Origin of the sequence: Bartonella mastomydis, assembly GCF_900185775.1 — a bacterium.
GTDB classification, from domain to species: Bacteria; Pseudomonadota; Alphaproteobacteria; order Rhizobiales; family Rhizobiaceae; genus Bartonella; species Bartonella elizabethae.
This window is the reverse complement of record NZ_LT883137.1, coordinates 366,127-481,469: the sequence shown is the minus strand read 5'-3', so window position 1 is coordinate 481,469 and position 115,343 is coordinate 366,127. Positions and strand designations below refer to the sequence as shown.

General features: G+C 37.7%; 85 protein-coding genes and 2 pseudogenes (1 of these 87 running past the window's edge). 47 read left to right on the top strand and 40 right to left on the bottom strand.

The genetic code is table 11. The annotated features are described in order from the left end of the window. Together FJG96_RS02780 and FJG96_RS02775 are read right to left on the bottom strand one after the other, a co-directional pair. Positions 1-165, bottom strand: the beginning of a protein-coding gene (locus tag FJG96_RS02780) for a M48 family metallopeptidase (protein ID WP_139412634.1). 582 nt of this gene lie to the left of the window's left edge; the window shows 165 of its 747 coding nt (coding positions 1-165); the start codon lies at positions 163-165; its stop codon lies beyond the left edge, outside the window. Positions 166-197: 32 nt separating this feature from the next. Next, positions 198-977, bottom strand: a complete 780-nt coding sequence (locus FJG96_RS02775; protein WP_139412633.1) for an alpha/beta hydrolase — start codon at positions 975-977, stop codon at positions 198-200. Between the two features lie 236 nt (positions 978-1,213). Between FJG96_RS02775 and infC the strand changes: the two genes are divergently transcribed. Both infC and FJG96_RS02765 read left to right on the top strand, forming a co-directional pair. After that, entirely contained in the window at positions 1,214-1,732 is a 519-nt protein-coding gene (gene infC / locus FJG96_RS02770) for a translation initiation factor IF-3 (RefSeq protein ID WP_005774377.1), read from the top strand. Positions 1,733-3,255: 1,523 nt separating this feature from the next. Further along, positions 3,256-5,022 (top strand): ABC transporter ATP-binding protein, encoded by a 1,767-nt coding sequence (locus tag FJG96_RS02765; protein WP_139412632.1) that lies wholly within the window; start codon positions 3,256-3,258, stop codon positions 5,020-5,022. Positions 5,023-5,556: 534 nt separating this feature from the next. Here FJG96_RS02765 and FJG96_RS09290 read toward each other — a convergent pair. The 3 genes from FJG96_RS09290 to FJG96_RS02750 all read right to left on the bottom strand — a co-directional run bounded on the left by FJG96_RS09290 (position 5,557) and on the right by FJG96_RS02750 (position 13,129). Further along, entirely contained in the window at positions 5,557-5,910 is a 354-nt protein-coding gene (locus FJG96_RS09290; protein ID WP_425456560.1) for a hypothetical protein, read from the bottom strand. Positions 5,911-6,512: 602 nt separating this feature from the next. Continuing rightward, positions 6,513-11,165 carry a translocation/assembly module TamB domain-containing protein gene (locus tag FJG96_RS02755; protein WP_139412631.1) on the bottom strand — a complete coding sequence of 1,551 codons (4,653 nt, stop codon included), beginning with the start codon at positions 11,163-11,165 and terminating at the stop codon, positions 6,513-6,515. Continuing rightward, entirely contained in the window at positions 11,165-13,129 is a 1,965-nt protein-coding gene (locus tag FJG96_RS02750) for an autotransporter assembly complex protein TamA (RefSeq protein ID WP_139412630.1), read from the bottom strand. The genes FJG96_RS02755 and FJG96_RS02750 overlap by 1 nt, the downstream gene beginning before the upstream one ends. A 394-nt stretch (positions 13,130-13,523) precedes the next feature. Here FJG96_RS02750 and FJG96_RS02745 point away from each other — a divergent pair, with 394 nt between their 5' ends. After that, positions 13,524-15,056, top strand: a complete 1,533-nt coding sequence (locus FJG96_RS02745; protein ID WP_139412629.1) for a YifB family Mg chelatase-like AAA ATPase — start codon at positions 13,524-13,526, stop codon at positions 15,054-15,056. Positions 15,057-15,067: 11 nt separating this feature from the next. Here FJG96_RS02745 and FJG96_RS02740 read toward each other — a convergent pair whose 3' ends face one another. Beyond that, on the bottom strand, positions 15,068-15,997 hold the full coding sequence (locus FJG96_RS02740) for an ABC transporter substrate-binding protein (RefSeq protein WP_139412628.1): 930 nt from the start codon (positions 15,995-15,997) through the stop codon (positions 15,068-15,070). 597 nt (positions 15,998-16,594) lie between these two features. Here FJG96_RS02740 and gyrB point away from each other — a divergent pair. The 11 genes from gyrB to tsaE all read left to right on the top strand — a co-directional run bounded on the left by gyrB (position 16,595) and on the right by tsaE (position 33,188). Then, positions 16,595-19,027 (top strand): DNA topoisomerase (ATP-hydrolyzing) subunit B, encoded by a 2,433-nt coding sequence (gene gyrB, locus FJG96_RS02735; RefSeq protein WP_139412627.1) that lies wholly within the window; start codon positions 16,595-16,597, stop codon positions 19,025-19,027. 118 nt (positions 19,028-19,145) lie between these two features. After that, positions 19,146-19,928, top strand: coding sequence for a bifunctional demethylmenaquinone methyltransferase/2-methoxy-6-polyprenyl-1,4-benzoquinol methylase UbiE (ubiE, locus tag FJG96_RS02730; protein ID WP_139412626.1), 783 nt, complete (start codon positions 19,146-19,148; stop codon positions 19,926-19,928). A 2-nt stretch (positions 19,929-19,930) separates the two neighbouring features. Next, complete coding sequence (gene ubiB / locus FJG96_RS02725) at positions 19,931-21,517, top strand: 2-polyprenylphenol 6-hydroxylase (protein WP_139412625.1); 1,587 nt, start codon at positions 19,931-19,933, stop codon at positions 21,515-21,517. A gap of 68 nt (positions 21,518-21,585) precedes the next feature. After that, positions 21,586-23,013, top strand: coding sequence for a bifunctional phosphopantothenoylcysteine decarboxylase/phosphopantothenate--cysteine ligase CoaBC (gene coaBC / locus FJG96_RS02720; protein ID WP_139412624.1), 1,428 nt, complete (start codon positions 21,586-21,588; stop codon positions 23,011-23,013). Between the two features lie 153 nt (positions 23,014-23,166). Beyond that, positions 23,167-23,886: a sulfate transporter family protein gene (locus FJG96_RS02715; protein WP_139412623.1), complete on the top strand. Its 720-nt coding sequence runs from the start codon at positions 23,167-23,169 to the stop codon at positions 23,884-23,886. 929 nt (positions 23,887-24,815) lie between these two features. Further along, complete coding sequence (gene accD, locus FJG96_RS02705; protein WP_139412622.1) at positions 24,816-25,736, top strand: acetyl-CoA carboxylase, carboxyltransferase subunit beta; 921 nt, start codon at positions 24,816-24,818, stop codon at positions 25,734-25,736. Between the two features lie 4 nt (positions 25,737-25,740). Continuing rightward, a complete protein-coding gene (locus FJG96_RS02700) occupies positions 25,741-27,060 on the top strand; it encodes a bifunctional folylpolyglutamate synthase/dihydrofolate synthase (protein ID WP_139412621.1) in 1,320 nt (439 codons plus the stop codon). A gap of 43 nt (positions 27,061-27,103) precedes the next feature. Then, entirely contained in the window at positions 27,104-28,102 is a 999-nt protein-coding gene (locus tag FJG96_RS02695) for a complex I NDUFA9 subunit family protein (protein WP_139412620.1), read from the top strand. Between the two features lie 707 nt (positions 28,103-28,809). Then, the gene (gene ahcY, locus FJG96_RS02690) at positions 28,810-30,207 is read left to right on the top strand and encodes an adenosylhomocysteinase (protein WP_139412619.1); all 1,398 of its coding nucleotides are present in this window, start codon (positions 28,810-28,812) and stop codon (positions 30,205-30,207) included. A 36-nt stretch (positions 30,208-30,243) separates the two neighbouring features. Further along, a complete protein-coding gene (locus FJG96_RS02685) occupies positions 30,244-32,709 on the top strand; it encodes a sensor histidine kinase (protein ID WP_139412618.1) in 2,466 nt (821 codons plus the stop codon). Positions 32,710-32,720: 11 nt separating this feature from the next. Further along, positions 32,721-33,188 (top strand): tRNA (adenosine(37)-N6)-threonylcarbamoyltransferase complex ATPase subunit type 1 TsaE, encoded by a 468-nt coding sequence (tsaE, locus tag FJG96_RS02680; RefSeq protein ID WP_139412728.1) that lies wholly within the window; start codon positions 32,721-32,723, stop codon positions 33,186-33,188. 157 nt (positions 33,189-33,345) lie between these two features. On the opposite strand, the gene trxA is transcribed toward tsaE, so the two are convergent. From trxA to FJG96_RS02650, 6 genes and pseudogenes are all read right to left on the bottom strand, one after another. Beyond that, positions 33,346-33,669, bottom strand: coding sequence for a thioredoxin (trxA, locus tag FJG96_RS02675; protein WP_005774353.1), 324 nt, complete (start codon positions 33,667-33,669; stop codon positions 33,346-33,348). A 172-nt stretch (positions 33,670-33,841) separates the two neighbouring features. Further along, entirely contained in the window at positions 33,842-37,318 is a 3,477-nt protein-coding gene (addA, locus tag FJG96_RS02670) for a double-strand break repair helicase AddA (protein ID WP_139412617.1), read from the bottom strand. Between the two features lie 2 nt (positions 37,319-37,320). Further along, complete coding sequence (gene addB, locus FJG96_RS02665) at positions 37,321-40,440, bottom strand: double-strand break repair protein AddB (RefSeq protein ID WP_139412616.1); 3,120 nt, start codon at positions 40,438-40,440, stop codon at positions 37,321-37,323. Positions 40,441-40,885: 445 nt separating this feature from the next. Next, positions 40,886-42,460 carry a peptide chain release factor 3 gene (locus FJG96_RS02660; RefSeq protein WP_005774350.1) on the bottom strand — a complete coding sequence of 525 codons (1,575 nt, stop codon included), beginning with the start codon at positions 42,458-42,460 and terminating at the stop codon, positions 40,886-40,888. Then, positions 42,460-44,121, bottom strand: a complete 1,662-nt coding sequence (locus FJG96_RS02655) for a lysine--tRNA ligase (protein ID WP_139412615.1) — start codon at positions 44,119-44,121, stop codon at positions 42,460-42,462. Before FJG96_RS02655 ends, FJG96_RS02660 begins: the two co-directional genes overlap by 1 nt. Before the next feature lie 395 nt (positions 44,122-44,516). Then, a pseudogene (locus FJG96_RS02650) lies at positions 44,517-45,720 on the bottom strand (argininosuccinate synthase). A gap of 184 nt (positions 45,721-45,904) precedes the next feature. Between FJG96_RS02650 and FJG96_RS02645 the strand changes: the two are divergent. Beyond that, positions 45,905-46,546 (top strand): LysE family translocator, encoded by a 642-nt coding sequence (locus tag FJG96_RS02645; RefSeq protein ID WP_139412614.1) that lies wholly within the window; start codon positions 45,905-45,907, stop codon positions 46,544-46,546. A gap of 768 nt (positions 46,547-47,314) precedes the next feature. Here FJG96_RS02645 and rlmN read toward each other — a convergent pair. The 6 genes from rlmN to lptC form a co-directional block, all read right to left on the bottom strand. Beyond that, positions 47,315-48,541 (bottom strand): dual-specificity RNA methyltransferase RlmN, encoded by a 1,227-nt coding sequence (gene rlmN / locus FJG96_RS02640; protein WP_139412613.1) that lies wholly within the window; start codon positions 48,539-48,541, stop codon positions 47,315-47,317. A gap of 42 nt (positions 48,542-48,583) precedes the next feature. After that, complete coding sequence (locus FJG96_RS02635; protein WP_139412727.1) at positions 48,584-49,087, bottom strand: invasion associated locus B family protein; 504 nt, start codon at positions 49,085-49,087, stop codon at positions 48,584-48,586. A 725-nt stretch (positions 49,088-49,812) separates the two neighbouring features. After that, positions 49,813-50,277 (bottom strand): PTS IIA-like nitrogen regulatory protein PtsN, encoded by a 465-nt coding sequence (gene ptsN / locus FJG96_RS02630; RefSeq protein WP_120121541.1) that lies wholly within the window; start codon positions 50,275-50,277, stop codon positions 49,813-49,815. 1,085 nt (positions 50,278-51,362) lie between these two features. Next, complete coding sequence (gene lptB, locus FJG96_RS02625) at positions 51,363-52,157, bottom strand: LPS export ABC transporter ATP-binding protein (RefSeq protein ID WP_139412612.1); 795 nt, start codon at positions 52,155-52,157, stop codon at positions 51,363-51,365. 6 nt (positions 52,158-52,163) lie between these two features. Continuing rightward, a complete protein-coding gene (locus FJG96_RS02620) occupies positions 52,164-52,736 on the bottom strand; it encodes an LptA/OstA family protein (protein ID WP_139412611.1) in 573 nt (190 codons plus the stop codon). 103 nt (positions 52,737-52,839) lie between these two features. Next, entirely contained in the window at positions 52,840-53,484 is a 645-nt protein-coding gene (gene lptC, locus FJG96_RS02615; RefSeq protein WP_139412610.1) for an LPS export ABC transporter periplasmic protein LptC, read from the bottom strand. Positions 53,485-53,669: 185 nt separating this feature from the next. Between lptC and ihfB the strand changes: the two genes are divergently transcribed. From ihfB to FJG96_RS02580, 7 genes are all read left to right on the top strand, one after another. Then, positions 53,670-53,948, top strand: coding sequence for an integration host factor subunit beta (ihfB, locus tag FJG96_RS02610; RefSeq protein ID WP_026500856.1), 279 nt, complete (start codon positions 53,670-53,672; stop codon positions 53,946-53,948). Positions 53,949-53,955: 7 nt separating this feature from the next. After that, positions 53,956-54,252: a lipopolysaccharide assembly protein LapA domain-containing protein gene (locus FJG96_RS02605; RefSeq protein WP_139412609.1), complete on the top strand. Its 297-nt coding sequence runs from the start codon at positions 53,956-53,958 to the stop codon at positions 54,250-54,252. 161 nt (positions 54,253-54,413) lie between these two features. Then, positions 54,414-55,346 (top strand): class I SAM-dependent methyltransferase, encoded by a 933-nt coding sequence (locus FJG96_RS02600; RefSeq protein WP_139412608.1) that lies wholly within the window; start codon positions 54,414-54,416, stop codon positions 55,344-55,346. 2 nt (positions 55,347-55,348) lie between these two features. After that, positions 55,349-56,197: a TrmH family RNA methyltransferase gene (locus FJG96_RS02595; RefSeq protein WP_139412607.1), complete on the top strand. Its 849-nt coding sequence runs from the start codon at positions 55,349-55,351 to the stop codon at positions 56,195-56,197. Then, positions 56,194-56,697 (top strand): signal peptidase II, encoded by a 504-nt coding sequence (gene lspA, locus FJG96_RS02590; protein WP_139412606.1) that lies wholly within the window; start codon positions 56,194-56,196, stop codon positions 56,695-56,697. Before FJG96_RS02595 ends, lspA begins: the two co-directional genes overlap by 4 nt. An 840-nt stretch (positions 56,698-57,537) precedes the next feature. Then, positions 57,538-58,311: a Bax inhibitor-1/YccA family protein gene (locus tag FJG96_RS02585; RefSeq protein ID WP_139412605.1), complete on the top strand. Its 774-nt coding sequence runs from the start codon at positions 57,538-57,540 to the stop codon at positions 58,309-58,311. 112 nt (positions 58,312-58,423) lie between these two features. Then, on the top strand, positions 58,424-59,287 hold the full coding sequence (locus FJG96_RS02580; protein WP_139412726.1) for an endonuclease/exonuclease/phosphatase family protein: 864 nt from the start codon (positions 58,424-58,426) through the stop codon (positions 59,285-59,287). Between the two features lie 6 nt (positions 59,288-59,293). Here FJG96_RS02580 and polA read toward each other — a convergent pair whose 3' ends face one another. The 6 genes from polA to FJG96_RS02550 form a co-directional block, all read right to left on the bottom strand. Beyond that, positions 59,294-62,203: a DNA polymerase I gene (gene polA, locus FJG96_RS02575; protein WP_139412604.1), complete on the bottom strand. Its 2,910-nt coding sequence runs from the start codon at positions 62,201-62,203 to the stop codon at positions 59,294-59,296. Positions 62,204-62,531: 328 nt separating this feature from the next. Next, positions 62,532-63,239: a DNA polymerase III subunit epsilon gene (gene dnaQ, locus FJG96_RS02570; RefSeq protein WP_139412603.1), complete on the bottom strand. Its 708-nt coding sequence runs from the start codon at positions 63,237-63,239 to the stop codon at positions 62,532-62,534. A gap of 4 nt (positions 63,240-63,243) precedes the next feature. After that, positions 63,244-63,831: a dephospho-CoA kinase gene (gene coaE / locus FJG96_RS02565; protein WP_139412602.1), complete on the bottom strand. Its 588-nt coding sequence runs from the start codon at positions 63,829-63,831 to the stop codon at positions 63,244-63,246. Continuing rightward, the gene (locus FJG96_RS02560) at positions 63,828-64,700 is read right to left on the bottom strand and encodes a shikimate dehydrogenase (RefSeq protein ID WP_139412601.1); all 873 of its coding nucleotides are present in this window, start codon (positions 64,698-64,700) and stop codon (positions 63,828-63,830) included. The genes coaE and FJG96_RS02560 overlap by 4 nt, the downstream gene beginning before the upstream one ends. Beyond that, positions 64,693-65,289, bottom strand: coding sequence for a Maf family nucleotide pyrophosphatase (locus tag FJG96_RS02555; RefSeq protein ID WP_139412600.1), 597 nt, complete (start codon positions 65,287-65,289; stop codon positions 64,693-64,695). The genes FJG96_RS02560 and FJG96_RS02555 overlap by 8 nt, the downstream gene beginning before the upstream one ends. 12 nt (positions 65,290-65,301) lie before the next feature. Continuing rightward, positions 65,302-66,126, bottom strand: a complete 825-nt coding sequence (locus tag FJG96_RS02550; RefSeq protein ID WP_139412599.1) for a pyruvate, water dikinase regulatory protein — start codon at positions 66,124-66,126, stop codon at positions 65,302-65,304. A 556-nt stretch (positions 66,127-66,682) separates the two neighbouring features. Between FJG96_RS02550 and rho the strand changes: the two genes are divergently transcribed. The 6 genes from rho to FJG96_RS02520 all read left to right on the top strand — a co-directional run bounded on the left by rho (position 66,683) and on the right by FJG96_RS02520 (position 73,650). Further along, positions 66,683-67,948: a transcription termination factor Rho gene (rho, locus tag FJG96_RS02545; protein ID WP_005774324.1), complete on the top strand. Its 1,266-nt coding sequence runs from the start codon at positions 66,683-66,685 to the stop codon at positions 67,946-67,948. A gap of 31 nt (positions 67,949-67,979) precedes the next feature. Continuing rightward, positions 67,980-69,287 (top strand): tRNA uridine-5-carboxymethylaminomethyl(34) synthesis GTPase MnmE, encoded by a 1,308-nt coding sequence (gene mnmE / locus FJG96_RS02540; RefSeq protein WP_139412598.1) that lies wholly within the window; start codon positions 67,980-67,982, stop codon positions 69,285-69,287. Between the two features lie 107 nt (positions 69,288-69,394). Continuing rightward, positions 69,395-71,263 carry a tRNA uridine-5-carboxymethylaminomethyl(34) synthesis enzyme MnmG gene (gene mnmG / locus FJG96_RS02535; RefSeq protein WP_139412597.1) on the top strand — a complete coding sequence of 623 codons (1,869 nt, stop codon included), beginning with the start codon at positions 69,395-69,397 and terminating at the stop codon, positions 71,261-71,263. Then, entirely contained in the window at positions 71,263-71,904 is a 642-nt protein-coding gene (gene rsmG, locus FJG96_RS02530) for a 16S rRNA (guanine(527)-N(7))-methyltransferase RsmG (RefSeq protein WP_139412596.1), read from the top strand. Before mnmG ends, rsmG begins: the two co-directional genes overlap by 1 nt. Before the next feature lie 13 nt (positions 71,905-71,917). Then, positions 71,918-72,715, top strand: coding sequence for a ParA family protein (locus FJG96_RS02525; RefSeq protein WP_139412595.1), 798 nt, complete (start codon positions 71,918-71,920; stop codon positions 72,713-72,715). Positions 72,716-72,753: 38 nt separating this feature from the next. Then, on the top strand, positions 72,754-73,650 hold the full coding sequence (locus tag FJG96_RS02520) for a ParB/RepB/Spo0J family partition protein (RefSeq protein WP_005774318.1): 897 nt from the start codon (positions 72,754-72,756) through the stop codon (positions 73,648-73,650). Positions 73,651-73,672: 22 nt separating this feature from the next. On the opposite strand, the gene FJG96_RS02515 is transcribed toward FJG96_RS02520, so the two are convergent. From FJG96_RS02515 to dapF, 6 genes are all read right to left on the bottom strand, one after another. Further along, a complete protein-coding gene (locus FJG96_RS02515; protein ID WP_139412594.1) occupies positions 73,673-74,140 on the bottom strand; it encodes a hypothetical protein in 468 nt (155 codons plus the stop codon). A 1,084-nt stretch (positions 74,141-75,224) separates the two neighbouring features. Continuing rightward, positions 75,225-75,986, bottom strand: coding sequence for a hydroxyacylglutathione hydrolase (gene gloB / locus FJG96_RS02505; RefSeq protein ID WP_139412593.1), 762 nt, complete (start codon positions 75,984-75,986; stop codon positions 75,225-75,227). Between the two features lie 65 nt (positions 75,987-76,051). Further along, entirely contained in the window at positions 76,052-76,738 is a 687-nt protein-coding gene (locus FJG96_RS02500) for a septation protein A (RefSeq protein WP_139412592.1), read from the bottom strand. After that, positions 76,735-77,991: a signal recognition particle-docking protein FtsY gene (gene ftsY / locus FJG96_RS02495; protein WP_139412591.1), complete on the bottom strand. Its 1,257-nt coding sequence runs from the start codon at positions 77,989-77,991 to the stop codon at positions 76,735-76,737. The genes FJG96_RS02500 and ftsY overlap by 4 nt, the downstream gene beginning before the upstream one ends. A 14-nt stretch (positions 77,992-78,005) precedes the next feature. Next, positions 78,006-79,289: a tRNA (N(6)-L-threonylcarbamoyladenosine(37)-C(2))-methylthiotransferase MtaB gene (gene mtaB, locus FJG96_RS02490; RefSeq protein ID WP_139412590.1), complete on the bottom strand. Its 1,284-nt coding sequence runs from the start codon at positions 79,287-79,289 to the stop codon at positions 78,006-78,008. After that, complete coding sequence (dapF, locus tag FJG96_RS02485; protein ID WP_139412589.1) at positions 79,289-80,140, bottom strand: diaminopimelate epimerase; 852 nt, start codon at positions 80,138-80,140, stop codon at positions 79,289-79,291. The genes mtaB and dapF overlap by 1 nt, the downstream gene beginning before the upstream one ends. 224 nt (positions 80,141-80,364) lie before the next feature. On the opposite strand from dapF, the gene FJG96_RS02480 reads away from it, so the two are divergent. The 8 genes from FJG96_RS02480 to lpdA all read left to right on the top strand — a co-directional run bounded on the left by FJG96_RS02480 (position 80,365) and on the right by lpdA (position 91,499). Next, the gene (locus tag FJG96_RS02480) at positions 80,365-80,910 is read left to right on the top strand and encodes an AprI/Inh family metalloprotease inhibitor (RefSeq protein WP_139412588.1); all 546 of its coding nucleotides are present in this window, start codon (positions 80,365-80,367) and stop codon (positions 80,908-80,910) included. A gap of 98 nt (positions 80,911-81,008) precedes the next feature. Then, a complete protein-coding gene (zapE, locus tag FJG96_RS02475; RefSeq protein WP_139412587.1) occupies positions 81,009-82,208 on the top strand; it encodes a cell division protein ZapE in 1,200 nt (399 codons plus the stop codon). A 288-nt stretch (positions 82,209-82,496) separates the two neighbouring features. After that, complete coding sequence (gene mdh / locus FJG96_RS02470) at positions 82,497-83,459, top strand: malate dehydrogenase (protein ID WP_139412586.1); 963 nt, start codon at positions 82,497-82,499, stop codon at positions 83,457-83,459. A gap of 91 nt (positions 83,460-83,550) precedes the next feature. Next, on the top strand, positions 83,551-84,747 hold the full coding sequence (sucC, locus tag FJG96_RS02465; RefSeq protein WP_139412585.1) for an ADP-forming succinate--CoA ligase subunit beta: 1,197 nt from the start codon (positions 83,551-83,553) through the stop codon (positions 84,745-84,747). A gap of 3 nt (positions 84,748-84,750) precedes the next feature. Next, entirely contained in the window at positions 84,751-85,653 is a 903-nt protein-coding gene (gene sucD / locus FJG96_RS02460; RefSeq protein ID WP_120121513.1) for a succinate--CoA ligase subunit alpha, read from the top strand. A gap of 164 nt (positions 85,654-85,817) precedes the next feature. Further along, complete coding sequence (locus tag FJG96_RS02455) at positions 85,818-88,817, top strand: 2-oxoglutarate dehydrogenase E1 component (RefSeq protein WP_139412584.1); 3,000 nt, start codon at positions 85,818-85,820, stop codon at positions 88,815-88,817. A 32-nt stretch (positions 88,818-88,849) separates the two neighbouring features. Beyond that, positions 88,850-90,061, top strand: a complete 1,212-nt coding sequence (gene odhB / locus FJG96_RS02450; RefSeq protein ID WP_139412583.1) for a 2-oxoglutarate dehydrogenase complex dihydrolipoyllysine-residue succinyltransferase — start codon at positions 88,850-88,852, stop codon at positions 90,059-90,061. Positions 90,062-90,092: 31 nt separating this feature from the next. Beyond that, positions 90,093-91,499: a dihydrolipoyl dehydrogenase gene (gene lpdA / locus FJG96_RS02445; RefSeq protein WP_139412582.1), complete on the top strand. Its 1,407-nt coding sequence runs from the start codon at positions 90,093-90,095 to the stop codon at positions 91,497-91,499. Between the two features lie 1,222 nt (positions 91,500-92,721). Here the strand turns inward: lpdA and FJG96_RS02440 are convergent. After that, positions 92,722-93,960 carry a saccharopine dehydrogenase family protein gene (locus FJG96_RS02440; RefSeq protein ID WP_139412581.1) on the bottom strand — a complete coding sequence of 413 codons (1,239 nt, stop codon included), beginning with the start codon at positions 93,958-93,960 and terminating at the stop codon, positions 92,722-92,724. 53 nt (positions 93,961-94,013) lie between these two features. After that, positions 94,014-95,111: a carboxynorspermidine decarboxylase gene (locus FJG96_RS02435; RefSeq protein WP_139412725.1), complete on the bottom strand. Its 1,098-nt coding sequence runs from the start codon at positions 95,109-95,111 to the stop codon at positions 94,014-94,016. A 167-nt stretch (positions 95,112-95,278) separates the two neighbouring features. Between FJG96_RS02435 and FJG96_RS02430 the strand changes: the two genes are divergently transcribed. From FJG96_RS02430 to mnhG, 7 genes are all read left to right on the top strand, one after another. Further along, on the top strand, positions 95,279-95,776 hold the full coding sequence (locus FJG96_RS02430; protein ID WP_139412580.1) for a BA14K family protein: 498 nt from the start codon (positions 95,279-95,281) through the stop codon (positions 95,774-95,776). Between the two features lie 232 nt (positions 95,777-96,008). Further along, positions 96,009-98,930, top strand: a complete 2,922-nt coding sequence (locus tag FJG96_RS02425) for a monovalent cation/H+ antiporter subunit A (RefSeq protein ID WP_139412579.1) — start codon at positions 96,009-96,011, stop codon at positions 98,928-98,930. After that, positions 98,930-99,271 (top strand): Na+/H+ antiporter subunit C, encoded by a 342-nt coding sequence (locus FJG96_RS02420; protein WP_005774297.1) that lies wholly within the window; start codon positions 98,930-98,932, stop codon positions 99,269-99,271. Before FJG96_RS02425 ends, FJG96_RS02420 begins: the two co-directional genes overlap by 1 nt. Then, the gene (locus FJG96_RS02415; RefSeq protein WP_139412578.1) at positions 99,271-100,890 is read left to right on the top strand and encodes a monovalent cation/H+ antiporter subunit D; all 1,620 of its coding nucleotides are present in this window, start codon (positions 99,271-99,273) and stop codon (positions 100,888-100,890) included. The genes FJG96_RS02420 and FJG96_RS02415 overlap by 1 nt, the downstream gene beginning before the upstream one ends. After that, positions 100,890-101,372 (top strand): Na+/H+ antiporter subunit E, encoded by a 483-nt coding sequence (locus tag FJG96_RS02410; RefSeq protein WP_139412577.1) that lies wholly within the window; start codon positions 100,890-100,892, stop codon positions 101,370-101,372. The genes FJG96_RS02415 and FJG96_RS02410 overlap by 1 nt, the downstream gene beginning before the upstream one ends. Next, a complete protein-coding gene (locus FJG96_RS02405; protein WP_120121498.1) occupies positions 101,372-101,653 on the top strand; it encodes a K+/H+ antiporter subunit F in 282 nt (93 codons plus the stop codon). Before FJG96_RS02410 ends, FJG96_RS02405 begins: the two co-directional genes overlap by 1 nt. Then, positions 101,650-102,060, top strand: a complete 411-nt coding sequence (gene mnhG, locus FJG96_RS02400) for a monovalent cation/H(+) antiporter subunit G (RefSeq protein ID WP_139412576.1) — start codon at positions 101,650-101,652, stop codon at positions 102,058-102,060. Before FJG96_RS02405 ends, mnhG begins: the two co-directional genes overlap by 4 nt. A gap of 16 nt (positions 102,061-102,076) precedes the next feature. On the opposite strand, the gene FJG96_RS02395 is transcribed toward mnhG, so the two are convergent. From FJG96_RS02395 to FJG96_RS02380, 4 genes and pseudogenes are all read right to left on the bottom strand, one after another. Continuing rightward, the gene (locus FJG96_RS02395) at positions 102,077-102,469 is read right to left on the bottom strand and encodes an MliC family protein (protein WP_139412575.1); all 393 of its coding nucleotides are present in this window, start codon (positions 102,467-102,469) and stop codon (positions 102,077-102,079) included. Positions 102,470-102,486: 17 nt separating this feature from the next. Continuing rightward, complete coding sequence (locus tag FJG96_RS02390; RefSeq protein ID WP_139412574.1) at positions 102,487-102,870, bottom strand: MliC family protein; 384 nt, start codon at positions 102,868-102,870, stop codon at positions 102,487-102,489. 405 nt (positions 102,871-103,275) lie between these two features. Further along, the gene (gene aroB, locus FJG96_RS02385; RefSeq protein WP_139412573.1) at positions 103,276-104,409 is read right to left on the bottom strand and encodes a 3-dehydroquinate synthase; all 1,134 of its coding nucleotides are present in this window, start codon (positions 104,407-104,409) and stop codon (positions 103,276-103,278) included. Continuing rightward, positions 104,384-105,017 (bottom strand): annotated as a pseudogene (locus tag FJG96_RS02380) (shikimate kinase). Before FJG96_RS02380 ends, aroB begins: the two are co-directional and overlap by 26 nt. A gap of 254 nt (positions 105,018-105,271) precedes the next feature. On the opposite strand from FJG96_RS02380, the gene FJG96_RS02375 reads away from it, so the two are divergent. The 3 genes from FJG96_RS02375 to FJG96_RS02365 all read left to right on the top strand — a co-directional run bounded on the left by FJG96_RS02375 (position 105,272) and on the right by FJG96_RS02365 (position 108,033). Then, positions 105,272-106,198: a tyrosine recombinase gene (locus tag FJG96_RS02375; protein WP_139412571.1), complete on the top strand. Its 927-nt coding sequence runs from the start codon at positions 105,272-105,274 to the stop codon at positions 106,196-106,198. 90 nt (positions 106,199-106,288) lie between these two features. After that, the gene (locus FJG96_RS02370) at positions 106,289-107,245 is read left to right on the top strand and encodes an acetyl-CoA carboxylase carboxyltransferase subunit alpha (RefSeq protein WP_139412570.1); all 957 of its coding nucleotides are present in this window, start codon (positions 106,289-106,291) and stop codon (positions 107,243-107,245) included. Between the two features lie 38 nt (positions 107,246-107,283). Next, positions 107,284-108,033 (top strand): L,D-transpeptidase family protein, encoded by a 750-nt coding sequence (locus FJG96_RS02365; RefSeq protein WP_139412569.1) that lies wholly within the window; start codon positions 107,284-107,286, stop codon positions 108,031-108,033. 824 nt (positions 108,034-108,857) lie between these two features. Here the strand turns inward: FJG96_RS02365 and FJG96_RS02360 are convergent. From FJG96_RS02360 to FJG96_RS02350, 3 genes are all read right to left on the bottom strand, one after another. Then, positions 108,858-109,919: a CobW family GTP-binding protein gene (locus tag FJG96_RS02360; RefSeq protein ID WP_180338235.1), complete on the bottom strand. Its 1,062-nt coding sequence runs from the start codon at positions 109,917-109,919 to the stop codon at positions 108,858-108,860. Positions 109,920-110,325: 406 nt separating this feature from the next. Beyond that, a complete protein-coding gene (locus FJG96_RS02355) occupies positions 110,326-111,417 on the bottom strand; it encodes a D-alanyl-D-alanine carboxypeptidase family protein (protein ID WP_139412567.1) in 1,092 nt (363 codons plus the stop codon). Positions 111,418-112,024: 607 nt separating this feature from the next. Continuing rightward, positions 112,025-112,831, bottom strand: coding sequence for a lysophospholipid acyltransferase family protein (locus FJG96_RS02350; RefSeq protein ID WP_180338226.1), 807 nt, complete (start codon positions 112,829-112,831; stop codon positions 112,025-112,027). A gap of 129 nt (positions 112,832-112,960) precedes the next feature. On the opposite strand from FJG96_RS02350, the gene thiD reads away from it, so the two are divergent. Next, positions 112,961-113,815 (top strand): bifunctional hydroxymethylpyrimidine kinase/phosphomethylpyrimidine kinase, encoded by an 855-nt coding sequence (gene thiD, locus FJG96_RS02345; RefSeq protein WP_139412565.1) that lies wholly within the window; start codon positions 112,961-112,963, stop codon positions 113,813-113,815. A 403-nt stretch (positions 113,816-114,218) separates the two neighbouring features. On the opposite strand, the gene FJG96_RS08965 is transcribed toward thiD, so the two are convergent. Beyond that, on the bottom strand, positions 114,219-114,983 hold the full coding sequence (locus FJG96_RS08965; protein ID WP_246046882.1) for a GNAT family N-acetyltransferase: 765 nt from the start codon (positions 114,981-114,983) through the stop codon (positions 114,219-114,221). Positions 114,984-115,343 lie beyond the last annotated feature (360 nt).

Here is a 115,343-nt window from a genome sequence, read left to right as displayed (position 1 = left end):
AAAACTTTCAACCGTACAGAGATTTATCGCTGGTGGTGTTGTTATACAAATCTCTTGACTTCTGGCATCAATACGTAAGGTAAGACGGCGCACGTGCCTATTTTCCCGCACACGTATAGGGATAGCGCGATCAGAAAAAATAAAATACTTTTCAGAAGTGCTCATATATTTATCTTCATCATCAATAAATAGCCCCCTTATTTTGCATTAATCTGATTAATTAAAGATCTCAAAGCTGTTTCTAGACAATCTAAATCCTGTGGACGAGAAAAACGGTGATCTGCATCACGTACAAGTGTCAATGTTACGTCATGAAGAGGTAAATGATCAAGTAAAGTTAATGTATGCTGATAGGGTATCTTATCATCTTCCATGCCTTGAAGAATATGAACTGGACAGCCAACATCAATACACCCTTTCATGACACAATTTTCGCGTCCATCTTCAATCAATTTTTTTGTAAAGGGCATCGGCTCCTCATCACCAACAGCAGGTCGTTCAATATAGCCTTGTTCTTCCAAAATTTTCCATTCTTCTGGGCCTAATTCTGGTTCCACCAAAGTTTGTGTAAAATCAGGCGCTGGAGCAATTAATATCATACCAGCAAGCTTCTTATTTTTCTGCGCTAGCATCATAGCAAGCCTTAAAGCAATCCACCCCCCCATAGAGGAACCAACCAAAATTTGCGGCCCCTCACAATAGGTTTCAAAAGTTGCTAAACTTTCGTTCACCCACCGTGAAATCGTTCCTTGAAAAAAATCTCCTTCAGATTCCCCATGGCCAGAGTAATCAAAACGTAAACAAGACAAATCATGCTTTTGAGCAAACTGATCAATCAACATCGCCTTACTTCCCAACATATCGGATTGATAGCCATGAAGCCAAACCAAGCCTGGAGAGTGGCGCCCTTTGCGATGACGTACTGCAAGAGCAGTGTCCTCAAATGAAAAAAACTGGCAAGGAATATTTTGATTCATGATTCTTTTCCTCCATAAAACAATTTCTTTAAATCAAGTTCTTTAAATCAAGTTCTTTAAATCAAGTTCTTTAAATCAAGAGAAAAACTTTTATAATCTAAATCACTTAAAAAAGTAACAAATCAAATAATGAAACAGACACGAATTATAGTTGTTTTTATGTGCATAATTGTATATTAAATTATTCGTAGTTGAATCAGAATTAAGGAGCATAAACCATTCGTAAACCATTTAAAATGACACCTAACCAAAAGGACGGACCACGTTCAAATCAGGATATTCGGGTGCCTCATGTGCAGCTTATTAATGATGAGGGACAACATCAGGGAGTCGTTGCAATACAAGAGGCTCTCGCTATGGCCGCAGAAGCTGGACTTGATTTGGTTGAAATTGTACCAAATGCGGAACCACCTGTATGTAAAATCATCGATTTGGGCAAATTAAAGTATCAAACTCAAAAAAAAGCTGCAGAGACACGTAAGAAACAAAAAGTCATCGAAATCAAAGAGATTAAGATGCGTCCGAATGTTGATGTTCATGATTATGGAGTCAAGCTCAGGGCTGTCCACCGCTTTATCGATCATGGGGATAAAGTAAAGATTACTTTGCGTTTTCGTGGTCGTGAGATGGCTCACCAAGATCTTGGATTAAAACTTCTTCAGCGCGTGAAAGAAGATACAAGTGAAATTGCCAAGATTGAATTGGAGCCAAAACTTGAAGGGCGGCAAATAATGATGGTAATAGCGCCTAAATAGTTTCTCATTGGAATATGTCTGTGTACAACTCATCACGATGAGCATGTGAGTATATCGTTTAGAAGCACCATCTTATAGGGTTGTGTGGTGCTTTTAAGATTTTGTAAATGTGTATCAATCCTTTTAAGAGTTTAATAGTGCTTTCTTGATTTATAAGAAGAACATTTAAATGAGAGAGCGTTAGAATCGTAAGGTCTTCTTCATTCTGAGCTCTCTTAATTCATGGAATCCAGCAAAAAATCATTTTCTTGTACATCACAAACAGAGATAATGCATAAAATATTAAAAAAATAGAAATGTCTTTTGTAAACCATTTCAAATGCCAAAGCCTGTAGCGATATGGAAATAGGTAAAAGAATGAGAGTGTTAATTTGAACTTTCATAATCGTAAAGATAACGGTGCCCATTAGTACGATCATTCTCATCTGTTACTTGTAATAGCAACATACTGATTTATAAAAATAATTCATTGTTTTGCATATTGAATAAGAGTCCCGAAGATTGTAGAATTCTTTCATTTCAAATCTGTTTCATGTTGAATCAATCAAAATCGCTTGCTTGCACATTACAAATGGAGAAGCATGCGTGAATAAAAACTATACAAAAAAAGAGTAAAAATGCCTCTCATAAATCGTCTCGAGTGCCAGCGGTTATTGCTACACGCACGAGCTATCAAAGTGTGTGATGGTGCCCCAGCTTATTCCTTCATAAGCTTAAAAGATGGGAGGCTCAATAACAACATTTTACCAAACAGTATTCAATAAACCAGTGTACAACCTGTGTTTGTTTTTTTTAAATCAGAGACCATCTGCTCAGTAAAAATTTCCCTTTATTATCCACTTTATTGTCAGCATTCTCAGCAACTTTAGCCACTATCCCTTTTAAAGAGAGTTTTTTTTGCTGATTCACCACCAAAGCTTTTAAAAATTTTTTATTCCTTTAGTTTTAACCTAATCTTCTGAATGTCGTAGAATAAAGTAGATATGCAATGTTATAGAATGTAAATAATGTATTTTTAAATGCTCAAAGCATGAAAATTTCCTTGCACAATATTTTACATAGAGTGAAATAGAATAACATATTCATTAATAATGGATAATTTATATTTCTTCTCATCGAATAAGAAAAATGAATATTGTAGGATTCTCTCATTTCAAATTTTTTAATATGAAATCAAACGAAAATACTCACTCGTGCATCATAGGGGATATGATATGCATAAAAAGAAATCATTATCCTTTTATAAAACTTTTCAAGCAACTAGGAGAGACTGTTGCAACATGCGAATGCCAATAGAGTGATGGTATCAGCTTATATCTTATAGATGGTGTCTATATCTTATATGAATTAATAGCGGGGTACAGACCTTTTCTGAAGAATTTCATGTTATACGAAACGTTATCGCATGAAGAAGTATGGCGCACATTGAAAGAAGAAGGCTCTTTTTGTAAAAAAGATTAAGGAGCTTTAATTAAGAGCGCTTCAATCTTGCATAAAACAACAAGAAAATATAGAAGCACTGCATGGCCAAAAAACAACTTTCCTCTTTTGATAAACATCTTATTATCCGCCTTTTGCGAGAAAATTTTCATAAACACGCGCGTTGGTACAGTGCAGCGATTATTTCAATGATCATCATTTCCTGCACAACGGCAACCAGTGCGTGGATTATGCGTGATGTTGTTAATTATATTGTTGATGCGCAAAATTTTACTATGATCGTTGTGATTTCTAGCTTCATTGCTTTTATCTTTATTCTTAAAGGAATTGCAACTTTTGCCCAAACTTACTTCTTAAGCAAAGCAGGCAACAGTATCATTGCTGAACAACAGCGCAAAATTTATGCACGCCTTATGGAACAAGGTGTCTCTTTTTATCACAATAATACGTCATCTGATCTGCTTGTTCGCGTGACCCATAATGCAACAGCTGTGCGTAATATCATTGATACGATTATCACAACTTTTGTGCGTGATTTGCTTTCCGTTAGTGGTCTGTTGCTCGTCATGTTCATTCAAAATTTTGTGTTAATCTCCATTACTTTAATCGTGGGACCACTGGCTTTTTTAGGTGTTCGAATGGCTTTAAAACGCGTTCGCCGCCTTATGGAAAAAGAACTTCTTTCACTTGGTGAAATTATCAAAATCGTGCAGGAAACGGCTGTTGGTATTCGAGTTATCAAGGCTTTTTCACTAGAAGAAGTCATGAAAAAAAGGATGGACAAAGCCATTTGTGATGTTGAAAAACAAACAAACAATATTGCAACACTTGAAGCGATTACCAATCCGATTATGGAAACACTCACAGGTGTCGCCATTGCCGGTATTATCTGTTTTTCCGGATACCTTGCAACCCAACGCTCAGGTGTTCAAGGTGAATTTATGTCCTTTATTGTTGCTTTACTTTTAGCTTATGAACCCGCAAAAAGACTAGCAAATGTCCGTGTCAAAATTGAATCTGGCTTGGTCAATATCCGTACGATGTTTGAAATACTCGATCGTCCCCTCACTGTTACAGAACATAAAGAAGCTAAAGATCTGAATAAAACGCAAGGAGCTATTCGTTTCGAACATGTTTCTTTTGCATACACTGATAACAAAATGGTATTAAAAGACATCAATCTAGAAATAGAAGCCGGAAAAATGACCGCATTGGTGGGGCCCTCTGGCTCAGGAAAGTCAACACTTATCAATCTTATTATGCGCCTCTATGACCCCACAAAAGGACGCATACTAATTAATGATCAAGACATCCGCTACACAACATTTCGTTCTCTGAGAAACCTGATGGCCTACGTAGGGCAAGATACTTTTCTCTTTCAAGGAACCGTTAAATATAATATTGGGCTTGGAAAAGAAGGTGCTCGTGATGATGAAATTATCGCAGCAGCAAAAGCAGCAAATGCTCATGATTTTATTATGAATTTGCCAAATGGTTATGATACACAGATAGGCGATAATGGTTGTAATCTTTCGGGGGGACAAAAACAACGCCTTGCTATTGCTAGAGCAATGATTCACGATAGTGAAATTCTGATTCTTGATGAAGCAACAAGCGCTCTTGATTCACACACCGAAGCACAAATCAATGAAGCCATTCATCACCTTACCAAAGGGCGCACAACGATCATTATTGCGCATCGCCTTTCAACGATTGCTCGTGCTCATAAAATTGTGGTCATACAAAATGGACAACTGATTGAACAAGGGACTCAGAAAGAATTACTCGCAAAAGAACATGGGTTTTATAAAAAACTTCATAATATCCAGTTCAAAAAGCACACGTCTTAATTTCTAGTTATTTAAAGAAGAGTTAAATTAAAAAATAGATAGAAGCTAACGCTCCACTTGTAAAAACAGAATTACCAAGGGAGAGTATTATTTCAATTAAGAATTGGCAAAAAATTTATGGTTTATCGAAAAAAGCTTCTTGGATTTAGATGAAAGCCTTTTCTTTTATTTTGTTGAATGCCATTGATTTTTAATCATATAATGAGAACAAAAATCTTCTTCTCTTTTTAAGAAGGTGATAGAAAATTCTTAAATTTTACCAATCCTAAAAAGAGGATACCATCAGAAAAAATTTCCACGAAGGATAAGCAATCTAGGTTGATGACATCTTTATCCATATTTATCTCTACGCTAACAATTTTTTCCTCTTCACACCTTAAAAGGACGAAGATTCCTACTCAATCTAATTTATAGACAATACAGATTCTTATTGAATTCATTCCACCCGATAATGACTTATGTGATTCACGTATACAAGGCTCAACGAATAAGACCACCCCTAACTACACATCTACATACTTTCAAAATACTTGATCAAAGGCTACACGCCTTACTATCACTACCCCTAAAATGACTGTCTTCTATAGCGCAACAAGGTAAGCTATCAATTACAAAAAATGTGCTGCAAATTATAGATACACTCAGCGTAAAAGAAAAAGATTTAAAAAATAAGAAAGGATTTATTCTAAGACTTTTGACTGTTGTAGATTGCTTTAACTGCGTTTGAAAATAAAATCGATATTTTATAAATTCTATGCTTGTCTCATGCTTTTGTTTATCGCGTTCTTTAATGAGCGCACGTTCTTCATGTAAAACAGAATGGCATTCTGTTGCAAATTCACCGGCTTGTTTTAAAGAGACGTCTCTCAAATATTCTCCCAAACTCATTTCGCGACAACATCCCTGAAATTGTATAACGATAAATCCATTTTAGCACCTCCGTCTTTACGCTCATGGGATAACAAGCCAGCATCTTTCAAACATTTTGTCAGCTTGTGGGACAGCCCTTAGTTCTCGAGATGATTCATAAGAAGCATTTTGAGGCATTTCTTAATTATTTTTACCACGCAGACTTCTCCACTTGTAATATACAAAAAATGGTTTTGATTGCTTTAATATCAGAGAGATTTGCAATGAGAATAGCTTACGGCATTCAAAGTTCTAATTCAAGGTGAATAAAGATAAATTAATTTTATAAATCAATATGTTGTATATAATACACTCTTTAGTCAACAGCATGAAATGGGCTTGAAAATGAGGTTTAAGTATTTTTCTAAAATAAATATAAATCAGCAAAATAATATGCTCTCTTTCATGAAGATTTTGTCTCTTTAGAGACTATCATAAACAAAAAATAAATTATTTTAGATCGTTCTCCTAGCACCGCAATACAACACTTCTCCTTTGAGTATATTTCTAGTCTAAGCTTCCTTTCCAACCTTAGAAATGAGAGAGAAAAAATAAAGAACTTGTTTTTTAAACTTTAATCTTTAGTAGTCTCTTTCATAAAAGAGACCAATACTCGAATTTTGTTCATTTCCTATAGAACCTTTAGCTTTGAGGTGACGCGAAATATCCAAATTAATTGTCCCTTTCGTCGTTCCATCAGATCCTGCTTCAAAGCCTAAATAAATGTTATTGTGTATGTAGCGTCCAATGCGTAAACCTGTGTTACCCTTTTCATTAACGATAACATCAAGATCATCAAGTCCAATTTTAGTTCGTAAAGTGTTCAACAAAGATGTATTAGCCCCCCCTGCAAGATCAGCGGCAGCGGCTGCAAGTTGCGCAATCTGAAATGGTGATAGTTCATTAAGAGAGCGATTAAAAATCAAACGCGCCAAAATCTCATCCTGTGGCAAATGCGGTTGTGAAGAAAAATTAATATCAAGATTATCAATCGTTCCACTTACGGTTACAGTGACGCGAATGTCACCACTGGTATTGTTGGTTACAAAATAAACCGTAGGATTAAGATTACCGCTAAAACTCGCCTGTCCTTGATCAAAATTAAGACGTTGTGAAAGAATATCAAAACGTCCACGAATCATTCTAAATTCACCCACTGGATGCACATCATTTAATGGACCTGCTAAATTAATGCGCCCTCCCAGTTCGGCATCTAACCCTTTTCCCCGTACAAAAAATTGATTGCGTGCTGTAATACGCATATTTGATAACACAACAGATGATGATTCTTCTGTGGTACTAGGACTTTTATTCGTGCTCTTAACATCAGCACGTTCAAGTGTTGTTTGAATTGGCTTTGTTAAATTCTTATTTTTGACATCAAGAAATTTAGCATTTTGAAAATGATCAGGAACCAGAATTTCAGCCTTTTCAACAATGATATCTCCCCCAATAACAAGATCACTAAGAAAATGACCTGTCATTGTCATCTCACCTGACAATGTCGCAAGAATCATAGAACCATCATTATAATTGGCATTATCAAGATGAAAGATCAAATCTGTCTCTAGATCATTAGAAATACGACCTGAAGCAGAAATCCCCCCTCCCTCAGATGAAGAAGCTGAAGCTTTCTCTATAAGAATGTGATCGCCATTTAATTTGCCTTCAAGCGTTATATTATTCAATCCTACATGGGTTTTTGAATCTAAAAAGCTACCATCGGCTATAGAAATACTTCCAATAAATTGTGGCTTTGATAACGCACCATTAAGAACTGTATCAACTTTTGCTGTACCCGTTACATATGCACCACGCTTAGCTAATAAGAGATTAACAAAATCAAGAGGCATTATTCCTTTAATATTCAATTTTGCCTCTGAGCCATTAAGAGAAACAGGCCCATGAATGGAAAGATCTAATCCTTTATCTCCAGTTGCTATCATATTTTCAATATGCAATGTCGATTTTTTATAAGAACCACGAGTATTTATATTGATTAACATCGGTCCTTTATGCGTCATAGTGGTTAAACTTTGACTAGAAAGCTCAAAATGAGCCGATGGATCCTTCATTGTCCCACCAATATCAATTTTACCTATCACCGTCCCATCAAGCGCTTGTCCTGCAATAAAGCTATTCGCCAAACGTGCAGATAAATTTTGCAAATTAATATGGAGATCAAGTTTGTCTTTCTCTAAAGATACCAGCCCTTGAGCTTGAGCTTGCACTCCTTCTCCTGTTAAACTTGCATTCAAAGTAAGGTTTTGATCTAAGGTTTTCCCCGTAGCAGAAAGCGAAAAAGGCATAATTTTTTTATCTTGAAGAGCAATGGTTGTCAGGTCCTCACCTCTTATATCGTAGGTTATATCAGGTTTTTTTAAATGACCACGAATCATAACCTTTCCTGTTACACTCCCTGCTGCTCCAAGATCGGATTTCCACAGATTGGCTAAAGTAGCAGGAAGAGAATCCACGGTAAGTTGCAAATTCAGGGTATCTTGAATATTCCCTGCAAGGGTAATTTTACCGCCATTTATTGCAATTCCTAATTCATTTATTGTTATCCCATCTTTATCAAAAACAATGATTGATGGTTTCGGCAATGTTGCATGAAAATGGTGTTGTTTTAAATCTACGGTTTCAATTTGCACTTCTCGTTTTATGCCTTTTGGAAGTTCTACACCCATTACTCGACCAGAAAGCTGAGCATTAAGAGCATCATGCAACATCGCTTGGACAGTAAAAACCGTTTGTTCATTATTTCTATTAGCCTGAGCTTTTAAACGATTAACCATTATCAAAGGAGTTTGGATATGCTCTGCATTGATAACACCTTCAAACTGAGTTGTGCCAAAAGGATCAAATATGTCGGCATCTATTGCCAGTTTTTTTATTTTATTCTTGGCAAAATTCAAATGGTTAACATGCGCCTTCACATGGGCTTTTTGTCTGCCATGTTGTTCGTCAAAAATAAAATCTCCTTTTACTTCTCCACTACCATCCTGCAAAAATAACGCTGAAAGCACTGAAATATCATCGGCATCAATATGCAGTGCTCCTTTCAAAAAACCTCCAAATTGTTGAGAAAGATCACCCGTTATTTTTGCACTTCCCCCTTTAATATCAATATTCTCAAGTTTTCGAACCTTATGAGAATCCTTAAAAGAAGCAGATAAATATAGAGGTTTATGCGCAAAAACTCCTTCACCTTTTACACTCCCCGCTAAAGAAGTAACGGGTGCTGTATTATCTACAAGTGCCTTTATGTTAAGTGTTGTGTTTTGAAGCTTCTTCCCCATAACGAACGCTTCAGCAACATGAGCACTTGTATTGAGCTTTATATGGCGATTGCGCCCTCTTGCTGTCCCTTGAATTGTAAGTGCACCGCTTATCTTCGGATCTAATTTGGCGAGATCAGATATTTGAGCAGATAAGTCCATTTTAGCGTCTTCATCCGAAAAATAACCATTAGCTTTTATGTCTGTATATTGATTTTTCAAATTCAAATGACGTAAAATGAAGCCCATCGTATTGTGAGCAATACCACCTGAAAGAGTGATATTTCCTTTGAATAAACGATTAAAAGGCTGCACACCTATTTGCATATTGTCAGCCATTCCTGATAATTTTAAATCAAAAATGCCACTCAATAAGCCAATCGTTCCTTTGGCTTTAATATCTGCACTACCAGAGAGGGGTTGTTTACTGAATACTTCTAAAGGAGCTAGTGTTTGGGCTTTTAACCCAAGATCACCTTTAAAAATAAAATTCTCCATTGTTCCTTTTAACCAAGAAGAAAAACCCTGAGACGTAACACTAAGATCATGAATCAAAATTGGTTTATTTGCAACAATATCCGTATCTAAATACATATGAACCGCTTGGCTTAAATCTTCTACGACCCCTCCCTTAATCTTTTTAACCCCTTGAAGCGTTCCATTAACCTGAACACCAACATGACGAGAAGCCGCATTATCAAGATTTTCGCTTACTCCCCCCATATCAAAAACCGCATCGCTAATATAAACATTTTTATTGCTAAAATGATGGACAATCAGCCGTCCATTCCAAGATTGTTGTCCTTCACGACCATAGTCAACATTCAAAGCAAGAGTATTTGCAGGTTTTGACGCCTCTGATATAGGCAAATGAACAAACTCCTTTTCGTTATCAAGAGCCATTTTGCCATCAATAAAAAGCTGACGCAAAAATCCATCGGCGGTTATTTTGGCATTGGCGATAACATTCATTGCTTTGCCCTGAAGAACCATCTGATCAAGGTGGATCATCCCCTCTCTTGTCCTTCTTGCCTCTGCTTTTAATATTATATCAGATGCGAAGAGATGACGATATTGAGAAGGCATTAAAGGATCCAATCTACCCTCTAGTTTCGTAGAAAAACTGTGTCCTTCTGAAACACTGGCAAGAATAACATGACCATCTAAAATAGAATGATGATCGGATTCTAAAGAAAGTTTGAGTACCAAATCATCAAAAGTACCATCACCTTTAATCGCGAGATTCAATGCTGGGCGTTTTTCCATGTTAAAAACATTCGCCAAAATACCATTTTGCGGTTCATCAGCAGAGATATCAATGTGAGCTGTACGATTGTTCTCTGATATCTTGGTAAGAACAGAAAAAGACCCCGGTGCGTCTAAACGATGCGCCACCATATCAACATCAAAATGACCACTCGCCAAAGTAAAATTGCCTGCCACGGACATATCAGCAGAAAAACCAAAAAGATTCTGCTCAAACGTCACATGTTGAGCTTTCAGTGTATTGATCGAAAGAGCAAGCGGCAATTTTGGTAAAGACAATCTACCCGTCTCAAGAGAAGAAATAAGAGAAGAATTGCCTTGTGGTTTGCGCAAAAAAGTAACCTGTTCTGCCGAAAGCTGATTAATATCCATCCGCCCTCTTAGCAAGGCTAGACGATTCCAATCCATTTTGGCATTGGTAATTTTAAGCCAAATCCCCTTTTTATCACTGACAGTAATCGCATCAATTGTTGTTTGAGAAGACAGCGCTCCTTGCATATTGTGTAAGCGAACTTGACGATTAGGTGCTGAAAGCTTGTTTTCAATTAAAGACACAAACCATGAACGATCATCTGCTGTCTCTTCGCTAGAAGAAAGACGGTCTTCTCTTTGTGCAAGAACAAAACCACCGACCAAAAAAAACACAAATCCAAAAAAGAAAGCTGATAAACGTACACTTTTTTTCATTAAAATGCTTGTCCTATACCCACATAAAAACCAATGCGAGGATCACCCTGCTCCCTTTTTAAAGGAAAGGCTAAATCAACACGTAAAGGACCAAGACCTGTCATATAACGACCTCCTATACCGGCTCCCCATTTAATTTTTTGAGAAAAATTAAAATTCGCCTTTTCCCCTACGAGACCTCCATCAAGAAAACTAACAAATCCTATTTTATCATTTAAAGAAACGCGCAATTCTGCCGATCCCTCAATAAGTGCCCGTCCGCCAACAATCGCATCATTTTCTGTTTTGATACCAATATTACGATAAGCATAACCACGAACAGAGCCCCCACCACCAGCAAAAAAGAGCGTATCCGCAGGGACTTGTGCTGTATTATTTCCAAGAATTGTACCAAACTTTGCCCGCGCAGCAAAAACAAAACGATCCCCTTCATCCAACGCCCAATAAGAGCGACCTTCTGCTGTTACTTTTGCAACAAAGTTGCTAAAACGCATTTCATAAAAGGGCTCAATGAGAACTTCACCATATAAACCTTTTGTTGCATTGAACTTATTATTACGACTATCATAAATCAAACCGCTCGGGAAACCAATTGTTGTAAAATTACGGCTTCCAAAATAGATATCACGTGAATAACCATTTGAAACTTCTATAGCAGCCTGTCCCGATAGGTTACTATTGAAAATATGCGTAATACCTAATTTCCCTTTGATAGCTTTTGTTGTGTAATTTTCCAGAACATCTTGCTGTATTTTTAATTCTGACCTGAGATCTGTATCAGGTGTGAGTACACCGGGTTTTATAAACGTACCACCGAAAAGATAATCAAAATTTTTAAAATTATATGATCGCTTTTTGTTGCTGCCAACACCACTTATTTTTGTTTCAATTTTAAGGACTTCTGCATGACCAAAAAGATTGTTATGCATCCAATAAGCTTCAAAACCAGCACCATCTAATGTTGAATAACTACCCCCTACACCAAAACGACGCGGTTTACGTTCTTGTACAATAAGCATAAGCGGTAAACTGCCATCTGGGTTAATGGTATCAGCCTCACGGATATTGATCGCACGAAAAACACCAAGGCGTGCAAGACGTTCATTTGCCTTAGCTAACGCATCGGAATCGTATTTTTGGCCGGGTTTTAATCCGGTCATCCATGCGATATAAGCTGAATCGACACGTGGTTTCTTACTTATATTACGGACACTTAAAGGACCATAATGAGCCTTTTGTCCAGGATCAACAACAATCCTTCCTTCAATACGCAACGCAGCATGATCAGCCACAATCTCACTTTTTATAATTTTAGCTTTTGCATAACCTTGTTGACGCCATCCTTCTACCGCCCATTTTTCTGCTTTCAAAATGGTTTCAGATTTGGCAATAGCTCCAACTTTATAGCCCAATTCTTCAATGGTGAGCATTTTACGCGCTTTACGCTTTTCAGGAGGCGCTACTTTATCAATACTCGCAATACTAAAAACATATTGTGGACCAGCATTAATCGTAATAACGATATTGGATTGTGCTGGAAGTTGCGTTACCGGACTTAAATCAGCGGCTTCTAAACCATTAATTTTAATACTGATAACACCACCATAGCGCCCATCAGCATAAAGAGCAGAAAGAATAGCACGATAATCTGAACGCGCTTTGGCTAACAAACCAGAAGAACTCGCAGATGCTTTCTCTTTATCTGCAAAAAGAGAAGAGACAGATTTAACTATTTTTATGCCTTCCGATGGCGCCCCTGGTGGTGTAACAATATCAACTTTGTAAAATCTCTCTGTACTTTTAACAGAATGTGAAGAAGAATTTGTTTTCTTTTGACCAAAAAGAGGGAGGCCGAAAAAATCAAATGCAGCAAGGGGCTTTGGAAAAGCAAAAGCGAAACACAAGCCTATAAATACACAGCGCACAGTTCCTGATTTTAACAAAATTCTTGCTTGGGATACCATAAATCAGATACCTTTAATACACTTTGCATCTACTACACTTTAAATAATATAAAATAAAAAAGGTAAATATGACTACTTTGTATGTTTTATCACATCAAATAACACTCTGCGATACATAACGTCACCCTCCCCTCATATCTTAACAACATTCTGCTCTGTTGTATCACACAAACAGCCTTATCCCTTTTTCTTAACATATTCATTTAGCTTATTATAAGTGTTTTATTGCGCTCCATATTATCATGGTTAAATTTGTACAAATAACTTACCATGAGAACGCTACAAAAACCTGCGTACGTATATAGACCTCTCCATTCAAAAAACCATAGAGATGCTTCTTGATTTTTGTGCGTAGATATGATTGTCTCTCCAAAGTCTGAAGGGGGGAAGATAAATGATCGCACATATTACAACTGTTGCTTTTCGCGGTCTAGAAGCGGTCCCTGTCGATGTACAGGTTATGATTTCACCCGGTAAAATAGGAATGGCTATTGTTGGATTAGCCGATAAGGCAGTCGCAGAAAGTCGTGAACGTGTACAAGCAGCCCTCCATGCTTGTGGGCTTTCTATGCCAACCAAACGAATTACGATTAATCTTGCACCAGCTGATTTGCCTAAAGAGGGATCACATTATGATTTGCCAATTGCTGTAGGCTTAATGCTTGCTATGGGAATCCTCCCTCCCGAAGTAGCGCAAGACTATGTCATTTTAGGTGAATTGTCACTGGATGGTTCGCTGACCGCTGTCAATGGTGTTTTACCAGCGGCCATGACAGCTGTATCACTCGATAAAGGACTGATTTGTCCCTTTCAATGTGGACCTGAAGCAGCATGGGCAAATGCAGAAATAAATATTCTTGCCCCAGAAACTCTTCTCACGATAGTCAATCATTTTAAAGGAACCCAAATTCAAAAACGTCCACAACCGCGCCAATATACAATTGAAACTGAACTTCCAGATCTTTGCGAAATCAAAGGACAGAAAACAGCCAAACGTGCCTTAGAAGTTTGTGCGGCTGGACGCCATAATCTTTTGTTTGTTGGTCCTCCTGGTGCTGGAAAATCTATGTTGGCGCAACGCTTACCTTCTATTTTACCCCCTCTTGATAGTCGTGAGCTTTTAGATGTCTGTCTGATTGCATCTATTACAGGAGAAACAATTCATAATACCATTTCACTTCATTGCCCCTTTCGTGCTCCACATCACTCTGCTTCTATGGCGGCAATGATTGGTGGGGGACTTAAAGGACGACCAGGAGAAGTTTCACTTGCTCATAATGGCGTGTTATTTCTTGATGAGTTGCCTGAATTTTCTCCGCAAGTTCTCGATTCCCTTCGTCAACCTTTAGAAAGTGGAGAAGCGGTTATTGCTAGAGCTAATCACCATATCAGCTATCCTGCTCGCTTCCAACTCATTGCCGCAATGAATCCTTGCCGATGTGGTATGGCAGGTGAAAAAGGCCATGTTTGTGCTAAAGGTATACGTTGTCAAATCGATTATCAATCCCGTATTTCTGGTCCGCTTCTCGATCGAATTGATTTACGAATTGATGTTCCTGCTTTGACAGCAATGGACCTTATGCAACCAGAAAAATCAGAAAAAAGCTGCGATGTTGCCAAACGCATCGCACGTTGCCGTACCATTCAAGCCAAACGTTTTGCAACGCTAGGGCTTGACCATATCCGAACCAATGGCGATTGCCCTGCCAAAATCATAGAACATATTGCCATTCCTGATAAAAATGCCGCCACACTCTTACGAGATGTGAGTGAAAAAATGCATCTTTCTGCACGTGCTTATCATCGCATTCTCAAAGTTGCGCGTACGATTGCTGATCTTGATGAATCCGATAATCTTTCACGCCATCATCTCGCAGAAGCTATCTCCTATCGACTCGGTACGGAAAGATTAACAGCTCTTAACTAAAAAACTGTTCATCAGTAAAAACTTATTGGAAAGTAACGCAAATAAAGCTCTGTGAGTTTACCATCCTCTTCTAAAGATTTTAGGGCATAATTGAGGATATCAATCAATTTTTCGTTCTTTTTTGCAACAGCAAGCTGCATTCCTTGACCCAATAACTGTGGAGCCATATAGGCTCCCCCAACAAAATGGTAGCAATCAATAGATTTTTGATTGTTGAACCATAACGATAAAGAAAATCCATCATCAAAAATAAGGTCAATTTTATGCTCTTGTAAGGCTTTATAGAGCTCTTCCCTCTCTTTAAATCCTTGCCATTTTGCTTTAGGAAAATAATCATGAAAAAGCTTTTCGTGAATACTTTTAGACAAAACACCACTGGTTAAATGGATCAATTGATCGCTTATTGGTTCATCAAGATTTAACTGTCGAGAAGCAACAAATCGCGCTGGAAAGCGCAAATATGACTTTGTAAAAACAAGATCTTGTTGGGTTTGACTTGTTTCTTTTAAACCCGCAATAATAACTTCTGCACCACCATTTTTGACATGCTCGACCAGCTCTTGCCAAGGAACCACTTCTACTTCACAAAGTTTCTCTAATTTTAATTTTGAGCAAATAGCACGCAATAAATCAATATTATAACCTGCAAGATGCCCCGTTTGATCAAGAAAATTAAAAGGAGGAAAATCAAAAGTTGTTACAAAACGCAAACGAGTGATATCCTTGGTATCAGGTTGTACAAAATATTCATGCGAATCAAAAAAAGAAGGCAACTTCCCAGCTATTTCAGCTTCTGCGTAAGAGAAAAATAGAAATCCCCCTGCTACAAATAAAATACGAATAAAAAGAATGTATAGTGTATGGAGTAAAAAGTCCCAAAAACGCCATTGAAGATATTTTACATGTGTAGGTTTTCTTATTTCCAAAATCTCTCCCCCCATTTTTCTAAGATAAGGTGCAACTCTGCTTCATTATTATCTAACGCACTTCACCAAAATATCTTCCGTTTCATCAATAAAATTCTTGCTCTTGTTTAAACTGTTAAAAATTTCAATAATTTTCATATATTTTTTGAAATACATTGAAAATGCTTAAACTTTTAATCTCAAATAAAGCTATAAAAAGAAATTAACCTTGTAGTATTCAAGGTATTTGACGTTATACTCTTCAAACTCAGCTTCTCTCGATAAATTCTTACGCTTTTAAATTCTTTTGTCTTCCTATTCATGCGATTCACTTACCGAAAGGCTAGACTGATAAATCCTGTGCTGAATATTCACCACGCACTGTAAAAATACTTAAATATATCAAAGAAGCGCTTACTTTTCTTATATAACCGTCCTAAATGACGATGTTTTACTGTATAATAGTGTCATATCATTTCATCATTCTCTCCATTATATATCGACAGATATTGAATCTAGCGCTGATATACGGTAAATGTTTAATGTGGTTATTCCATAAATAACTGAGCGGAACATTGAGCTTTAAAAAAGCGAATAAAATATTGTAAATTGAACACAGAAATGGACTAACTTATGAGTGATGAAATAACCTCACCGACACAAGGCGATGACTATGGCGCCGCCTCTATCAAAGTTCTCAAAGGTCTTGATGCTGTACGCAAACGTCCGGGTATGTATATCGGTGATACTGATGATGGATCAGGGTTACATCATATGGTCTATGAAGTTGTAGACAATGCTATCGACGAAGCTTTAGCCGGTCATGCAACTCTTGTAAACGTCACACTCCATGCGGATGGTTCTTGTTCGGTTCGTGATAATGGACGTGGAATTCCAACAGATATTCATCCAACAGAAGGTATTTCTGCTGCTGAAGTTATCATGACACAGCTTCATGCCGGTGGAAAATTTGATCAAAACTCTTATAAAGTTTCAGGTGGATTACACGGTGTTGGTGTTTCTGTGGTGAATGCACTCTCTGTTTGGCTTAAATTGAAAATCAGACGGAATGGTAAAATTCATGAAATATCATTTACCCATGGGGTGGCTGATGCTCCCTTAAAAGTTGTTGGCGATTGTGATCAAGAAAGTGGAACAGAAATTAGATTTTTACCAAGCTCTGAAACCTTTACTATGGTTGAGTTTGATTTTGAAACTTTAGAGCGTCGCTTACGGGAATTGGCTTTTCTTAATTCTGGAGTTCATATTCTTCTTGTTGATGAGCGTCATGCTGACATTCAATCCGTTGAATTGCATTATGAAGGCGGATTAACCGAATTTGTCAAATATATTGATCAATCAAAAAAAGCACTCCTAGACACTCCTATTTACATTGCCAGTGAAAAAGATGGTATGGGCGTTGATGTTGCCCTATGGTGGAATGATTCCTATCATGAAAAAGTCTTGTGTTTTACTAATAATATTCCTCAGCGGGATGGTGGGACGCATTTAATCGGTTTTAGAAGTGCTCTTACACGCCAAATTAATGGTTATGCTGAATCTTCAGGGATTGCCAAAAAAGAAAAAGTGAATTTAACCGGTGATGATTGCCGTGAAGGATTAACAGCTATTCTTTCTGTCAAAGTTCCTGATCCTAAGTTTTCTTCACAAACAAAGGACAAATTGGTTTCTTCTGAAGTGCGCCCCGTTGTTGAAAATTTGGTCAACGAAGGCCTTTCAATATGGCTAGAAGAACACCCTAATGAAGCAAAGCTTCTCATTAGTAAAGTGGTGGAAGCTGCAACAGCACGTGAAGCAGCACGTAAAGCACGTGAACTCACAAGGCGAAAAGGAGCGCTTGATATCACTTCTCTGCCAGGAAAACTTGCCGATTGCCAAGAGCGTGATCCTGCAAAATCAGAAATTTTTATTGTCGAGGGAGATTCAGCAGGTGGTTCAGCAAAAAGTGGACGCTCACGTCAAAATCAAGCAATTTTACCTCTGCGCGGTAAAATTCTCAATGTTGAACGCGCCCGCTTCGACCGTATGCTCTCATCTGATATGATCGGGACCCTTATTACAGCTCTTGGGACATCTATTGGTAAAGATGAATTTTCACCCGATAAATTACGGTATCATAAGATTATTATCATGACAGATGCGGATGTTGATGGAGCCCATATCCGCACTCTGCTGCTCACTTTCTTTTTTAGACAAATGCCCGAGTTGATTGAACGGGGACATCTTTATATTGCGCAACCACCACTTTATAAAGTATCGCGGGGAAAATCTTCTCAATATATTAAAAATGAAGCAGCCTTTGAAGAATTCTTGATCGATACGGGACTAGAAGAAACAACTCTCGAGCTTTCAACGGGAGAAGTTCGTGCAGGGGCTGATTTATATCAACTCGCTAAAGATGCCCGTATATTCCGTCAACTTTTAAATGGCCTTCATACCCGTTATGACCGCAATGTTGTTGAGCAAGCCGCCATTGTTGGGGCTTTTAACTCTGAAGCCTTTGCGACAGAAGAAAAAGCACAAAAAATAGCAGATGCCATCGCGCAGCGTCTTAATCTGATTGCTGATGATATGGAACAAGGTTGGAGTGGACGATATACAGAAAATGGAAGTTTATGTTTTGAGCGTGTTTTGCGTGGTGTTAAAGATGTTATCACGCTTGATGCAGGACTTATAAACTCAACAGATGCACGTCAAATTGATCGCATTTCCCAAAATTTTAGCGACCTATATCATCCGCCTCTTCTTTTACGCCGCAAAGATAAAACAGAGCGTATTTTTGGACCTATGAGCCTCTTAGAAAGCATTTTTACAAACGGTAAAAAGGGTATTACTCTTCAGCGCTATAAAGGTCTTGGGGAAATGAATGCTGAACAGCTTTGGGAAACAACCCTTGATCCCAATGCGCGTTCTCTTTTACAAGTAAAAATTAATGATGCAACCGATGCAGATTCACTCTTTTCTCGTCTCATGGGTGATGAAGTTGAACCGAGACGTATTTTTATTCAAGACAATGCCTTAAGCGTTGCTAATCTTGATATCTAAAGGTACTCTTCTGTTTTTGGCTGTATAAACGTCGCAGTTTTATACGTTATTTTTTCGTATTTGAACATTACCTCTCTCTTTCATTTACGATAAAAGAAAAATAAGGAAGGTCATAGATATGGCAACTGAAACAGAACGTGTAGGCATCAAAGGGGGTATGGAGCACTCCTTTGGTTTCACAAGAGTTGATGAAACACAAAAACAATCCATGGTGGATGGTGTGTTTCATTCTGTTGCTGAAAATTATGACAAGATGAATGATATCTTATCCTTAGGGCTACACCGTGTGTGGAAAAATTCTATGGTTGCATGGCTTTCTCCACCAGCACTTTCTCATTGGAGAGTTCTTGATGTTGCTGGTGGTACAGGCGATATTGCTTTTCGCATCCTTAATGCTTCGCGCCAAAAAGCCCATGCTACGGTTCTTGATATTAATGGCTCTATGCTCAACGTTGGCAAACAACGTGCACAAAAAAATGGTCTTGCTCCTCTGATTGATTTTGTTGAAGCCAATGCAGAACATCTCCCTTTTGAAGATCAAAGCTTTGACGCTTACACAATTGCTTTTGGAATTCGCAATGTTCCTCATATTGATCAAGCTCTTAGAGAAGCTTTTCGTGTTTTAAAACCCGGTGGACGTTTTTTATGTCTAGAATTTTCAAATGTCGAGATGCCTTGGCTCGATAAAATTTATGATCTTTGGTCTTTCCATGCTATCCCTAAGCTGGGTCAATTTATTGCGAATGATGGTGATGCTTATCGTTATTTGGTTGAGTCTATTCGCAAATTTCCTAAACAAGATGATTTTGCCCATATGATCAAGCAAGCGGGATTTTCACGCGTATCGTACCGCAATCTCACCGGTGCGATTGCAGCACTGCATTCAGGTTGGAAACTTTAAAAATGGTGCAAATTTCTCCTTACTTTCAATTGATGCGTGCTGGATGGGTTTTAGCACGTGAAGGTGTTTTAAGTGCTCTTCCTCATGATGATCTTCAAGGATTTCCAGCGTTATGTCATCGTATAGCGCGTGCATTAGCACGACGCAAAACAAAAAAGAAACAGCGATCTGAAAATATTTCATATGCTATCAATAAGCTTGGACCCTCTTACATAAAACTTGGTCAATTTCTTGCCACAAGACCTGATATTGTCGGACGGAATGTTGCAGACGATTTGTCACAACTCCAAGATCGTGTTGAAACATTTTCTTGCACCGCCGCTATTTCTCAAATTGAAAGTTCGCTTAGTCGTTCTATTGATGATTTATTCGTCAATTTTTATCCCCCCATTGCCGCTGCTTCTATCGCTCAGGTTCATCCTGCTGAATATTGTGATGAAACTGGTCATAAGAAAAAATGTGCCGTAAAAGTTATTCGTCCTAATATCCGAGCACGTTTTTCTAAAGATCTGAGAGGTTTTTACCTCATTGCACATTTACAAGAGCGTTATATCCCTGCCTCTCGAAGGCTACGTCCTGTTCGTGTGGTGGATACTTTAGCACAAACAACACGCCTTGAAATGGATCTGCGCTTAGAAGCAGCCGCCATATCTGAAATGGCTGAAAATATTCAACAGGATACGGGGTTCCGAGTACCAAAAATTGATTGGGAACGGACAGGGCGTAATGTTCTCACCATGGAATGGATTGATGGTATAAGAATATCCGAAATTTCCAAGCTTAAAGAAGCGGGTTTTGATCTACAGGCGCTTGCCATTACGCTTATTCAATCTTTTCTACGCCACACATTGCGTGATGGTTTTTTTCATGCCGATATGCATCCTGGTAATTTATTTGTAGACTCAGATGGGTGTATTGTTGCTGTTGATCTAGGGATTACAGGAAGGCTTGGCAAAAAAGAAAAACATTTCCTTGCTGAAATTCTTTATGGCTTTATTACCCGCGATTACCATCGGGTAGCTCGTGCTCACTTTGAAGCAGGCTATGTCCCTTCACACCATAATATTGAAAGCTTTGCGCAAGCCAATCGCGCGATTGGTGAACCAATTCACGGGCAATCAGCACAAAGCATTTCCATGGCTAAGTTGCTCACATTGTTGTTTGAAGTCACTGAATTGTTTGACATGCAAACGCGACCCGAACTTCTCTTACTGCAAAAAACAATGGTTGTCGTGGAGGGTGTTGCCCGCACTTTAGACCCCAGTTTTAACATGTGGAAAGCTTCTGAACCCGTTGTTAGAGAATGGATTAGTAAAAATTTAGGCCCCATAGGCGTTGCAAAAGACTTTAGTGAAGGAGCACAAGCTCTCCTTTCGCTGGCACGCAAAACACCACAATTGATACAAAATTTCCAACGTATAGAAGAAGATTTCAATCAAATGAGGAAAACAGGTTTTAGTCTTTCTCCTACTACCCTGAAACAACTTGCTGCTGAACAAAGTCGTAGAAACCGTTATGGTCGTTATAGCCTATTTATTATTGCACTTTGTTGTGTTTTTTTCACTTTTTACTTTTTTCATCTTTTCTAATCTCCTTAATATGCTAAAAATATCAACAATGAAATCATTGCTATCATTTTGTTTCTTGGAGGTATTTTATGGCCAGTATTACTATTCGTAACCTCTCTCCTGAAATTAAAGAAGCTTTGCGCATACGTGCCGCGCAAAATGGCATTTCTATGGAAGAAGAAGCACGCCGTCTTCTAAGTAATCCTACCGCTCTCACCACGCCCCTTCCTCATGCAAGTGCCGTTGAAGTGCAATCATTGCAATCAAAATCACTCCTTCTTATTATTGGTGGAAGTATTGCGGCCTATAAAGCGCTTGATCTTATTCGTCGTTTAAAAGAACGCGGAGCACACTTAAATGTCATAATGACAAAAGCAGCGCAAAAATTTATTACGCCTTTAGCCGCTGAAGCTTTAAACGGTGGTAGGGCATATACTGATTTATTTTCACGCGAAGAAGAACATGATATCGGACACATCCGACTAGCACGTGATGCTGACCTTATTATTTTAGCCCCTGCTACAGCCAATCGCATTGCAAAAATAGCCCATGGTATAGGAGATGATCTTGCCGATTGCGTCCTTTTAGCTGCACGCTGTCCACTCTTAATTGCCCCCGCTATGAATCCAGCCATGTGGGCACATCCAGCCACTGTTCGCAATGTTGCACAATTGCGCGCAGACGGCGTCCATATTATCGGACCAGAAATGGGAAAAATGGCTGAACGTGACGAGACAGGCCATGGGCGCATGAGTGAACCCTTAACCATCGTTGCTGCCATAGAGGCTCTTTTGAATGTGCGTGAAAAACCTCTCTCTGGCCGCCATTTTATCGTTACCTCTGGTCCTACCCATGAACCCATTGATCCAGTGCGTTATCTTGCTAATCGGTCTTCGGGTAAACAAGGTCATGCCATTGCGACCGCTCTTGCGCATTTGGGAGCAAAAGTAACCCTTATTTGTGGACCTGTTAATCTTGCAGATCCGCAAGAAGTAAAAACTATTCATGTTGAAACAGCACAACAAATGTTACAAGCTGTTCAAGAATCATTGCCTGCGGATGGTGCCATCTTTGTTGCCGCAGTTTGTGACTGGCGCAGTCAAACGCAATCTTTACACAAAATTAAAAAGAATGCTCATAAAACACCACCATCCCTCCATATGGTTGAAAATCCCGATATTTTAGCAACAATTGGACACGCTCCAAACCGCCCCTCCTTGGTTATTGGTTTTGCTGCTGAAACTTGTGATATCATTGCCAATGCGCAAAAAAAATGTGTTGAAAAAGGCGCTGATTTCATTCTTGCTAATGATATTTCTCTTCAACCGGATGGCACAAGTGTCATGGGTGCTGATACAAATAAAGTTTATCTCGTAAGTAAAGAAAAAGTTGAACAATGGCCCCCTATGCATAAACAACACGTAGCGCAAAAATTAGCAAACATAATTGTATCATTTTTTACTACCCAAACGTCTACACCTCACGAGAAAAAAACACCTGATTTTAATAATATATAAAGGTGAAAATCCTCTTTTTTACAAAGCAATATCAATGTATTTCTTTAATGTTATTGAAAATAGAGCTTGTAATTCAAGAAAGAAAAAATTACACGACACCTTCTTTAAATATATTTCTTGTTTTTTTTGCTTCTTTCCTTAGTTTATTAATCTATGATTTTTACTGCTGCCTATCGTGCTTTACAACGTTTGCTGACTTCGCAATATAGCATTATGATCCTAAAAGCGTTGGGGATTACTTTTTTTGTGCTCGCCATTTTATGGTTATGTGTACACCAACTTTTTGTGTCTTACTTTTGGCCTTGGGTTTCTCAGTTTCTTCCTGGACTTCCGAGTTGGGCAGGATGGTTGGGGTTTAGCATGCTTATCATCTTCAATCTTGGTTTGGCTCTTTTGTTGGCTTTTTTGATTGCCCCCATCACCGCTATGATTGGTAGTTTTTTCATTGACTCTGCTGCTGAAATTATTGAAAAGGAAGATTATCCAAATGAGCCTCTTGGACAAGCGATGCCATTTGGACGTTCTCTTATCCTCTCCTTTAAATTTGTTATTTTAAGCCTTCTTGGTAATGGAATTGCTTTTATTTTATTCTTCATACCAGGTGTTAATTTCATTGCTTTTTATATTATTAATGGTTACTTGCTTGGGCACGAATATTTCTTGTTTGCTGCTTATCGTTTTCGAACAGAGCAAGATGCGCGTGCTTTTTTACACACTCATTATACAACGGTTTTTGGCGCTGGATTGTTGATCGCAGTTTTTGTTTCAATTCCCATTCTTAATTTAGCTACACCACTTTTTGCAGCTGCCTTTATGACACATTTACACAAAATGCTTTCCCAAAAAACCATGGCACGCATCACTCAAAAATAATATTTTTTAAACTTCACAAAACTTATTAGCCAAAGAAAACATACTATAAAATTCTATGCTTGACCTTTTTTCAGTCAATATATTGATTTATACTGATAATTTATCGTTCTATGACATCAATAGAAAACCTAAATATCATAAAACTCTCTCATTTTAACCCTATCCATCTTGAATCCAATTGCAATGGTTTGTTGAGATGTCATAAACGGAAACGGTGTGTGGATAAAAGCACTTTTAAAAAAGCATAAAATACCTCTCATACTCCCTCTCAATGCAAAAATTATTGTCACATTGGAAACGAGCAAATAATATGAAGTGGTTTGTACCTTCTATTTCAGTAAAAATGGGAAGCATCATGAATTTATACCTTTCATGGAAAGGAGAGTATACGCTTCATAGGCACTCTCATGAGAGAATTTTTAAAATATGTGAAATGCGTGCGCTTTAAGAAAACCGTTTGAAAAAAATCTTGCTCTACTATTAGCGTTTCGCTAACATAACATTGTCATATCCGTTCTTTTTAATGGATGCATATTACCTTGTTAAGGTTTTTTATATTATGAGGTTTCTTTACTTTAGGACCGTTGGTGTTCCTGATTAATTGGAGAGTCATTTTTATTAAAAGAAAATAAGCCGTTTGTTAACCAGCGCAAGAGGTGAGTTTTAACACCAAAGTCAAAGAATAAAAACATATCAGTTCTTAAAAATTCTTAGAGATTTGTGATAGGGAACACTCTTCGTGCATATGATTTTTATGACATTGGAAATGGTAAAAATAAAAAACAATGAGGTTAGAGCTATACGTGCATGAATAAAAGTATTAAATGGATTCATTATTGTTCAGCCGGAAAAGCAAATGTAACTGCTTAAGTTCTATATTCTTTCAAATCATGCAAAAGATGTGTAATATTTAAAGGAAGGCGATAAAGATGAACTGGATTACAAATTATGTTCGTCCTAAAATTAACTCTATATTGGGACGCCGTGAAATTCCAGAAAATCTATGGATTAAAGATCCTACTAGTGGTGAAATGATTTTCCATAAAGATCTGGAAGCCAATCAGTTTGTGGCTCCCAATTCTGGCTATCATATGCGTATCAGCGCCAAGAATCGTCTCATGCATTTTTTTGATGATGGTGTCTATACAGCTCTTGAAAATCCAAAAGTTGTAACAGATCCTTTAAAGTTTCGTGATGAAAAACGCTATATTGACCGGTTGAAAGATTATCGTTCTAAACTTGGTGTTGATGACAATATTTTAAGTGCACGTGGTACGATTGAAGGTTTACCCATTATTGCAACCGTTCAAGATTTCGCTTTTATGGGTGGATCTCTTGGTATGGCTTCAGGAGAAGCTATTATCAAAGCTTTTGAGACGGCTATTGCTGAAAGGCGCCCGTTGGTTCTTTTTGCTGCTTCTGGTGGTGCACGCATGCAAGAAGGAACGCTCTCATTAATGCAAATGCCCCGTACAACAGTAGCAATTGAAATGCTAAAAGAAGCAAAACTTCCCTATATTGTTGTTCTGACCAACCCTACCACTGGTGGTGTTACCGCTTCTTACGCCATGCTCGGCGATATTCACATTGCTGAACCCGGCGCTATGATTGGATTTGCTGGTCCACGTGTGATTCAACAAACTATACGCGAAACTCTACCAGAAGGTTTTCAAAGTAGTGAATATCTGCTTGAACATGGTATGGTTGATATGGTTGTATCGCGTTTAGAAATGAAACCAACCATTGCACGTCTTTTACGCTTAATGATGAAACATCCTGCTGTTGTTAACCCTTCCAACCCATCCCCTACAGATTCTCAGACATTGCTTTCTACAACAAAAGCAGCTTAAATTTATGCAAAAAAGTCAAGTACAAAGGGTGGTAGATGATTTACTCAAGAATTATCCAAAAAAATTTGATCTTTCTTTAGGGCGTATTGTCCGCCTTTTAGAACGTCTGGGTAATCCACATTTAAAACTTGGCCCTGTTATTCACATTGCTGGAACAAATGGTAAAGGATCTGCCTCAGCAATTTGTCGCGCTCTTTTAGAAAGTGCAGGCTACTGCGTTCATATGTACAGCTCACCTCATCTCGTCAACTGGAATGAACGCTGCCGGTTAGGACAAAAAGGAGGTGGTCAATTTGTTCCAGAGACCCTATTGGCTGAAACAATCCGTGAAATCATAAAAGTCAATCGTCAAGAACCGATTACTATTTTTGAAATTTTTACAGCTGCTGCCTTTATGCTGTTTCGTATCCATCCAGCTGATGTTGTCATTTTAGAAGTTGGGTTGGGAGGACGTTTTGATGCTACCAATGTCATTAACAAACCAGCCGTATCGCTTATTATGCCCATTGATTATGATCATGAGAACTTTCTTGGAAACACAATTGCTCAAATCGCTTTCCAAAAAGGGGGAATTATCAAGCCAAACGTTCCTGTCGTAATCGGTAAGCAAAATTATGAAGAAACTCTCGCTACTTTAATATCCCTTGCCGATAAAAATAAAGCACCTTATTCTCTATTTGATCAAGATTATCAAAGCTATAAAGAACATGGCCGTATGGTTTTTCAAAACAATCAAGGTCTCATGGATCTTTCCCTTCCTAACCTTATTGGAGACTACCAAGTTGCCAATGCTGGTGCTTCTCTTGAAGCCGTCTATCAAGCGGGTTTTCAACTTTCAGAACAAGTCATAAACAACGCTTTGAAAAATATTTATTGGCCCGCACGTATGCAACATCTCACCCAAGGATATTTGGTTGATCAACTGTCTCCTAAGTTTGATTTATGGTTAGATGGTGGTCACAATCCTGCTGCTGGAAAAGTTATTGCCGCTGAACTTACACAATGGAGAAAAAAAACAAATCGCCCCATTATTATGATTGCTGGCATGATCAATACAAAAGATGCTGTCGGTTATTTTCGTCCTTTAGCGAACCTTATCGAGAAAGTATATACGATACCGCTTATTAATAATAACGCCAGTATCTGTCCAATAAATTTAGCTGAATCAGCCCAAAAAGCTGGAATCTTTGCGTCCGCCCAAGCGCACCTACAAGATGCTTTGCGTAAAATTAAGGAAGAATATCAAGAGGCTATTGTCCTTATTGGAGGTTCCCTTTATCTTGCTGGCGATATTTTGCGTGACAATAAAACACCACCGTGTTAGAGATTGGCTATTTTTAAAGCTTTGAAAGATAGACTTTTTAATCATGCAACTTGATTGTGCACTTTATCAACACCCTAAACTTATTACTGTTTTTGGCGGGTCTGGTTTTGTAGGACGCCATGTCGTCGAAACTTTGACGAAACGAGGATATCGCGTTCGTATCGCTGTTCGTTGTCCACAAAAGGCTTATTACATGCTCCAAATAGGAGAAGTAGGACAAACCCAAATGCTTAAAACGGATATCAAGCATCGTGCCTCTGTTGCACGCGCATTACTTGGAGCTGATGCTGCAGTGTTTTTGCCTGGTAGTTTAAAACAAGCCAATCAATCTAATTTTAAAAGTACACAAATTGATGGTACCTACAATGTTGCTGAACTAACAGCAGAAGCTGGTATTCCACTCATCTATATGTCAACACTTGTAGCCAAAGAGAATGCTTCATGTCTTTATGCGCGTGTTAAATTTATGGGTGAGCAAATCATTCATAACAAGCATTCTCAAGCAATTATTATCCGCCCATCTGTTATCTTTGGGCCAGAGGATTGTTTCTTTAATACCTTGGCAGATTTGTCACGTTTTTTACCCATTATGCCTCTTTTTGGAGGTGGGCAAAGTAAATTGCAACCCGTATATGTTGGTGACGTTGCTGAGTTTATTGCGCGCGCTTTAGATGGACAGGTTTCTTGGGGAAAAAATTATGATCTTGGTGGTCCCCAGATTATTACCTTCCAAAATGCTCTTGAAAATATTCTCAAAATTATTCACCGTAAAAAAACACTCCTATCCATGCCTCTTTCTGCGGGGTTATTGATTGGAGGGATTTTGGGAACAATCGGTAAATTGCCCTTTGTACCAACACTTGTAACGGCTAATCAGATACGCTTTTTGCAAATGGATAACATTGTTTCTCAAGAAGCTCTTGAAAATGGCTATACTTTAGAAGGTGTGGGAATTACTCCTAAAGCAATCGCTGCGTCCTTGCCAAGTTATCTCTGGAGATTTCGTCCACATGGTCAATTTTCCCAAAACTTAACCGTCTAAAATAAATTCTCCCAAAATTGAATTAGTTATTTGATTTATAATTCACGGTTTGTTGTTCGCTATTTAAAAAACAGCGTGTTCAATAGATTGGTGTTTTTGCATTTTAAATGCTCCATGCGGTATCATAAAAAATGTTTTCTCACACATTTACAGTCTTTTGATAAAAATTATTGAAAATAGAAAAAAGTATCTCTTATAAATTGTCTTTATGCAAAAGCAGAGGCACCATAGGAATCCAAAAGAGCTGGATCTGGATTACCTATTCATAAATATAAAGATAATAACATATAGCTTTGCATTATATTATTTTGCTCAAAAGCTTAATCATGAAATGAAACAAGGTCATAATGCCTTTCTTAAACAACCGTATGCGTGCGTAGAATAAGAGTATACTCCCTTTGATTACCCCGTAAAAAAGTCGATATAAAAACTGTGAAGCAATGCATCATTTTATCCTTTAAAAGGTATCCATCTGAAGATTTTTGGAAGCTTTAACGTGACGTAAAAAGGATAAAATTTTGTTTTTATAATAAGACTTATCCTGAGATCTCTTGTCCTCTTCGTAAATCATTATTCAGAGCCATAAATAGCATGTTTGTTGCACAAATTTATAGAGATTTTTCACATAAAGAAGTCTTCTTCTTGTCTTGCATTTTTTTTTAATTTCTCCTACCGTCTTTAAAAAACTGATTTTAAAGGAATGAAGAATGACAGCTCAAGATTTTGTTGTCAAAGATATTGCCCTTGCTGATTATGGTCGTAAAGAACTTGATATTGCTGAAACTGAAATGCCTGGCTTGATGGCTTGTCGCAAGGAATTTTCCTTCAGTCAACCTTTGCGGGGTGCGCGCATTTCTGGCTCATTGCACATGACAATTCAAACAGCTGTTTTAATTGAAACATTAAAAGCGATTGGTGCCGATATACGGTGGAGCTCTAGCAATATTTTTTCTACGCAAGATCATGCAGCAGCAGCTATTGCCGCAACGGGTGTTCCTGTATTTGCTGTTAAGGGTGAAACATTGGAAGAATATTGGACTTATATAGATGCAATTTTCCAATGGCCTGATGGTAATCCTTCCAATATGATTTTAGATGATGGAGCAGATGCTACAAACTATATTTTAATGGGAAGTCGTGCGGAACAAAATAAAGATATCCTCTCGCATCCCAAAACAGAAGAAGAAGAAATTTTTTTCAAACAAATCCAAAAGCGTATGGATACAACGCCAGGATTTTTTACACGACAACGCGCAGCAATTAAAGGTGTAAGCGAAGAAACCACAACAGGTGTCAATCGTCTTTATCAATTACAAAAAGAAGGGCTTCTGCCTTTTCCTGCTATTAATGTCAATGATAGCGTCACAAAATCAAAGTTTGATAATAAATACGGATGTAAAGAATCATTGGTTGATGGTATTCGCCGTGGAACAGATGTGATGATCGCGGGGAAAACAGCCATTGTCTGTGGTTATGGTGATGTAGGAAAAGGTTCAGCGGCTTCTCTTTCAGGTGCTGGAGCGCGTGTGAAAATAACAGAAATTGATCCTATTTGCGCTCTTCAAGCGGCTATGGATGGCTATGAAGTTGTTAATTTGGATGATGCTGCCTCCAGTGCTGATATTATCATCACAACAACAGGCAATAAAGATGTTGTCCGTTTAGATCATATGCGCCAAGTAAAAGATATGTGTATTCTTGGCAATATTGGTCATTTTGATAATGAAATCCAAGTTGCAGCCCTTAGAAATTTGCCATGGACCAATATTAAACCTCAAGTTGACATGATCACCTTTCCCGATGGAAAACGCATCATTTTGCTTTCTGAAGGGCGTTTGTTAAACCTCGGTAATGCGACGGGACATCCTTCTTTTGTCATGTCAGCCTCGTTTACCAATCAAGTTTTAGCGCAAATTGAACTTTTTACTCGCGCTGAACACTATAAAAATGAAGTCACTGTTTTGCCTAAATATCTTGATGAAAAAGTTGCACGTCTCCATCTTGATCGATTAGGAATAAAATTAACTGTTTTATCAGAAGAACAAGCTGCTTATATTGGAGTCACACCGCAAGGACCTTATAAACCAAACCATTACCGTTACTAAAATGCTTCCTTGGGTTTAAAAAGAGGGAAAAATGTCGTGCTCAGCTTTGGTGACCATACCCCCAAAGAAAAAGCTCAAAACATGATTCGAATTTGCACGCATATATTTTGCCTTTTTTTCTTTTTTTCTCCAACACGCACTGTTGCTCAGACGTTAGAAGGTTATTTACCATTTTCTTTCACTTTGCCAAATGGTCCTTGGCTGCTTTTAGCGCTGTGTGGAGGAATTTCTTGTGCTTCATTTCTCACATGCATGGCTGTTATTATGCATGCAAAAAAAGCAGCCCAGAAGCCTTTGAAGATAATTCAGACAGATTTTTCTGAAAAACTTAAATATTATGAATGGCTTCTGGAAGAAACCGGTCAAGTCCTTCTTATTTGGGACAATCCAACATCCTTGCCTCGTGTCGTTGGTGGCCTTTCCACATTGCAAAAAATAGGCATTGATCAGCAAGATTTTCAGCGCTTTGAACTCTGGGTTGAAGAAAACTCTCTGCGAGAACTTGATTATGCGTTGACTCAACTGCGTTGTAAATGTCACCCTTTTGAGCTTTCTATCACCACCACAAATAATGTGCTGCTACAAGTTACAGGGGTTGTTGCAGGGACAGTCGCTATTGCTCGTTTTCAAGATATCTCAAAACAGCAGAGCGAAAATGCTCGTTTACAAAAAGATATTGCTCGCCTTCTTACTGAACTGAGAATGCAGCGTAATCTTCTTGATCTTATTCAAGAGCCTGTATGGATAAAAGATTGTAAAGGAAAAGTTTGTTTTATCAATCGCGCCTTTAGAGAAATGACAGACTTTCGTGAAGGCAGTGATGAAGTGGGGGATCTTTTCAATGAAAACACACAACGCAAAACAGATGAAACAGAAACAATTTTTCAAGAACATGTTCATACCGTCATTGATGGAGAACGGCGCTATTTTCATCTCACACGTCTCACAACAGCCGAAGGGATGGCTGCTTTTGCACGAGATGACAGCGCCTATGAAAATCTTGCTCATGAATTAAGATATGTGCTTCAAAGCCATTGTGAAACCCTTGACCAAATCTCAACAGCTGTCGCCATTTTTGATACAAACCAAAAATTAAAATTCTGCAATCATGCTTTTAAAATTTTATGGCCGTTAGAAAGTTCCTTTTTAGAAAGTGAACCAAGCCATACATTATTTCTTGAACGTTTACGTGAAAAAGGGCTCATTGCTGAACATCCTGATTGGCGTGCGTGGAAAGAAGAACTTTTTAAAGCCTATCGGCAAACAGAATCAAACCAACAAATTTGGAATCTTCCAGATGGTCGTACAGTGCGTGTTGTCTCGAATCCTCATCCACAAGGAGGAGTTACATGGCTTTATGAAAACCTTACAGAAAAAATTGATCTTGAACGCCGTTATAATACACTTATTAAAATACAAGGTGAAACACTTGATAAACTTTCTGAAGGCGTGGTCGTTTTTGGTGCTGATGGACGCCTTCGTTTATCAAATCCTTCCCTGTCGAAATTGTGGTCGCTTCCTTATAATTTAATGGTAGAAGGAACCCACATTACACAGTTAAAAAGCCATTGTTCAGCCTTAACCTTAGGAAAAGAATGGGATCAATTTACTAAATTCATTACCGGTTTTGCTGAAAAACGTGAAACATATTCGGGTCGTATAGATCTTAAAAATGATATGATTATTGACTATACTTTGGTCCCTCTTCCCGATGGACAGACGATGCTTACTTTTGTGAATGTTACAGATACTGTCCATGTTGCACGTGCTCTTCAAGAAAAAAATGAAGCCTTAGAAAGTGCAGATCGTTTGCGTAATGAATTTGTCCAACATGTTTCCTATGAATTGCGTACACCTCTCACCAATATTATTGGTTTTTCCGATATTTTACGGGATCAAATTTTTGGTTCTATCAATGAGCGTCAACAAGAATATCTTGGGCACATTCATTCAGAATCAGGAACTCTTTTAAATATTGTTAACGATATTCTTGATCTTGCCACTCTTGATGCAGGCATTATGGAGTTAGACATAAAACCAGTGAACATTGCCGATGCGATGATACAAGCAGTAGCCCGTGTAGAAGATCGCCTTAATGGGCGCCACATTACGCTTTTACAACAAATTTCTCCTTCCTTAAACACTATTTCTGCTGACGAAAAACGCTTACATCAAATTTTTGTGAATGTCTTAAGTAATGCACTTAATTTTGCAACGGAAGCGAGCACAATTGAATTTTGTGTCGATGAACAAGATGATAACATTGTCTTTAGCGTTCACAATGAGGGCTCTGACATCCCTGAAGACATTCTTGATCGTATTTTTAAACGTTTTTCTTCCCATTCACACCATGGTGGGCGTGCGGGAGCTGGGCTTGGTCTTTCGCTTGTGAAAAGTTTCGTTGAACTACACGGTGGACATGTTGAAATTCTTACCGGTACAGGACAAGGAACAACAGTTAAGTGCTTTTTCCCCCTCCCAAAAGGAGATAAGATTTTTTAATGAAAGCCTTAATGAATTTTGATTTTTTCCTTGAAAATGAAGAAGCAACAAAGCTTTTTGCAAAAAATTTAGCCCTTTCTTTAAAGCCAGGGGATCTTGTAACACTGCAAGGAGATCTTGGAACTGGAAAATCAACCATTGCACGCACAATCATCCAAACGCTTGCAAACGATAACACTATAGATGTTCCAAGCCCTACTTTTACTCTTGTGCAAAGCTATCAACTTTCACAGTTTGAAATTATTCATGCTGATCTTTATCGCCTTTCTATGGCAGAAGAAATTGACGAATTAGGGCTTCATGAAACACGTGAGAAAACCATTTTACTCGTTGAATGGCCAGAAAGAAGTGCAGATCTTTTAGAGATTGCCACTTTTGCACTCACCTTACACTATAAAGCACAGGGACGTCATGTGACATTGAGATCGTCACAACATTCCATTGAACGTTTGCAACAATCTTTTGCAATTCGCACATAAAAAAACATCGACATCAGCATGCTTAACAGTATCGACTCTTAAAAGCATCTAGCTTTTTGCTTTAATTGAACTTCTTTTACAATATATCGTAGAATATTTAAAAAACCTCAAAAGGAGAGATAAAATGTCTCTCCTTTATCATTGCCTATGTACAGCATTAACTAAGCCCATCTTTTATCCATTCAGAAAGACGTCCTTTAGAGGTAGCGCCAACCATATTTGATGAGACATTTCCATTTTTAAACATTAATAACGTAGGGATAGAGCGCACTCCATATTGGGTAGCCAATTCCGGATTTTCATCAATATTTACTTTGGCAATTTTAACTTGATTTTGCATTTCCGTTGAAATTTCATCTAAAATTGGCGCAATCATTTTGCAGGGACCGCACCATTCTGCCCAAAAATCAACCACAACAGGGGTGGAAGAAGTTAAAACTTCACTTTCGAAATTGTTCTTATCAACTTTTATACACGTCATTGATTTATCCTTTATACTCACTTTTTATAGATTGGTATGATAACAATTCATATCAAGTTATTGCAAAGATAAATTATTAAAGGGCTTTTCTGTACCAAAAATTGTGGAGCGTGTTTATTTGAGCAATTTTATAAAAGTAAAAAGCGTAAAGATACTTTGAAGAGAAAATAACTTATAAGGCAATTTCATCAAGAAATGACTCAAGCTTTTCTGGAGGAAGTTTAAAAATTTTGGCTTCTTTACTGTAGACAAGTAGAGCTTGGACATCTTTACTGGGATGAATAGCTTGTAACAATTTTCGATAAAGAGCCATTTGCAACCAATGATGAGGAGGGATAGCGGCTTCATTTTCTGGTGGGTATCCCGTTTTAAAATCAGCGAAGATAATGCTGTTTTTCGTGATGTAGAGACGATCAATTTGACCAGAAATTGCTTGTTCTTTTCCTCGAATTTTTACAATACCCATTAAAGGAACCTCAGCACGTGAATGCTGAGAAAAAAGAGGTTTGAGGTAAATGTGATCTAACATTTTCCAAACATGGCGAAGACCCTCTTCTCTTTGGTTTTCATCCCAATGAGAGGCTTTTATATTGAGATAGTTGCGAGCATAATCTTGACGTTTTTGTGGGGGGCAGTCGGGTAGATATTGTAATAATCGGTGAATGAGATTTCCATATTCAATGGAAAAAGCTCTGTTGGTGTTTACTTCTCCTAAAACAGGCGAGGTAAAAAGTTGTTTTGAGCTTGAAGAAAGCTCTGTATCAGCTTCAATGGAAAGGCTTGCGACAGAGGGCTTTAACGGTTTTGGAAGCACTTGTTCTGTTGGTACTTTATGGGAGTAAAAGGCAGGCAAAGGTGGTAAGGCTTGACTCTCAGCGAAAGCAACTTCTTGGTTTATAGGAACAGTAGAAGAAGATGTAATGCAATAACGCCAAGCTGCAATATCTTCTGTGGGGCCTTTTATAGCGACCGCATGGGGTTCAAGGGCTTTTTTTACCAGTTGTAGCCATGTATCAGAGAGTGTTTTTTCACCTTTATATCCACAAACAAATAAACGATCTTCAGCACGTGTCATTCCTACATAAAGAAGGCGCCTATACTCTTCTTCTGCACGCTCTTTTAAATGTGAAATTGCTTGTCTAGAAAGTTTTGTATCAAACTTTTTATTGGGGCACCAAATAAAAGCGTGTTGTCCATTCCCTTGTGCACTGTCTAAAGACACTTTAAGCAAATGAGGCGCATGCTGAGGATGCCAAATCGCACTACCAGGATCAACCAAAAATACAACAGCAGCCTCTAGTCCTTTTGCAGCATGAACAGTCATGATGCGAATTTCTTCATTGTTTTGTTCAAATTCACGTTTAATTTCTGGTTCGCTTGCACTTAATGTTTCTAAAAAAGCTTGTAATCCTGGTAATCCTGTTTTTTGAATGTTAAGCGTATAATCCATAAAAGCATCGAGCACATCATTGGCTTCAGATCCTAAACGAGACAGAATTTTTTGCCTTCCCTTATCATTATTCAAAATATGGCTATAAAACTCGAAAACCGGTATTTTATCCACTAAAGCGCGATAATGGTTCAATTTTTCAAAAGCATCTTTAAAAGACGCTTTCAATGATGCGTTTGTCCATAAGCTTTGCCAAAGAGAGCCGGTGCGGTGTGCGGCAAGCTGATAGAGTTCCTCTTCACAAAAAGCAAAAAGGGGGCTTTTTAATACGCAAGCAAGAGAAAGATCATCTTGTGGCTGCAAAACAAAACGCCCAAGTGCCATTAAATCACGGATACTAATATGTTTGGTGAGTTGTAAACGATCAGCCCCTGCTACGGGAATATTACGGTGTTTAAGAGCCCGAGAAAGCGCTGAGACAAATTTATCACGTTTACGGACCAAGATCATAATATCACTTGCCCGTATTAAGCGTCCCTTTGCTGGAAGCATTTCGCCTTTTTGTAACCAGCCAGCAATCGTTTCAGCAATTTTTTCTGCTAAACGCACTTCAGGAGTATCTAAATGATCAACGCTTAAATGCCAGTCATGCGGAAATTCGCTTATTTCTTTAGAAATAGCATCCCATATAACAACCTCTCCTGGACTATGAACACGAATAGCTTCATGCACCGTTTTTGTATTTTCTGCCGAAAGTCCTTTATAGTTTTCTGGTGTTTCAAAAACAAGATCAACGCTTTTAAGAATATCTGCTGTAGAGCGAAAAGAATAATGCAATTGTATTTTCTCAAATTGCTGATTTGTTTGCTGCACTTTTTTTTGAATGATTCGTCCATTTGCAGCAAAATTTTCTGGGGCAGCGCCTTGAAAAGAATAAATAGATTGCTTTTCATCTCCAACAGCAAAAAGAGTCCGTATATTCGTTCGTTGGCTATACCCTGAGAAAAATTCTTGTGCCAACAGTTGAATAATTTGCCATTGCTCAGGATTGGTATCTTGTGCTTCATCAAGTAGAATATGATCAAGCCCCTGATCAAGTTTATAGTGTACCCATTGGCTTGCACCTTTGCGCTGTAATAAATGAAGCGTGCGCTCAATAAGATCGTCAAAATCTAACAAACCATTGGCCTTTTTTAGATTGTTATAAATTTCGAGATAAATGGCACAGATCTGAAAAGCAGCCATATTGAGGGTGGCAACTTTTGCGCATTGATATTTTTCTAAAAGAACAAAAATTTTGCTTTGTTTATCTTCAAGAATTTGTTGAATAAAAGGCCAAATTTCATCTGATTTTTTACGAAATAAATGTGGAAAATTACGTGGTTTACCCTCTGTGGTCAAATAAATATCAGAGACAATATTGAGAATATTGGTCTCATCACGCGCTTCTTCTAATTGGGAAAACTTTTCCACCATCTCTTTCAGACGTTGACTGCCATTGGTTTCACAATGCTTAAGAGCATAAAGAGGAAGACGCGCGGTTTGTTGAATTTGTTCTAATAGGGATTGGTTTGTTTCACTGGGCGCTAAGTTAAAGAGCGCGCGCAATTTTTCTTCTCCATTTTCAGACAAAAGAGACGATAAAAAATCAGAGAGTTTATGTTGCTTTTCAACGACTTCATAGAGCAATTGGTTAAAAGTATGTTCGCTAATAACTTGAAGTAACTGTTGCAAAGCAGGTTGTATATCACGACGCGTTAAAAGTTGGCGACGGGATTCTTGTCGTAATTTTTTACGACTGATATCATCGGGGAGTTCAAAATGTCCTGCGATATTGGCTTCTAACATAAATTGATGCAAGAGAGATTCACAAAAAGCATGAATCGTTTGAATTTTTAAGCCACCAGGTGTTTCAAGAGCACGCGCGAAGAGTTGTCGTGCATACGTTAAGTTTTGCGCATTGACGGGTTTATTTTCAAAGCGTGTTAAGGTTTCTTGCAGCTGTGCGTCATCAAGTTCATTCCAACTGGATAACGTGCGAAAAATTCGTGATTGCATAACAGCCGCAGCAGCTCTTGTATAAGTAAGGCATAAAATACGTGCTGGAGGCGTACCGTTTAAAAGCAAACGAATAACACGTTCACTTAAAACGTGGGTTTTTCCAGATCCAGCATTTGCGGAAACCCACACGTTTTTTTGGGGATGTGTTGCCGTTGCTTGTGCATCAAGAGCAGCTTCAGGGATAGAAAAAAACGTCATGATTACTCTTCTTTATGAAATCCAATTGACCATTCCCACAACCTTGCCAAATGATCGTAGTCACCTTCATATCGTTTTTCTAAGGGAACAGCATGTGAGAGATAGCCTTGTTGTGGATTTTGATAATACGTTATAAGGGCAATAAGATTTTTCCATGCGATTTCACCAAGATTAACGGCACTAAGATAAGTTTTTTTGTCTTTTGCCGTTAAAAGAATGGATTGAGATTTAATTTCACCTTTTCCGTTCAGAGGAACATAAAACAAATTTGAGGGAGTAAGATCTTGAAAATCTGGAAATGCCCCTTCCATCAGCAAAGCTGTTTCTAAAGCCAATTGTGGAAATAATAACTCACGAACTTGTTTTGATGAAGGAGGCGTTCCAGTTTTGAAATCTAGAATTTCAACCGTTTTGTCTGGTAAAACATCAAGGCGATCAGCCCGTCCTGAAAGGGTTACTCCTGTTTTGCCTATAGGAATTTTTTGTGAGACTACTTCAGAATATCGCTCTCGCGGTCCTAAACTTTGTTCCCATTGAATGAAACGTGGAGCAAGATTTTCAAAACTGTTCCACCAAACTGTTTCAATATCGGGTGGAAAATTGAATTTATCAAATTCTTTACGTCCAATAGCGAGCAGAACATTGAGTGCATTTGCAGCATTTGGATTTTTTATTTGTGTGCAAAAAGCGGCAAGAATAGCGTGATAAAGTATTCCGCGCTCAAGTGTGCTAGGGTCATGAATAAGTGCTTTAAGGGGTTTTAGTCGTAAGATTCTTTTGGCATAAATAGCATAAGGATCATACCGTAATGTTTCTATTTCAGTGACTGAAAAATGACGCGGACGCATAGCAAGAGGTGGTACAGGACAAGGACGTTTCACTTCAGAATTTACGTTTGTATGATCAAGCATCTTGCTCCAATAGAGGAGCATTTCACCGCGTGCACGAATTTGTTTCCAAACCTGTTTTCCTACAACTGTTTCTATACGTTGTAGCCAACGTGAAGGAATAGAAGGGGTATGATTAACCCGCAATGCGCGACTCATTACCACTTGATCCATTCCCATAGCCCATTGAAAATCATGCGCAGAAACACCTATACGCTGCTCTGGTGGTTCCAGAGTTAACATCATTTTCATCGGTCGCGATAAAAAAGCATCATTTCGGGTTGATATCGGCCATGAACCTTCATTAAGACCGCCGATGACCACTGTATCAACCGTTTGCAAACGCGATTCCAAAGTTCCCCAGATGAATAAACGTGGATGTCCTCCAGGTGAAGGCGTGACGGAACGCGTTGCGATCAATGCAGAAAACATAGCAGGCCATTCGCTCAGATGAAATGTTAATCCTGATTGATCACTGACCAATTCACGCAAAAAATTTGATAGAGCTTGTCCTGCTTCGTGTTGATAAAGATGGGCAAGAGAATTATCCTCACTGCGACCAAAATTCTCAAAAACTTCAACAGTTGCTATCGCAGCTTCATTGACGGTGCATTCTTTCTCTTGTTTCATGAGAGAGGTTAAAGGTTCAACAGCTTTCTTCAAAAGATGACACAGAAAACGTGCTTCTTCAAACTTCTGCTGATCAAGGGCATTCACTTCAGAACGATCATGGGAATATGTTTCAATCCATTTTTCAAGGAATTGATCACATTCAAAAAGATTGATGCGCCCTGTATTCCCTCGAAGTACAAAAAGTTCAAAATTTTCTGCCAGTTCGCGTAAGCGATGACGGTTTTGTTGGAGTGTTGTCAGTGGATGTTTCAGAAGAGAAAGAAAAGCAATGGGATCATCAGGTTGCAAAATATTTTCTAAGATCAGTCGCAAAAGCGTTACAGGCAATGTTTGGGCAAGTGGTATTCCTCCTGAATCATTTGCTTCAATGCCAAACCGCTGTAATTCCGCAGAAACACGGCGGGCTAAATTACGGTCATTTGTAATAAGGGCTGCGGTTTTTTTAGGGTTTTCAATAGCCTCGCGTAAAGAAACAGCAATAGCCAGAGCTTCTTCACGTTCATTTATAGCTTCAATAAATGACCAATCTGCACAAAGATTTTCATAATCATCACGGACAATTTGTACCCATTTATCGGTTGTAGAAGCTGGTCGGAATGCTTCTGATAAAAGCGCCATTCGCCTTTTCTTTGTTGTGCTCTGTTGGCCAATTTCACAAACATGGTTGCGTTGACACTCCATGAGAGAAAGAAGTTTTTTTAAATGATATTGAGGATGGCTAAAAATATTTTCTGCATGATCAAAAGAAGCACACGCTTCTTTTTCTTTATTGCTTGTGCCAAGTGCATTCCATTGTTCTTCATCCATATGAAAATCAAGGCCCGCAAGAACAACAGCTCCTTTTGGCAGAGAGGCTATAACCTTTAAAAGATGAGAAACTGCGGGCATAGAACCTGATACACCAGCCGCAATGACAGGTTTATCAGATTGTGCGCGTCGTAAAGTCTCTGCGTGCATTGTAAGTGCTTGATTACGCCATTCAGCAGGATTACTGCGTTGCCTTTCTGTTAAGATTTGTGGCCAATTTTGTGTCACAATCGTTAAAAAATCGAGCGTTATTTGCCACCATTCAGCAACCATATCAGGGGCAATATCTTTAAGTTTCGACCAATCTGCTCCTTCTGTTTCAATTTCATCCATCAAATGTGCTAAATCTTGAGCAAGCCAAAGTGCATCGGCACTATGAGCCGGAATAAGCACATCTTCTGTACCAAACATGGCACGCAGATGTGCAGGCAAATTTTCACGCCATGGACGAATAAGACGCGCTAAAAGCAGCAAGCGTTCGCTTTCGCCAATGGGTGGATTGAGAGCGCTGGTATAATTTTCAACAAAAAGGAAACTGTCTTCATCGACATCTCCTAGAGCACGAATGGTTGGCAAGAAGGTTGATCGTGTATCGCTTCTTTCAACAAAGGCTAAACGCAAAGCACGAGCCGCACGACGTGTCGGAACATAAATAAGGCTATCGGCAAGAGCCGTTTGAATATCTCCATTGGGAGCAAAATTATCAATAAGAGCACCAGAGAGAAGCGCATCAACAAAGTGAGGCAAAAAAGCTGTTCCAGAAGAAATAGAAAAGACACGTGGTTTATAGGTCATATGATATTGTATTTGGGATAATAAATTCCATCTTATTGATTATTTGTATTATTTTGACTGTATACAATTTTCATACAATGAAAAGCTCTATTTATACAGGAGATTCTTAATTTAGATTTTAAAAAGATTGAAAGACATTCCATGTCTTACGCTATCGTGAAAAAACATATCAAAAATTTTTTGATCTTTTTCAACGAAGAATAGGCGATAGCTTATTTTCTAACTCACAGAAGTACTCTAAAAACAAATATTAAATTTTAAAAGGCGCCAAAAGTATAAATATATTGTAACTTATTGAATACAAAAATTAAATTTACGGCATTCTTTCTATCGTGCACTCTGAAAATGTTCTTTACATACCCCTTACGTTTTCAGAAAAAAACACTCCAACTCAACGTGAAAAATCATTATATACTAATTGTTGTGTAAAATATTTTTCTTTACGTTAAGAGCGTACTTGATAATCTTTAAAAGCAGAAAATTTTATTTTAGGAGCTCTTTCTGCCTCATAATTTAATGAAAAATGGTTCTCTGCTAAAAATACTGGATCACCCTCTAAATCATATGCAATAGCAGAGCGGTGATTGCTGAGAAACTTTTGCAACTCATCCTTGCTCTGCGCTGAAACCCAACGGCATAAATTAAAACGCGCAGACTCAAAATTCACCGGTAAAGAATATTCTATTTTCAATCGCTCTTTTAAAACATCAATTTGCAAAGCACCAATAACACCAATGAGAGAAGGTGACCCATCATCTGGAATAAATAATTGCACAACCCCTTCTTCCGCCATCTGTTGCAAAGCTTCTTTAAGCTTTTTTGCTTTCATTGGATCGCCTAAACAAACACGACGCAAAATTTCTGGTGCAAAATTGGGAACTCCCTTAAAGAGGATATCTTCTCCTTCAGTCAAAGTATCGCCAATCCGTAACGTTCCATGATTAGGGATTCCTACGATATCACCAGCATAGGCTTGATCAGCAATTTGGCGTGAACGCGCAAAGAAAAATTGTGGAGCCGAAAGTGTCATCGGTTTTCCTGTTCGCACCAACTTTGTCTTCATACCGCGTTCAAGTGTTCCAGAACAAACCCGAAAGAAAGCAATACGATCACGGTGATTAGGGTCCATATTTGCTTGAATTTTAAAAACAAACCCTGTCATTTTAGATTCCGTTGCAACAATGCTGCGACGATCTGCGTCCTGATCACGAGGACTTTGACCAAAATCAATGAGTGCATTGATCAAATCACGAACACCAAAATTGCGTAAAGCCGAACCAAAATAAACTGGAGTCATATGACCTTCACGAAAAGCTTGAAGATCAAAATTTTTGCAAGCATTTCGAGCAAGTTCCACCCCTTCGATAAAAGTTGAACGTTGATACTCAGGAAGCAGATTTGCAACCTCATGGGAGCCAGAAACTATCTGTTGTGTTATCTCATCGTCTTTTTGACGAAAACGATTATGATGAAAATCAAAGGTCCCAACAAAATCTTTACCCGTCCCAATGGGCCATGTTATGGGCGCGGTATCAAGCGCCAGCTTTTCCTCAATTTCATCTAAAAGCTCTAGAGGATCACGCGCCTCACGATCCATTTTATTGATAAATGTAACAATAGGAATATCCCGCATCCGGCACACTTCAAATAATTTCAGTGTTCTAGGCTCAATCCCGCGGGCACCATCTAGCACCATGATAGCACTATCAACAGCTGTCAGCGTGCGATAGGTATCGTCTGCGAAATCTTCATGACCGGGCGTATCTAAGAGATTAAAAATATGATTTTCATATTCAAACGTCATCACTGAAGTCACAACGGAAATACCACGATCACGCTCAATATTCATCCAGTCAGAACGGGTTTGAATACGATCCTTTTTAGCTTTTACTTCTCCTGCAAGTTGAATAGCACCACCAAACAATAAAAGCTTTTCTGTCAATGTCGTTTTTCCAGCATCTGGGTGAGCAATAATTGCAAATGTACGGCGTCGCTTTACTTCTTGCACTCTTCTCTCCATTATTCCTCCACAGATCGTGCAAGTGCTTCAGCAATTAGTGCACGCATTTCATTAATCCCATAAAGCGCAATAAATGATCCCAATCGTGGTCCTCGTTCCTGCCCTAAAAGGACTTCATAGATCATTTGAAAAAAGACATTTGAAACACCCGGTCCCCCTTCAGGGCTTTTTTTGTTATGATCTTGATAGCGTTCTATTAAACGAGCAACATCAAGAAGTGCATTTTGAATCATATTGCTATCAGCAGTTTCAGGCAAACTGGCTAATTTTGCATCAATTTGCTCTAATGTTGCCCGTTCACTATCATCTGCTGCTCGAAATTTTTTGTTAGGTTTTACAAAAACATCAAAATATTTAAGAGCAAATTGCACTAACTGATCAAGTTCTGGATAAGTTTGTGCATTGGCTCCTTGAGCATAGCGAGAAATAAACCCCCAGAGAACCTCTTTATTCTCTGCATTTGAAGCACTTACCAAATTCAACAGAAGAGCAAAGGGCACTGGTAAATCAACCTGTGGAGGACAACCATTATGGATATGCCATACTGGATTATTAAGCCGTTCTTGCCAACTTTGCCGACCATAGGCTGAAAGATGTGCATAATATTCATCCACAACTTTGGGAATAACATCAAAATAAAGCCTTTTGGCTGTTTTGGGCTTTGAAAACATATAAAGCCCTAAACTCTCCGTTGGAGCGTAAGTAAGCCATTCATCAATGGTTAAACCATTTCCCTTGGATTTGGAAATTTTCTGACCCTTTTCATCCAAAAAGAGCTCATAGTTAAATCCTTCTGGAGGTTTCCCACCCAAGACTTTACAAATTTTAGAAGAAAGATTTGTGGAATCGATAAGATCTTTTCCTGCCATTTCATAATCAATGCCAAGCGCTGTCCAACGCATCGCCCAATCAACCTTCCACTGACACTTGACCTTGCCCCCTGTAATCTCCGTTTCTATAGTTTCTCCTGTTTCAGGCTCGATATAAGTAACCGTTCCTTTTTCAACATTACGCGCAATCATCGGTACTTGTAATACTTTTCCAGAAAAGGGAGAAATCGGTAAAAAGAGAGAATAGGTCGCCTGGCGTTCTTCACCCAATGTTGGTAAAATAATTGCCATCACCTTGTCATAACAGGCGAGAATTTTTAAAAGTGTTTCATCAAAACGACCGGAACTGTAATAATCCGTAGCACTTGCAAATTCATAATCAAAACCAAAACGATCAAGAAAAGCCCGTAAACGTGCATTATTCGCCGCTCCAAAAGAAGGATAATCATCTCCAAAAGGATCAGGAACGCGGCTCAACGGTTGACCAAGATAATGTTCCATCTTCTCGCGATCAGGGACATTCTCAGGAACCTTGCGCAAACCATCCATATCATCAGAAAAACAAAGCAGCTTTGTTTTTACTTTATTCTCCGTAAGAATATGAAATGCATGACGCACCATAGTTGTACGTGCCACTTCACCAAAAGTTCCAATATGCGGTAAACCAGAAGGTCCATAACCTGTTTCAAATATTACACTATCTGGATAACCCGTCTTTTCGTACCGTTTGATAATCTTACGTGCTTCTTCAAATGGCCAAGTTCTCGATTGAGCAGCCGCATCCTTTAATTCAGACGTAAGGCTAAGGGCATCACACTGATTACGCATCATTATTTATCCTAAAAATTATACTCTTTCAAAATAGGGTGTATGGTTCTTGAATTTATTCGTCAATAATAGCAAGCAAAAAGATGTAAATTTCTTGATATTCTTAACTCACAATAAAAAAACCGCCCTCGCTGTAAACATATTTTGTTCATAGAAAAATAAAAAACATTGAACATGATAAAGCAAAACTGCCTCATTTTGATTGTCAAAGCTTTCATTGCTCTTATCATGAGGCTTGTTTATCATATTTATCAGCACAAAAGTGAGCCCTCTAACAGTGAACGAGAAAACTTTAAAAACCAATAAAAAAATATTTAAATGATGTGTTTCATATAAAAACAATGACCCAATATGAGACTTGTCAAAGTCATTTTTTATTTTTTTTTCTTTATCACCCTTTATGATATACGGCTTAATATACGCAAATGTAGAGAATTGAATTTAATAAAACCTGTTTGCGTCTCTTTGATCATAAGCACCTTGATTATCCTCGATAAGTGACCAACGCACTTAAAATAAAGTTATTTTTGACTTTGACACCCTTTAACAATCACATTTCCTTTATAGAGCTTTAGCGTAATTTCATCTTCAATATGTTCTTGAGATAAATCAATTGCTGCCTGCAACATCTTGCATTCGGAAGAAAACTAAAAGCTATAATAAATGAGTTCTGCTTAACGGAGCATCAATTCATCTTTCAAATGCGTTGCACCATAATTTAGTGTTAAGATTCTATTGCTCTTTGATCCGTTAAAAGGATGATCCCCTCCCCTAGTGTTTCATAAATACTCCACGACTTCATACCTACAAAGCAATTTTCTGCAAAATCTAACCAACCAATAGCAATTATGTGCTCGTAATGATTAATTCTGCAAATCAAGTTGCAGGCAATAAATTTTTTTCATTTATTAAAATAGCATTGCCTTTTTTAAAACCAAGAATGATTCTGGTTTCTTGATCGTGTGCATCTTTCAGCGAAAAAATACACAAATGGACATCTTCAGGAGCGAGAGAAGTGCTGGATTTTCTAAAATCTTTCTTCCTGATGAAGCATGCTATAAATTCGCATCCACTTTAAAAGGTGCTTCGCCTTGCTTATTCTTTTCTATAGGTATTTTATGTATACGAACAAATTCAAACAGATCTGCTCGACTTCTTAAAATCCCAATCACACCTTGGGGCAATACCCTTTATACCAAAATTTAAGAACATAAGCGAAAAGCGTACCTGATCATTGCCTTTACCTGTTTCCCCATGAGCAATTCATCTACCCCTGTTTCCCTTAGTAATTTCAATAAGGCATTTTGAAATAAGTGGACGTGAGATTAATGTCCCTAAAAGATAAATTTCTTCATCAACGGTATTCACTCGAAACAATCGGAAAGACAAAATCAAGCATAAATTCTTCGTGCAAATCTTCATTATAGATTTCTTTAACACCCTAGCATTTCAGCTTTACAACAAGCAAATTCTAGCTTTTCCCCCTGCCCCAAATCCGCCGTAAAATTTACAACTTCAACGCCTAACGTACTTTTGCAACTATTTAAGAATAATTGACGTATCCACCCACCCCCTTGAATAAGCCAAAACAATATTTCTAATATTTTGTTACTTTTTCACTCTAAAGTTCTATACGCGTTACTCTTTTTTTCCCAAAAATCACAACAGCGCAAGAAATGTGAAAATAAATTCTCTTTAAACAACATTAAAAAGACTCAAAAAGCGTAAATAAAGGCGAATCGGATTGTAAATAGTGAACACGGTTTAAAAATAAGAGGAGATTTTCGTGTCATTTCTACCGGAGTGGTCTATTATTGTGCAATTTGCTTTAGCATCGTTGATTTTAGCACTTATTCCAGGACCTGATATGATGCTGTCTGTAGGGCGAACAATTACACAAAGCAAAAAAGCTGGAATTATGTGTGCCTTAGGAAGTGCAACAGGGTTTGCTATTCAAGTTACCGCTGTAGCTCTTGGCTTATCAGCGCTTATTTTTGCTGCGCCACACACTTTTGTTCTTCTGAAAATTGTCGGGGCCTTTTATCTTTTATGGTTTTCTTTCCAAGCTTTACGAAGAAAACCAACATTTTCCTTTGAACAAACATCTTCTAAATCTCAAAGCTCTAAACGTAACTATCTTGCTGGTATTGGAATTAATCTTCTCAATCCTAAAGTTATACTCTTTAATGCAACATTCTTACCACAATTTATCAATGAGAATGATCCTATGGCAACACAAAAGCTGCTCTTTTTAGGACTCTCTTATATTCCTATTTCTTTCCCCATTACAATTTCTGTTGTTTTTACAGCGCATAAACTGACCAAAACTCTTAAACAAAACCCTCTTTATATTCGCTTTCTCGACTGGCTTATTGCTGGTACTTTTACTAGCTTTGCTCTCCATCTTCTTATCGTTACAAAAGATTGATTTATAAAGTTTAATTTATCGTTTTTAATTTAAATGAAAACTCTAGATATTGTGGAAATGCCCTCATTTTAATCTCTTTATATTGAATTAAACAATAGCTTTATTTTTTTGTACATCACAAGAAAACCTAGAATTGTCACGTAGATAAAAATGACTTAAGAAAAGAATATCTCCTATGAGCCGTCTTAAACACTAAAAGCTTTTACAACATTGAAGGCTAGAAAATAGAATGCTCGTACCAACTGACATACCTTGTATGAAAGCTAAAAATATGGATGGTATCATATATTTCACAGAAGCTTTTGTGCTATAGTTTTCACAGGCGTTGTCGTGAGACGGGGAGTACATTAAGAGATTCTTTTTTAAAAACATATCAATGGATAACAATGGTATTTATGGTGTGGGATATTTGTATTCTAGTCACACCATTTTATGTATGAAGCATAATCTTGCTAAAAAACGTAACAAACAAAAGCATCTGGCAATGTATATCTCCACTCTTTAAAAGTTATTACTGTCGATGCTTTTAAAAATTATAAAACCGAAGTAAAAAGTGTGAAGTGAGGTGGAAATGAACGACTCTTGAGACTTTCCTCTAAATTAGGCTGCCTCCTCATTTCAGAGATTACACAAACAGACTTTATAGAATATCTTTTCCCTATTGAACCTACACAAGCAAAGACTGTCTGTCTCACACATATCTCTATATGAGGTTTATATGTTGATTTACGGAAAAAATACAGGCTTTATAGACTAAAATTGTGTTAACTAATGACCAATAGCACTTTCAAGTTTCAAACGTTCAGATTTTCGTAAGCGCTCTGAGGCCGATTTAAGCTGTCCACACGCCGCTAAAATATCGCGTCCACGCGGTATCCGAATAGGAGAAGCATAGCCTGCTTGATTAACAACATCAGCAAAACGTTCGATTTGCTCCCAATCAGAACATTGATAATTACTCCCTGGCCACGGATTAAAAGGAATTAAATTGATCTTCGCTGGAATACCTTTTAGCAACTGTATTAATCGCTTAGCATCATCTAAACTATCATTGATATCTTTCAACATCACATATTCAAATGTGATTCGTTTTGCATTAGACAGACCAGGATAATTACGGCAAGCATCCATAAGCAAAGCAAGCGGATATTTTTTATTGATAGGAACAAGCATATCCCTTAGTGTATCGTGTACGGCATGCAGTGAAATTGCTAACATCACACCAATTTCTTCGCCAGTTCGGATAATTCCAGGAACAACCCCACTGGTTGAAAGCGTAATCCGGCGTTTTGATAAAGAGAGTCCATCGCCATCAGAAGCAATCAATAAAGCTTTTTTTACAGCTTCAAAATTATAAAGAGGTTCTCCCATTCCCATCATAACAATATTGGTAATTTTGCGCCCTTCAACAGGAACAATTGCCCCATCAGGCGTATCCTTATCAGGAAAATCCCCCAAACAATCACGTGCAACCAACAATTGTGCCAAAATTTCTTCCGCCGTCAGATTGCGAACAAGCATCTGCGTTCCCGTATGACAAAAAGAGCAGGTTAATGTACACCCTACTTGCGATGAAAGACATAAAGTACCACGTCCTTCTTCAGGGATATAAACCGTTTCAATTTCAACAGGCCTTCCAGCCCCACGTGCTGGAAAACGTAAGAGCCATTTACGTGTACCATCCTTTGATATTTGTTCTCCAACAATTTCCGGACGTGCAATGGAAAAATGACGTTTGAGAGTTTCTTGCATTGCTTTAGAAATATTCAGCATTTCACCAAAATTTGAAACGCCACGGACATAAAGCCAATGCCAAAGCTGACGTGCACGCATACGCGTTTGACGCTCTGGTACACCAAGTGTCTTTAAAGCTTGCACTATTTCATCTTGCGATAATCCAATTAAAGAGAGCTTAGAACTCTCCTGTACCACCACATCATCTGTTTTTGGTGCTAAACATGAACCAACAGGTCTAAGATCATAGGAAATAGCCATTGCTTTCCAATTTACATTACTATTTTAGAAGTTATTAAAACCTTAATGGCACTTTTGAGCCGCATTTAATGCAGCAGTGACCCCTTTTAAAGAATAAGTATAGGTGGTATGCGTTCCTCGTTTTGATATTGCTTTCACCGTCATATTGTTTCCAGCACGCATCGCAGAAACGAGTTGCTTTTCTAGCTCTGATGACGCCAACCAAGCTGAGGAATCCTTCGTGAAAAAATCAAAGTCCTTATCTCCAATGGTCACTGTCACTCTCGACCCTTCTTGAAGCGTATAACCAGCCATAAACTGCGGTTCAAACGAAACAGGCGATTGAGAACGCTTGGTAACTAAGAAAAAATTATCCCCATGATTAACCGTTGTTGGAAGAGCCTTCAAAGGAACAGATAACACATAGCAAATCGTATTTTGGGACGATTTATAAGAATAGGCTCCCCACGCTTCAAATTGATTTAAACGGCTTGGCGTTTGTGCACACGCCGCCCCAGCTGTAACAAGAACCATTACAGATGCAGCAATAACAGTCTTTTCAAACATCTTCATTTAGCTCACTTCTTTAATCTCTAACAAGATTCTCTTCATTGGAAAAGTTCAAACAAAAACTCCTCGATATTCATGTGTAATTATCCTAATTCCTCCAATAAGCGAAATATTTTCACAGCAATTAGAACAGATTTCACGTTCCATTGTGACCTTTTAGTCATTACCAAAATATGAACTTTTCATTCAATAATCGCATTAAAAAACAATATTTTTGATTTCATATCACCCATTTCGTTTTTTATAAAAAAACGATTCCCTTAGGCAATAGGATTTCAAAACAAGATAAAAATATACCACCACTCTGCTGAGAAATAAACCATACTCTTTACATCATAAGCAATCTGCTGCAAAACTTTGAAAATACACTTTATAATCCCCAAAAAATTTCATAGCATCTCATAGCTTTGTGAATATCATTTCTCAACTCTACACATTCAATACACGTCTGTCCGTAAGATACTCCACCTTTTAACTATTATAGTGTATTCATACGTCGTATTCAATATCATGCTGATATCGTCTTGTCATAATCTTAAAAATATCTTGCAAAAATAACCAAATATTATCAATATATTAAATCATAAAACATAGAAACCTTAGATTCTATCTCAATAGCGAATCGCATAGCGTTATTTTTTACTATCAGCCCTTTAAGATAAATTATATTATTTCTAAGTTCTATGGTGTATACTCCGCGATTTATACACTTATAATATTTTTTAAGCTGCGTTTGATTCTGAAGTTTGAATCAATAAAGTATAAAGCGCATTGGCATTGTGCGTATTGCGCAATTTTTGCACAACATCAGCATGACGCAAAACTCGTGCAATCTGTGATAAAGCTTTTAAGTGATCTGCACCAGCATTTTCAGGTGCCAAAAGGAGAAAAACGAGGTCTATAGGCTCATCATCAAGAGCTTCAAAATCAACAGGACTTTCAAGACGTGCAAATATACCAATAATCCGATTAATATCAGGTAATTTTCCATGAGGAATCGCAATACCACCACCAAGCCCTGTTGAACCAAGCTTCTCACGTTGCAAAACAATATCAAAAATTACATGCTCACTAAGACCTGTAAGCTGAGATGCTTTTTCGGCTAAAATTTGTAGAACTTGTTTTTTAGAATTCGCCTTAAGAGCCGGAATAATTGCTTCCGGTGCTATTAACTCACTCAAATTCATCCTTTAATTTTCCTTTTACACGCTCAAATGCTCACCAATAAACCTATAAACGGTATCAAACCTTTAAGTTCTTTCACTTGTTGTAACATCGCATGTGTTTTTATTTTTAATTTATAATGGGTGATGGCTTAATACGTCTCATATCACTTTTAACAGAACAATAAATAGTGTTTAGCTCCTCACTAACAGCATGAGAAAAGAAATGAAGTTGTTCATAAAATTAATTTCCTTAAGACACTAGAAAAGGGCATTGTTTATAAGTTTATTAAACCTGCCACAAGAGTTAATGTATAACTCCCCATTAGATTTTTTTCTTTCTTTAAAAATAAGCTCTTAATAGAATGAGAAGCATATCAAGCAAAATGGACCTTTAGTTTGAAAATTACTGTATAGCTTAAACAAAGCCTTATAACAAGAACCTAAAGGCTTTTTGCTCCTATTTTAGATACACCATACAAACCAATAAAACACGATAATCCCCATTAAATAAACGCAATATATAACGGATGGATTCTCCAATCAAAATACCTAAAGCAAGCATCATCGACATGTTCTTTGATTCGACAGAAAAAATATGATGAATATCTCTTACTTTTCAATAACACATGCATTTATTTACAGCCTCATTTATCACTCATTATCAAGTTAATCTAGCGATACCTTTTCTATGATACAATCATGCGTAAGCTTAACCAATAAAACGATAAGCTCAGCTTATAGTGATGAAACTTTTTGCACCACTCAATAAAAATTTATTAGATTATATTCATAAAAGAAGTTTTGGCATAAATAAGGAGATTTTCAATAATACCAGAAAAAAACCTATTGCACATTCCAATTAAAAAACTTTATCCTAAAGTCGTATTCTTTTATTGCTTTACAAGCTTTTGATAACATCATCATCGTTTCTACAATAAAGGAACAGTAGCCTTTGTTACTGTAACGGAAACATCATATGCTTTCTTAATAATCACAACGAAACCTCATCCAGCTCCTTTGAGATGTGTTTGATTACCTAGAATAGTGTTTGTGGCGACCAAGTTGTTTCTGTTAAGCTTAAATAGAAATGCATGAAAGTTGTAAAATCATAGAGAAAACTGATGTCCTAAATAAATTCTGCGGACATCAACGTTGTTGATAATATCATTAGGACGACCATGAACTAACACTTTGCCGGTGTGAATAATATAAGCGCGGTCGACAAGCCCTAGTGTCTCGCGTACATTATGATCTGTTATTAAAACACCAATGCCACGCCTCGTTAAATGACGAATAAGTTGTTGAATATCAAAAATAGCAATAGGATCAATTCCTGCAAATGGTTCATCAAGTAACATAAAATGAGGACGAGAAGCTAAAGCGCGCGCAATTTCAAGTCGTCGACGTTCACCCCCAGATAACGAAAGTGCAGGCATTTTACGTAAATGATCAATTTTAAATTCATGTAAAAGGCTATCGAGCTCTTCACGTTGTTTAAGGCGATCTTTTTCAACGACTTCTAAAACAGCTTTAATGTTATTTTCTACTGAAAGACCACGAAAAATAGATGCTTCTTGGGGAAGATACCCAATACCTAAACGTGCCCGTCGATACATCGGAAGATGCGTAATATCAAATCCATCAATTTTAATGGATCCTCCATCAGATTTTATGAGCCCCGTAACCATATAAAAACAAGTTGTTTTACCTGCCCCATTAGGCCCTAAAATGCCAACAGCTTCTCCCGTACGAATGCCAAAAGAAACGCCATTAACTGTTGGTCTTCCCCGATAAACTTTAATCAAATGACTGGCAATCAAAGTCCCTTTTAAGCGCTTTTTTGAAGCTTCACTTGCAAGGTCATGCTGATCAGTCTGTTTTTTTCTTTTGATTCCAAACATGAAACCTTAATGGCCATTTTGTTGATTTTGTTTAAAAATAATAGAAACGCGACCTTTTTTCTTAGTCGTCTCACAACCTTCTAAAAAAGCCTTTCCGCTTTCCATATTGGCCGTTAATTTGCATCCTGTTGCCACATTGTCACCATCCGTTAATACAACATGATTCCCTGTCAAGCTCATCATTTTTGATTTTCCATCAAAAACACCTCTATCTCCCGTAGCAACTTGCGTCGCTATTTTTATATAAACCTTTCCTAAGGCTTCCATTTTTTGTATACTCGACGAACCAAACAAAGCAACAGATGATGCCTTCCTATCTTCTCTGTTTCTATCCGCTTCTTTATGGGCTTTATCATAATAAACAATTAATTTTGCCGTCCGTAAAAGACGTTCACCTTGCACCACTGAAACATCACCCTTAAAAAGGGCTATCCCTTCTTTATCACGTATTTCTAAAGAATCTGCATGAAGTTCTACCGGTTCTTTGTCGTTTGATAGGCTTATTCCCAAATGGGTCCCTTCAGCATATCCTAAAACCGCTCCTCCTCCTAACATTCCCATGCTAAAAGCCAACGTCATACCGATCCATCTTTTGTATGATCTCATTCTTTCAATTCTTCTGTTTGTATAGACACATAAATTCTCTTTTAAATATCCCTTAAAGATTCGTATTGATATTGCATTATTGCTTTTGAAGCACTAGATGTACACCACCATGGAAATACATGTTTTTTCCTTTTTCTCGAATTTGTAAGGCATTGGCAGCAAGATGAAAACCGGCTCGCTGAATATTAACGCGTTGTTCTGTTTTTAACTGTCCCTCAGATAAATTAATATTAGCCGACATAAATTGTGCCATTATCCCATCATTCGTCGTAATGGTGAATGGCTTATCCAACTGTAAAAAACCGTGAATGTTATCGTAAATCCCCCCTTGTGCAGCAAGAAAAACTTGTCTTTGCTGGCCCACAGATGCCTTCGCTGTGATGTTTTGTAATCCAATTATTCCAGAGCGCTTCTGATCTTGAAATGCCTTTTCTGCTTTAAGCCAATAAGGTTCATGAGCACGCGTATACCCTTCTAATTTTGGATTGAGCATCGTTAAGTTGGTCACTCCATTCTCTTCACTATTCAAAGGCATAGGATCAGACGTAACGGGAACCAAGAAAAACGTAAACCAGCAAAAAACCAGCCCTGAAACTAGCGCTAAGAGGGGTAGAAAAATTTTTAAGTGGCTAATGCGACGCGAATGCCGAGATGCTTTTTTAAAAACATCTCCAACAGATGATTGCATTGAAAAGACTTCATTACGATTGTGTACGGACATACTCTCCCAGTCTCTTAAATATTCCGCATTTTTAATCTGTATAACCTTTATAAGAGGTATTTTCAAATTTTGTTTCTTGAAATTTGTTTTTTCTTGGTTTTATTTTGCTTTTATCCGTTTATATATTGTAATATGCATGAAGTGCACAATTATAAGAAAGTTTTTTGTGTGAAAGTGAGGCTATTGTGGTTAAATCAGAGCTTGTGCAAATTATTGCTCGTCATAACCCGCATCTTTTTCAACGGGATGTGGAGAATATTGTAAACGCTATTTTTGAAGAAATTTCAACAGCACTTGCCAATGGCGATCGTGTTGAACTTCGTGGATTTGGAGCTTTTTCTGTAAAAAGCCGTTCAGCCCGTAATGGACGTAACCCACGAACTGGAGAAGCCGTTGCTGTTGAAGAAAAATGGATTCCTTTTTTTAAAACGGGCAAGGATTTACGCGACCGTCTTAATCAGTGAGAAACTTATGATTATTAAACGTATTCTTCTAACAAGTATCGGTGTGATTATCACAGCGTTTTTGATTGTTTTTATCGTAGCTAATCGTCAAGTTGTTCCGTTAACTCTTGATCCTTTTCGAGAAAATTCTGAAAGTTTTACTTATCATGCTCCCCTCTTTATATGGCTTTTTATTTTCTTTGGTTTGGGTATTTTATTAGGAAATCTGATCCGTTGGTTTTCCTATCACAAATGCAAAAAGGCCCTCAAAAAAAGTAAAGCCGAGATCGAGAAATTGAAAACGTCTATCACAAATCTAGTGTAATGGTCTTTTAATGAAGTCTTTTTCTCTTTAGTATTTTATATTCAATACAGAATTTGTTTCTATATGTATTTTAATTAATTTTAGTTCTTTTGCACTTTTACGAAACATTTAAGAGCTTTATAATGTAATCTTTTATACTTCATATACCGTGATACCAAAACATGCCTGCACAATGCTTTCAATCCTCCCACAAGAATAGATATCCGCAGGAAAAGTTGCCTCTTATTTTAGAAACAGGTATGAGTGAAAATTATGCTCTCATTGATTCTGGCAATGGACAAAAATTAGAGCGTTATGGAGACTATCGGATTATTCGACCAGAAGGTCAAGCACTATGGAAACCTGCTTTATCACAAAAACAATGGGCTGATGTTGATGCTATTTTCACAGGAAACCGTGATGAAGAAGGGGTTGGTCGTTGGCATTTTCCTAAAAAGCCACTTGGTGAAACATGGCCTCTTTCTTGGAATGGACTGTCTTTTCTAGGTCGCTTTACTTCCTTTCGTCATGTAGGCGTTTTTCCTGAACAAGATGCCCATTGGCGCTCTATGGAAGAACAAATTGTTAAAGCCGCACGTCCTATAAAACTATTGAATCTTTTTGGCTATACAGGTGTTGCCTCTTTGATTGGAGCACGAGCGGGTGCAAACGTTACCCATGTTGATGCTTCTAAAAAAGCCATTGCGTGGGCAAAAGCTAATCAGGAAAGAGCAGGATTACCAGATCATTCTATTCGCTGGATTTGCGATGATGCTGTAAAATTTGTCGAGCGAGAACTCCGTCGCAAAAAAAGCTATGATATGATCCTTCTTGATCCCCCTGCTTATGGACGTGGACCTCATGGCGAAGTTTGGCAACTGTTTGATCATTTACCAGCGATGATCACAAATTGTCGTAAACTTCTCTCTGATAAACCGCTCTCTGTTGTCCTTACAGCTTATTCCATTCGCGCTTCCTTCTTTGCACTTCATGCTTTAATGCGCGATGCATTTGTAAATCTTGGGGGTACAGTCGAATCAGGAGAGCTCATTTTGCGTGAAGAAATTGCAGGGCGCGCCCTTTCTACTTCTCTTTTTAGCCGTTGGATTGCTTAAATATGTGTGGACAAAAAACTGGTAGAGTGAAAGAAATTACCTCTCTTAGCAACCCTATCATAAAAGATCTTAAAGCACTTAGCCAAAAGAAAAACCGTAATCGTGAAGGTCTTTTTATGGCAGAGGGATTAAAATTGGTCATTGATGCTCTCAATCTCGGCTGGACAATACAGACACTTATTTTTTCTAAAAGCGAAATTGGTAATGCCGCTATCGAAAATACTGCTGCACGCGCTGTAGCCAATGGTGGTTTTGTTATCAAAGCCTCACAAAAGGTTATGGAATCACTTACCCGACGCGATAATCCACAAACAGTTATTGGTATTTTTAGACAAAAATGGCAACCCCTTGAAATGATAAAAGGACAGGAGAAAGATGTTTACATCGCACTTGATCGTGTGCGTGACCCTGGAAATCTTGGAACCATTATTCGCACTGCTGATGCTGTAGGTGCTAAAGGTGTTCTTTTAATTGGCGAAACAACAGACCCTTTCTCACCTGAAGCAGTTCGTGCAACCATGGGATCTATTTTTTCTATACCTCTTTATCGTTTTGATGAAAGCGCCTTTTTAAGCTGGTCGGCTCGCTTTAAAGGCATAATCGTTGGCACCCATCTCAAAGGAGCTCTGGATTATCGCACTCTTGATTTGAAAAATGGTCCGATAATCCTTTTAATGGGAAATGAAAAACAGGGGTTATCAGATATTCTGACAAGTCGGTGTGATAAACTTGCACGTATTCCACAAAGTGGACGCGCTGACTCGCTTAATCTGGCAGTAGCAACAGCTGTTATGCTTTATGAAATCCGTCGCCCTTATTTAACACTGGAACCATGCGAGGAAAAAATATGATCCGCAAATCACTCCCTTTTTTTCTTCTTGGCTTGGCCCTTACAGTGGGACTTGACCAAGCTGTTAAGTATTGGATTATGCACAATATGCCTCTCGGAACAGAAATCCCCCTTATTCCTTTCCTTTCCCTTTATCATGTGCGTAATTCTGGCATTGCATTTTCATTTTTTTCTTCCTTTTCTCACTGGGGAATCATTGCCATCACGATCATTGTGATTATTTTTCTTTTATGGTTATGGAAGAATACTGAAGACAACAAATTTTTAATGCGTTTCGGTCTTGTCCTTATTATTGGGGGAGCAATCGGCAACCTTATTGATCGTATTCGCTTTCATCATGTCACTGATTATATACTTTTTCACATTGATGATATTTTTTATTTTGCTATTTTTAATCTTGCAGATAGTTTTATCACTTTGGGTGTTATTGCCATCCTTATTGAGGAACTGCGTACTTGGATGAGAGCAAGACGTCATTCAAACCATACATCTCCTCATTGAGGTTCTCATCGCCTTAAAAAATAGAGATTTTTAACCACCATAAGCCTGAGTCCAAATTCTCTTGGATAATTCTTGCGGCTAATCATTTCGCGTATTTTTCTTTATGAGATTTTATTTTCTCTTCAACTTTATATTTCCATTCTTCATCAATACAAAAGAATTGATTTCAAATAGAAATCAATGTCTTTTTATCCATATATCCTCTATCACACCCTAAGAGAAAGTATTTTACAGCTTTTTATTAGTACGCTAATCCTGCTCGTGTGTCGTGCAAGAAAATGATCTTGATAGATTGAATATAAACAGATTTGTCATCAGACAATCTTACGATATTTTTGTGAGAGATATTTAGAGTGAAAAAATAATATATCTTTGTATATCAATATGTTATATAAAAACTCAATTCAATTAGGAATTCTGGTAAGACAAAGCATATGCAGTCTTGAAGGTTGAAAAATAGCGTGATGCTACGCAACACTTTTTTTATCACCTTAAAGATAGGTATTTTGTAACTGGGAATTATAGGATTCCCATAAATAATAAAAAAACCTTAGTATTGTCCTTTTATCTTGCAAAAATATGGCAAAAAATGGAAATATTTTTCATTAAAATGAACTATTTCCTTACCAATTTGTAAGGTTCCTTGCTTCGATAAATCTCTTGTAATTTTTAAATAAATCTCCATAATAAAGGGGAAGATATGCTGGAATTCCGCCAGCGATTCTGAAGGCTTTTTGTATTCGCCAAATTATTAAGGCTTATACAGGGTTTGTCTCTGGAATGAGAGAGATACTTAAAAACCCAATGCCTGACGGGACATATGCTAAAGGATTTTATATTATGGCTAATTTTAAAAATTTACGTTCAGCGCCTGCTTCTCATGCTGATGCATCGATTGATCAGGGATTGCGCGACTATATGTTGGGTGTTTACAATACAATGGCCATTGGTTTGCTTATTACAGCTGCTGCTGCCTATGCAATTGTATCATTAGCAACCACAACAGATATGAGCCAAGCAGCAGCTCAGATCAGTAGCAGTGTTTATTTAACATCATTTGGAGTAACGTTTTATACATCTCCATTCTCTTATATTGTGATGTTTGCACCACTCGTTGCAGTTTTATTCCTCAGTTTTAAAATTAATACATTAAGCACCAATGCTGCTCGTAGTCTCTTTTTTGGTTATGCTGCTTTAATTGGGCTTTCATTGTCTTCAATCGTTTTACGTTATACGACAGAGAGTATTGTACAAACCTTTGTTATTTCCGCTGCGACTTTTGGAGCTCTTTCACTTTATGGATACACTACAAAACGTGATCTTACAGCAATTGGTTCGTTCTTATTCATCGGATTGATTGGCTTATTGCTTTCTATGGTTGTTAATATTTTTCTTGGATCAAGCGCTTTGCAATTTGCTATCTCCGTTATTGGTGTTTTTATCTTTGCTGGTTTAACAGCTTACGATACTCAAAACATTAAGTTGATGTATTATGAAGGAGATCAAGGCGATACCAGAGGTCGTAAAGTTATTATGGGCGCGTTGAGTCTTTATCTTGATTTCATCAATATGTTTGTCTTCTTGCTACAATTTCTCGGTTCAAACCGTGATTGATTGCAAAAATCATCGCTTAATGAAAGAACCTTGTTTCTAAAAGAGACAAGGTTCTTTTGTTTTTAGTGTAAGTTTTTATCCTTTGCCTTTTAGAAATTATTCTTTTCGTAAAATGACAAAAATGCCTTACAAGCAAAAACTCCCTTGGTTTAGCGGTTTTATTCAACAAAAACTCCATAACACCCTTTTAAAGGCAATCCATAGCCGTTCTCATCATCCATCAAATATCCTCAACCAAAATAATCATTATGATCTGACCGTTGCTTCCTATAATGTGCATAAATGTGTAGGTGTTGATAAAATTTTTAATCCTACACGGATTGTCCGTGTTATTACTGAATTACAAGTTGATATTCTTGCTCTTCAAGAAGCAGATAAACGTTTTGGAGAACGTGTTGGTTTGATTAATCTTCAGCTGTTAAAAGCTGAAACCGGTTTGATCCCTGTGCCTCTCAATACTATGTCACCTCATGGTCACGGTTGGCATGGGAACGCTCTCTTTTTGCGAAAGGGATATGTACGTGATACTTTACAAGTCTCTCTTCCTAGTATTGAACCACGTGGGGCTATCATTGTAGAATTGGAAATGGCAGCAGGTCCTATTCGTATTATTGCGGCTCATTTTGGCTTATTACGTTATTCTCGCAAACAACAAACAAAAATGCTCCTTGCAATTTTGCAAAAACGCTCCCTCATGCCTACACTCCTCATTGGAGATTTTAATGAATGGCGGATGGGAAAAGGCTCATCTTTAAATCATTTTTATCCCTATTTTGATAGCGCACTTGAAGTTGTACCAAGCTTTCCCTCTCGCTTTCCCTTTTTAGCTCTTGATCGCGTTTTTGCCTTTCCTCACCAATTGGTAACAAGTCTTGAAAACCACCATTCACCACTTGCGCGTATTGCCTCAGATCATTTGCCAATCAAAGCCTATCTTAATCTTGCTCATGCAATAAACATCCTGAAAAATAAATGAAAAAAGTTAATGAGCCTCATCCCAATTTTGAGCCGTTATAACTTTCACTTCAAGGGGTACAGATAAAGATAAAATCGGCATTGTAGCATTTTCCATGACATTTTTAACAACAGCCATGGTTTTTTTACTTTCTTCTTCTGGTACTTCAAAAATCAGTTCATCATGCACTTGCAGCAACATTTTTGCTGATAGATTTTCTTCTTTTAAAGCATCTTCCATCTGTATCATAGCGCGGCGAATAATATCGGCTGCAGAACCTTGAATGGGAGCATTAATCGCTGCTCTCTCATTAAGAGAACGAATTTTTATATTCTTTGCTTTTATTTCTGGATAATGGATGCGACGTCCAAAAATTGTTTCTACATAACCATTCTCACGCGCAAAGCTTTTAGTCTTTTCCATATAATCCTTAATTCCTGGAAATCTTTCAAAATAAAGTTGAATATACCGCCCTGCTTCTTGGCGTGAAATCCCTAATTGATTGGCTAATCCAAAAGCTGAAATACCATAAATAATACCAAAATTAATCGCTTTTGCACGCCGTCGTGTATCTGAAGGCATTCCCTCTATCGCAACGCCAAACATTTCTGACGCCGTTATAGCGTGAATATCATGTCCTCTAGCAAAAGCTTCTTTTAATGCTTTTATATCCGCAATATGTGCGAGAATGCGTAATTCAATCTGACTATAATCAGCAGAAAGCAAAACATGTCCTTTGGAAGCAATAAAAGCTGTTCGAATTTTACGTCCTTCAGCAGTTCGTACTGGAATATTTTGCAAATTTGGTTCTGATGATGATAACCGCCCTGTTGACGTTATTGCCAAAGAATAATTCGTATGAACACGCCCTGTTTTTGGTAAAATATAAGAAGGTAAAGCATCGGCATAGGTCGATTTTAACTTTGCAAGTTGACGCCACTCAATAATTTTACGTGGTAAAATATGACCTTCAGCAGATAACTCTTCTAAGGTTTGTGCAGAAGTTGACCATTGGCCACCCTTTGTCTTAGCGCCTCCAGGCAATCCCATTTTGCCAAAAAGAATATCTCCTAATTGCTTTGGCGAAGCAAGATTAAATTTTTCACCCGCTTGTTTATAAATTTCTTCTTCTAAAATTAAAGCAGCCTGCGCCAATTCTCCTGAAAGGCGCAATAAAATTTGCCGATCAATAAGAATTCCGCGTTCTTCCATTCTTGCAAGAACTTCTACAAGAGGTCGATCAAGACGTTCATAAATTTTTGTCATACCCCGAGAGACAAGTTGCGGTTTCAAAACTTGCCAAAGACGGAGTGTTATATCCGCATCTTCCGCCGCATAAAGGGTTGCTTGCCTTAAATCTACTTGTGCAAAAGAAGTAATTTTTTTTCCGTTATGTGTTAAATCTTTATAAGCAATTGGTTTATGTCCAAGCCAACGTTCCGATAAATCATCCATATTATGGGTTAAAGTTCCAGCATCCAAAGCATAAGACAAAAGCATGGTGTCATCAAAAGAACGTATCACAATGTCATATTGCTTCATCACCAACCAATCATATTTTATATTCTGACCAATTTTTAACACCGCTGAATCTTCTAATATCGGTTTTAAAAATGCTAAGGCTTTTTGAGTCTCAATCTGGGAAGCAATGCGTCCACCCCTCAAAAGGTCTTTCTCTCCTTCATCAAAATGTTCAAGAGGTATATAGGCCGCTTTTCCCGGCTGTAATGCCAGTGAAAAACCAACAAGCTTTGCTTGCATTGGATCAAGAGAAGTTGTTTCAGTATCAAAAGCAAAAAAACCCTGTTCTTGTGCTTGTGATAACCATTCTTTTAAAATTTCCTCATCAAGAATTGTTGTATAAGTCTCTCTTGTAATTTTTTGAGTCAGTGCTTGATCTTTACGTTTTTGTGCAAAAGCTTGTGGAGAATTTTCAGAAAACTCATGAAGAGATTTTTGTTCTATGTTCTTGGTACTAAAATCATGCTTGTCGTTAGTTTTTTCCCATTCAACATCTATATCCAGTGCATCAATAACAGCTGCATCGCATGCTGTCGCCTCTGCCACGCGACGCGTTAATGTTGAAAATTCCATCGCTTTCAAAAAAGCAATTAAGCGTGGTCCATCTTGTGGCTCCAAAATAAAATCATCTAAATCACTGTCTATAGGAACATCTGTTTTAAGCTTAACAAGTTCACGAGAAATTTTAACCTGTTCACTATAAGCTTGTATGTTTTCACGTCGTTTTGTTTGTTTAATTTCAGTCACACGTTGCAACAAAAGATCAAGAGAACCAAACTGATTTAACAACTGAGCGGCAGTTTTTGGTCCAATGCCTGGAATCCCTGGTACATTATCCGTCGAATCTCCAATTAATGCTTGTAAATCGATCATCTTTTCAGGGGGAACACCCCATTTTTCTATAACTTCTGAGACACCTATATGCTTGTCTTTCATTCCATCATACAAGGATACATGCTTATTGACGAGTTGCATAAGATCCTTATCAGAAGAGATAATGGTTGTTTTTGCACCAACCTTTGTTGCCAATTGTGCATAGGTCGCTATCAAATCATCCGCTTCAAAGCCTTCCTTTTCAATACAAGGCAAATTAAAAGCCTTTGTTGCTTGGCGTATTAACGCAAATTGAGGAATTAAATCTTCAGGAGGTTCAGAGCGATTCGCTTTATATTGAGGATAAATTTGTTTTCGAAAAGTATCAGATGAATAATCAAAAATAACAGCAAAGTGTGTTGGAACAATACTTGTCGCTGTGTTACGAGCATCGCAAAGTAATTTCCATAACATATTACAAAAACCAGCTACGGCTCCTATAGGAAGTCCATCCTTTTTACGTTTTAAAGGCGGTAAAGCGTAGTAAGCACGAAAAACATAGCCTGACCCGTCAACCAACAAAAGATGATCTGTTGCTTTCATGACAATTTTATTTCTCCATTTCAGCTAGAAAAACACATTCCCCTTATATATTTTTTTCACTTTTATTTTATTTTTTCCATTTTGCCTCTAAAAAGCCATTTTTTCTTTTCATAAGACATGAAGTCGTTACACTTTATATTATGTACCTAGAGCTTTTCTTTGCTGTTACAGGATTAATAGCTTTCATTTTGCTCCTCCTATGATAGCTGAGGTACAATGTAGCGACAGGGTCGTTGTGGTGTTCCCCTCCCCACAACGACCATTTTTTTTACATCCATATTTTTCATTTTTAATCTTAAGTAACTTTTTTAGAGATAAGGTAGGGATGTTATTCATGAATTTTGAAGTTATTCCACAGAGCTTTTTCACCCATTTTTCTGATAAAATCAGCGTGCAACTTTTTTTCCTGTGCACTTAATCTTGAAGGTAAAGCCTGTGGACGAGATTTAACTGCATAAGATGTGTCTTTATCATTTTTGGTATATTCATCAACATTTCTTCTGTTCTCAAAACTCAATACGCCCTGCTTTCCACCAATCAGTTCAATATAAACATCGGCCAAAATCTCTGCATCAAGCAAAGCACCATGAAGAACACGATGGCTGTTATCAATTCCGAAACGTTTGCATAAAATATCAAGAGAATTAGGACCCATAGGAAATTTACGCCGCGCCATAGCTAATGTATCAAGAATATTATCAACACTGATAAGCGGCTTATTGACGCGTTTTAATTCTGCATTAATAAAACCTATATCAAAACTCGCATTATGCGCAATCATGGTAGCACCATTGATAAACTCTAAAAATTCATCAACAATATCACTAAAACTTTTCTCGTTTTTTAAGCGTTCATTGGTTAATCCGTGAATTGCTACCACTTCATCAGGAATAATAACGCCTTCAGGGTTTAAATAAACATGAAACTGGCGTCCCGTAAGATAACGATCAACCATTTCTACACAACCAATTTCGATTATGCGATCTTTCTCTTTATCTAAACCTGTTGTTTCTGTATCAAAAATAATTTCCCGCATAATTTTAATTCTTTAGCAATTTTTTTATGACATCAAAAACCTGTTGACGTGTATTCTCTAAATCTTTCCCTGTATCAATAATAAAATCAGCACGTTCTCGTTTTTTTTCATCTGGCATTTGCCTCGCATTGATAAAGGCAAATTTTTTCTCATTCATCCCTTGGCGAATCATCACACGCTCTTTTTGTATTTCTGGTGGAGCAGAAACAACAATAACGCTATCTACACGACTTTCACCATTTTTTTCAAACAGAAGTGGAATATCAAGAATAACTAATTTTTCCCCATGGTGGCGTGCTGTATCAATAAATTCTTTTTCTTTTTTTTGCACCAAAGGATGAATTATTTTTTCTAATGTTTGTAATTTTTCCTTATCATCAATCAAAATTCCAGAAAGTTTCAAACGATTAACTTCACCATTTTCAACAACACCAGGAAAGATATGCTCTATGCGAGACACAGCTGGCTCACTTTTATAAAGCTGTTGTACCGCCTCATCAGCACTAAAAACAGAAATACCCGCTTGCTTGAAAAAATCAGCAACTGTTGATTTTCCCATAGCAATTGATCCCGTCAATCCTATGATCTTCATTCTCTCTCTTCACTCATATCCTCTAAAATAGCTGCCCGTAAGGCTTTTGTTACCTGTGGTCTTATTCCAAACCACCGTTCAAAACCTATAACAGCTTGGTGGAGAAGCATCCCAAACCCATCAACAGTCTTTAGACCGCAAGCTTTAGCCTGTTGTAAAAAAGGGGTTATCAATGGTGTATAAACAATATCTGTTACTAATGCCGTTTTTTTTGCTTTATGAAAATCACAAAAAAAAGAATCATTTTCTTCTTCTGGATTTTTTATGCCAATGGACGTTGTATTAACAATCAAATCAGCTTGATAAAGTATTTCATGGACCTTATGCCAATCGTAGACTTTAATGGGTTTTCCAAAATGCTGGGCTAAATTATCAGCGCGTTGTTTTGTACGGTTAACTAAATAAATTTGTTCAAATCTGCGTTCTTTTAAAGCGTATAGGATAGCGCGTGCAGCGCCACCTGCCCCAAAGACAAGAGCTGTTTCCCCTTCCCAATCAGATGCAAAATCATCAAGATTAGCGCTAAAACCATAAGCATCACTATTTGTGGCACAAAGTTTATCTCCTTCATACCAAAGTGTATTAGCAGCACCAATTATTGTTGCTTTCTCATCTTTATAATCTGCCAGAAGAAAGGCTTCCTGTTTATGAGGTAGAGTAACATTTCCTCCACAAAAGCCCATTGTTTTTAAAGAACTAATAAAATGGTTGAACTCTTCAGAAGACACTTCCTGTGCAAGATATTCCCCTTGTAAATTATATTGTTTAAGCCAAAAATTATGAATTCTTGGCGATTTTGAATGATGAATAGGAGAACCAACAACAAAAGCGCGGGGATAATTTGTTTTTTTTATTGTTAAGTCAACCATCAATAATTCCTAAATGACGTAATTTTACGAGTAGAGGGAGCAAAGGTAAACCAACAATAGTGAAAAAATCTCCATCAATTTTTTCAAAGAGTTGAATCCCTTCCCCTTCAATTTGATAGACTCCCACACTGTTTAAAACATCTTTTCCTACGCGCGCTAAATAACGTTCAATAAATTTTGATGAAAGTAAACGTACGGACATATGTGCACTAAAAGCTTCAACCCAAATTTTTTGACCATTTTTAAATAAAGCTACCGCACTATGAAGAGAATGTGTTTTTCCTGATAATTCGCATAAACGTTGATGTGCTTCCTTAATATTTGTTGCTTTATGAAAAACTTGACCTTCCAAATCAAGCACTTGATCACAACCAATAACGAAAGCATCAGAAAAACGATCTGAAACATTTTTTGCTTTTGCACACGCAAGAAAACAGCTGAGCTCTTTGGGTGTTTTTTCTTTTGCTTTTTTTTCTATTTCTCTTTCATCAAAGGAAGCTCCTTCAATCAAAAAATTTAAACCTGCTTTTTTTAATAATTGTGCACGATAAAAACTAAGAGATGCTAATATTAATGTCTCTGTGTTCATGAGAATTTTCTCTCATTTTCCTTCACGAAATCGTGATAAAAGTTCAAATATTGCCGCTGCGGTTTCTTCAATAGAGCGCCTTGTGACATCAATAATAGGCCAACCAAAACGTTCGCAAATGCGTTTTGCATAGATTAATTCTTCAGCTATGTTAATACGATTTGTATAACTATCAAGAGCAAAACCTTCTCCCAAATCACGATTTTGGCGAATATGTGAGATTCTTTCAGCTGAAGCGATTAAACCAACAATTAAAGAATTTTTTGCCTCTAAAAGGGATTCTGGTAAATCAATATTAGGAATAAGAGGGACATTAGCCGTTTTGATTCCGCGATTTGCTAAATAGATACTTGTTGGCGTTTTAGAGGTCCTTGAAATTCCTACAAGAATTACATCCGCTTCAGATAAGCTACTGGAAGACTGCCCGTCATCATGCTCTATCGTAAAATCCAATGCCTCAATACGGCGAAAATAATCTGCATTAAGATCATGTTGTGCGCTCGCACGTAAGTGGGTTGGCATTCCGAGATAAGACTGAAAAGCATTTAAAACAGGATGTAATATGTCAATACAGGGAACTTTTATTTTTTCGCATCTTTTTTGAAGAAGAAGTTTAAGTTCTTCATCAATTATTGTGTAAAGAACAATACCTGGCTCTTGTTGTATTTCATCAAGAGCTTTTTGTAACTGTATTTTATTACGAATCATAGGATAGATATGTTCTGTTGCCTGACTCATTGTATACTGGGATGCTACAGCTCTTCCAACAGAGATTAACGTTTCCCCCGTTGCATCAGAAAGCATGTGTAAATGAAAGGATTTTTTTTCTTTTGTCACAAAAATTTTAACTCCTTGTTAAGACATGTGTATATATCTTTAGGATTTTTTATAAAACTAAAATTTAGAAAAAACCTTCCATTATTATGCACAAATAAATCCTTTGTGATAATCTAAAACCTCTTGTAAAAAAAAGAGGGGATAATATCTTTAAGATAGTGTTATTTTTATCCTTTTTTTTTTCTCTTTTGTGGATAAAATTGAGGATAAATAAAGCATAAATAATAATTCACACTAAACACAGTTTTAAATAAAAATAATCCCTTCTTTAATATAAATTTATTAATAAAAAGTTCTGTAAAAAATGCCTTTAAATAGCATCTCGTGAATGCTACAAATTAAATTCATATTCTTTTATAAAACAATTAAATACTATTCGGATTTTATATTTTTTTATATAATATCCCTAATATTACATGAATAAATTTCATATAAATGGCACTTGCAGATTGAAAAAATTGAGTGTAAAATATTTTTTTCTTGAGAATATTTCGTTCTATAAAATCTCCGTAAATTGTTCAAGGTAATTCTCTCCTTAATTAAAAGAGCATCTTTCATGCAAAAAATGAAACTACAAGAACTTAAAAGCAAAAATCCCGTTGAACTTGTTTCTTTTGCTGAAACATTAGAAGTTGAAAATGCCTCCCTTATGCGCAAACAAGAATTAATGTTTGCGATCTTGAAAAAACTTGCTCTACAAGATGTAGAAATTATAGGCGAAGGTGTTGTTGAGGTTTTACAAGATGGATTTGGATTTTTGCGATCTGCTGATGCTAACTATCTTCCTGGACCTGATGATATCTATCTTTCACCTTCGCAAATTCAGTCATTTTCTCTAAAAACAGGTGATACTATCGAAGGTCCTATACGAAGCCCAAAAGAAGGGGAACGTTATTTTGCTCTTCTTAAAATTAATACAATTAATTTCGAAAAACCTGAAAAAATTCGTTATAAAATTCACTTTGATAATCTCACACCTCTTTATTCAAATGAACGCTTCCAAATGGAAATACAAGATCCTACAGAGAAGGATATGTCATCGCGCGTGATTGATTTAATATCTCCATTGGGAAAAGGACAAAGAGGATTAATTGTTGCACCACCTCGGACAGGAAAAACAGTTTTATTGCAAAATATTGCTCATTCTATTACCACTAATCATCCTGAATGTTATCTTATTGTTCTTTTGATTGATGAACGACCAGAAGAGGTTACGGATATGCAGCGTTCAGTAAAAGGAGAGGTCGTTTCTTCTACTTTTGATGAACCTGCAATACGTCACGTACAAGTGGCAGAAATGGTTATTGAAAAAGCTAAACGCCTCGTTGAATATGGTCGTGACGTTGTTATTCTTCTAGATTCGATTACGCGTCTTGGACGTGCATATAATACGGTTGTTCCTTCTTCAGGGAAGGTTTTAACGGGTGGTGTGGATGCAAATGCTTTACAGCGTCCAAAGCGTTTTTTTGGTGCTGCACGTAATATTGAGGAAGGTGGATCTTTAACCATTATTGCAACGGCTTTGATTGATACAGGAAGCCGTATGGATGAGGTTATTTTTGAAGAATTTAAAGGAACAGGTAATTCGGAAATTGTTCTTGATCGAAAAGTTGCTGATAAGCGTATTTTCCCTGCTATGGACATTTTGAAGTCAGGAACGCGCAAAGAAGAGCTTTTGGTCGCACGACAAGATTTACACAAAATTTTTGTTCTTCGTCGTATTTTAGCGCCTATGAATGTAACAGATGCAATTGAATTTTTGATTGATAAATTAAAGCAAACAAAAAACAATAGTGAATTTTTTGATTCAATGAATACATAGAGTCATTAAAGTTTTTATTAGGATAGAACCTGTGGATACAATCTTTGCTATTTCGAGTGGATTGTTACCTTCAGGGGTTGCAGTCATTCGGCTTTCTGGTCCTCATGTTGTGCATATAGTTGAAACCCTTTGTGGTTGTTTACCTAAAGCACGCTTTATGCATTATGGAAATCTTACTGCTCGTGATGGTAGTTTTTTAGATTCTGCTTTGACTGTTTTTTTTCCTGCTCCTCATAGTTTCACGGGAGAAGACTGTGCAGAATTTCATTTGCATGGCGGAAAAGCAGTTGTTAATCGTTTTCTTGATGAATTATCGACATTTTCTGGATGCCGTATGGCTGAGGCAGGTGAATTTTCACGTCGTGCATTTATGGAGGGAAAATTAGATCTTGTTCAAGCAGAAGGTCTTGCTGATTTAATAGAAGCAGAAACGGAAAGCCAACGACGTTTAGCGGTGATGGGGACAAGTGGACATTTAACGACACTTTATCGTGATTGGCGTCATAAACTTATGAAGGCGCGTGCTTTTATTGAAGCAGAACTTGATTTTGCTGATGAAGCAGATATTCCCAACGCAATATCTGATAAAATTTGGAAAGATGTGGAAGATCTTTGTATTTCTCTTCGAGAACATATTGCTGAAGGAGAGCGTGCAAGTATATTACGTGATGGATTAAAAATTGTTATTGCAGGGGCTCCAAATTCTGGAAAATCAAGCATTATGAATCGTCTTGCAGGAAAATCTGTTGCTATTGTAACGGAAGAAGCAGGGACAACACGTGATGCTTTAGAAATGAGGCTTATTCTTGCTGGTTTACCTATTTTTTTAACAGATACTGCTGGTTTTAGAAAAACAGAAAATAAGGTAGAACAATTAGGAATAGAAGTTGCTAAACAGCATGTTAGAGAAGCTGATTTGGTTATTTTGGTTTATGATATAGGAAATCCTAAGCAAGTTGATTTACCAGAAACATCGGCTGAAATATGGCGTATTGGCAATAAGCTTGATCTTTATGAAAAAAATGATGAAGATTATTCTATACAATTTTCTGCATTAACGGGTTTAAATTTTGATTATTTTATCAAAGAACTTGAATTATTTTGTCATCATCGTGCTTCTGAAGTTGGGAACCTTGTTCCGGCGCGTAAAAGACAACTTCAACTCTTAAAGGAAGCTGTTAAAGAGATTGAAAATTCTCTCAATTATCATTCTCTTGATCTCAGTTTACGTGCAGAACATCTCCGTCGTGCAAGTGATTTTCTTGGAAAAATTACGGGAGATATTGATGTTGAAGATTTGCTTGATATTATTTTTTCAGAGTTTTGTGTTGGTAAATAATGATTCACGTGAAACATTAATTATTTCATAGACAGATTTAAAAGATTATGTAATTTATATTCTGTTTCACGTGAAACCTTAGAATTATTCTCTCTGGAATGAATTAAATGCAATCATATGATGTTGTCATTGTTGGTGGTGGTCATGCTGGCTGTGAAGCAGCTTCAGCTTCAGCGCGTGTAGGAGCACATACAGCACTTGTGACACATAAAATATCGGCACTGGGAACAATGTCCTGTAATCCTGCTATTGGAGGACTTGGAAAAGGACATCTGGTTCGTGAAATAGATGCTTTAGATGGTCTTATGGGACGTGCAGCAGATGCTGCTGGAATTCAGTTTAGACTTCTTAACCGACGTAAGGGACCAGCCGTAAGAGGTCCACGGACACAAGCAGATCGACAACTCTATAAAGAAGCCATTCAAAAACTTTTAAAAGAGCAAGAAAATCTGACGCTCATTGAAGATGAAGTTATTGATTTGGTTTTAAAAAATCATTGTGTATCAGGTGTTGTTTTAAAAAAACAAGGAACAATTTTTTCTGGTGCTGTTGTTTTGACGACGGGAACATTTTTAAATGGTTTTATTCATATTGGTGATAAAACATGGGCTGCTGGCCGTATGGGGGATCCCTCAAGTGTGCAACTTGCTGATCGTTTGAAAAATTATTCTATAAAGCTTGGGCGATTAAAAACTGGAACTCCTGCGCGTCTGAGTAAAAAAACAATTGATTGGGATCGTCTTCCAAAACAACAAGCCGATGAAAATCCTGTTCCTTTTTCTCTTTTAACAGAGAAAATTGAACAGCCACAAATTGAATGTGCAATAACACGTACAAATGCGCAAACACATCAAATTATTCGTGATAATATTCATCGTTCTGCTTTATATTCTGGAAATATTGAAGGATTAGGACCCCGTTATTGTCCCTCAGTTGAAGATAAAATTGTTAAATTTGGGGAACGTGATGGACATCAGATTTTCCTAGAACCAGAAGGATTAAATGATGATACAGTTTATCCAAATGGTCTTTCTACTTCTCTTCCTGAAGATGTACAAATTTCCCTATTGAAAACCATTGAAGGATTGGAAAATTCTACAGTTTTACAACCTGGTTACGCTATTGAGTATGATTTTGTTAATCCACAACAATTAACGAGAGGCTTAGAATTACGCTCCTTACCAGGGTTGTTTTTAGCAGGACAAATTAATGGGACAACAGGATATGAGGAAGCAGCAGCACAGGGACTATTGGCTGGATTAAATGCGGCACGTAAAGTGGGTAAATTAGATGAAATACTTATAAGTCGTTCTACGGCTTATATTGGTGTTATGGTTGATGATTTAGTTTCACGCGGTGTTTATGAACCTTATAGAATGTTTACATCACGTGCTGAATTTCGTTTATCTTTACGATCTGATAATGCTGATACGCGTTTGACACCCTTGGCACAAGAATGGGGTATTGTCAGTAAAAACCGTTGGGATTGTTATCAGAAAAAGCAACAACGGCTTGATCAAGCACGATCAATATGCCAAAATCTCTTTTTAACACCGAATGAAGCTTCCGCTCATGGATTACATGTGAATCATGATGGAATTCGGCGTTCGGCTTATGATTTTCTTGCTTATCCTCATATGACTTTAGAGCGTCTGTCACATTTTTGGCCACAACTGCAAACAATTGATTCTAAAACAGTAGAATCTTTAGAAATTGAAGCACAATATGCGGTTTATTTAGATAAACAAGCACAAGATATTGCTTCTCTTCAGAGAGATGAACGTTTAGAAATTCCTTCATCTCTTGATATTCAGGCAATTTCAGGTCTTTCAAATGAGCTTAAATCAAAGATTCAAGAAATGTCGCCGCGTTCAATTGCCGATGCACAAAAAATTGATGGTATGACACCCGCCGCGTTATCCCTTATTATTACATATATTCAACGTCAACGACGTGAAAAGGCTAAAACAGCTTAATGGATTTTTCTACAGAACAAAAATATCAGCAACTATTAAATATAGTTCCTTCTGTTTCACGTGAAACGATGGAAAATTTAATTCAGTTTGAGTCTTTAATACTTCAATGGAATGCGCATATTAATTTGATATCTGCTGCAACAATACCAGATCTATGGACACGGCATATTTTAGATTCAGCACAAATTTTTCCTTTGTATCCTCATTCTTTACAGTGGTGTGATCTAGGATCAGGAGGAGGTTTTCCCGCAATTGTGATTGCTATTTTTTTGAAAGAAAAAAGAGAAGGACATATTAATCTTGTTGAAAGTAATGGAAAAAAAGTTGCTTTTTTGCGAACTGTTATTGCTCAACTCAATCTTCCTGCAACAGTTTATCATGCTAGAATTGAAAATGTATATCAAAAAATTCCCATATCAGATATTATAACGGCGCGAGGATTAGCGCCGCTCAATGTTCTTTTACCGCTTATTTTTCCTTTATTAACAGAAAAAACGATCGCTCTTTTGCAAAAAGGTCGGGATTACGCTACAGAAATAAAAAATGCCTCTGCCAATTGGCACTTTGATCTGTTAAAACATAAAAGTAAAGTTGATGAAAATTCTGTTATTTTAGAAATTTCTCATATTCGATCATATTAGAGGGTAAAGCAAAATGAGCGAAACAAGAATTATCGCTATTGCAAACCAAAAGGGTGGAGTCGGAAAAACAACCACAGCAATTAATCTTGCGACAGCTTTAGCGGCTATTGGTGAAAATGTCCTTATTATGGATGTTGATCCACAAGGTAATGCAAGTACAGGTTTAGGAATTGATCGTAATAGCCGTCCTTTGTCGTCTTATGATGTTCTGGTTTCAGGAGTTTCAATTACACAAGCGGCTTTAAAAACAGCTGTACCCAATCTTTATATTGTTCCTTCTACTCTTGATCTTTTAGGTGTAGAAATGGAAATTTCTTCATCACAAGACCGTATAAAACGCTTGCGTAAAGCTCTATACGATGATCCAGAAATGGAAAAAAAATTCAATTATATTTTAATTGATTGTCCACCATCACTTAATCTTCTGACACTGAATGCTATGGGCGCTGCAGATTCCGTTTTGGTTCCTATGCAATGTGAATTTTTAGCGCTTGAAGGTTTAAGTCAATTGCTTGAAACAGTAAAACAAGTGAGATCCGTTCTTAATCCATCCCTAGAAATTCAAGGTATTGTTCTCACCATGTATGATGGACGGAATAATCTTTCAAATCAAGTTGTTGAAGATGTACGCTCTTTTATGGGAGATAAAGTTTATCGTACTGTTATTCCACGAAATGTAAGAGTATCAGAAGCGCCCTCTTTTGGTAAACCTGTATTGCTTTATGATCTCAAATGTGCTGGGAGCCAAGCTTATTTGCGTCTAGCATCAGAAATGATTCAACGTGAAAAACAAGCACGCGCCGCTGCTTAGAAATATAAAAAATATTTAAAAGTTCAAAGAGAAAAATTATGAATGATGATCTCTCAAAAAAAAGACTAGGACGTGGATTAGCAGCATTGATTGGCGATATCAATTTAAACAACAATCTTGCACGTTCATCAAGTTTTGATAAATTAACCGAATCCAGTAGCATTTCCGAACGATTTGTTCCTCTTGAATCTATTTCGTGTAATCCTCATAATCCGCGGCGGCATTTTACTGAAACAGAGCTTGACAATTTGGCACAATCAATTCGTCAACATGGTGTGGTTCAGCCTGTTATTGTAAGACCTTTAAGAGATCATCCTCATCGGTTTGAATTAATCGCGGGTGAACGGCGTTGGCGTGCTGCACAACGTGCAAATTTAAGTCAATTGCCTGTTATCATTCGTGATGTCGATGATAAAACTGCTTTGGAATTGGCTATTATTGAAAATGTTCAGCGGGCTGATCTTAATCCTATTGAAGAAGCAAAAGGATATGAGATGCTCCTGAATGAACATGATTATACACAAGTCGATTTAGCGCACGTTATAGGAAAAAGTCGTAGTCATGTTGCTAATACGCTTCGTTTGTTAAAACTTCCAGAAAAAGTACAACAATTCTTGACGGATGGACAACTTTCTGCGGGACATGCGCGATGTCTTATAACCGTTGATAATCCACAAGAGTTAGCTGAAAAAATTATCCGTGAAGGGCTTTCGGTACGTCAAACAGAAATACTTGCCTATGAGCAAGCTAATCCTAAGACTAAAAAACGTACCACTGTGGAGAAGGATGCAGAAACAAAATCTTTAGAAAAATTACTTGCCGATGTTATTGGAATGAAGGTTATGATTCGTCACGGTAAAAAAGGTGGAGATTTAAAAATACATTATTCTTCACTAGAACAATTAGATGAAATTTGTCGTCGTTTACAAAGTTAATCGATTATTTTAAAAGAATTTTTTAACAATTCCCTTTTAAAATTTCGATTATTCTATACATATGTTTTTTAGCAAATTCTATATTACTTGAAGGTATAATTTTTGGGTTATAAATAGAATTTTCTTCGTTGGTAAGCACATTCAATGTTGCTTGAAGTGCTAGGAGAGCAACAACAAAATCTTTTGGTGTGAAATTATTTTCTCTTAAAATGTTTACGAGTTCTCGTTTACTAGAAATATAAGCGACATATCCTTCAATATGATCATTATCAGTGGTGAAATCACTTTTTGTATTTTTTGTTTCTGGCTCTGGAGGTAAATTTTTACATTCGTTTTCAATTTTTTCTAGCTTTAAAAGAAGATCTTCTGTTAAGGGATAATTTGCAATAAGAGGTGATATAAGAGAAGGATTATCTGTTTCTTGTTTCTTTTCTTGAGCATATGATATAAAGGGAAAAAGCAAAAGAAAGCACAATAAAAATTTAAACATGATTAAAGTTTATCCTTTCTTTTTTGAATTTTAATAAAGGCTTTTTCATCTATTGACCTTTATTTTTAGAAAAATCATTTATAAACATAACCAGAACACAAGGTAATTATTTTAAATGGTGAAAATATGCCCCTTATGAAGAATAGAACGCTACTGGATTGCTAATTTAAATATTTGTTTTAAAAAGATATTCTTCAACATTCCCAAGCACATTTTATGACGTTCTCATAAATGGTATAACGATAAAGCGTCGTGAATAATATAAAATTATAGGGTTCTAATCTTTGCTTTTATGAAGGAGCAAGCCATATCATCACGTATACTTTTCCAACACCCAAAAGTTTTCAATGGACGACAAAGTGCTTGGTACTTAAAATGATTCATAAAAGGTATTTTTATTGTAGAGTTTTACTCAATACAAGTCCGCCCCTTTGTACATTACAAGCGGATAGTTTTGGTCGACTCAACATGGGAGAGATTTTGAATAAGAGAATTTTGCGATATTCTTACTCCTTATTCAACCCGCAAAATAGAGAATTATCATTATAAAACAATATTTTGATCTATTATAGTAATGGAATGATATTTCTCGAATTTTCATAATTGATTAGTTTATCAAAATAAACTCTCCACAGCTTCCTAAATGAGTCGTTATTTTGTAATAAGCCCCTTTTAACAAATTTAAGATTATTGAGAAATATAATATTTTTCTCAGATGAATATTTCTTTTCGGATACCAATGCAAGAAGCATTCATATCCCTTTAAGTGTTAAGATTCCAGAAGAAAAATCTCTACGGGTGAGATTATTTTCTTTTAAAATACTCGCGAGTTTTGGTTTACTAGAAATATAGGCAGTGTAATTTTTAACACTAGAGTGGATACTGGAGTCATAAATGATAGACTTATTTTTTGTTTATGAAAGTAAATTCTTACATTCCTTTTCAGTTTTTTCCAGCTTTAAAAGAAAAGTTCCTATTAAAGGATAATTGCTGATGGCAAGTTATATAAAAAAGAATTATTAGTGTTTTTTTTCTAGAGCATATGATACAAAAGAAAAAAAGCACAGCGCAAGTTTAAACGTGGCTAAAAATTATCTTTTCTTTTTCGAATTTCGGCAAAAACTTCTTCATCTGTAGCATTCTTCATTGAAAGATTTTTTCTAATTGCTTGATCATCCCAACGAAGAAAGGGGTTTGTTGCTTTTTCCTGCCCTAAAGTGACTGGTAAAGTCATGGCATTTTTTGCGCGTAATGAAAAAACCTCTTCTGCTCGTTGTTGAAGTTTTTGATTATCTGGATCAAGTGTTAATGCAAAAAGAGCATTATTTTTTGTGTACTCATGTCCACAATAGAGAAGTGTTTCGTCAGGAAGCTCACGAAGTTTTTTTAAAGAGTTCAGCATTTGCGTTGCTGTTCCTTCAAATAAGCGTCCACAGCCTAGTGAAAAAAGTGTATCTCCGGCAAAGAGTAATTTTTTTTCAGGAAAATAATAGGATAGTGCTCCTAGGGTATGACCAGGTGTTGAGAGAGCTAAAAGTGTATGAGGGCCAAAGAAAAATTTTTCATCAGGTTTAAGTGTTTGATCAAGATGATTAATTTTTTCTTTTTCTGCTTCTGGTCCTATAACCATAGCGTTGTACACTTGTTTTAATTCTGCTACGGCTTCCACGTGATCATAATGATGGTGAGTCACAAAAATAGTGTGAAGTGTCCAATTACGACGCTTTAAAGCATTGTGAATGGCTTTGTTTTCAGGAACATCGATTGCAGCTGTCATACCACTTTTTTCATCATGAATGAGCACACCAAAATTATCCTCCCGACAGATAAACTGTTCAATCAACATACCTTTTCTCCTGAACAGTGTATCTGTCAATGAATACATAAAGTAATCTGTAATCGTGAATTTGTTTAAGAATTAGATTTATCCTCTTCTGTAAAAAGCCCTTGTGAGTGTTTTAATATAAGAGGCATTTGGGTAAGCATAAAGAGAATTGTTATAGGCATAACACCAAAAACTTTGAAACTCGTCCAAAAATTATCGCTAAAATTGCGCCAAATAATTTCATTCAAAAGGGCAAGAAAAGCGAAAAAAAATGCCCAACGATAGGTGAGTTTTTGCCAGCCTAAATCATCAAGTTTTAAGGTAGAGTCAAGAGCATAACGTAAAAGTGGTTTTTTAAAAAATATGCCGCCAAAAAGTATACAAGCAAATAAACTGTTAATGATTGTTGGTTTCATCTTTATGAAAGTTTCATTATGAAGCCAGAGCGTTAGAAAGCCAAAAACGAGAACAAATATTCCCGAAATAAGAGGCATAATAGGAATTTGTCTTGCAAGGATCCACGATAAGCTTAGAGAAATAATAATCGCTACCATAAAAATAGCTGTTGCAGGAAAAATGGGCTTACTAAAATTTTGAAAAAATTCAATGTTTTTTATCAACCATTCTCCCTTATAATTGGCAAAAAAGAAGGCGACCAATGGTCCCATTTCTAAGAGAAATTTAAATGTTGGTGAGAGAGGTGTTTTTTTATTGTTGTTCATATTTTTCTCAGAATTATTGTGTGAATTAGGGTTTGTTAAAGGTTGTTTCATACATGTTTTCCTACGATAGTTTCGGCAAAGTCAGAGGCAGAAAAGGGTTGAAGGTCTTCAATATTCTCTCCTACACCGATAAAATAAATGGGTAATTTATATTTTGCTGCGATCGCGACAAGAATTCCTCCGCGTGCAGTCCCATCTAGTTTTGTCATGACTAAACCATTAACACCGGCAATATCACGGAAAATCTCCACTTGGCTGAGTGCATTTTGTCCGGTGGTGGCATCAAGTGTTTGAAGGATTGTATGGGGCGCTTGGGGAGAGTGTTTTCTTAAAACACGAATAATTTTTGCCAACTCATCCATCAATTCAGATTTATTTTGTAAACGCCCCGCTGTATCAATAATTAATACATCACTGTTTGCTTTTTTTGCCTTCTCGAAAGCATCAAAAGCTAAGCTTGCGGCATCTGCACCCAATTTAGTTGAAATAACAGGAGAATCGGTACGTTTACCCCAAATATGCAATTGTTCAATCGCTGCGGCTCGGAAAGTATCACCTGCAGCAAGCATAACTTTTAGTCCCCCTTCAGTTAATTTAGCTGCAAGTTTTCCGATAGTTGTCGTTTTTCCAGTACCATTTACACCGACCAGTAAAATAACATGAGGCTTATGACTGAGATCAAGCTCTAATGGTATTGCTACAGGCTCCAAAACTTTTTTGATTTCATCAGCAACAATCATATGAATATCATCTGGGGAGAGATCTTTTTCATAACGACTGGAAGCTAAAGTATTTGTGATGCGTGTTGCCGTTTCTACACCAAGGTCAGCTTGAATAAGAATATCTTCGAGCTCTTGCAATGTTTCTTCATCAAGTTTTCTCTTAACAAAGAGGTCGCTAATTGATCCGCTTAGACGTTGTGAAGAAAGGGCTAAACCTTTTTTAAGGCGTCCAAACCACGCTGTCTTTTTTTGTTCAACAGAGGGTTCGGGTAAAGTTTCTTCACTCTTTTTTTCACGAATGGTGTTTGTGACAATAATTTTGCCATAAGGAGAAACTTTACCAGAATGGGGGACTTTATCAGAATGAAGTTCTACAGATGAGGGGAGGTCATCGTGTTTTATAGGTATTGATTTTTTACTTTTTATTTTTTCCTCTTTTTCTACCCCTATAGAGGCTTGGCTGTTTTTTATCCCTTCATTTTCTTCTATTATATCGCTTTTATCAGGAGCGGAAATTTGTTCACTTTCCTGCTCTTTGGATTTGGAATAAGAAAATATTTTTTTAATAAAAGATTTCGTCATAAGAGTTTTCCTGCTCAAGCAGCGTTTAATTTTGGAAGGACAGCAATTAATTTATTGCCATCATGGTCAATGATAAGAGCTTGAACAATTGTCCCTGCTTTTGCACCTTTAATTTGTACAAGAGTATAATCTTCTGTTCGTCCAATTTCATCTTTTTCAACGAGAATTGTTTGTTGGCTGTTTTGTAAATGAACAAGATGTTTTTGGTAGGCCTCTTCACCTGCCTTACGCAAGCTTTCAGCACGCATCTTAACTATTTTACGGTTGACTTGTGGCATTCGTGCGGCAGGTGTTCCTTCTCTTGGACTAAAGGGGAAAACATGAAGGTGGGTTAAATTACAATCTTTGATTAAAGCAAGACTGTTTTGAAACATCTCTTCTGTTTCCGTAGGAAAACCAGCTATTAAGTCGGCACCATAAACCATTGTAGGACGTTTGGAACGCAACTCTTGGCAAAATTGAATAGCATGTTCACGCAAATGACGACGTTTCATCCGTTTTAAAATCATATTATCGCCTGCTTGCAAGGATAAATGCAAATGGGGCATGATCCTTTTCTCATAGGCTAAAAGATTTATAAGTTCTTCGTCTGCTTCAATAGAATCAATAGAAGAGAGGCGTAATCGGGCCAAATCGGGGACATGATGTAAAATGGCTGATGTTAATTTTCCTAAAGTCGCTTTTCCAGGAAGATCGTGACCATAACTTGTAAGGTCAACACCTGTAAGGACAACTTCTTGAATCCCCTCGCCTGTAAGTTTTTTAATTTGCTCTATGACAGCACCCATGGGAACTGAACGAGATGGTCCACGTCCATAAGGAATAATGCAAAATGTACAGCGATGATCGCATCCATTTTGTACCTGTACAAAAGCGCGGGTGCGCTCTTGCATTGCACTGACCATATGGGGAGCAATTTTTTGCACTTCCATGATATCATTGATACGCACCTTTTCGGAATGATTAATACCAAAATCAGGAAGTTGACGATAAGAATGGGCGTGAAGTTTATCTTCGTTCCCTAAAACGAGATCAACTTCTGTCATTGAGGCAAAATTTTGTCCTTCTGTTTGGGCAGCACATCCTGTTACAATAATACGCGCATGAGGATTTTCACGTCGCGCTTTGCGGATAGCTTGTTTTGCTTGTCGTACGGCTTCGGCAGTGACAGCGCAGGTATTAAAAATAATAGCACCATCTTTGAGCTGGTCTAGACCTGAAGCAGTGCTTTCTTTGCGAATAATTTCCGATTCATAGCTATTGAGTCGACAACCGAAAGTTACAATTTCTATTGCCATCAAGAGTGATCCTTTTTATAGCACCCTGTTAAAGGATTTAAAAAACCACTAAATTGATATTTTATGGGTCCTGTCATAATAATGTGATTATCTTCTCGGTAAAAAATATTAAGTTTCCCCCCTAGTAAATTTACATCGATATGGCGCTGTGTCAAACCGCGTCGATAAGCGGCCACGGCACTGGCACACGCAGCACTCCCACATGCTTGTGTTAATCCCGCTCCTCGCTCCCATGTACGTAAATTTAGACTTTTCTTTGACGTTATGCAAGCTATGGAAATATTACACCGTTCTGGAAAAAGGGAATCATGTTCAAGTATTGGTCCGTATTTTTCTAATGGAATATGTTGAAGATCATTTTCAACAAAAAAGATAGCATGGAGATTGCCAACAGAGACAAGACAAGCATCTCTTAGGGGACCAGCTGTAATTTCTACGTGATTAGTATCAACTATTTCACGTGAAACAGGCATCTCTTTTGCATTGAAATTTGGGCATCCCATATCAACAGAAATGAGATTGTTGGCTTGGTATTTTCCTTCGATTAATCCAGCGGGGGTTTCTAAACGAAAATTTTCACCAAAATTGTGGTCTGTAAGCCATGCAATGACACAGCGGGTACCATTGCCACAAGCTTTAGCCTTTGAACCATCAGCATTCCATATTTCGATGCGGAAGTCGGCTTCGTTCTGAGTTGGAGTGTGGATAGCCATGATTTGATCAAAATGCATTTCAGGATCTGCCGATAAAGCAAGGATTGCTTGTGGTGTAAGAGCCTGTGTGCTTTCGCGCATATCAGCAACAATAATTTGATTTCCAAGACCATCCATTTTGCTAAATGGCGTTTTCATGAAATTTCTCTATTCTAAAGATTACTTATCAAGGGATATATGACTAAAAATCTTATAAATTTCTAGTGTTTAATCAATATAAACCTAGGTACATAAGTTATTTCGTTTAAAATAAGGAATTTTAATCCTGTTTTTTTTAATTTGTTAATTTATCTTTGTAATTATAAAAAATATTCACTTAATTTTTTGTGAACTTATTTATTGTCATGGGAGAGAGTACAGATATGTCGTTTTCAAAAATTTCGTTTTTCGTTGCAATGTCAACTGTAATGCTTTTAGGGGGATGTTCAATAACGCGGTTTGACAGTAATGATAATAGTAACGCATTAGAAGTTTTTTATCCATCTCAACAAATGACAACCTTAGAAGTATCTGATCTATCGTCTGCTTCTTCGTCGGTATCTGAAGCTGCAAACGCTTCGATGTATGAGAAAGGAGATTCTCAGAGCGATGGACGAATGGCGAGTCTCGAATTACCAAGCAATGCCACTGATTTGTTTCCTGCAAGTATTGCTGGGGTATGGAATCTTTCTATGGGGGGTAAAGTTTGTCGGATTGCAACGCCACAAACAAAGTTTGGACAAGGGTACCGAGCTGGTCCTTTACACTGTCCAGGAATTGTTTCCCAAGTAAGATCGTGGGCTGTTAAAGGAAAAAGATTATATTTTTATAATAATTATGGACGTGTTATCGTTGCTCTTTATTCTTCAAATGTTGATCGTTTTGAGGGACGTACACTTGATGATCATCCCGTTGTTTTAAGCCGTTAAATCATTTTTGACCGTTTATGAAAAAATAAGCTATAGAGGCAGATTCGTGAAAAGAATTTGTATTTTTCATTGAAAACGGTTGGAAAAAGGTTGTTTGGATGATTCTCGTTTCAACACGCTATAAGGAGCTGGTCTCTAAAGGGGAGGTCCGTTTTGATCCAGCTCAATTGGCTGTAACAGAGCACTTTGATCATTTATTAAAAAAAATTTCGGAACGAAGTGCTTCTCGTCCTTGGTCTTGGCTATTTTGGTCTTTTTTAAAAAGAATATTTAAAAGGAAAAGACAAAATGTTGATCATATTGTAAAACAAGGGGATGAAAATGGTTCTTTTCAGGGATTATATATTTATGGTGAAGTAGGACGAGGCAAAACCATGCTGATGGATTTGTTCTTTTCTTGTTTGCCTCAGAGTGATAAAAAACGCGCTCATTTTAATGATTTTATGGCCGATGTGCATGAGCGTATTAATTTTTATCGTCAAGCATCTGGGCGTGCAAAATCTAAACGGGATAATCCTATTTTAGCTGTTGCTGAAGATCTTGCACAAGAAGCAAAGGTACTTTGTTTTGATGAGTTTAGTGTAACAGATATTGCTGATGCTATGGTGTTGGGGCGGCTTATTTCTGCTTTGTTTGATAAGCGAATTTTCTTTATTGCAACTTCAAATGTGGCGCCGAACAACCTTTATTATAACGGTTTAAATCGTGAACTCTTTTTGCCTTTTATTGAAGTTTTGAAAGCATATGTTCGTGTTGTTAATCTTGATGCAAAAACAGATTATCGTCTTGAAAAATCAAATCTACAGCCTGTGTATGTAACGCCATTAGGGAAAAAAGCAGATGAATGTATGGATCAAGCATGGGCACGTGTGTTGCAAGGACATAAAGAAAGATCTGATGAGCTTTCTATCAGAGGGCGCCTTATTCCTATTCCACGTTTTTCTTCTGGTTGTGCGCGCTTTGATTATCGAGACTTGTGTGCAAAACCTTTGGCTGCAGCTGAGTATTTGGTATTAGGGGAGCGCTATCATACGATTTTTATCGATAATGTACCGATCATGGATGATACATGTCGCAATGAAACAAAACGGTTTATTTTGCTTATTGATATTCTTTATGAGCGCCACATTCGATTATTTATGTCGGCAGCAGCAGGAGTGGAGGATTTGTATAAGGGGCATGCTCAGACTGCAGAAACATTTGAATTTCAAAGAACACAGTCACGTCTTTTTGAAATGCAAAGCTATGATTATTTGAAGCTTTGGGAAGAACATTTTCTTTTGAAGAAGAAGCTTTGATTATACTTTTACCTTTACGTAAACTGTAAAAACAATAACTCTTTGAAATTAAAGAAATGTAATAATTCTGTTGTATTTTTTTTAAATTCACTTTATCGATACATCATGATAATTTTCTAATAGTTGTTTGTGCGGAGGGTTGTTGTTTCTGTAAGGAGAGAAATTTGTAAATTTCATTTCTTTACTGCTTTTTATGATATTGTTTAAATGTGGTGTAAGTCAAAAATTTTCAGTATATGGGCGCTGATGAGTGTGCGCTGAATGATCTAAAAGTTAGGAAAAAATAAAATGGTACGAAAAAAGATAGCTCTCATTGGTTCAGGTATGATTGGGGGTACTTTAGCACATATTATTGGGTTAAAAGAGCTTGGTGATGTTGTCTTATTTGATATTGCAGAAGGTATGCCACAGGGTAAAGCTCTTGATATTGCTGAATCTTCTCCCGTTGATGGTTTTGATATTAATTTAAAAGGTGCAAATGCTTATGAAGCAATTGAAGGGTCTGATGTTGTTATTGTAACAGCAGGCGTTGCACGTAAACCTGGTATGAGCCGTGACGACCTTTTGGCTATTAATTTGAAAGTCATGGAACAAGTCGGTGCTGGGATTAAAAGATATGCGCCTTCAGCTTTTGTTATTTGTATTACAAATCCCCTTGATGCAATGGTATGGGCATTGCAAAAATTTTCAGGTCTTCCCGTCCATAAAGTGGTTGGTATGGCTGGTATTCTGGATTCAGCGCGGTTTCGTTATTTTTTATCTGAAGAATTTAAAGTCTCTGTTAAAGATGTGACAGCATTTGTTTTAGGTGGGCATGGTGATTCAATGGTGCCTTTGGTGCGTTATTCAACAGTTGGTGGTATTTCTTTGCCTGATCTTGTTAAAATGGGTTGGACAACACAGGAAAGGATTGATCAAATTATTCAACGGACCCGTGATGGTGGTGCAGAAGTTATTCGTTTATTAAAAACAGGCTCTGCTTATTATGCACCCGCTGCTTCTGCTGTTTCCATGGCTGAAGCTTATTTAAAAGACACTAAGCGTGTTGTGCCCGTTGCAGCCTATCTTTCAGGGGAATATGGGGTGAGTGATACCTATGTTGGTGTTCCCGTTGTGCTTGGTGCAGGTGGTGTTGAAAGGGTCATTGAAATTGAGCTTGATAAAGAGGAAAGAGAGGCTTTTGATTATTCCGTAAATGCGGTTAAAAAGCTTTGTGAAGCTTGTATTGCTCTTGTGCCTAGTCTGAAGTAAATAAAATAAGATTTCGTTCATTAAAATAAAGTATTTTAGAATATTAGAACTTTAGGATTAATAATAATTCATAAAAGAAAAGGACAAATGCATGAATATCCATGAGTATCAGGCCAAACGTCTGCTTCATGAATATGGGGCACCCATTGCAAATGGTGTTGCTGTTTATTCTGTAGAGCAAGCTGAAAAATGGGCAAAAAAATTGCCCGGACCTCTCTATGTGGTTAAAAGTCAGATACACGCTGGTGGTCGTGGTAAGGGTAAGTTTAAAGAACTTGGTTCTGATGCAAAGGGTGGTGTTCGGCTTGCACATTCTGTTGAAGAAGTTGTTGCAAATGTTCAAGAAATGCTTGGGAAAACTTTGGTAACCAAACAAACTGGTCCAGAAGGTAAACAGGTCAATCGTCTTTACATTGAAGATGGCGCCGATATTGAACGCGAGCTTTATCTTTCGCTTTTGGTTGATCGTAGCGTTGATCGGATCGCCTTTGTTGTTTCAACAGAAGGTGGAATGGATATTGAAACAGTTGCTGAAGAAACACCAGAAAAAATCTTCACTCTGCCCATTGATGCTACGCAAGGTGTTACCTCAGCTGATTGTGCAAGACTGTGTGATGCATTGGGATTGCGCGATAGTGCGCGAGAGGATGGTGAAAAGCTTTTTCCAATTCTCTATAAAGCATTTTGTGAAAAAGATATGAGCCTTTTAGAAATTAATCCGCTTATTGTGATGAAAGATGGTCACTTGCGCGTCTTGGATGCAAAAGTTTCTTTTGATAATAATGCTTTGTTTCGTCATCCAGATATTTTAGAATTGCGCGATCTTTCAGAAGAAGATCCAAAAGAAATCGAGGCCTCAAAGCACGATCTTGCTTATGTTGCTCTTGAAGGCACAATTGGTTGTATGGTCAATGGTGCGGGTCTTGCAATGGCAACCATGGATATCATTAAGCTTTATGGCGCTGAACCGGCAAATTTTTTGGATGTTGGGGGTGGTGCATCAAAAGAAAAGGTGACAGCTGCTTTTAAAATTATTACAGCTGATCCAAATGTTAAGGGCATTTTGGTTAACATTTTTGGTGGTATTATGCGTTGTGATGTTATTGCTGAAGGTGTGGTTGCTGCTGTGCGTGAAGTTGGTTTAAAGGTTCCCTTAGTTGTTCGTCTTGAAGGTACGAATGTTGAGCAGGGTAAAGCAATTATCAAGGACAGTGGTTTGAATGTTATTCCCGCTGATGATTTAGATGATGCTGCTCAAAAAATTGTTGCAGCCGTGAAGGGAGCTTAAGTTATGTCGATTCTTGTGAATAAAGAGACGAAAGTTCTTGTTCAAGGGCTTACAGGAAAAACAGGAACATTTCATACAGAACAGGCACTTGCTTATCATGGTACGCAAATGGTTGGTGGTGTTAATCCTAAAAAAGGTGGAGAAACATGGGAAGGTTCAAAAGGTGAGACTCTTCCTATCTTTGCTAGTGTTGCAGAAGCAAAAGAAAAAACAGGCGCGGATGCTTCCGTTATTTATGTTCCTCCTGCAGGAGCAGCGGCAGCTATTATAGAAGCGATTGAAGCTGAAGTTCGTTTAATTATCTGTATTACAGAAGGTATTCCCGTTATGGATATGGTCAAGGTAAAGGCGCGATTAGAAAATTCAAAATCTCGTCTTATTGGTCCTAATTGTCCTGGTATTCTCACGCCAAACGAATGTAAAATTGGTATTATGCCTGGTTCTATTTTTAGAAAAGGCTCTGTGGGGGTTGTTTCACGGTCGGGAACATTAACTTATGAAGCTGTTTTTCAAACGAGTCAGGAAGGTCTTGGACAAACAACCGCTATAGGAATTGGGGGCGATCCTGTTAAGGGGACTGAATTTATTGATGTGTTGGAAATGTTTTTAGCGGATGATGAAACCCAGTCTATTGTGATGATTGGTGAAATTGGGGGATCTGCTGAAGAAGAAGCAGCACAGTTTTTACAAGATGAAGCAAGAAAAGGTCGTAAAAAGCCCGTTGTTGGCTTTATTGCTGGTCGTACGGCTCCTCCAGGACGTACAATGGGGCATGCTGGTGCTGTTATTTCTGGTGGTAAAGGTGGAGCAGAAGATAAAATTGCGGCAATGGAATCAGCAGGAATTCGTGTATCTCCTTCGCCATCACAGATAGGTAAGACTTTAATGTCAGTTTTGAAAGGCTAAAAGAAAATTTCACCTGAATTAAGAGTATTTTCTTAATTCAGGTGAAAAAACTTGAGTATAAATAGGTAAAACTTTTTTGAATATTCGACCCCTCATTTGCTTTGTGAGCGTTTAAGGGGTGAAAAGAGATGTAAGGAGACGGAATAGATGTTCCGGAGAGGTATATGGCAAGGCAGGACGAGATAAATAGTCTTTTTGCACAGACGTCATTTCTTTATGGTGGGAATGCGGATTATATAGATCAACTTTATGCTCAGTATGAAAAAGATCCTACCAGTGTTGATTCACAATGGCGTGCTTTTTTTGAAGGCCTTCATGATAACAAAGAAGATGTTCTCAAAAATGCCGAAGGAGCAACATGGCAGCGTGATCATTGGCCATTAAAGCCAGATGGTGAGTTGGTTTCTGCTCTTGATGGTGATTGGTCTTCTCTTGAAAAATATCTTGGTGATAAATTAAAAGAAAAAGCAGCAACAGGGACTGCTCAAAATAGAAAATCTTCCAGTGAACAAGATATTATTCGCGCAACACGTGATTCTGTTCATGCCATTATGATGATTCGTGCGTTTCGAGCTCGGGGGCATCTTCGTGCAAAGCTTGATCCTCTTCAATTGGCGGAAAAACTGGAAGATTATAAAGAACTTTCTCCGGAAGCTTATGGTTTTACTCCTGCTGATTATGAGCGTCCCATTTTTATTGATAATGTTTTAGGATTAGAATATGCAACTATTCCGCAAATGCTTGAAATTCTCAATCGTACCTATTGTTCAACAATCGGTGTGGAATATATGCATGTTTCGGATCCAGTCCAGAAAGCATGGCTTCAAGAGCGTATTGAAGGGCGAGATAAAAAAATTGCTTTCACACAGCAAGACAAGAAAGCTATCCTGAATAAGCTTATTGAAGCAGAAGGATTCGAACAGTTTTTAGACACGAAATATAAAGGGACAAAACGTTTTGGACTTGATGGTGGTGAAGCGCTGATTCCTGCTCTTGAACAAATTATTAAATGCGGTAGTGCTTTAGGCGTTCAGGAAGTTATTTTAGGAATGGCCCATCGTGGTCGTTTAAATGTTCTTTCACAAGTTCTCGCTAAGCCGCATAGAGCCATCTTTCATGAATTCAAAGGAGGATCTTATAAGCCAGATGATGTAGAGGGATCAGGTGATGTTAAATATCATTTAGGAACGACGGCTGATTTAGACTTTGATGGAAATAAAGTTCATTTATCGCTTGTGGCTAATCCTTCTCATCTTGAGATTGTTGATCCGGTTGTTATGGGAAAAGCACGTGCTAAACAAGATCAACTTGTCGGTCCCACACACACTGATTCACTCCCATTAAGTGAGCGCTCAAAAGTGTTGCCATTGCTTATTCATGGTGATGCTGCTTTTGCAGGCCAAGGCGTTATCCAAGAAACTTTCGGTCTTTCAGGTCTTAAAGGTTATCGTGTTGCAGGTTCACTTCATGTGATTATTAATAATCAGATTGGTTTTACAACAGCGCCACGTTTTTCACGTTCTTCGCCTTATCCATCTGATGTTGCAAAAATGATTGATGCTCCCATTTTTCATGTGAATGGTGATGATCCTGAAGCTGTTGTTTTTGTTGCTAAAATAGCAATGGAGTTTCGTCAAATTTTCCATAAACCGGTAGTTATTGATATGTTTTGTTATCGCCGTTATGGACATAATGAAGGCGATGAACCTTCCTTTACGCAGCCACTTATGTATAAAGCAATTCGTAATCATAAAACAACTCTTCAGCTTTATAGTGATCAATTGATCGCAGAAGGGGTGGTTTCTTTAGAAGAGATTGAGCAACAAAAAAAATTATGGCGTGATAAACTTGAAGGTGAGTTTGAAGCAAGTGCTTCTTATAAGCCTAATAAGGCTGATTGGCTTGATGGAAGCTGGACGGGACTCAAAGCTTTTAGTAATGCTGATGAGCAACATTCTAGAACAACGGGTGTTGAATTAAAGACTTTAAAGGAAATTGGTCAGAAACTTGTCGAAGTTCCAGAAAATTTTCATGTTCATAAAACGATACAGCGTTTTTTAAATAATCGTGCTAAAATTTTCGAAACTGGTGAGGGCGTTGACTGGGCAACCGCTGAGGCTCTCGCTTTTGGTTCACTTTGTTTAGAAGGAGCACCGGTTCGTCTTTCGGGTGAAGATGTTGAACGGGGAACCTTTTCACAGCGTCATTCAGTTCTTTATGACCAAGAAAATGAAGCGCGTTATATTCCTTTGAATCATTTACAAAAGGGGCAAGCATTTTATGAAGTTGTTAATTCTATGCTTTCTGAAGAAGCTGTTCTTGGTTTTGAATATGGATATTCTCTTGCTGAACCACGAGGATTAATACTTTGGGAAGCACAATTTGGTGACTTCTCTAATGGTGCACAGGTCATTTTTGATCAATTTATTTCATCTGCAGAGCGTAAATGGCTTCGTATGTCTGGTCTTGTATGCTTATTGCCTCATGGTTTTGAAGGACAAGGACCAGAGCATTCTTCTGCACGTTTGGAGCGGTTTCTTCAGCTTTGTGCGGAAGATAATATGCAGGTTGCTAATTGTACAACTCCTGCAAATTATTTTCATATTTTGCGTCGACAAATTAAGCGCGATTTCCGTAAGCCATTGATTCTAATGACACCTAAATCGCTTTTGCGCCATAAGCGGGCTGTTTCTCTTCTCAATGAAATGGGACCAGAAACGAGTTTCTCTCGTGTATTGCTTGATGATGCAGAATGTCTCAAAGATTCTGTTGTGAAGTTGCAAAAAGATAATAAAATTCGCCGTGTCGTTCTTTGTACAGGAAAGGTTTATTACGACCTTTATGAAGAACGTGAAAAAAAGGGTATCGATGATGTTTATCTCCTTCGTGTTGAACAGTTGTATCCTTTCCCTGCAAAAGTTTTGGTGAATGTGTTATCGCGCTTTTTGCAGGCAGAAGTTTTTTGGTGCCAAGAAGAGCCAAAAAACATGGGGGCTTGGTCATTTATTGAGCCTTATTTGGAATGGGTTTTGACGCATATTAATGCGCAATATTCACGTGCTCGTTATGCAGGACGTCCGGCGAGTGCATCACCGGCCTCTGGGTTAATGGTGAAACACCTTGAACAACTGGCTGCGTTTCTCAAAGACGCGTTAGGTTCTTAATTTATTACTACTCTGATGTATGGAAAAATATTATGACTACTGAAATCCGTGTTCCTACTTTGGGCGAATCGGTTACCGAAGCAATGGTTGGCAAATGGTTTAAAAAACTTGGCGAAGCTGTCGCTATGGATGAACCTTTGGTTGAATTAGAAACTGATAAGGTAACCGTTGAAGTTCCTTCTCCTGTTGCAGGGAAATTATCTGAAATCATTGCAAAGGAAGGCGATACAGTTGAAGTGAATGCGCTCTTAGGGACAGTTGAAGCTGGAGCTGCTGGTGTTTCTCAATCATTTTCGCATGCTGCTACACCTATCCCTGCAACTGAATCTACAGTGAAGCAATCTTCTTCCAGTGGTACAATGCCTCCTGCACCTTCAGCAGCGAAAATGATGGCAGAAAATAATATTGTAAAAAGTGATATTGCAGGTTCTGGAAAACGTGGACAAATTCTTAAAGAGGATGTTCTTGGTGGATTAGAACAAAGAACAAAAACGCCTACACCTTCTTCTTCTGCAACAGGTTCTTCAGTGGTGTCTGTTCCAGAAACACGTGAAGAACGGGTTCGTATGACGAAATTGCGTCAAACAATTGCTCGTCGTCTTAAAGATGCGCAAAATGTAGCAGCAATGTTAACCACATTTAATGAGGTTGATATGTCGGCGGTGATGGATTTGCGCAAACGTTATAAAGATCTTTTTGAAAAGAAACATGGTGTTAAACTTGGTTTTATGGGATTTTTTACCAAAGCTGTTTGTCATGCATTAAAAGAACTTCCTGCTGTTAATGCTGAAATTGATGGAACAGATATCGTTTACAAAAACTATGTTAATGTTGGAATTGCTGTTGGAACGGATAAAGGGCTTGTCGTTCCAGTGGTGCGTGATGCAGATCAAATGTCATTGGCAGAAATTGAAAAGGAGATTGGCCGTTTGGGACGTCTTGCGCGTGATGGGAAATTAGCCGTTTCTGATATGCAAGGCGGAACTTTTACCATTACTAATGGTGGTGTGTATGGATCGTTGATGTCAACACCGATTTTGAATGCACCACAATCTGGTATTTTGGGAATGCATGCGATTAAAGAACGTGCAATGGTTGTTGAGGGTCAAATTGTGATCCGCCCCATGATGTATTTAGCGCTTTCTTATGATCACCGTATTGTGGATGGGCAAGAAGCTGTAACTTTCCTTGTGCGTGTTAAGGAAAGCTTAGAAGATCCGGAACGCCTTGTTCTTGACTTGTAAAATACAGTTTTCAGGATGAAAGGAGAAACGGATGTCTTATGATGTGGCTGTGATCGGAGCGGGTCCAGGTGGTTATGTAGCAGCGATAAAGGCGGCACAACTGGGGCTTAAAGTAGCGATTATTGAAAAGCGTACAACATTAGGGGGAACATGTCTCAATGTTGGTTGTATACCTTCTAAAGCATTGTTACACGCTTCAGAAGTGTTTGCTGAAACCCAGCATGGTTTTGAAACGCTTGGGATTTCTATTGGCAAATCTAAACTTAATCTTGAACAAATGATGGTTCATAAGAAAGCCGTGGTGACAGCTAATACAAGTGGTGTTTCTTTTTTGATGAAAAAAAATAAAGTTGATACTTTTTTTGGAACAGCCAAAATTGTAAACGCGGGGCAGGTGGAAGTTGTTGCTAGAGATGGTAACAAGCAAACAATTGAAACAAAAAATATTATTATTGCTACGGGTTCAGAGAGTTCAAGCATTCCAGGGGTAAATGTTGAAATTGATGAAAAGACTATTGTTTCTTCTACGGGAGCCCTTTCCCTTGAAAAAGTACCATCGCGTATGATTGTCGTGGGCGCTGGTGTCATTGGTTCGGAACTTGGGTCGGTTTGGAGCCGCTTAGGGGCTAAAGTGACTATTATTGAGTATCTTAATAAAGTTTTGGGTTCAATGGATGGTGAAGTTTCACGTCAATTTCAAAAGTTAATGGAAAAACAGGGGATTGAATATAAAACGGGTGCAAAGGTAACAGCCATTACACAATCTGGCTCAACGGCTCAGGTGAGCTTTGAATCTGTCAAAGGTGGTGAATCTGAAACCTTAGAGGCTGATGTTGTGCTTATTGCGACTGGGCGTTCTCCATATACGGAGGGGCTTGGTTTGAGTGAGGCTGGTGTTCAGTTAGATGAACGCGGATTTATTGCCATTGATGCTCATTGGCAGACGAATGTTCCAGGAATTTATGCGATTGGTGATGTCGTAAAAGGACCAATGTTAGCGCATAAAGCAGAGGAAGAAGGCGTTGCGGTGGCAGAAATTTTGGCAGGTCAAAAAGGGCATGTTAATTTTGATGTTATTCCTAGTGTCGTTTATACACAGCCGGAAATTGCGAGTGTAGGAAAGACAGAAGAAGAACTGAAAGAAGCCGGTATTGAATATAATGTTGGAAAATTTCCTTTTATGGCTAATGGTCGTGCACGCGCGATGCAAAAAAGTGATGGATTTGTTAAAATTCTTGCTGATAAAAAAACAGATCGGGTTTTGGGCGGGCATATTCTTGGATTTGGTGCTGGTGAAATGATTCATGAAATTGCAGTTTTAATGGAATTTGGTGGTTCATCAGAGGATCTAGGACGCTGTTGTCATGCACACCCTACCTTGTCAGAAGCAGTTCGTGAAGCAGCTTTGGCAACATTTGCTAAACCGCTTCATATTTAAAAAGCTTTTAAAAAGGACATTTTAAAAGGCCAAAGAGGATAGTAAATATTTGTGAAGCATGCAAAAAATTTTGAGAGAGAATACAAAAAATCGTATGAAGTGTTCCACTTAATTTTTTGTGTGCTTTTCAATAATTATTGTTTTAAATTTCTGTTGTGTTGTTTTGATTAATTACCCTGTTGTGCACACGCGTTTAGAGCGTGTGGTATTTAGTCTATGTCAAGTTTTACATGTCTGGTGTTTCACCATGTTATAAATTTCGAGATGAGATTCTCAACCTATTTACGTGCTGTGTTTTAAGGAAACATCTCTCAAAGCTCTCAAATCTATTTCGTGATGGAACTGGTGAATGGTTAATTGAAATTCTTAAAACTCATTATGCACCATCATCTTTATGCTTCATAAAAGATATAAGTCGGCGCCATAAGTTATATTTACGAACCTTCAATGTTATACAATTTTTAGCTATTTGAAAGCGTTTATAAAAGGTATTTTTTTCTTGCCCTTTTATTCACACGAACCTCTTCTGTTTGTGACATGTAGAAAAAATGGCTTTGATTAATTCAATATAAATAGATTTGTCATGAGAAAATCCTACGGATATGGAGCTCTCATTCAATGGCCACAACAATAAATTATACTTACAATTTATATTTAGAGCAAAGTCTTCTTATAGAGCTGTATGAAGTGGAAAGCCAAGCGGAAAGTATTGGATAAGACACAAGGTTGTTGATCGTTTTTTAGAGAAACGATATTTTATTGTTATAAATTAATGAGTTATAGATGATGTGAGACAGATGAAGTATGAAGGAAAGTGGAGTTTTCTTAAAGAAATCTGATTGTTTAATGATTGGTGCGGGTTAAGGATCTTTATTTTTTTTTAAGATGAAGCGGGTGCTAAATATTTTACAAAATACCACCCTTTTTTAGAAGAGTGGTATTTTTATATCTTTTGTTGAGACGCTCTCTTTTTGATGACGATGGTAGGTCATGCGACGTAATTAAGTTATGTCTCTCTGTTCTTTTTTATCATTGTTTGCTGTATCTTAAAGATGATCTGGATCTTCTTTAAGGTTTTTAAGAAATCCCAATGTTGCCAAAACATGACCCATAGCTAAAATTTTTGAAAAAACATAATTTCTTAAGAATATTAAGTTTTTTTCATGAGGCAGTTTTGTGATAACTTAAAAAAATCAAGCTTATGCACTCTATAGGGATAAATTTAAAATTGTAATTTTTTATCCTCTTCTTGTTCTCTTATAAAGGTAGGGAGTCCCATATGATCAAGATATTTGAGGAAAGGACGGGAAGGTAATTCTTCTACATTGACCATCGTTTTAACATCCCATTCGCCTGTGGCAATAAGGAGAGCTGCTGCTGCTGCGGGTACACCAGCTGTATAGGAAATGCCTTGTGCACCGGTTTCATGAAAAGCTTGTTTGTGATCAGCTATGTTATAGATAAAAATTTCTTTTGGTTTTCCATCTTTTTCGCCTTTGATAAGATCTCCGATACAGGTTTTTCCTGTGTATTCAGGGGCGAGAGAAGAAGGATCGGGTAAGACAGCTTTGACAACTTTTAAAGGGACGACTTCTTGTCCTTCTGCTGTTTTAATGGGCTGTTCGGATAAGAGGCCAAGATTTTTCAAAACGGTAAAAACAGTGATATAACGATCACTAAACCCCATCCAGAAGCGGACATTTTGGACATCAAGATTTTTGGAAAGTGAATGAATTTCATCATGTCCTGTCATATAGGCTTTTTGTTTTCCAACAACCGGAAGATCCCATTCATGACTGACTTCAAACATTTTATTAGAAGTCCATTTTTTGTTTTGCCATGACCATACTTGTCCTGTAAATTCTCGGAAGTTAATTTCTGGATCGAAATTTGTAGCAAACCAACGCCCATGATTTCCAGCATTAATATCAATAATATCGATGTCTGTGATTTTATCAAAATAACATTTATACGCTAGTGCTGCATAGGCATTGACCACACCTGGATCAAAGCCCGCACCTAAAATAGCCGTGATACCAGCTTGTTCACATTCTTGACGCCGTGGCCATTCATAATTGCCGTACCAGGGTGGGGTTTCACAAATTTTAAGAGGATCTTCATGAATGGCAGTATCGATATAAGCGCATTTGGTTTCGATACAGGCTGAAAGAACAGACATATTAAGAAAGGCTGAACCAACATTAATGACAATTTCACACTTGGTTTTTTGGATGAGCTTTACAGTTTCTTCTACATTCATGGCATTGAGCGAATGGCTTTTGAGAACACCTTGTTCTTTCATGCTGTTTTTTTCTTTAATAGAAGCAATAATAGCCTCACACTTTTTGAGTGTTCGTGAAGCAATATGAATTTCACCAAGAATATCGTTGTTTTGAGCACATTTGTGGGCAACAACTTGTGCAACACCTCCAGCACCAATAATGAGAACATTTTTTTTCATTGTAGGTTCATCTCCTTTTTAATACTGTTGTATGACGTTTTTTGTGGTTATCTTTATGAAAGGCTTGTCTGATAGTCATTGTAGCTGAATTGGCGTTGCAGCGTTAATGTACCATCGCACTCTTTTAGAACAATAGCAGGCATTGTCACACCATTAAACCAGTTTTTCTTGACCATTGTATAACCTGCTGCATCTTGAAAAGACAGTCTATCCCCTACTTGAAGAGGTTTTTGAAACTGAAACGTTCCAAAAATGTCTCCAGCAAGACAAGATTTTCCGCAGATCATAATTTCGTGTTCTCCTTGATTGGGTTCTAATTTGGCATTTTCACGATAAATGAGAAGATCAAGCATATGTGCTTCGATTGAGCTATCAACGATGGCAAGATTCTTTTCGTTGTACAATGTATCAAGGACGCTAACTTCTAAGGTGGTGCTTTTGGTGATAGCAGCTTCTCCTGGTTCCAGAAAAAGAGTGACACCATGGGTCTGTGAAAAGTTTTTTAAGCGTTCTGCGAAAGCTTCTAGCGGATAATTTTCAGCTGTAAAATGAATTCCACCACCAAGGCTTATCCAATCTACGGCAGAGAAAAGTTCTGAAAACTTTTCTTCCATAACCCCGAGCATTTGATTAAAAAGATTAAAATCAGCATTTTCGCAATTGTTATGGATCATTAAGCCGTTGATGAGAGGGAGGACTTCTTTAATAGCATTTTGGTTCGTTTCTCCTAAGCGGCTAAAAGGGCGCGAGGGATTGGCAAGATCAAAATGGGATGCACTTATTCCTGGATTTAATCTGAGACCTCGTTGAATGGTTTTGGTTGCATCAGAAAAGCGTTGAAGTTGCTGGATTGAGTTAAAGATAATTTTATCTGCATAACCACAGGCTTCATCAATTTCGTGATCAGCCCACGCAACCGAATAGGCATGGGTTTCTTTACCAAATTTTTCTCTTCCTAAACGCAGTTCATAAAGGGATGATGAGGTGGTTCCATCCATGAACTCAGACATTAAATCAAAAACACTCCATGTGGCAAAACATTTCAAAGCAAGCAAAACTTTTGCTCCTGACATTTCTCGCAACTGAGAAATTGTTTGCATATTTTTGATAAGTTTCGATTTGTCTATAAGGTAGTAGGGGGTTTTTATCATCATTCATTCATTCTTTTTTAAAGGATCTTATTCTTGAGATCAGCGTTTAGTACAAAGAGTAACAGAATGTCTCAAGAAAAAAGAATCTTAAGAAAAGAATCTGTTTCTGTCTAGCAAGAGAAAGGCTTTCTGTAACGGCTGTCGTTTATTAGTTTGAGTTTTGCGTTATGCGTATGAAAAAAAAATTATATTATGCTTTAGCTTTTGTATTTATAAGCAGTCTTTTCATTATAACAACTGCTCTTGTTCATTTGGGGCAAAATAGAGGTGATGCTAAAGCCAAACTGGTCTCTCAAACCGCTGTCCAAGAGAGTTCGGTGCCTTTGATTTTTACGGGACGTAGAGAACTGAATGGTTTTAAGGGTTATCATCATTATCGGCGTGGTTATGTTAGGTATAAAGATAATTGGTGGTATCCTGAAGCGGCTTTTGTTACATCACCACACTTAAGCACAAAAGGCGCATCATTAAAAGTTGTATCAGATGCTAAAAGAGTTTTTTTAACGGCTTCTTCTGAAAGTTCAGAAAAAAAAGAGCCATGGATGCTGAAAGAGCATATTGAATCTTGTCGTGCGCGTTATCGCTCTTATAATCAAAATGATAATAGTTTTCAGCCTTTTCATGGGCCTCGTAGACAGTGCTTATCGCGCTTTTTAAAAAGATAGAAATGATTAAATAAAATTTTAATTGCTTCTTGTCGTGAGCGTTATTGTTCTTACAATAAAAAGAGAACTGGAATTGTGCGCAGCATTTCCATGCAAGCATTGTTTTTTGAAAAATTTAAATGCTTTTAAGTTTTATTAAATCTTATTATCATTAAGTGTGCAATGGGGGGTGAGAATATAAATTTTTGTTTTGTCAATGACAAAATATTAAGGGCAGGATGGAGCTGAAAGAATGGCAACACGGGAAGCAATGCTAATATTGCTCATTTTGCTTCCCTTTTGTGGAAGTGCTGTTATTGGCTTTTTTCGTTCGACAGCAAAAAATAATGAAGCATGGTTTGCTGGGGGGATTGCTCTCTTTAGTCTTCTTTTTACAATCATGCTTTATCCGGCAATTCGTGGCAATCACATTATCCGTTTAAATATTTCTTGGCTCCCAGAATGGGGAGGTGATTTGATCCTCCGGATGGATGGCCTGTCTTGGCTTTTTTGCTTGCTCATTACAGGAATTGGGCTGCTTGTCGTTGTTTACGCCCGTTATTATATGGATCCTGCAGATTCTGTTCCACGATTTTTTTCTTTTTTTCTAGCCTTTATGGGCTCAATGACAGGGATTGTTTTATCAGGTAATCTCGTGTTTTTGGTTGTTTTCTGGGAACTTACCAGTATTTTTTCTTTTTTGTTGATTGGTTATTGGTATCATAATGCGAGTGCGCGTGAAGGGGCGCGTATGGCTTTAACGATTACAGGTTTTGGTGGTTTTGCCCTTTTTATTGGGGTTTTATTGATTGGGTATATCGTTGGTAGTTTTGATCTGGATAAAATTTTGCAGTCTGGAAATGTGATCCGGTCAAGTTCGCTTTACATCCCTGCCCTTATTTGTATTTTATTGGGCGGATTAACAAAAAGCGCACAGTTTCCTTTTCATTTTTGGTTGCCTAATGCGATGGCTGCGCCAACACCTGTATCGGCTTATCTGCATTCGGCAACGATGGTGAAAGCTGGGTTGTTTTTGCTGGTTCGTTTATGGCCTGTACTTTCTGGGACAGAGTCTTGGTTTTGGATGGTTGGCTTTTCAGGACTCTCAACACTTCTCCTTGGTGCTTATTTTTCCATGTTTCAGCAAGATTTAAAGGGATTGCTTGCTTATTCAACGATTAGTCATCTTGGATTGATTACAACGCTTTTAAGCCTTGGGAGTCCCCTTGCGTGTGTTGCTGCGATTTTTCATATGGCTAATCATGCTACTTTTAAAGCGTCTTTATTTATGGCTGCTGGCATTATTGATCACGAAACGGGAACACGTGATATGCGTAAGCTAACTGGTCTTTATCGCTTTATGCCTATTACAGCAACTCTTGCTTTAGTCGCGAGTGCGGCAATGGCTGGTGTTCCTTTGCTCAATGGTTTTTTATCAAAAGAAATGTTTTTTGCTGAAGCTGTTGAAACGCATATGGAATCATGGCTTGATTGGATTGCTCCTTATGTCGCAACACTTGCTAGCCTGTTTAGTGTAACCTATTCTATACGTTTTATTCATGGTGTCTTTTGGGGACCAAAACCTCATAAATTACCTAAAACTCCCCATGAGCCACCGCATTTTATGCGTTTACCCATGGAACTTTTGGTGTTTATTTGTTTGGCCGTTGGTATTTTTCCTAATTTAACAATCGGGCCTATTTTAGACAATGCTGTTGTCTCTGTTTTAGGACCGATGACAATCTCTTATAGCTTGGCTGTTTGGCATGGGGTTAATACGCCATTAATGATGAGCTTGGTGGCTTTATTTGGGGGTGGTTTGCTCTATGTTGTTGGGCGGCGTTATTTTTTATCTTGTGATGATGGTGCTCCCTTTTTTCGTCATTTGAAAGGACCGCGTATTTTTGAACGCATTCTTGTGATTATTTCTTGGAAATGGGCACGTGCGGTGGAAGCTCTTTTGTCAACACGTCGTTTGCAAATCCAGTTGCATTGGATTTTTGCTGTGTGTTTTATTTTTGTTGGTCTTTTGCTTTGGCGTGATGGTTTCATTGCACTAGGAGGGTTGCCGCTTTTTCCACTTGATATTCCTTTTCTCGCGCTTTGGCTGGTTGGTGGATTGTGCGCGCTTTTAGTCGCTTGGCAAGCAAAGTTTCATCGTCTTGCATCTCTCATGCTGTTGGGGGGAGCAGGGTTAATGACGTGTGCAACCTTTTTATGGCTTTCTGCGCCCGATTTGGCTATAACGCAATTGGTTGTTGAAGTGGTGACAGCTGTTTTATTATTGCTGGGTTTGCGTTGGTTGCCTAAGCGTTTATATCATCCTGCTCCAACGTCTGTTCGTTTTGGGGTGCGTTTACGTCGCGCCCGTGATTTCATTATAGCAATTATGGGAGGTGCTGGTGTTGCATGGCTCTCTTTTGCGATGATGACACGTCCTCAAGGGACAACAGTTTCTAATTTTTTTCTGAAAAATGCTTATTCTGGTGCTGGTGGTCGCAATGTTGTGAATGTATTGTTGGTTGATTTCCGTGGTTTTGATACGATGGGAGAAGTTGTGGTTTTGGGGATTGTTTCTTTGACTGTCTTTGCTCTGTTACGTCGATTTCGCCCTGCTCCTGAAAGTATTGATGCACCGTTTCAACAACGTGTTCAGGAAGCTTTTGATAAGGCACAACCAGATCGAAATGTGGGGGATACAGTTTTGAATTATCTCGCTATTCCTTCTGTTATTATGGGGTGGCTCTTTTCCGTTATTATTGCTTTTTCTTTTTATTTATTTGTGCGAGGACATGATCTTCCTGGAGGTGGATTTGTTGGTGGTGTGACTTTAGCGATAGGCTTTATTTTGCAGTATCTTGCCCGAGATATTCGTTGGGTGGAAAACCATTTAAGAGTTTTGCCCTTACGTTGGATGGGCTTTGGCTTATTGCTATCAGTTGTCACGGGAGCAGGGGCTTTGTTTGTTGGGTACCCTTTTTTAACATCATTTTTCCAATATATTCATGTGCCATTGATTGGAAGGGTTCCTATAGCATCTGCTTTTTTGTTCGATTTTGGTGTGTTTTCTCTCGTATTGGGAGCAACGATTCTCATTTTAATCGCACTTGCACATCAATCAATACGGAGTTACCGAATCGGTAAAAAACCTCCTTTAAAAGAGAAGGAAAAGTAATGGAAATTATTCTTTCTTTGGCTATTGGTGTTCTTGTTGGATCTGGAATTTGGCTCATTTTGCGTCCCCGAACGTTTCAAGTCATTCTTGGTTTGTCTTTGATATCCTATGGTGTTAATCTTTTTATATTTGCAATGAGTAGGCCACGCAGTAATGCAGCACCAATTGTTGATCCTACGATGGCTATCAATCCAGCAAATTATGTTGATCCTCTTCCACAGGCGTTGGTTTTAACTTCGATTGTGATCGGTTTTGCAACGACAGCTTTATTTTTGGTTATTTTGTTGGTTTCACGCGGTTTAACAGGTTCAGATCACGTTGATGGACGTGAGGTACAGTGATGGGAGCTTGTGTGCATCATCTTCTTATTTTGCCGATTCTTTTGCCGTTAAGTACTGGAGCCCTGCTTCTTTTCTATGATGAACGCCGTTCAAAACTGAAATCACTCATAAGTATTTTTTCTGCTGTATTGTTGGTTGTCATTGCTGTTTTACTGGTGATGCGTGCTCTTGAAGTTGCACCAGCTGTGGATGTTTATCGGCTTGGTAATTGGCCTTCTCCTTTTGGTATTGTTTTGGTGCTTGATCGCTTAAGTGCTATGATGCTTTTGCTTTCTAGCGTGTTGATCAGCGCCGCGTTGGTTTTTGCGCGGGCACATTGGTATAAAGTGGGTCCTCATTTTCAGTCATTGATGCAATTTTTCATGGTTGGAATAAACGGCGCTTTTTTAACAGGTGATTTATTTAATTTATTTGTATTTTTTGAAGTGATGTTAACAGCTTCTTATGGCCTTGCGTTGCATGGTTCTGGTCCATTACGTGTGCGTGCTGGGTTGCATTATGTCGTGGTTAATCTGGTTGCTTCGTTGTTTTTTCTCGTTGGTGCGGCGCTCATTTATGGAATCGTAGGCACCCTCAATATGGCTGATTTGGCTGTAAAAATGCAATATATCGCTTCTAGCGATATGACTTTATTCGAAATAGGGGCTGCCCTTTTGGGAATTGCTTTCTTAATTAAAGCAGGGGTGTGGCCATTGAATTTTTGGTTGATGCCAACTTATAGCGCAGCAGTAGCCCCTGTGGGAGCTTCTTTTGCACTTTTAAGCAAAGTTGGTATTTATATTATTTTACGTTTAACATTGTTATGGTTTGGTCCAGAAAGTGGACATTTTAGCCATTTTGGTCAAACGGTTTTGTTTTACGGTGGGCTTGCCACTATGGCTTTTGGTTTTATTGGGGTGTTGGCAAGCCAAGTCTTGGTGCGTTTGGCTGCTTATAGTGTTTTGGTCTCTTCTGGGACATTGTTAACAGCAATTGGGATCGGCAATACAGCTCTGATTGCAGGCGCACTCTTTTACATTGTTTCCTCAACTTTGGCACTGGGGGCTTTTTTTCTTTTGGTGGAATTGGTTGAACGCTGTCAAGATGTTGCAGCCAATGTTTTGACGGTGACAATGGAAGTCTATGGGGACGATGAAGAGGAGGAGGAAGATGAAGTCGGGACTTATTTACCGGTAACTTTGGCAATTCTTGGAGCTTGTTTTGGTCTTTGTGCACTTTTGATTATTGGTCTACCTCCTTTTTCTGGCTTTGTTGCTAAATTTATGATGTTTGTGGCACTCTTAAACCATAGTAAAGAAAATATTTCTCCCTCTTTACTCGTTTATCACGATTGGCTTTTTATGATGTTTGTCACTCTCTCTGGTTTTGCTGCTTTGATTGCGATGACACGAACGGGAATTCGAACTTTTTGGATCTCTCTTGAAGGGAGGATTCCACGGGTGCAAGTGATTGAATTTGCTCCCATTGCCGTTCTGCTTGCTTTGTGTTTTCTTATCACAATTGTCGCTGGTCCTGTTAGTCGTTATATGTTTGAAACAGCTAAAACTTTGTATGAGCCTCAAAATTATATTGGCAGCGTTTTAGATGATTTTTCTCTTGAAAATAGGGGGATTCATTAGTGAAACATTGTTATTTTTTTCCTTTTTCTAGCGTAGCAATTATTTTTATGTGGCTGATCTTAAATGGCTTTAGTTTTGGTCAACTGCTTTTAGGAATTATCATTGCTTTATTTGGGGGCTGGATGATGCGGCTTCTTGAGCCGGAAAAAATAACGATTAAAAGTTGGCGTGCCGCCTTTCAGCTGTTTTTTCGTGTGTTTATTGATTCTATTATTTCAAATATTGCTGTGGCTTGCTTTGTTTTAACCAAAAGATCTCGAAAACAGCAGTCTGGCTTTATTGTGGTGTCCATTTCGCTTGAAAGTCGCACAGCTTTAGCTGTTTTGGCATGTATTCTTTCAGCAACTCCAGGGACTGTTTGGATTGCCTATAATAGAAAGAATAGTGAACTTTTGCTTCATGTCTTAAATTTTGAAAATGGATATGATTACCAAAAATTGATCAAAAAACGCTATGAGCAATTACTTTTGGAGATTTTTTAATGAGTATGGTGATCCTTTATTGGGGGCTTTATCTTTCGCAATTTTTTTTAAGTTTGGCAATGATTCTCGCACTGTTTCGGTTGATTCGTGGTCCACGAGCGCAAGATCGGATTGTGGGGTTGGATGCTCTTTATATAATTACTATTCTTTTGTTTCTGACATTCGATATCCGTTCAGGAACAACTATTTATTTTGTGGCAGCTCTCATTGTTGGCTTATTGGGCCCTGTATCAAGTATTGCGTTGGCAAAATTCCTTATGCGGGGGGAGATTATTGAATGAAGGACGATGTATCGCTTATTGTTGCTATTGCTGTTACGGTTTTTTTGATCTTAGGATCTGGTCTCACGTTGATTGGAACGATAGGATTGGTGCGTCTTCCCACTTTTTATAAGCGTTTACATATGCTTTCGTTGAGTACAAGTTGGGGCGCTGGTAGTATTCTTGTTGCGTCGTTTCTTTATTCAATTTTTGTCGATCATCATTTTGTTTTTCATGAATTTTTGTTGGTAATTTTTTTACTTGTAACAATACCAGTCGCTTCTATGTTGGTATCGCAAGCAGCGGCTTATCGAGACTATTCAGAAAATAAATTAAAAAAACCGCTGGCCCTTTTATCACGTCAGATGGAAAAACAAACATCTACTTCCGACGAAATGTCATGTGATACGAGCCAGAGCGATTTTTAAGATACTATAAGCTTTTTTATTCTGTTTTTTGTTCTTCTACACAGTGAATAAGATTCTTCTCTTCTGGATCATTAAGGAGATCTGAAAGCATGGCTTCGTTTCCTTTTGTCCACCATATATAGGGGCCTCCCATATATTTTGCTCCAGAAGCACTGATACTACGGGAAGCGATGATGCGCTTTCCTTGCCATTTGAAATCAACAAGTGAAATATTACCCGCATTGAGATAGGTTACTTCAACAGACTCTTTATTTGTCCCTGTCTCGCATTGATAGGCAGTAACCTCTGTTGTTGGCTCTGGATCATCTGGCACTTCAATAACTAAAGAGCCAGCAAAAGCATTAAGTGAACCGAAGAGCGGTAGGCTTAAAGCAGTAAAAAATCCTACAATAAAAGCAATTTTTTTCATGATATTTCCTCAGTTATTTAAAATAATAACAGTGATTCATCCTTACAGAGGATGGGGTTTTTTTCTTCTGGATCTTGGATAAGATCATAAAGTGTTACTTCTTTATTTTTCTCCCACAAGATATATTGCTCCCCTACATATTTTGCTCCAGAAGCAGCAATAACATTTGCAGCGATAATACGATCGCCTTTCCATTTGAAATCAACCAATGAAATATCATCAGCGTTGTAATAGGTTGCTTCAACGCGTTCTTTATTTGCACCCATATCACATTGATAGGTTATGGTCTGTGTTTCTGGATTACCTGACACTTCAATGACTAAAGCAGCAGCTAAGCTACTGCTGACATTGAAGAATAATAAAGAGGAAAAAAATCCTAAAATTTGTAGAGTTTTTTTCATAATGCTTCCCTATGTGAAAAGTAATTTGTCTTTAATGTGATGGTGTCTACGGCAGGATTCGAACCTGCGACCCCAGGATTCATACCACTTCGATTTTCACCGCCAACCTTATTGGTTGTTTGTGGTCTGGACTGTCTCTTCACCTTGAAGCTCGCGCCTTTTAGGTGCTGCCCGTTCAGTCTCTACACCTTCCTCTCATGTGAAGAGAGGCTTGGCTCGGGATTGGCATATCGTTTTGCCCATGAAGCTTTCCCCGAATTTGAGCAGATCCGCTTTGTGGATTTCTCCTCAAAGCGCCCAATTTCTTTAGGAATCCTGTGCTCTATCCTACTGAGCTACGTAGACATCATCATAACTATTCCTTTAATAGAAGTATAAAAACGAATCAATTATATTCAATATGAATTAACGAATTTCTGTTAATTTTTGTTCCAAAAAGGATAAAACTGCATCTGGTGGAACATTTTTTGCAATAAATGATTGGCCAAGTCCGCGTGTCAAAATAAAGGTCAAATTATTTTGTGAAACTTTTTTATCTTGAGCAATGAGAGTCATTAATGTTTCAGCATCTGGTAGATCTCCTGGGATATCCTTTAACCGTGTAGGTAAACCTACAGCTTTAAGGTGTGCTTCGATACGATGTGTGAGTGTGGGGTCACATAGATTCAGTTGTGCAGAGAATTGATGGGCAAGAATCATTCCAATTGCTACAGCTTCACCGTGAATTAAACGCTTTGAATCATAAGTGGTTGCTGTTTCAAGCATGTGTCCAAAGGTATGACCGAGGTTCAAAAGTGCACGTTCTCCAGTTTCGTATTCATCACGGGCGACTATGGCAGCTTTAAATTGGCATGAGCGAACAATGGCTTCTATTCTTATCGCGCCATTAGAAAAAATTTCTTGTCCGTTTTTTTCAAGCCATTCAAAGAAATCAGGCTGATTAATAAGTCCATATTTGACCATTTCCGCATAACCTGCGCGAAATTCACGTGGTGGGAGTGTATCAAGAACAGATGTGTCAGCAATAACACATTGAGGTTGATAAAAAGCACCAATAAGATTTTTACCATATCGGCTGTTGATCCCTGTTTTTCCACCAACAGAGGAATCAATTTGTGCAAGAAGCGTTGTGGGCATCTGAATGAAGTTCATTCCGCGGCGGATCATACTTGCTGCAAATCCTGCTAGATCTCCGATGACACCGCCACCAAAAGCAATCACACAGTCACCTCTTTCTAAACGTGCGGAAAGAATTTGGTCGATGACAGTTTGCAAGGTTGAAAATGATTTTGATTGTTCTCCTGCTTTTACAATAATAGGGACAGTATGAATTTTATTTTTTGTTAATTCTTTTTGTAATGTATCTAAATGGAGAGGAGCAACATTTGTATCTGTAACAACTGCCAAACGCGTTTGATGAAAATCTTTTGCTTGAAGAGAATGCTTAATTTGTAATGCAGCTTGCGCAATAAGATCTGGACCAATGATGATATCGTAACAGTGCTTGTCTAATTTAATGGTGACGGTTTTGGCTTGCATGCTTGTTCTTTCTATCGTTATTTTTTTGTATAGAGGTAATGTTGTAGAGATCGTATGACATTTTTTGCTACACTGTAGGGACTTTCTTTATGACTGTTAATTGTTACGTTTGCTTTTGCATAGAGAGGATAACGCTGTTCCATGAGTTTTTGCATTGTTTCTTGAGGATTTACTGTTTGAAGAAGCGGTCGTGTTGGACGCTTGGAAACACGTTGCATCAGGATATCAAGATCTGCTTTGAGCCAGATAGATATTCCATTTTGCTGAATAGCTTTTCGTGTATCTTGATTTATGTAAGCACCGCCACCCGTTGCTAAGACAAGAGGACCTTTTTTTATAAGATTGAGAATAACACGCTGTTCAAGGGAACGAAATTCCGCTTCACCATAGATTTTAAAAATTTCTGTGATAGACAGTTGTGCTGCTTTTTCAATTTCTTGGTCAGAATCATAAAAGGGTAAATCGAGCATGGTGGCAACACGTCTTCCGATGACTGATTTTCCTGCTCCCATAAGACCAACAAACACAAGAGCTTGATTATCAAGGGATGATAAGATTTGTCTTTTTATTTGTGACAGGGGGGGGTGTTGGGATCGATTACTTTTCATAGCTTATTTCGGCATTTATCTGTTTTAAAGTCAATTCCTGTTAATCTTTATAAGATAGAATAAGGGATAGAGTATTTTGGAAAAGTTTATTATTTTATGCCAACATTAACCAGACTTTTGATGATTCTTTTCATTTTGTTTGCTATTCTTTTTAGTATAATGATCATTCTTGTCGTTTTTGTTGAACCCGTAACTGTGGATATGTCTGTTGATGTCCCTTTGGATTCGCTGACTCTTTCTTTGAGAATGAATCAATGAAAAGTAACATTGTGATAGAGCGTTTTCTTGAAATGATGAGTGCTGAGCGAGGTGCTTCTGCTCATACGCTTGCGGCTTATCAGCATGATTTACAGTGGGCGCAAGAGGAATTGTCTTCGCATTCGGTTTCGCTTCTTTCAGCGCAAAAGGAGGATCTTATTGGTCTTTTGTCGCTCATGCATACGTTTGGTTTTGCTGCAACTTCACAAGCGCGCCGTTTATCAACATTGCGTCAATTCTATCAGTTTCTTTATGCAGAAGGATTAAGAGCCGATGATCCTTCCCATGATATTGATGCTCCTCGCCAAGGGCGTTCTTTGCCCAAAATTATCAGTGAAGATGCAGTGACAAAATTTCTTGATTTGGCGCAGGTGGAGGTTAATCAAGCAGACTATGGATCTAAGGATTATCTGCGTGCATTGCGTCTTCAGCTGCTCAGCGAAATGCTTTATGCGACAGGATTACGCATTAGTGAGTTGGTGAGTCTGCCTGTGCAGGCTGTTCGAGGGAAAGCATACAGTATTTTGGTTCGCGGTAAGGGAAAAAAAGAACGAATGGTGCTGTTATCAAAAAAAGCCCACCAAATTCTTTTGCAGTGGTTGGATTTGCGTGATCAGGGAGAAGATGCTAAAAGCCTTTATCTTTTTCCGGCGCATTCAGAAACAGGCTATATTGCGCGTCAAGTTGTTGCGCGGGAATTGAAAAATCTTGCTAAAAGGGCTGGAATAAAAAGTGAAAGCTTTTCTCCCCATGTGTTGCGTCATGCTTTTGCTAGTCATCTTTTGCAAAATGGTGCTGATTTGCGTGCCGTTCAACATTTGTTAGGTCATTCTGATATTTCTACCACTCAGATTTATACCCATGTGTTGGAAGAGGGACTTTATCGTCTCGTTAATGAGCATCATCCACTTGCCGATGCGTAAAAGGCTCGTTAAAGAAAAGGTGATGTTTTTGAAAAAGACTTTATAAAGCAAATTATAAGTGTATAAGTGACACTGAATGAGTTGGTACAAATGTATAATTATCTTGATTTTGAAAAACCAGTTGCTGATCTTGATGGAAAAATTCTTGAATTAAAAAAAATTTCTCAGGAAAAAGACAGTCTTGATATGAGTGACGAGATTGCACGTCTTGAAGTGCGTTCCCAAACGGCGTTACGCGATCTTTATAAAAAATTGTCGCCGTGGCAAAAAACACAAGTTGCTCGTCATCCTGATCGTCCGCATTTTATGGACTATTCTAAGCGCCTATTGAGTGATGTGACACCTTTGGCAGGAGATCGAAAGTTTGCTGAAGATGAAGCTATTCAAGCTGGATTTGCACGCTTTAAGGGAGAAGCAGTTGCTTACATCGGTCAAGAAAAAGGTCATGATACGCAAACACGTTTGCGCTATAATTTTGGTTCTGCTCGTCCAGAGGGATATCGTAAAGCTGTCCGTATTATGGAAATGGCTGACCGATTTGGTTTACCGCTCCTTACTTTTGTTGATACAGCGGGTGCTTATCCTGGGGTAAGCGCTGAAGAACGTGGGCAAGCTGAAGCAATTGCTCAATCAACCGCTGCAACTTTGCGCCTAAAGGTTCCTGTTGTATCCGTTGTGATTGGAGAAGGTGGTTCTGGGGGGGCGATAGCCATTGCGGCTGCCAATAAAGTGTATATGTTAGAACATGCGATTTATTCGGTTATTTCTCCAGAAGGAGCAGCGTCTATTTTATGGCGTGATCCAGCACGTGCAAAAGATGCTGCAATGAATATGCGTATTACCGCTCAAGATTTGCTTCGCTTAAAGATTATTGATGGCATTATCTCAGAGCCTGTAGGAGGAGCGCATCGTGATAAAGAGATTGCTATTGATGCAACGGGTGAGATTATTTCAGAGGCTTTAAAAGCTATGGCTGGAAAAGATGGTGAAGTTCTTAAACAAGAGCGAAGGGAAAAATATCTTCAAATTGGTCGATCTTTGGCGTAAGTCGTTTTTATGAGGGGTGTTGGATTGGAGTTTTTTCGATGACGTTTAACAAATTCCTGGCTGTGTGTGTGTTGTTTGTAATGGGAATATTGACGGCCTGTGAAGGAAGATTACCAGCTTCTATTCGTGCTAAAGTTGAGCAGCCTCTTCCGCAAGAAATCCAGAATAGAATGGCTTTGTACGATATTGATCCCTATGCACCAATTGTAATGCGCTTTTTCAAGGAAGAAAATCTTGCTGAAGTTTGGAAGCAATCTCGTTCAGGTCCTTTTATCTTGGTTGCTCGTTATGGTATTTGCAAATGGTCTGGTAAGCTTGGACCTAAATATAAAGAAGGGGATCTACAGACACCAGAAGGTTTTTATACGATTACTGCAAACCAAATGAATCCTTATTCAAAATATTATCTTTCTTTTAATATAGGATTTCCTAACCTTTATGATCAGGAAAATGGTCGGACAGGAAGCAATCTTATGGTGCATGGTTCTTGCTTTTCTGCCGGTTGTTATTCTATGAGTGATAAGAATATGGCGCAAATTTATGCCTTTGCGCGCGACGCTTTTAAAGGAGGACAAAGAGCATTTCAGTTGCAGGCTTTTCCTTTCCGCATGACCAAGGATAATATGTTGCGTCATAGCAATGATCCTCATTATCCATTCTGGGTGATGCTTAAGAAAGGTTATGATTTTTTTGAAGAAAATCGTCAACCACCAATCGTTGAAGTGTATGGAAAACGTTACGTTTTTAATCGCGATGTTGATAAAACTTCAGTTTCCCTCATGAAGTGAGTGTTATTTTATTCCGCTATACTGTAAAATACCATCGCTTACGATGGCGATACAGGATATGCAAAAATCTTATGCATGAGATTCTTAAGGGAGTTACCTATTTTAAACGCTGAGTTTGTTTATAAAGTTTTATGTCAGTAAATCGAAATAGGAGGACCAAGAGCAACTTGCCCAGAGAATTTGCGTTGTTTGCAGACCAGTATGGATGGCAATTTTGGTTTTCTCGTGGAGAGTGAATTAACATAAAATGTTTCTCTCTTTTTACTTTCAAAGGGTTTTATTCTTTTATCCTGTAAAGTATTGTCTTATCGTACTGGTCTATAAGATGCATCTAAAAATACGTTATCAGCTCTGTTGATTTTAGTTTTTTTGCTTAAACTTAAGAGGGGTTTGTTTCAATCAGCTCGGGAAATATAGAGTTAAGTAGAGTATTTAAAACCAAGAACCTATCCAATGGAGTTTTTGAAATGAATCACATGAAGTGTACGTCGAAAAAAAACAACCTGATTGATTGGTAAATATTAAAAAATTTTACAATAACAATTTGATTTATAATTTTCTGTTTTAATAAGAGCTTGAATATCATGAGGTTTTTTATCTAAAAATCTGTTTATGATAAATCAATCAAAATTATTCGCTTGCACATTCCAAGCGCAAAGCGCTGCATGGATAAAATTGTACAATAAAAATGCCTCTCATGAATCGTCTCATGTGCCGAGAGCTACCAAATATTGGGGGCTGGCAAAATCTATGGTGGAGCTGTTTTGTTTTTTTTTAAGCGTAAAGAGGCTATAGCTCGATGGATTTAACGTTGTAAAGGAGAATTAAAACTTTATTCCTGGAATGATGAGAGGGTTTTCCAAGAGAGCTGTTTTGTCTGCAGTATCTATGGCTGGTTTATTAAAAAAAGCATTGAGAAGTTTTTGTATTGCTTCTTTTTCAACACCATCGGCAATAATGACAAAACGTGTTTGTTTTATTCCTTTTGGCCATGCTGGAAGTCTGATGGGGGGATGAAAAAATGTTTGTACACCATGTAATACAAGGGGGCGATAAGGATCATCACGCAATGCGATTATTGCTTTAATACGGAGTAATTTTGTACCATAACGGTCTTGTAGGAGATCTAAAAAAGCTTCAATTGTGGCATAATCAACAAGATCTTCACAATCTAATGAAAAGGTGCGAATGGTTTTATGGGGAGCATGATCGTGTGGAGCGGTGGTAAGATTTTGCTTAAGGTGTGTATTTTCTCCTGTTTCATTCCATAATGTGTGATTTATTAGTAGATTTGAGCAGAAATTTTCAGAGTGGACATCAATGATTTGTGCTGTAGGATTTATTGTTTTAAGCGTGTTAAGGAGCGTATTAGAAAAGGATTGTGGGGCTGTGAGATCTGTTTTGGTGAGAATAATTTTATCAGCAAGGATTAATTGTTTATATATTTCAGGATAGCGCTCGCATATGGAAAGTGTGCTTAATGTATCAAATGTTGCAAGAACAGCATTTATGGACAGTGTTTGAATAAACAGTGGGTGGCTTAACAGTATTTGTAAAATAGGGACGGGATCAGCTATCCCTGTTGTTTCAATAATAATGTGATTGAGTTGTTTGATCTGTCCTGTCTCGACGCGATTGATTAAATCCACTAATGTATCAATGAGATCACTGCGTAAATTGCAGCATAAACAGCCATTGGCAAGCTCAATAATTCCTTCTGTCGCCTTTTCAACAAGAAGATGGTCAATACTGATTTCGCCAAATTCATTAATGATAACAGCACATTCCGTTAAGAGAGAGTCTTGTAACAGACGGTTGAGCAAAGTTGTTTTGCCAGAGCCTAAAAAACCAGTGATAAGCGTGAGAGGAATGCGCTTCATTTTCATTTTAATCATCAACCGTGGTTCTGTTTTAAAGAAACATATCTTGCGACGTCAACCCCATTCATAATGAGGTGTGAGGAATATGTGATGGATAATTGCCTACGAAATCCATTTTATCACTCCTTTTAAGTTTATAAAGGTAAATGCGGGTGCAATCATGCACTTTTTCAGTGCTCGTGTTATAATAATTTTTGGAATTTGAAAGGTCTTATAGGAAGAGTTTTAATTCCTTACTTTGATTATTTTATCTATTATGCTCATCCATTTTGTGATGTGAAAGAGAGGGATTTTAATTGATTCAACAGCGATGGATTTGAAATAAGAGAATTTTACGGTATTGGCGGTTATACGGTATTTGTGGTTCTGACATACGGGGCAAAATAATTAATCATAAATTATGAATTGTAGCTTACGGCTTTTTTATAGAATAGTTTGCGCGTCTTTTATACGGACTATGGGGTTTTTTTAGTGGTTTTACTGTTATTTTAGGCGTCTGTGGACTACGAATGAGATGGACTACTAAAGGATGAGAAAAAGAAGGTGGAGCTGTGATAAATGGTGAGGTGAGAATAATATTTCCTTGATCATCATATGAATTGGCATGCATTTTTATGGCTTCAGGCGTGCATGTTTGTTGGCTCATATTGTTGGCTTGCGTTATGTTGCTCCCATAAGGTTTTAATGTTGTAAGTGTTAGTTGGGGGCCTCCTTGATGCAAAAAACCTATTTCAAGAAGTTGTGCCGCTTTTTCTTCCCTTTCACTTATGTTGTTTGCCCCTAGAATAACAGCAATAATTGTACGTTTATTGCGGGTGGCTGAGGCAACAAGATTAAAACCAGAGGCACAAATAAAGCCTGTTTTCATACCGTCTATTCCATAAAAACGACCAATGAGGTTGTTTGAGTTATGCTGGATTTTTCGGTTATTACCAAAATCAATGGCTGGAATAGAAAAATAATGAGCATATTGTGGAAATTCCCGACGTATTTGGACAGCTAAAAGAGCAATATCACGTGCGGTGGAATAGTTTTGAGGATCTGGTAAACCACTTGCGTTTGCAAAATGGGTGCCAAACATGCCTAAACGTTTAGCTTCGCTATTCATTTTGCGTACAAAAGCTTTCTGTGAACCAGCAACGGCCTCACTCATGGCAATGGCCAAATCATTGGTTGATTTAACCATGGTGATACTTAAGGCTGTATCAAGTGTGAGAACAGAACCAGCTTTATAGCCTGAACGATACGCGGGAGCTTTTGCAGCATATTCGCTGATGGTGATAGGTTTATTGGGTGAAATTTCCCCTCGGCTCATGGCACGAAAAATAACATACGCGGTCATTAATTTTGTTAAGGACGCTGGATACCAACGCTCAAAAGCTTGATTATGTTTTAAGATATGTCCCGTTGTAACATCAACAGAAATAAAAGGCTGTGCTAAAGCAAAAGTGCTCGACAAACTCAAAATGAAATAAAAAAATAAATTATAGAAGAGACGTTGCATGAGTTTAAATTCAGTTCCTTCTTATTCATTATTTAGAATTATTTTAATGTAGCATATAAAGCTTTTAAGTCTAGGATTAGAGAGAACAGATGGTTAATTATTGTATTGAGTTATGTCTCATGGATAAAAAACAACACTCATTTTTATTTTTCCCTTAAATTTGGTTTGATAAGTTAAGTCTCTCAAGAAATACTTTTTAAATAATGAAGATTGTAAAAGATTTCAGGTTCTTGAGGGGATTGATGTTTTTTTGGAAGGAACAAGCTCGTATAACCATACATTCTGCCTGTTATTCTATTATATAAATATTGATTTGTGATGATCATTCACTGTTTTACATATTGAATGAGGCTTTTGAGTATCATACGACTTTCTCATTCCAAATCTATTCCACGTTGAATAAGGATAAATTATATTTATAAATCAATACCCTGTGTGTTATTTAAACGATTTTAAGGAGAGAAAGAATGCTTTCTCAAAAAATTCATACATTCATCATTTTTGATGATGTGTGTTTTATAATTTTGGATAAGAAAATTTGAAATATCTCTCTTATATTTTTGTTTCATATGCTGCATTTAACACATAAAGTGATGTTTTTTATCAATCAAGATTGTGTTTCATGATGCTTCAGTTTTTGAAGCTTTTGAACAGCAGATGGTGGCATAGGAGGAGGGGTAGGATCTTGAGCGGCTAAGAGAAGCAGTTCATCACACGCTTCTTCAGTTTTTTGAATCAGTTGATTTAGAAAATCACGTTTGCTTAAACCAGCTTCTATTGGAGGAAGAATACGAACACGAATTGTTCCGGGATAACGGCGGAAATTACCTCGTGGCCAATATAAACCTGCATTGTGCGCAATAGGGACAACTTGAAGTCCTAATTCATTATAGAGCGCGACAATACCTGACTTATAATCTGGTTCTTGACCAGGTTGTCGGCGTGTCCCTTCAGGAAAAATGAGGATTTGGCGTCCTTGTTTTACTTTCTCTTTTGCTTTTTGTATAACCATTTTTAAGGCTTTGATGGGCGTTGTGCGGTTAATGGGGATAATTTGTGTTTTTGCCATATACCAGCCAAACAAGGGAATCCACATCAATTCACGTTTTAAAATGAGAGTGGGGTCATCAAAATAGGGAACAAGGCTAAAAGTTTCCCATGCAGATTGATGTTTTGGAGCAATGATATAGGGTCCTTGGGGGAGGTTTTCTAATCCTTCAATTTCATAACGTGTGCCTGCGATGTATTTTTGCAAAAAGAGTGTAACGCGCGCCCATGTTTTAGGAACAATCCATGCCTTTTTTCGAGGCATGAGAAAATAAACGGGAGCGTAAAGAATCATTTGTATGAAAGTTGTGGTATAAAAAGCGAATGTAAAAAGAATAGAACGAAGGATAAGCACTATATTTTCCATTTTATATCTATAAGAAGACTTCGTATATAATATAATTTGCATGAGAAAACATCTTCTTTATGTTTTTTCAAGCATCTATTTTTTCGGTAATTTATTTTCTGATATTTAAAAACAGAAGGAAAGAGGTTGATGGAATTACAAAAAGATAAACTTTTTATTCCACGGATTTTATCTATTGCGGGAACAGATCCTTCTGGTGGTGCTGGAATGCAGGCGGATTTGAAGGTTTTTTCAGCTATGAAAACTTATGGTATGAGTGTGGTTACAGCTGTTGTTGCACAAAATACTCAGGGCGTGCGTGCTTTTCAGGCATTAGAGGCTTCTTTTGTTGCTGATCAAATTGATTCTGTTTTTGAGGATATCCACGTTGATGCCGTTAAAATTGGTATGGTTGCAAATGCTCAAATTGCACAGGCTATTGCAGAACGTCTTGCTTATCATAAAGCGCGTTTCATTGTTTTTGATCCGGTTATGGTTGCAAAAAGTGGTGATGTTCTTTTAAAGCCTGATGCCGTTGAAATTATGCGTGATGTTCTTATGCCGATGTCAACTTTGATCACGCCAAATTTGCCTGAAGCTGCACTGTTATTGGGATGTGATGTACAATGGTCTTTAGAGGCTATGTATCAATATGCTCCACGACTTTTGGCGCTAGGATGTCATGCCGTTTTGTTAAAAGGCGGACATTTGAATACGCTTACTAAAAATAGTACAGAAAATTACGATTGTTCTAGTCCAGATCTTTATTGTGATCGTGAAAATCTGGTTATGCTTGAAGCTTCTCGTCTTTCAACCACGCATGATCATGGGACAGGATGTACCATTTCTGCTGCCATCGCAGCTTTATTGCCTACACAACCTTTGGATTGTGCTGTTAAACAAGCAAAAGATTATTTACATGGAGCATTATCTGCCTCAAATGCTTTGCAAGTTGGGAAAGGACGAGGTCCACTTCACCATTTTTATGCATTGTGGAAAGATTGATACAACAATTGAAGGTGAAAAATCTCCATTCTATGAATTTGTTTCGTCATTATATGCCATTTGGGATTTATCACGGATAACTGTTAATGCATTGTAGCTTAACAGTTGTTTTGTATTTAAGAAAAATAAGAGAGAAAAAAGTTATAATTTGTTGCTTTTATATATGTTTTTTACGATTAATATATCGCCTTGTAAAAAGCAATTTTAAATGTAAAAAAAGAAAGCGAGAGACTCCTATAACTCAAGAGTTGATGGCAAAAAAGGTAGAGGGAAAGACTTTTTACAAGACGATATTAAAGATCGTTGATCCTATCATATTTATATTGATCGATTGGTGGGTTATATTTGCGTTCTGCTGAAAATAATAAATTCTCTTCATTGATGAGCAAAAAAGAGTCCGTCGCTAAATAACCATGTGTTTATTGGAATAAACTTTAAATTCACCAAAGTTTATAAAACCCAATTTTTTATAAATGCTCATTCCCTCATGAGATGCTTGCATCCCAATAACATGACAATTCTTTCTTTTTAAATGCTGAATGGCAATTTTTGTCATGAATGTTCCAATACCTTTTTTCTGAAAATCTGGATGGGTAACAATATCATACACGCCACCAATGCCATCCGCTTTCATACAAAAGCATATGGCTACAGGATTGTTATTGATATAACCAATGAACAGATCTACATTAGGATCTTTTTTATAACAGCCTCCTATCGTTTCATAAAATATGACCGCCTCTTTATCAAAAGGCTTGAAGACGGATGCCATAACATTTCCGTAATCTCTAAAATCTTGAAGTGATTCAACTTCCTTGGTTTTGAAGTTATCTGGCTGAAACGCAATATGTGAATCTATATCTTGCGCTAAAGCCGCCATTCCTATCTCTGTTTCAACATGCTTTAAACCAATAGATAAGAGAACTTCATCAACGTTGTAATGAGATGAATGAGGTCCAACCCACCAAGCCAAAGGAAGTTTCTGTGCATTGAAAGAATCGATTATGGACTTTGCTTGGCTTACAGGTACCGTTTCTTGTAAATTTTTAGCAGAGATAATGTTGAATGTGTCTGAAGAAAATGTTGAATGAACAGAAGATACGCCATTTGAAAAATCAATAACCTGCATTTGGGGACATAATTTTGGTAAAAACAGACCTTTGAACAAAAATTATTTTCTAATGATAAGTTAATTTTTGTTTTGTTTAACATTTGTTTTTCTTGCCATTTCTCATTGATCTTTTAATGTTGAGGGTTGTAAAAAATTCCTTAGCTCAAAAGTAACCTTAAATTCTTTTGTATAAGCTTTTATAATCTAAACGGTCGCAAAAAATCCGCTGCCAATATTAAAAAAATTACCCTTGAGATGGTAAGAGACAGTGAAAAATATTGTTAGAAAAAATGCCTTTGGATAAAATACTTCTGAAAAAGCCAAAGTTATTGTTACCAAACAGCGTCATAAACCAATGGGAATTGTCTCAAGTTTATTTTACACGAGGGACCTAGCAAATTACAGTGATTTCCTAAA

What these genes read in the sequence shown, in the direction of transcription:
- addB (WP_139412616.1), bottom strand. Translation starts at nt 40,440, where the DNA reads ATGACCTATAAACCACGTGTCTTTTCTATTTCTTCTGGAACAGCTTTT.
- FJG96_RS02455 (WP_139412584.1), top strand. Translation starts at nt 85,818, where the DNA reads ATGGCAAGGCAGGACGAGATAAATAGTCTTTTTGCACAGACGTCATTT.
- FJG96_RS02440 (WP_139412581.1), bottom strand. Translation starts at nt 93,960, where the DNA reads ATGAAAAAAAATGTTCTCATTATTGGTGCTGGAGGTGTTGCACAAGTT.
- FJG96_RS02695 (WP_139412620.1), top strand. Translation starts at nt 27,104, where the DNA reads ATGCAACTTGATTGTGCACTTTATCAACACCCTAAACTTATTACTGTT.
- thiD (WP_139412565.1), top strand. Translation starts at nt 112,961, where the DNA reads ATGGAATTACAAAAAGATAAACTTTTTATTCCACGGATTTTATCTATT.
- infC (WP_005774377.1), top strand. Translation starts at nt 1,214, where the DNA reads ATGACACCTAACCAAAAGGACGGACCACGTTCAAATCAGGATATTCGG.
- FJG96_RS02755 (WP_139412631.1), bottom strand. Translation starts at nt 11,165, where the DNA reads ATGAAAAAAAGTGTACGTTTATCAGCTTTCTTTTTTGGATTTGTGTTT.
- coaBC (WP_139412624.1), top strand. Translation starts at nt 21,586, where the DNA reads ATGGCCAGTATTACTATTCGTAACCTCTCTCCTGAAATTAAAGAAGCT.
- FJG96_RS02405 (WP_120121498.1), top strand. Translation starts at nt 101,372, where the DNA reads ATGAGTATGGTGATCCTTTATTGGGGGCTTTATCTTTCGCAATTTTTT.
- sucC (WP_139412585.1), top strand. Translation starts at nt 83,551, where the DNA reads ATGAATATCCATGAGTATCAGGCCAAACGTCTGCTTCATGAATATGGG.
- FJG96_RS02370 (WP_139412570.1), top strand. Translation starts at nt 106,289, where the DNA reads ATGTATAATTATCTTGATTTTGAAAAACCAGTTGCTGATCTTGATGGA.
- FJG96_RS02715 (WP_139412623.1), top strand. Translation starts at nt 23,167, where the DNA reads ATGATTTTTACTGCTGCCTATCGTGCTTTACAACGTTTGCTGACTTCG.
- FJG96_RS02555 (WP_139412600.1), bottom strand. Translation starts at nt 65,289, where the DNA reads ATGAACACAGAGACATTAATATTAGCATCTCTTAGTTTTTATCGTGCA.
- FJG96_RS02420 (WP_005774297.1), top strand. Translation starts at nt 98,930, where the DNA reads ATGGAAATTATTCTTTCTTTGGCTATTGGTGTTCTTGTTGGATCTGGA.
- tsaE (WP_139412728.1), top strand. Translation starts at nt 32,721, where the DNA reads ATGAATTTTGATTTTTTCCTTGAAAATGAAGAAGCAACAAAGCTTTTT.
- FJG96_RS09290 (WP_425456560.1), bottom strand. Translation starts at nt 5,910, where the DNA reads ATGAGTTTGGGAGAATATTTGAGAGACGTCTCTTTAAAACAAGCCGGT.
- ubiE (WP_139412626.1), top strand. Translation starts at nt 19,146, where the DNA reads ATGGCAACTGAAACAGAACGTGTAGGCATCAAAGGGGGTATGGAGCAC.
- dnaQ (WP_139412603.1), bottom strand. Translation starts at nt 63,239, where the DNA reads ATGCGGGAAATTATTTTTGATACAGAAACAACAGGTTTAGATAAAGAG.
- FJG96_RS02775 (WP_139412633.1), bottom strand. Translation starts at nt 977, where the DNA reads ATGAATCAAAATATTCCTTGCCAGTTTTTTTCATTTGAGGACACTGCT.
- odhB (WP_139412583.1), top strand. Translation starts at nt 88,850, where the DNA reads ATGACTACTGAAATCCGTGTTCCTACTTTGGGCGAATCGGTTACCGAA.
- gloB (WP_139412593.1), bottom strand. Translation starts at nt 75,986, where the DNA reads ATGTTGATTGAACAGTTTATCTGTCGGGAGGATAATTTTGGTGTGCTC.
- FJG96_RS02580 (WP_139412726.1), top strand. Translation starts at nt 58,424, where the DNA reads ATGACAAAAATGCCTTACAAGCAAAAACTCCCTTGGTTTAGCGGTTTT.
- FJG96_RS02600 (WP_139412608.1), top strand. Translation starts at nt 54,414, where the DNA reads ATGCCTGCACAATGCTTTCAATCCTCCCACAAGAATAGATATCCGCAG.
- FJG96_RS02765 (WP_139412632.1), top strand. Translation starts at nt 3,256, where the DNA reads ATGGCCAAAAAACAACTTTCCTCTTTTGATAAACATCTTATTATCCGC.
- ftsY (WP_139412591.1), bottom strand. Translation starts at nt 77,991, where the DNA reads ATGACGAAATCTTTTATTAAAAAAATATTTTCTTATTCCAAATCCAAA.
- addA (WP_139412617.1), bottom strand. Translation starts at nt 37,318, where the DNA reads ATGACGTTTTTTTCTATCCCTGAAGCTGCTCTTGATGCACAAGCAACG.
- coaE (WP_139412602.1), bottom strand. Translation starts at nt 63,831, where the DNA reads ATGAAGATCATAGGATTGACGGGATCAATTGCTATGGGAAAATCAACA.
- FJG96_RS02635 (WP_139412727.1), bottom strand. Translation starts at nt 49,087, where the DNA reads ATGTTTGAAAAGACTGTTATTGCTGCATCTGTAATGGTTCTTGTTACA.
- FJG96_RS02425 (WP_139412579.1), top strand. Translation starts at nt 96,009, where the DNA reads ATGGCAACACGGGAAGCAATGCTAATATTGCTCATTTTGCTTCCCTTT.
- FJG96_RS02480 (WP_139412588.1), top strand. Translation starts at nt 80,365, where the DNA reads ATGTCGTTTTCAAAAATTTCGTTTTTCGTTGCAATGTCAACTGTAATG.
- lptB (WP_139412612.1), bottom strand. Translation starts at nt 52,157, where the DNA reads ATGTTTGGAATCAAAAGAAAAAAACAGACTGATCAGCATGACCTTGCA.
- polA (WP_139412604.1), bottom strand. Translation starts at nt 62,203, where the DNA reads ATGAAAGCAACAGATCATCTTTTGTTGGTTGACGGGTCAGGCTATGTT.
- ahcY (WP_139412619.1), top strand. Translation starts at nt 28,810, where the DNA reads ATGACAGCTCAAGATTTTGTTGTCAAAGATATTGCCCTTGCTGATTAT.
- FJG96_RS02350 (WP_180338226.1), bottom strand. Translation starts at nt 112,831, where the DNA reads ATGGAAAATATAGTGCTTATCCTTCGTTCTATTCTTTTTACATTCGCT.
- rlmN (WP_139412613.1), bottom strand. Translation starts at nt 48,541, where the DNA reads ATGGCTATTTCCTATGATCTTAGACCTGTTGGTTCATGTTTAGCACCA.
- FJG96_RS02655 (WP_139412615.1), bottom strand. Translation starts at nt 44,121, where the DNA reads ATGATGCGTAATCAGTGTGATGCCCTTAGCCTTACGTCTGAATTAAAG.
- sucD (WP_120121513.1), top strand. Translation starts at nt 84,751, where the DNA reads ATGTCGATTCTTGTGAATAAAGAGACGAAAGTTCTTGTTCAAGGGCTT.
- trxA (WP_005774353.1), bottom strand. Translation starts at nt 33,669, where the DNA reads ATGACGTGTATAAAAGTTGATAAGAACAATTTCGAAAGTGAAGTTTTA.
- lspA (WP_139412606.1), top strand. Translation starts at nt 56,194, where the DNA reads ATGATCCGCAAATCACTCCCTTTTTTTCTTCTTGGCTTGGCCCTTACA.
- aroB (WP_139412573.1), bottom strand. Translation starts at nt 104,409, where the DNA reads ATGCAAGCCAAAACCGTCACCATTAAATTAGACAAGCACTGTTACGAT.
- FJG96_RS02515 (WP_139412594.1), bottom strand. Translation starts at nt 74,140, where the DNA reads ATGTTTAAATTTTTATTGTGCTTTCTTTTGCTTTTTCCCTTTATATCA.
- ubiB (WP_139412625.1), top strand. Translation starts at nt 19,931, where the DNA reads ATGGTGCAAATTTCTCCTTACTTTCAATTGATGCGTGCTGGATGGGTT.
- FJG96_RS02520 (WP_005774318.1), top strand. Translation starts at nt 72,754, where the DNA reads ATGAATGATGATCTCTCAAAAAAAAGACTAGGACGTGGATTAGCAGCA.
- FJG96_RS02435 (WP_139412725.1), bottom strand. Translation starts at nt 95,111, where the DNA reads ATGATAAAAACCCCCTACTACCTTATAGACAAATCGAAACTTATCAAA.
- FJG96_RS02620 (WP_139412611.1), bottom strand. Translation starts at nt 52,736, where the DNA reads ATGACGTTGGCTTTTAGCATGGGAATGTTAGGAGGAGGAGCGGTTTTA.
- accD (WP_139412622.1), top strand. Translation starts at nt 24,816, where the DNA reads ATGAACTGGATTACAAATTATGTTCGTCCTAAAATTAACTCTATATTG.
- FJG96_RS02595 (WP_139412607.1), top strand. Translation starts at nt 55,349, where the DNA reads ATGTGTGGACAAAAAACTGGTAGAGTGAAAGAAATTACCTCTCTTAGC.
- FJG96_RS02430 (WP_139412580.1), top strand. Translation starts at nt 95,279, where the DNA reads ATGCGTATGAAAAAAAAATTATATTATGCTTTAGCTTTTGTATTTATA.
- FJG96_RS02585 (WP_139412605.1), top strand. Translation starts at nt 57,538, where the DNA reads ATGGCTAATTTTAAAAATTTACGTTCAGCGCCTGCTTCTCATGCTGAT.
- FJG96_RS02560 (WP_139412601.1), bottom strand. Translation starts at nt 64,700, where the DNA reads ATGGTTGACTTAACAATAAAAAAAACAAATTATCCCCGCGCTTTTGTT.
- mnmG (WP_139412597.1), top strand. Translation starts at nt 69,395, where the DNA reads ATGCAATCATATGATGTTGTCATTGTTGGTGGTGGTCATGCTGGCTGT.
- FJG96_RS02415 (WP_139412578.1), top strand. Translation starts at nt 99,271, where the DNA reads ATGGGAGCTTGTGTGCATCATCTTCTTATTTTGCCGATTCTTTTGCCG.
- FJG96_RS02390 (WP_139412574.1), bottom strand. Translation starts at nt 102,870, where the DNA reads ATGAAAAAAACTCTACAAATTTTAGGATTTTTTTCCTCTTTATTATTC.
- dapF (WP_139412589.1), bottom strand. Translation starts at nt 80,140, where the DNA reads ATGAAAACGCCATTTAGCAAAATGGATGGTCTTGGAAATCAAATTATT.
- rsmG (WP_139412596.1), top strand. Translation starts at nt 71,263, where the DNA reads ATGGATTTTTCTACAGAACAAAAATATCAGCAACTATTAAATATAGTT.
- zapE (WP_139412587.1), top strand. Translation starts at nt 81,009, where the DNA reads ATGATTCTCGTTTCAACACGCTATAAGGAGCTGGTCTCTAAAGGGGAG.
- FJG96_RS02375 (WP_139412571.1), top strand. Translation starts at nt 105,272, where the DNA reads ATGAAAAGTAACATTGTGATAGAGCGTTTTCTTGAAATGATGAGTGCT.
- FJG96_RS02605 (WP_139412609.1), top strand. Translation starts at nt 53,956, where the DNA reads ATGATTATTAAACGTATTCTTCTAACAAGTATCGGTGTGATTATCACA.
- lpdA (WP_139412582.1), top strand. Translation starts at nt 90,093, where the DNA reads ATGTCTTATGATGTGGCTGTGATCGGAGCGGGTCCAGGTGGTTATGTA.
- mdh (WP_139412586.1), top strand. Translation starts at nt 82,497, where the DNA reads ATGGTACGAAAAAAGATAGCTCTCATTGGTTCAGGTATGATTGGGGGT.
- FJG96_RS02740 (WP_139412628.1), bottom strand. Translation starts at nt 15,997, where the DNA reads ATGGGGGGAGAGATTTTGGAAATAAGAAAACCTACACATGTAAAATAT.
- mtaB (WP_139412590.1), bottom strand. Translation starts at nt 79,289, where the DNA reads ATGGCAATAGAAATTGTAACTTTCGGTTGTCGACTCAATAGCTATGAA.
- FJG96_RS02360 (WP_180338235.1), bottom strand. Translation starts at nt 109,919, where the DNA reads ATGAAAATGAAGCGCATTCCTCTCACGCTTATCACTGGTTTTTTAGGC.
- FJG96_RS02365 (WP_139412569.1), top strand. Translation starts at nt 107,284, where the DNA reads ATGACGTTTAACAAATTCCTGGCTGTGTGTGTGTTGTTTGTAATGGGA.
- FJG96_RS02525 (WP_139412595.1), top strand. Translation starts at nt 71,918, where the DNA reads ATGAGCGAAACAAGAATTATCGCTATTGCAAACCAAAAGGGTGGAGTC.
- FJG96_RS02660 (WP_005774350.1), bottom strand. Translation starts at nt 42,460, where the DNA reads ATGGAGAGAAGAGTGCAAGAAGTAAAGCGACGCCGTACATTTGCAATT.
- lptC (WP_139412610.1), bottom strand. Translation starts at nt 53,484, where the DNA reads ATGTCCGTACACAATCGTAATGAAGTCTTTTCAATGCAATCATCTGTT.
- FJG96_RS02700 (WP_139412621.1), top strand. Translation starts at nt 25,741, where the DNA reads ATGCAAAAAAGTCAAGTACAAAGGGTGGTAGATGATTTACTCAAGAAT.
- FJG96_RS02500 (WP_139412592.1), bottom strand. Translation starts at nt 76,738, where the DNA reads ATGAAACAACCTTTAACAAACCCTAATTCACACAATAATTCTGAGAAA.
- FJG96_RS02395 (WP_139412575.1), bottom strand. Translation starts at nt 102,469, where the DNA reads ATGAAAAAAATTGCTTTTATTGTAGGATTTTTTACTGCTTTAAGCCTA.
- ptsN (WP_120121541.1), bottom strand. Translation starts at nt 50,277, where the DNA reads ATGAATTTGAGTGAGTTAATAGCACCGGAAGCAATTATTCCGGCTCTT.
- FJG96_RS02750 (WP_139412630.1), bottom strand. Translation starts at nt 13,129, where the DNA reads ATGGTATCCCAAGCAAGAATTTTGTTAAAATCAGGAACTGTGCGCTGT.
- mnhG (WP_139412576.1), top strand. Translation starts at nt 101,650, where the DNA reads ATGAAGGACGATGTATCGCTTATTGTTGCTATTGCTGTTACGGTTTTT.
- rho (WP_005774324.1), top strand. Translation starts at nt 66,683, where the DNA reads ATGCAAAAAATGAAACTACAAGAACTTAAAAGCAAAAATCCCGTTGAA.
- gyrB (WP_139412627.1), top strand. Translation starts at nt 16,595, where the DNA reads ATGAGTGATGAAATAACCTCACCGACACAAGGCGATGACTATGGCGCC.
- FJG96_RS02745 (WP_139412629.1), top strand. Translation starts at nt 13,524, where the DNA reads ATGATCGCACATATTACAACTGTTGCTTTTCGCGGTCTAGAAGCGGTC.
- FJG96_RS02355 (WP_139412567.1), bottom strand. Translation starts at nt 111,417, where the DNA reads ATGCAACGTCTCTTCTATAATTTATTTTTTTATTTCATTTTGAGTTTG.